Source organism: Streptomyces sp. NPDC055243, assembly GCF_044544025.1.
Classification (GTDB): domain Bacteria; phylum Actinomycetota; class Actinomycetes; order Streptomycetales; family Streptomycetaceae; genus Streptomyces.
On record NZ_JBITWR010000015.1, the window covers coordinates 1 to 115,343 of the forward strand.

Below are 115,343 nucleotides of genomic sequence, written 5' to 3' on the forward strand. Positions count from 1 at the left end.
CAGGGGCTCCAGCTTGGGGCCCCGACGAGGAACTGACGCACCAGCAGCAGAAATCACACACCTACTAACGGCCAACTACTGGCGCAGGACACTAGTCGGACTCCGTTAGGTCGTTCGGTTTGTGCTGATCAAGAGCATGTTGGAGGTGTGGACTCGCACGAAGTGGAGCGTATGCGGGCGGCGTTGGCGTTGTTCGTGGCGGATGTGTTCGCCTCGGTGCCGCGTAAGGACCAGCGGGCCAAGGGCGACTGTTATCTGCGGGGCCTGATGATGGACGGCCGCCGCAAGTCGGTCCAGGCCATGGCCTCGCGGCTGCCGGACGGCAATGAGCAGAACCTGCAGCAGTTCGTGAACCAGTCCACCTGGGATCCGGTGCCGGTACGCCGGCGGATCGCCGGGCGGCTGGTGCCGCAGATCGCCCCGGAAGCCTGGGTGATCGACGACGTGTCCTTCCCCAAGGACGGGAACATGTCGGTCGGGGTCGCCCCGCAGTACTGCGGGGCGCTGGGCAAGCAGGCCAATGCCAGGTCGCGGTCAGCGTGCACGCCGTCTCCGATCGCGCCTCGTGCCCGCTCAACTGGCTCCTGTTCCTGCCCCCGGAGTGGGAGCGCGACAGCTGCCGGCGCGAGAGGGCCCGGGTGCCCCAAGGCGTGGGGCACCGGGAGAAGTGGCGCCTCGCGCTGGACGCCCTGGACGAACTGGCCGGGTGGCAGCTGTCGCCGCCGCTCGTGGTGGCCGATGCCGACTACGGCCAGAACGCCGACTTCCGCGCCGCCCTGACCGCCCGGCAACACCCCTACATGGTCGCCATCCGCGGCGGCCTGACGGTCCAGCCGGATGCAGCGGTCCCCGAGACCCCGGCCTGGTCGGGCACCGGCCGCCGACCGGAATCCCGCTACCGGCAGCCACCGGTGGCGGTGGCGGACCTGGCCGCGGCCGCCGGCCGGGAAGCTTTCCAGACGGTGACCTGGCGCCAAGGCTCCCGCGGCCCGATGACCTCCCGCTTCCTGGCCCTGTTGGTCCGGCCGGCCAGAGTGCGTCCGTGCCAGATGGCCCGGGCGGCCGCGGTGGCCGCGCACGGCCGGTGGGACGGCGTGCTGCCCCGGGTGCACCTGCTGGCCGAATGGCCCGACGGTGAGGGCACCCAGACCCGCTTCTGGCTGTCCGACCTGCCCGCCGGCACACCCGTCGCCGACACAGACTTCCGGGTTGTCGCCGAACCTCCCCATGCCGCACAGCTGGGCGCGCACTCCACAAAGCGGAACAGGGATGGCCCCAAGTTCGACGGTCAGATGCTCCAACACGTCGAGCCCGAGAAGACGACCGCATCGAAATCGGGGGGCAGCTCTCAACCCCATGCAGCCCGCCGTTCAGCGCCGGAGACCCCTGAGGTTGTCGAACCCCCACAAAGACCGTGCCCAATTGCGCAGCAAGCCAGCAGCTCTCCGTTCCCTTGAATGATCTTACCTGCACCAGGGGTCAGCATTCAGGTCGGCGGTTCATCGCCGGCAGGGGCAGCTAGGTGCGTCCAACCTGCAAGCCAACCGATCTGGCGGGCAGTCAGGAAGGTCAGCATTGGGTCAGCATTAGGTCTGCCAAGCTCTGCCACAGAGGATCACACCCTGGACCGCGAAGCCCCTCTGCAGCATCCGAATTCAGGGGCTGCGCAACATCGCGGCCCCCTAGTCGCCGCCCTGAGCCAACCACCGCTCGAATCTCGAGCAGGGCAGGCATTTGCCCAGCTCAGCGTACCCGTCCCCGCGGTTTCAGCGGCACAGGCGGCAAGTCCGGCGCAGGGATCCGGTCACCGTCATAGCCTTTCACCTCGCCGAAGCGCGAGCTTTCCATCCAGTCCGAACGGGCTTGTGCGATATCCTCGTTCGACCGCCCGATGAAGTTCCACCACAACCCCATCGCAGTCCGAGCGCGAGCGACCCCCGACGCCAGGTCACGACGCGACTGCACCATGGAGAGACTGGGACGCCCCGCTCACAGTCGAGGCCCTCTAGATCCACCATCAGGTCGCCAACCAAGTCCTCAATGCCCGCCTGTGGGCCCAAGCCCGGACCAGTTACGGTCCAGTGTCAGCCCTCTACGCGTCGCCCGACCGTTCCTGCGGGTCGGGGGTCCTATAGTGCGTGTACCGCCAGCAGACGAAGAACCTGCCTGTCTGGCACCGCATCCAGCCCAGGCGGCGAACGCCGCATCACGGGCACTCTTGACGCAGGCGAAGGCTGGAGTGCCCCTCACACCGCCTGAGGCCGAGGCCAGACGCGCTGAGGCGCCGGCGTGCGGCCACAACTGCACGGTTCCTGACGGACCGGGGCGCTCCGATGCCGTGCACGAGCGTGACCTTCGCTGCCGCAAGGTCGATACTGCCGACAGCAGGGAACCCGACCAAGCCGCACCCGACCGCTTTTCCGACCTGACGAGGCGTCACCAAAGTCAGCATTAAGTCAGCGTCAGTACCGCCAGCACCCGCTCCAAGCCGCCACGGACCGCCAAGATCGAAAACGACTCCCACCCATACTGACCTGCAAAAACACAGGTCAGCGACTGACCTGTTAGGCTCCCCAGGAGGTACCCATGAAGATGCTGATCAACGTCGCGGAGACGGTCGTAGCGGACGCGCTGCGGGGCATGGCGGCCGCGCATCCCGACCTGACGATCGACGTGGAGAATCGCGTGATCGTGCGCAGGGACGCCCCCGTCGAAGGGAAGGTCGCCCTCGTCTCCGGCGGGGGGTCCGGGCACGAGCCGCTGCACGGCGGGTTCGTGGGACCGGGCATGCTGTCGGCCGCCTGTCCCGGTGAGGTGTTCACCTCACCGGTGCCCGATCAGATGGTGCGGGCCGCGGCCGCCGTGGACAGCGGGGCGGGGGTCCTGTTCGTCGTGAAGAACTACACGGGCGACGTCCTCAACTTCGACATGGCCGCCGAGCTCGCCGAGGACGAGGGCATCCAGGTCGCCAAGGTGCTCGTCAACGACGATGTGGCCGTCACCGACAGCCTCTACACGGCCGGGCGGCGCGGCACCGGCGCCACGCTCTACGTGGAGAAGATCGCGGGCGCGGCTGCCGACGAGGGCATGCCTCTGGAGCGGGTGGAGGCGATCGCGCGGCAGGTGAACGAGAACGCGCGGAGCTTCGGGGTCGCGCTGAGTGCTTGCTCCACGCCTGCCAAGGGCAGCCCGACCTTCGATCTGCCCGCCGGCGAGCTGGAGTTGGGCGTCGGGATCCACGGGGAGCCCGGACGTGAGCGGCGCCCGATGATGACGTCCAGTGAGATCGCGGACTACGCCGTGGACGTCGTGCTCCAGGATCTCAACCCCCGCAACCCGGTGCTCGTGCTCGTCAACGGCATGGGGGCCACTCCCCTCCTCGAGCTGTACGGCTTCAATGCCGAGGTCCAGCGGGTCCTGGCCGAGCGCGGTGTCGTCGTGGCGCACACGCTGGTCGGCAACTACGTGACCTCGCTGGACATGGCCGGGGCCTCCGTCACCCTGTGCCAGGTCGACGAGGAGCTGCTGCGGCTGTGGAACGCTCCGGTGCGTACCGCCGGGCTCCGCTGGGGTATCTGATCCGTATACGGACGCCCCGCCGTCACCACGTACCACTCGTGCCGCACTGCCCGACTGTTCTACCCCGCAAGGAGTTTCCGTGCTCGATGCCGCATTCTTCCGTCAGTGGCTGACCTCGGCCGCCGCCCTCGTCGACCGGGAGGCGGAGCGGCTCACCGAGCTGGACTCGCCGATCGGTGACGCCGACCACGGCAGCAACCTCCAGCGCGGGTTCGCCGCCGTGGCGGCCACGCTGGAGAAGGAGGCGCCCGCCACGCCGGGGGCCGTGCTCACCCTGGCGGGGCGGCAGTTGATCTCGACCGTGGGGGGTGCGTCGGGGCCGCTCTACGGGACGCTGCTCCGGCGTACCGGCAAGTCGCTCGGTGACGCCGCCGAGGTCGACGAGCAGCAGCTCGCCGACGCGCTGCGCACCGGCGTCGACGCGGTGAGCGCGCTCGGCGGCGCCGTGCCCGGCGACAAGACCATGCTGGACGCCCTCGTCCCGGCGGTCGACGCGCTCGCGGAGTCCTTCGGCGCGGCGCGCGACGCCGCGAACGAAGGCGCCCTCGCCACGACGCCGCTCCAGGCGCGCAAGGGGCGGGCCAGCTATCTGGGCGAGCGCAGCATCGGCCACCAGGATCCCGGGGCGACCTCGTCGGCGCTGCTCTTCGACGCGCTCGCGCAGACCGCGGAGGCCGGCCGTGAGTGACGACAAGATGGTCGGCATCGTCCTCGTCTCGCACAGCGGTGCCGTCGCGGAGTCCGTCGCCGCGCTGGCCATGGGGCTCGCGGGCGGCGGGGCGACCGCGCCCGTGGCCGCCGCGGGCGGCACCGAGGACGGCGGCCTGGGCACCAGCTCGGAGCTCATCGCCCAGGCGGCGGCGAAGGTCGACCGCGGCGCGGGCATCGCGATCCTCACCGACCTGGGCAGCGCGGTCCTGACCGTGAAGGCGCTGATCGCCGAGGGCGACGAGCTCCCGGAGGGCGCCCGCCTGGTGGACGCCCCGTTCGTGGAGGGCGCGGTCGCGGCGGTGGTGGCCGCGTCGGCGGGCGCCGATGTCGACGCGGTGGAGGCCGCGGCGGCGGAGGCGTACGACTACCGGAAGGCGTGAGGGGCAGCGGAGGGCGTGCTCTGACAGGCGGGACGGCCCGCCTGTCTCTTCAGCGATCACACCAGCTCGTGGCGCGAGGCATGGTGCGCGTCATGGCGCGTAGCGACCATCGGCGACTTCCTGCGCCGATCGTCTCAGTTCTGCCGGAGGAACTGCCGGGCCAGCGCGTCGCCTCGGGCGACCGCGGCCCGGTGGTTCTCGATCGGCGACGCCTTGGGGCCCTCGAAGACGATGTAGGTGACGCCCGCGTCGGTGCCGCCCGACCGGGGGTCGGGGCGGATGCCGAGCGACTTCGCCGCCGCGTAAGACGCCTCGCCGATGAGGTCCTTGGGGCCGGTGTCGCCGACGACGGCGTACAGGACCTTGCCCTGGTGGATCACGGCGGCCACCGAGCCGCCCGTGATGCCGTGCGCCGTGTGGCTCCAGCGGCGGCTCGCGCCCGGCACGACGACGTACGGGAGGTGCTCCGCGCTCAGCTGACGGCCGGTGGACTCCTGGAACGCGGTGGCGTCGAGGAACAGCGGGTCCGTGCGCCGGTTGCAGGCCTTGCTCCGGCGGCCGTCGCAGTCGATGTCCATGTCGGCCTTCCAGAACACCGCGCCCCGCTTGCCGCAGACGGGGATGTTCGCGCGGGCGCCGTCGTCCGTACGGTACTTGTCGCGCGAGACCTGTCTACAGCCTTCGACCTTGGCGAGCAACGCGGCGGCGGACACGGAACCTTCCTGGACGGCTGGAGCGGCCGGAGCAGCTGGAGGGCCTGAAATCCCACTGTTCTGAGGGGACTTGGGGTTCGCCGTGTCCCCCTGCGGATGCGCCGACGCGGGCAGGGACGCGGGCGAGAGCAGGACGGCTCCGGTGGCGACTGCGAGTGCCGCTGTTCTGGTGCGCACGAGAAGGGACCTTCCCTGGGAGGAAACTGACGACTGGTCGGACGAGCCGCGGCCGGTTGCCACGGCACGCGACCGGACATCCCAATCTGTCCCGACTCGTACACCTCGGCCACTGTTCGGGGTCCGGACGGTGCACGCGAACCCGGAGACGCACATGCGCACCCCTCTTGATGTGCACTCGACACCTGTGTCAAATAGGTCCGGACCAATGCCGCCCGAGCGGAAGGCACAACCGTGCGACGGACCCCCCACATGTCCACCCCCATCGCCGCCCTCCTGACCGTCACCACCTGCGCCCTCGCCGCCTGCACCCTCAGCGCCTGCGCCTGGGGCGGCGACCAGGACACGAAGGACGTGCAGCCCCCGGCCGCCCCCCGAGGCGTCACCGTCCAGGCGGGCAGCGCCACCACCGCCCACGTCATGTGGAACCAGGCCACGGACGACACCGAGGTCACCGGCTACGACGTGTACCGGGGCGCCACCAGGGTCGAGCGCGTGCCGGGCGGCAAGCACATGGTGGACGTCGTCGGCCTGAAGCCGTCCACGGCCTACACCTTCACCGTCCGCGCCCGCGACGCCGAGGGGAACGTCGGCCCGGCCAGCAAGAAGCTGACGGTGACCACGCCCGCCGCGGCCACCGCGGACCGCGAGCCGCCCTCGCGGCCCGGATCGCCGCGCGGCTCGGCCGAGGGGAGCAGGGCGGTGAAGCTGTCCTGGGACGCGTCGAAGGACGACCAGGGCGTCGCCTCGTACGAGATCTATCAGGGCACGTCGAAGATCCACAGCGTGGACGGGAGCGAGCGCGAGACCCTCGTCACCGGGTTGCGGCCGGGCACGGACTACCGCTTCACCGTCAAGGCGCTCGACGCGGCCGACAACGCGTCGCCCGCAAGCCGTGCCGTCCGCCTCACCACCGCGGCCGGCCGGGACGACGGACGGGGCACGGCGCCGACGGACTTCCGCGCGAAGACCCGCCACGCCGACGACGGGGCCTACTACATCGACCTGGCCTGGACGCCGCCGCACACCGGCGGCGCGGTGGCGGAGTATCAGATCCACCTCGACGGCAAGACCGCCACCTCGCTGGTGTTCGGCGGTACGGCGCCCCAGAAGAAGGCCACCCACAGCTTCTACGTGGGCAAGAAGGCGGGTGACACGCATCGCGTGAAGCTGCGGGCCAAGCTCCCCGACGGGACGTGGGGCGGCTACTCCCCCGAACGGACGGTCACCACCGGCTGAGGGCCCCTGCCAGTGACGCCGGGTCAGCTGTCGTCCGTCGGCCGTACGAAGGATTCCGTCACCTGCCCGGTGGCTGTCCGCATGCGGACCGGGTGGATGGCACGTTGGCTCGTCGTCAGGTAGCACGGGCGCTCCCCGACCCCCGGCGGCGCATGGGACGTACCGCCTCCCGTGCCACCGGAGGGCAGAGACTCATGCGTACCACTCAGATATTCGTCCACGCCGGCCTGACCATCGCCGCCGCTGCTGCACTTCCGCTGGCACTGACCGCTCCCACGGCGTTCGCCGCCGGGATCACGGTGACCGCCACGGGATCAACGGTGACGGTGACCACGGCGGCCTGCACCGACGGAGGCAACGCCTCGCTGATGAGCAACGGCCAGGCCAGCTTCGCCCAGGGCAGGCAAGTGGAACTGACCAACGGCAGCGCCTCCTGGCAGAACGTCAGTACCGGCACCCATACGGTGGCGGTGGTCTGCGACGACGGTTCGGCTGCCGGTTCCCAGACGGTCACCGTCGGGGCCACGCCGACCACCTCGTCCACGACGGCGCCCGCGCGCGGCGTCCGGGGCGGTCTCGGGGGCGGCAGCGAGGACTACGGCACCTACACCCTCGTCGCGGGCGGGGCCCTCGTGGCCCTGGCCGCCGCCGGTGGCGGTGCCTGGTACCTGCGCCGCCGCGGCGCGCAGCACCGGCTCTGACCCGGCGATCCCGGGATACAGAGCCACGAAGAAGACGGCTGCCGCCGGTCCGACGTGAGTCGGACCGGCGGCAGCCGTCGTTCATGTCTGCGTCAGGCGATCGGGATCAGGCCTCACGCGTCGTGTCAGTCACGTCAGGCGCGTCAGTCAGGTCAGGCGCGTCAGGCGCCCCGAGCTCCTCCAGCGTCCGCTCCAGCCACTGCGTCCAGAACGTCTCCAGGTCGATCCCGGCCCGCAGCACCACATGCCTCAGCCGGTCCTCCACCGCGTCCTTCCCCGGTGGGAAGTCCCGCTTCTCGATCTCCTCGTACTCGGCCAACTGCTGCCGGTGCAGGGCGAGATGACGGCGCAGGTCCGCCTCGATGCCGTCCGTGCCGACGACCGCCGCCGCCCGCAGGCGCAGCAGCAGCGTGTCGCGCAGCGGCTTGGGGTCCTGGCTCGCGGCCGTCCAGCGGGCCAGCTCGGCGCGGCCCGCGGGCAGGACCTCGTACTCCTTCTTCTGCCCGCGGGTGGCCTGCTGCCGCTCAAGCGCGCGAATGGCCCCCTCCCGCTCCAGCTTCCCCAGCTCGCGGTAGATCTGCTGGTGCGTGGCCGACCAGAAGTAGCCGATCGACTTGTCGAACCTGCGGGTCAGCTCGAGCCCCGACGAAGGCTTCTCTAGCAGGGCGGTGAGGATCGCGTGCGGGAGTGACATGGCGGCCATCCTAGGTACGGCGTCCGGAGCGGACGCCCGGCGTCACAGCGCGGCGGCCAGCTCCGTGCCCTGCTTGATGGCGCGCTTGGCGTCCAGCTCGGCCGCCACGTCCGCGCCCCCGATGAGGTGCGCGCTGTGCCCGGCGGCGAGCAGCTCCTCGTACAGGTCGCGGCGCGGGTCCTGGCCGGAGCAGAGGACGACCGTGTCGACGGGGATGACCGTGGACTGTCCGTCGACCGTGACATGCAGGCCCGCGTCGTCGATGAGGTCGTAGCTGGCGCCCGCCACCATCGTGACGCCGCGGTGGCGCAGCTCGGTGCGGTGGATCCAGCCGGTGGTCTTGCCGAGGCCCTGGCCGACCTTGGACGTCTTGCGCTGCAGGAGGTGGACCTGGCGCGGCGGGGTGGGCCGGTCGGGTGCGGTCAGGCCGCCGCGGTCCTTGTAGTCCATGTCGACGCCCCACTGCCGGAAGTACGTCGCCGGGTCCAGGCTCGCCTTCTCGCCGCCGTCGGTCAGGAACTCGGCGACGTCGAAGCCGATGCCGCCCGCGCCGATGATCGCGACCCGCTCCCCCACGTGCACGCGGTCGCGCAGCACGTCGAGGTAGCCGACCACGCTGGGGTGGTCGATGCCGGGGATCTCGGGGGTGCGGGGCGTAACGCCGGTGGCGACGACCACATCGTCGTACGCGGCCTTCGCCAGCTCCTCCGCGGTGGCGCGGGTGTTCAACCGGACGTCCACGCCGTGCCGTTCGAGCTGGTGGCGGTAGTAGCGCAGGGTCTCGTCGAACTCTTCCTTGCCCGGGACCTTGCGGGCGACGTTGAGCTGGCCGCCGATCTCGGACGCCGCGTCGATGAGCGTGACGGCGTGACCGCGCTCGGCCGCCGACACCGCGAAGGCCAGCCCGGCGGGGCCCGCGCCGACGACCGCGACGCGCTTCTTGTGACGGGTGGGCGTAAGGACGAGCTCGGTCTCGTGGCAGGCGCGCGGGTTCACCAGGCAGGAGGTGATCTGGAGGTTGAAGGTGTGGTCCAGGCAGGCCTGGTTGCAGCCGATGCAGGTGTTGATGGCGTCGGGCTGCTCGGCCCGCGCCTTGGCGACGAAGTCCGGGTCGGCGAGCAGCGGGCGGGCCAGCGAGACCATGTCGGCGGCGCCGTCGGCGAGCAACTGCTCGGCGATCTCGGGGGTGTTGATGCGGTTGGTGGTGACGAGCGGCACGGAGACCTCGCCCATGACCTTCTTCGTGACGAAGGTGTACGCGCCGCGCGGCACGGACGTCGCGATGGTGGGGATGCGTGCCTCGTGCCAGCCGATGCCGGTGTTGATGATCGTGGCGCCCGCGGCCTCGATCTCCTTGGCGAGGTGGACGACCTCTTCGAGGGTCGAGCCGCCGGGGACCAGGTCCAGCATGGAGAGGCGGTAGATGATGATGAAGTCCGCGCCGACGCGCTCGCGTATGCGCCGGACGATCTCGACGGGGAAGCGGATGCGGTTCTCGTAGGCGCCGCCCCAGCGGTCCTCGCGCTGGTTGGTGGGGGCCGCGATGAACTCGTTGATCAAGTAGCCCTCGGAGCCCATGACCTCGACACCGTCGTAGCCCGCGAGCTTGGCGAGCTCGGCGGCGCGCACGAAGTCCTCGACTGTCTGCTCGACCTCGTCGTCCGTGAGGGCGCGCGGCACGAAGGGACTGATCGGCGCCTTGATCGCGCTCGGCGCGACCAGGCCCTCGTGGTAGGCGTAGCGCCCGAAGTGCAGGATCTGCATGGCGATCTTGCCGCCCGCCGCGTGCACGGCGGCCGTGACGCCCGCGTGCTCGTGCGCCTCCGCCTCGGTGGTCAGCTTGGCGCCGCCGTCCCAGGGGCGGCCCAGCTCGTTCGGGGCGATGCCGCCGGTGACGATGAGACCGACACCGCCGCGCGCACGGGTCGCGTAGAACTCCGCCATCCGCTCGAAACCGTTCGGCGCCTCTTCCAGGCCCACGTGCATGGATCCCATCAGGACCCGGTTGGGCAGGGTGGTGAAGCCCAGGTCGAGCGGGTTCAGCAGGTTCGGGTAGCGGCTCATGCGGGCCCTCCGGCGTACGGGTGTGTCGTCAGGACAGTTCTAGAGGACGCCGACCCCTTGTGCAACTAGTTGCATAAAGACGTGGCGGGCGCCACTTCGACGCTGCGCTCCCCCCAAGTGACCGTTTTGCCTGTTTCGCCGGAAGATTCGCAGTGCGCAACAGGGGATTGACCATTCAACGAACCGCTCCTAGAGTCCTCGCACCCCCGCAGGTATATCGATTAACCGCCCTGGTTGGAGACATCCCGCTGTGCGCTCAACGATGAGTCGGCGCGGCTTCCTCGCCGCAGGTTCAGGCCTGGCCGCCGCCACCACCCTGCCCGCCCTCGCCGGCTGTTCCACGCTGGCCTCGGCGGATTCCGATCCCGACACGCTCGTGGTGCACAGCCAGCTTGGCACCACCGCGCCGGGCTCACCCACGTACCTGTCCGCCCTGAACACCTTCCGGGACGAGAACCCCGGCCTGAAGGTGAAGAACCTCGTGAACGGCGACGACCTCGCGCAGGTCTACGAGACCTCGCGGCTTGCCCGCAAGGAACCGGACGTCGTCATGGTGAACCTCTACGACAAGACGCTGGCCTGGACCGACGTCGGGGCGACCGTCGACGTCAAGGGGTACATGGACGACTGGGGGCTGCGCGAGCGCGTCCTGCCCGTCGCCCTCGACGCCTGGACCGACGGCAAGGGACGCCTTCGCGCCTTCCCGTACTTCGCCACCAACTGGCCCGTCGCCTACAACACCGCACTGCTCGACAAGGCCGGGGTCGACGCCGTCCCCACCACCGGCGACCAGCTGATCGCCGCCGCCCGCAGGCTCCGCGCCAAGGGGATCGCCCCGGTGACCGTCGGCGGCAACGACTGGACGGGCCAGAAGCTCCTCGCCCAGATCATCCAGACGTTCCTCTCCCCCGGCGAGGCGCGAAAGGTGTTCACGAGCGGCGACTTCAGCGGCAGCCGGGGCGCCCGCGAGGGCATCGAGTACTTCGCCGCCCTGCGCGACGCGGGCGTCTTCGCCGACAAGGCGCAGGGCCTGACCTCCGACACGATGACGACGCAGTTCAACACCGAGGCCGCCGCCGTCCAGTCCGCGATGTCATCGGCCCTGGCCAAGGTCCCGGAGAAGGTCGCCCGGCACACCGAGGTCGGCGGCTGGCCGCTCGCGCCGGACGCCGCGCACGCCAAGCCGACGATCCTGCGGACGTACACCCTCATCGGCTTCTGGATCAGCCCGAACGGCACGAAGAAGCTGGACGCGGTCGAGAAGTTCCTGCGCTTCATGTACCGCCCGGACACCGTGTCCCGCTTCATCAAGGAGAGCGGGCGCGACATGGCCCTGCGCTCCGACACCCTCAGCACGGACTTCCCGCTCGTCGCCGCGGCGCAGAAGCTCGGCACCGACGTAAGCCAGGCCCTGCTGCCCGACATCTACGTCCCGCCGGCCGCGACGCAGCCGCTGATCACCGCGACCAGTACGGCGTTCACCCGCGGCACCAGCCCCGCCAGGGTGCGCTCCGTGCTCGAAGCCGCGTACCGCACCGCATGAGCCGCCCGCCCGAGCCGCCCGAGCCTTCTGGGAGTCACCCGAGATGACGACGCCGACGATGTCGACGAACGTGCCGCCGGGCGGGACCGAGGTCCGCCCCGCACCCTCCAAGCCACCCGTCCGCAAGCGCCGCCAGGAAGGCGGCACGATCCTCGCCGTCCCGGCCCTGGTCTGGTACCTGGTCTTCATGGTCGGCCCGATGGTCGCGATCTTCGTGATCGCGGCACTGCACTGGCCGGGCATGCTCCAGCCCGTCTCGTTCGCCGGGCTCGACAACGTCCGTACGGTCTTCGACGACCCGGTGTTCTGGGACGCCGTACGCAACACGGCGGTCCAGCTCGCCGTCGCGCTGCCGATCATGATCGTGTGCGCGTACATGCTGGGCTACTACGTGGCGCAGAAGCCGCCGGGCCACAAGGTCCTGCGCTACCTCCTCTTCATCCCCGGCCTGATCTCCACCCCGGCCAAGGCGATGGTGTTCTACGCGGCGCTCTCCCCCGACGGCCTGGTCAACGGGGCGCTGAAGTCGGTGGGCCTCGGCTCGGTGACCGACGCCTGGCTCGCCTCTCCCTCGACGGCGCTCGCCTGTCTGATCGTGCTCGACATCTGGGGCGGCATCGGCTTCACCGCCGTCCTGTTCGCCGCGCGGCTCGGCAGTGTGCCCGAGGAGATCGGCGAGGCGGCGCAGCTGGACGGCGCCGGGCACTGGCGGACGATGTGGGGCGTGCACTTCCCGGTCATCCGCGAGTACGTGGGCGTGGTGACGATGCTCCAGTTCCTCTGGACGTTCTTCGGCTCGGCCCAGCACGTCCTGCTGCTCACGCAGGGCGGTCCCGGCAGCTCGTCGACGACGCTCTCCTTCCTCGTCTACCAGAAGGCGTTCATCGCGGCCGACCTCGGCTACAGCCAGACCGTCGGCGTGATCCTCTTCCTGGTCGGCCTCGCCGGTCTGCTCACCATCCGCCGCGCGTTCCGCCAGAACTACTGACGCCGCACGACCCCCGATCGGAGCCGGTCACCTTGAGAACCCTGAAACACGGAAAGTCCTGGCTGCCCGCGCACATCCTGGCGTGGGCGTACGCGGCACTGCTCGTCGTCCCCCTCTACTACCTGCTCGCGTCCGCCTTCAAGACGAACGACCAGATCTTCGCGAGCCCCTTCTCCCTTCCCACCTCGCTGTCGTTCGGCAACTTCGGCACGGCCTTCGAGAGCGCCGATCTGGGCCTCGCGGTCGTCAACTCGGCCCTGGTGACGGCCTTCTCGCTCGCGCTGACGCTGGCGCTCGCGATCCCCGCGGCGTTCGCGATCGCCCGCGCGACGGGCCGGATGGGGGCCTTCGTGGAGAAGGTCTTCTCGCTGGGCTTCCTCATCCCGACGTTCGCCGCGCTCTTCCCTACGTTCCTGCTGGCCGCGGCGACGGGCCTGTTCCACACGCGCCTGTTCATGGTGCTCTTCCTGCCCGCCACCGCGATGCCGCTGTCCGTGGTCATCCTGGTGCAGTTCATGCGGACCATCCCCAAGGAGATGGAGGAGGCGGCGCGGATGGACGGCGCCTCCACCTTCGCGGTCCTGCGCCACGTCTATACGCCGATGTGTCTGCCCGGCATCGCGACGGTGCTGCTCCTGAACTTCCTCACCTTCTGGAACGAGTACCTGTACTCGCTCGTCATCATCGGCCCCGACCCTTCCCAGCGGACCGTGCAGGTCGCCCTGCCCACTCTGAAGTCGCTGACGGGAACGGATTACGGAGTGCTGACCGCCGGTACGGTTCTGACTCTCGTACCGGTATGGGCCGTCTACACGGTGCTGCAGAAGCGGATGCAGCAGGCCCTCGTCAGTGGGGCGGTGAAGATGTGAGCGGGTCGGAAGCATCACGCAGGGACAACGGTGGCCGTCCGAACATCAAGGCGGTCGCCGCGGCGGCCGGGGTCTCCACGGCCGCCGTCTCGCAGGCCTTCAACGCCAAGGGCCGCATCTCCGAGGCCACCCGACGCCGCATCCTGGACGCCGCGGCCGACCTCGGCTGGTCGCCCAGCGCCACGGCCACCGCCCTGCGCAGCGCCCGCACGCGCACACTCGCCCTCGTCGTGCGCCGTCCCACGGACGTGCTCGGCGCGGACCCGCACTTCAGCGAGCTGATCACCGGCCTGGAGGGCGAACTGGCCCCGCGCGGCTACGGCCTGCTCCTCCACCTGGTCACGGACGTGGCCGAGGAGAGCGCGCTGTACGAACGCCTCGCCGCCGAGGGCCGCGTCGACGGCGCCGTCCTGACCGACGCCCGCGCCGACGATCCGCGCCCACCGCTCCTGCGGGGCCTTGGCCTGCCAGCCGTGCTGCTCGGCGCGCCCCACCCGGACGCGCCCGTGCCCACCGTGGGCCTGGGCAACCAGGGCGCGGGCATACACGAAGCCGTCGACCACCTCCTCGAGCTCGGTCACCGGCGCATCGCCTATGTGTCGGGGCCCGGCGAGCTGCTGCACACCGGTCTGCGCCGCACGGTCTTCGAAGAGACCCTGCTGCTCAAGGGAGTCGAGCCCGCAGCCGTCCTGAGCACCGATTTCTCCGAGGCGGCGGCCGTCGCCGCGACCGAGGAGCTGCTCGGCATGGCGGAGCGTCCCACCGCCGTCATGTACGCCAACGACTCCATGGCGGTGTGCGGCATCGGGGCGGCCCAGCGCGCCGGACTGCGCGTCCCGGACGATCTGTCCGTCGTCGGCTACGACAACCTCCCGATCGGCCGCTGGCTGCATCCGCGCCTGACGACCGTCGACCAGCAGGTGCAGCGGGTCGGCGCCGCCGCCGCGCGTGCGCTGCTCGCGCAGTGCGGCGAGGACGTGCCGCCCGTGGCGCTCGACGACCGGCCACGGCTCGTGGTCCGCGAGTCGACGGGGCCCGCGGGCTGACGGCCGTCCCCTTCCGCGTACTTCTCCACCTTCGTACGGAAAGACCTGAGTACCCCCATGCGACGCCACAGTGCCCAGCTCACCCACGACTCCGCCGTCCTGCCCTGGATCGGCGCCAACTTCTGGTCCCGCACCGGCGGTCCGCTGATGTGGCGGAACTACGACCCGAAAACGGTCCGCGAGGAACTGACCGTGCTGCGTGAGCACGGCCTGACGATGACCCGCTCGTTCTTCTACTGGCCGGACTTCCACCCCGAACCGCACCGCGTCGACGAGGAGCTGTGCGAGCGCTTTTGTGACTTCCTGGACGCGCACACCGAGATGGGGATGGGCACGGTGCCCACCTTCATCGTCGGTCACATGTCCGGCGAGAACTGGGACCCGGCGTGGCGCGGGGGCCGCGACCTCTACGAGGACGTGTGGCTGGTCGGCCGCCAGGCGTGGTTCGTGTCGCAGATGACGCGCCGCTTCAAGGACCACGCGGCGGTCACCGGCTGGCTCATCACCAACGAGATGCCGGGCTACGGCCGCATCTACCAGGTGGACCCGCCGTCCAGCGATGTCGTCACCGCCTGGGCGCAGTTCATGTGTGACGCGGTGCGCGCGGCGGGCGGCACGCAGCCCGTGTCGCTGGGCGACGGCGCGTGGGGCATCGAGGTGACCGGCCGCGACAACGGCTTCTCACTGCGGGACACGGCCGAGTACGTCGACTTCGTGGGCCCGCACGTGTACCGCTCCGACACGGACCGGGTCCGTCAGCACTACCGCGCCGCGTTCGAGTGCGAGCTGGCCGCGGTCACCGAACAGCCGGTAATCCTGGAGGAGTTCGGGCTCTCGACGGACACCGTGTCGGCGCGGAACGCGGGCATCTACTACCGCCAGACGCTCCACAACTCCCTGCTGGGCGGCGCGACCGGCTGGATAGCCTGGAACAACACCGACTACGACGACCTGTGGGACCAGTCGCCCTACGACCACCACCCCTTCGAGATGCACTTCGGCATCACGGACGGCACGGGCGCACCGAAGACTCCACTGGTCGAACTCGCCGCTTTCTCCAAGGTGTTGGAGCAGGTGGACTTCGCTCGCTGCCACCGTTCGGACGCCGACGCGGCGCTCGTCGTGCCCGCGTTCCTGGAGCGCGGCTACCCCTACAGCCGCCCTGCCGACCGCCCCCTGATCTTCACGTCCCTCCATCAGGGGTACGTCGCCGCGCGCGGGGCCGATCTCCCGGTGGGCCTCACGCGGGAGGCGGACGGGATGCCCGGGGACGCGTCCCTGTATCTCCTGCCGTCCACCCGGCAGTTGACGACCCGCACGCGGCGCGAGCTGGAGCGGCGGGCCCGCGAGGGCGCCACCGTCTACCTGTCGTTCTGCTCCGGCGAGCACCCCGGCACGCGCGGCCCGTGGTTCGACGACCTGGACGGCCTCTTCGGCGTCGAGCTCCAGCTCACCTACGGGGTGGCCGAACCCATCGAGGACGACGTCCTGGAGCTGACCTTCACCGAGGAGTTCGGCGGCATCGCGGCGGGTCAGACCCTGCGCTTCCCGGTCGCGGGCAACGAGGACAGCCGCGCCTATCTGCCGGTCGTGCCGGTGGGCGCGCGCGTCGTGGCGAAGGACGCGCACGGCCGTCCCGCGCTCCTGGTGAACGAGACGGGGAGCGGCCGTACGGTCCTGGCGACCTATCCGCTGGAGCACATGGCCGCGCGCACGGCCCGCGTCAACCCGGAGCAGACACACCGGCTGTACGCGGCGCTGGCCCAACTGGCGGGTGTGCGGCGGCCGGTGACGGTCGACAGCCCGTACGTCTCGGCGGATGCCCTGGTGCACGAGGACGGACGGCGGTTCGTGTGGCTGGTCAGCCAGGCCGACGAGGAGCTGACGGTACGTCCCGCGGTCGACGGTTCGCTGCACGACCTGGAGACGGGTGAGGCGGTGGAGGAGGTGCGGCTCGTCCCGTTCGGCGTGCGCGTCCTCGAACAGCGATGAGCGCGATCGGCCCGATGAGCACGCCGCTGTACCAGGAAGCCGGCGCTCCGGTCGCCGACCGGGTCCGCGATCTGCTCGCGCGGATGACGCTCACCGAGAAGGTGGGCCAGGTCAACCAGCGGATGTACGGCTGGGACGCGTACGAGCGGACGCCCGAGGGCCACCGCCTGACGGACGCCTTCCGTGCCGAGGTCGCCGCGTTCGACGGGATGGGCGCGCTGTACGGACTCCAGCGCGCCGACCCCTGGTCGGGCGTGACCTTCGCGGACGGCATCACCGCGGCGGACGCGGCACGCGTCGCCGACTCGGTGCAGCGGCACGTCATGTCGAGCACACGGCTCGGCATTCCGGTCCTGATGGTCGAGGAGGTGCCGCACGGCCACCAGGCCCTGGACGGCACGGTCCTTCCGGTGAATCTCGCGGTCGGCGCGACCTGGGACCCGGAGCTGTACGAGGCCGCCGCGGCGGGCGCGGCCTGCGAGCTGCGCGCCCGGGGCGGCCATGTGGCTCTCGTCTCGGCGCTCGACCTGGTCCGCGATCCGCGCTGGGGACGCGCGGAGGAGTGCTTCGGCGAGGACCCGTATCTGGCGGCACGCTTCACCGAGGCGCTGGTGCGGGGCATGCAGGGCGGCGATGCCGTGTTCGCCCCGGACCGGGCGGCGGTGGTGCTCAAGCACTTCGCCGGGCAGGGCGCGACGATCGGCGGCCGCAATAGCGCGGCCACGGAGCTCGGCCCGCGCGAACTCCACGAGATCCACCTGGTGGCGGCGCGGGCGGGGGTCCGCGCCGGAGCGGCGGGCGTCATGGCCGCGTACAACGAGTACGACGGTCTGCCGTGCGCGGCCGGCCGCGAGCTGCTCACCGGTCTCCTGCGCGAGCGCTGGGGGTTCACGGGTCTGGTGATGGCCGACGGCTGCGCCCTGGACCGCCTCGTGCGTCTCGCGGGGGACCCGGTGGCGGCGGGCGCGCTGGCGCTGGACGCGGGCACGGATCTGAGCCTGTGGGACGGCTGCTTCCCGCGTCTCGCGGAGGCGGTGGAGCGTGGTCTGGTCTCCGAGCACGCCCTGGACGCGGCGGTCGCCCGCGTCCTGACACTGAAGTTCCGCCTGGGGCTCTTCGAGCGGCCCTACGTCGACGAGGACCGTGACCGCGCGGCACCGCAGGCCGGGTTGAGCGAGCGCCTGGCCCGCGAGTCCGTCGTCCTGCTGAGCCATGACGGGACGACTCTCCCCCTGGCGCATCCCTCCCGCATCGCCGTCATCGGCCCCAACGCCGACTCGCTCCCCCAGCAGCTCGGCGACTACACCGCGCCGCAGCGCCCCGGCACCGGGCTCACCGTCCTCGACGGCATCAGGGCGGTGGCGCCGCCGGGCACCGAGGTGACGTACGCGCGGGGCTGTGAGCTGGTGGGCGACGACCGCGGCGGGATCGCGGACGCGGTGGCACTGGCCGCCGGCGCCGATGTCGCCGTGCTCGTGCTCGGCGGGTCCAGCGCGCGGGAGGCCGACACCCGCTTCGACAGCAACGGGGCCGCCGTCGTGGCCTCCGGCGCTCCGGCGGGCATGACGTGCGGCGAAGGGGTCGACCTGGCCGGACTGGGTCTTCCGGGTGGGCAGTTGGCGCTCCTGGATGCCGTGTCCGCCACCGGCACCCCCGTCGTCGCGGTCCTCGTCCAGGGGCGGCCGCATGCCGTTCCGGAGCTGTCCGGGCGGGCCCGTGCCGTGCTCTCGGCCTGGTATCCGGGGCCGTGGGGAGGGCGGGCGATCGCCGAGGTGCTCTTCGGGCGCGCGGAGCCCGTGGGGCGGCTGCCGGTCTCCGTGCCGCGCTCGGCGGCGCAGCTGCCGGTGTTCTACAACGCCAAGGATCACGGCTACCGGGGTTACGTGGACCAGCCCGCCACCGCGCTGTACGCCTTCGGCCACGGCCTGTCGTACACGACCGTCGAGTACGGGGAGCCCCGGCTCTCCCGCTCAAAGGCTCCGGTCGGCGATCCGGCGCTCACCTGCACGGTCACCGTGACGAACACGGGTGCGCGTGCCGTGCGCGAGACGGTGCAGCTCTATGTGCGCCGACTCGCGGGCTCCAGCTCCTGGCCGCGCGTCCGTGAGCTGCGCGGCTTCGCCCGCATCGCGTTGGCTCCGGGCGAGAGCGCCGAGGTCGTCTTCGTCGTCGAGGCGGACACCCTGGCCTCGCTGGACCGCGCTCTGGAGTACGTCGTGGAACCGGGCGAGCTTCTGCTGGAGACCGGGCCCTCATCCGACCGCACGAGCGGCGCCCTCCTGACCCTGACCCGCTCATGAGCGCCGCGTCCGAATCCCGCCAGCCGCACACGCGTGCAGCCCGCAGACTTAGGGGTGTCACCGGGAAGTACGGGTGTCACCGGGAAAGAGGGAGCAACTGATGACCAAGGTCACGGCCAAGGCCGTCTACACCACCGTCGCGAGCCCGCTGGGCGAGCTGCTGCTGGTCGGCGAGGAGTCGGCCACCGCGCCGGGCGGCACCGCGCTGGCCTCGCTGTCCCTGCCGGGGCAGAAGGGCGGCGCGGTCGTCCAGGACGGGTGGGTGCGCGACGACGAGGCCTTCGCCGTGATCGCCGGGCAGCTGCGCTCGTACTTCGCCGGGACGCTGACGCACTTCGACGTCGAGTACGTGAGTGGCGTCGGCACCGACTTCCAGGAGCGGGTCTGGCACGCCCTCGACTCCCTCCCGTACGGCACGACCACCACGTACGGGAAGCTCGCCGAACAGCTGGGCCTCTCGCGCGTCGCGGTCCGCGCCCTGGGCACGGCGATCGGGCGCAATCCGCTGCTGGTCGTGCGCCCCTGCCACCGGGTCATCGGCGCCGACGGCTCACTGACGGGGTACGCGGGCGGCCTTGAGGCCAAGCAGCGGCTCCTGGACCTGGAGTCCGCGTGAATCTGTAGTCACCGTCCGCCGCGGTGACCCAGGCGCTCCGAGAGATCGCCCGCCCCCTTGGCCGCCAGCTCGGCCAGTTCCTGTTCGCGCTGCTCGCTCCAGCGGATCATCGGCACGGAGATGGAGAGCGCCGCCACGACGTGGCCCGCGCTGTCGCGGACCGGGGCGGCCACGCAGCTCACGTCCGGGTTGGACTCGCGGTGTTCGGCCGCCACCCCGCGCTCCCGGATCTCGCCGAGCGCGGCGAGCAGCGCGTCCTGCTCGGTGATGCTGTTCTGGGTCATCGCCACCAGCTCCCTGCCCGCAAGGCGGGTTTCGAGCTCGTCCTGGGGCAGTGAGGCCAGCAGCATCTTGCCGACCGACGTGCAGTGCGCGGGCAGTTTGCGGCCCGCCGCGGAGACCATGCGCACGGCGTGCGTGGAGTCCACCTTGGCGATGTAGATGACGTCCGTGTCCTCGAGGACCGCCACGTGGACGGTCTCGTCGCAGGTCTCGGCGACCTCACGGGCCACCTGCTGGCCCTCGGCGGCCAGGTCGAGCTGCTCCGCGTACCGGCTGCCGAGCTGGTAGGCGCGTACGCCGAGGCGGTAGCGGCCCGTCTGGTCCGGGATCTGGACAAGGTACGAGCGGGCGGCAAGGGTGGTGAGCAGTTCGTGCACGGTGGTGCGCGGCAGCTGGAGTCTGCGGGTGACCTCGGGGGCGGACAGCGTGCCGTCGCCCTCCAGGAACAGCTCCAGTATGTCCAGCGCCCTGGTCACCGCTGGAACCAGTCGTCCCATGGTCGGCCTCCCACCCCGTGCGTCCGAAAGCTTCGTCCGAAACTTCGGTCAACGATCGATATGACGAACACAGGCTAGACACAGCGGCGTTCGGCGCGCAACGGCCTGAGGGGCACACCTGTGGACCCGATACCGATCCGAGGCCTGTCCAAGACCGTTTCGCTCGACCCATTGACACCCTGCCGCCTGCGTGAATACGGTCACGCCAACATTTCGAACGTGTGACGAAATACCGAACAACCAAGGGGCAACTGCCTTGCGTATTACGGGAATCAGCACGCACGTGGTGGGAACGCCGTGGCGCAATCTCACCTACGTCCAGGTCCACACCGACGAAGGCCTCACCGGCGTCGGCGAGACCCGCATGCTCGGCCGCACCGACGCGCTGCTCGGCTACCTCGGCGAGGCGGCGGCCAACCACATCGTGGGATCCGATCCGTTCGCGGTCGAGGATCTCGTGCGGAGGATGAAGTACGGCGACTACGGCCGGGCCGGCGAGATCGTCATGTCGGGCATCGCCTGCGTGGAGATGGCCTGCTGGGACATCAAGGGCAAGGCCCTCGGCGTACCGGTCTGGCAGCTTCTCGGCGGGAAGGTGACCGACAAGGTCAAGGCGTACGCCAACGGCTGGTACACCACCGAGCGCACTCCGGAGGCGTACCACAAGGCCGCCACGGCCGTGGTCGAGCGGGGCTACCGCGCCCTGAAGATCGACCCGTTCGGGACCGGCCACTTCGAGCTCGACCAGGCGGGCACGTCCTACGCGGTCTCGCTGATCGAGGCGGTGCGGGACGCGATCGGCCCGGACGCCGAGCTGATGCTGGAGATGCACGGGCGGTTCAGCCCGTCCACGGCGGTGCGCCTGGCCAAGGACATGGCGCCGTTCCGGCCCGCGTGGCTGGAGGAGCCGGTGCCGCCGGAGAACCTCAAGGCGCTTGAGAAGGTCGCCGCCAAGGTGGACATGCCCATCGCCACCGGTGAGCGCATCCACGACCGGATCGAGTTCCGCGAGCTGTTCGAGTCGCAGGCCGCCGACATCATCCAGCCGGACCTCGGCCACATCGGCGGCATCCTGGAGACCCGCAAGCTGGCCGCGACCGCGGAGACGCACTACACGCTGATCGCCCCGCACAATGTGGGCGGCTCGGTGCTGACCGCGGCCTCGCTGCAACTGGCCGCCTGCACGCCCAACTTCAAGATCCTGGAGCACTTCAACGACTTCGCGGACGCGGAGATCAAGAAGGTGGTCAAGGGCGCTCCGCAGGTGGTCGACGGCTACTTCGAGGTGTCGCACGCGCCGGGTCTGGGCGTCGAGCTCGACACGGACGCGGCGGCCGAGTTCCCGCAGCAGCAGGCGCGGTTCGACCTGTGGGCCGAGGGCTGGGAGAAGCGCGCCCCCAAGGCGGCCGCGAAGTGAGCGGCGACTCACGCGCGATCGTGATCGACCGGCCGGGCTCGCACCGGCTCACGGCCGGGGCCCGCCCCGAGCCGGGCCCGGGCGAGGTCCTGGTGCGCGTCGCCGCCGCCGGGATCTGCATGAGCGACCGCGAGGTGTACGACGGGCACCGGGACGCCGCCTATGTGCGCTATCCCGTGACCCCCGGGCACGAGTGGTCCGGCACCGTCGAGGCCGTCGGCGACGGCGTCGACCCGGCGCTCGTCGGGCGGAAGACCGTCGCCGAGGGGTTCCGTGCCTGCGGCACCTGCGAGCGCTGCCGGTGCGGCGAGACGAGTCTGTGCGGCGGCGGATACGCGGAGACCGGGTTCACCGAGCCCGGCGCCTTCGCCGACCACGTGGCCGTACCCGCCCGGCTCCTGCACCTGCTTCACCCGGACGCGGACCTGGCAGCCGCCGCCCTGCTCGAACCCGCCGCGGTGATCGCCGGAGCGGTGCGGACGGGACGACCGCGGCCCGGCGAGCGGATCGCGGTGGTCGGCGCGGGCACCCTGGGGATGCTCGCGGTGCAGTTGCTCGCCGCCTCGTCGCCCGGCGAACTCGTCGTGATCGACCCGCGGGCCGAGCGTGGCCTGCGGGCGCTGGAGTTCGGGGCGAGCGAGAGCCTGACGCCCGCCGAGGCGCAGGCGTACCACGGCCGCTTCGATCTGGTCGTGGAGACCGCGGGGGCGCCGAGCACGGCCGCCGACTCGTGTCTGCTCGCGCGCAGGGGCGGCCGGGTGGTCCTCACCGGCATGTTCACGCCCGGCGCGGTCGGCATCGATCCGGTGCATCTCTCGCTGAGCCAGCTGGAGGTGCGCAGTGTCTTCGGCGCGCCGTCCTCGGCCTGGTCGGACGCGGTGCGCGCCTTCGGGCTCGGCCTGCTCGACCCGGCGCCGCTCATCACGCACGAGTTCCCGCTGGAACGCTTCGGCGAGGCCGTCGCGCTGGTCGGCGGCGGCGACCCGAAGACCGGGAAGGTGCTCCTGCGTCCCTGAGATGCGCCCCTGAGACGTACGGCGGTGCGCGGTGTCAGCGCCCCGCATACCCCCGTACCGCCGTACACCCACCGAACCGACCAACGTACGAAATATCGAACACCGCGTCATTCACAGCGTATGGGAGTCCCGTGACCAGCCCGTCAGCACCCCGCCGTCCCGGCGTCGACGCCCTCGCCCGCATCGGGCACCCCGTCCCCGCCATCGACCCGGCCGACGCGTCCCCGCACGCGTTCCCCGACGGTGGCACCTGGCGCACCGAGATCCCTTCCGTGGAAGGTCCCGAAGCGCTCGCCGTCGTGCTCAAGGAGAGCTCGCGGCTCGACGTGCCGATCCACCGCATCAGCCAGGGCAGCGGCATCTGGATGCTCTCCGACGACGAGATCACCGAGATGGTGGAGGCCTGCGCCGAACGGGACATCGAGCTCTGCCTGTTCACCGGGCCGCGCGGCACCTGGGACATCGGCGCCGCGACCCGCACCGACTCCGGCGGCGGCGGCCTGCGCTCGCGCGGCCATGACGCGCTCGCCGGCTGCGTCGAGGACGCCGTGCGCGCCACCGAGTTGGGGGTGCGCTGCCTGCTCGTCGCCGACGAGGGCGTGCTGTGGACGCTGCACCGGCTGCGGGTGGCCGGCGTGCTGCCCGCCGACACCACGTTCAAGGTCTCCGCCCTGATCGGACCGGTCAACCCGGCCTCGTACGCGGTCTACGAGCGGCTCGGCGCCGACTCCCTCAACATCCCCTCCGACCTCACCCTCGACCACCTCACGGAGATCCGCCGGGCAAGCCGCGCCCCGGTGGACCTCTACGTCGAGGCGCCCGACGACCTCGGCGGCTACGTCCGGATGTACGAGGCGGCCGAGCTGATCCGGCGCGGCGCCCCGATCTACCTCAAGTTCGGCCTGAGCAAGTCCCCCGGCATCTACCCCTACGGTGCCCAGCTGCGCGACCACACCCTGGCCACCGCCCGCGAGCGGGTCCGCCGCGGCCGTCTCGCCCTCGATCTGCTCGCACGGCACGGCGCGGACGGCGGAATGTCGCCGCTCGGCTCCCGCATGCCCGGCGAGCTCCAGCGCTTCCCCGTCCCGGAAGGGGACTGACCCATGACCACCCGCACATCGAGAAAAGCGCGTCTCACCGCCGCCGTGGCCACCGCCGTGCTGCTCGGCTCGCTGACCGCCTGCGGCCAGGAGGCCGTCGGCGGCAGCCGCTACAAGCCGGACGAGGGCAAGGGCAGCACCATCGGCCTCGCGATGCCCACCAAGGCCTCCGAGCGGTGGATAGCCGACGGCAACAACATGGCCAAGCAGTTCCAGAAGGCCGGGTACAAGACCGATCTCCAGTACGGGGACGACAAGGTCGAGAACCAGATAGCCCAGCTGGAGAACATGATCACCAAGGGGCGCAGCCTCCTGGTGGTCGCCGCCATCGACGGCTCGGCGCTCACCGAGGTCCTGCAGCGCGCGCACGACGCGGGCATCCCCGTGATCTCGTACGACCGCCTCATCCTCGGCACGGAACACGTCGACTACTACGCCTCGTTCGACAACGAGCGCGTGGGCCGCCTCGAAGCCCAGTACATCGTCAAGAAGCTGAAGCTGGGCGAGCCGGAGAAGGGCGGCGACCCGAAGAACATCGAGCTGTTCGCGGGTTCGCCGGACGACAACAACACCAAGTACTTCTGGAACGGCGCCATGAAGGTGCTCGAGCCGTACTTCAAGAGCGGCCAGCTCACCGTCCGCAGCAAGCAGACGAAGATGAACCAGGCCACCACACTGCGCTGGGACGGCGGCACCGCGCAGAAGCGCATGGACGACCTGATCAGCAAGAACTACGGCTCCGCGAAGGTCGACGCGGTCCTCTCACCGTACGACGGCATCTCGATCGGCATCATCTCCGCGCTGAAGAGCGCCGGCTACGGCTCCAAGAGCCAGCCGCTGCCGGTGATCACCGGGCAGGACGCGGAGCTCGCGTCGGTGAAGTCCATCATCCGCGGCGAGCAGACGCAGACGGTGTTCAAGGACACCCGCAAGCTGGCCGCGCAGACGGTGTCCATGGGCGACGCGGTCCTGAACGACAAGAAGCCGAAGGTCAACAACACCAAGGACTACAACAACGGCAAGAAGACCGTGCCGTCCTTCCTCCTCGACCCGGTCAGCATCGACAAGTCCAACACCCAACTCCTCGTGGACGAGGGCTACTTCAAGGCAGGTCAGCTCTCATGAGCGGGCCCGTACTGGAGATGCGCGGCATCACCAAGACGTTCCCCGGCGTCAAGGCGCTCTCCGACGTGAACCTGACCGTGGGCGCCGGGGAGATCCACGCGATCTGCGGCGAGAACGGCGCGGGCAAGTCGACGCTGATGAAGGTCCTCAGCGGCGTCCACGAGCACGGCAGTTACGACGGCGAGATCCACTTCGAGGGCGAGCGGATGGCCTTCAAGGACATCCGCGCCAGCGAGAAGCACGGCATCGTGATCATCCATCAGGAGCTGGCGCTCGTCCCCTATCTGTCCATCGCGGAGAACATCTTCCTGGGCAACGAACAGAGCACCCGGGGCTTCATCGACTGGAACGACACGCTGCGCAGGGCGAGCGCGCTGCTCAAGCGGGTCGGTCTGAGCGAGAAGCCGCAGACTCCGGTGGCCGACATCGGCGTGGGCAAGCAGCAGCTGGTGGAGATCGCCAAGGCCCTGTCCAAGGAGGTGAAGCTGCTCATCCTGGACGAGCCGACGGCCGCCCTGAACGACGAGGACAGCGCCAAGCTCCTCGACCTCATCCTGGAGCTGCGCGAGCAGGGCATCGCCTGCATCATCATCTCCCACAAGCTCAACGAGATCCGGGCCATCACCGACTCGGTGACGATCCTGCGCGACGGGCGGACCATCGAGACCCTGACGGTCCGTGAGACCCCGACCTCCGAGCCGCAGGTGGCCGAGGACCGCATCATCCGCGGCATGGTCGGCCGCGACCTCGACCACCGCTTCCCCGACCGCACGCCGTACGAGGGACAGGACGCGGGCTCCCTCGCCCTCTCCGTCGAGGGCTGGACGGTGCGGCATCCGGTGGACCACCAGCGCAAGGTCGTCGACGACGTGTCGCTGACCGTGCGGCGCGGCGAGATCGTCGGCATCGCGGGCCTGATGGGCGCGGGCCGCACGGAGCTCGCGATGTCCGTCTTCGGGCGTTCCTACGGTCAGTACGTCGCCGGAACGGTGGCCGTCGGCGGGCGCGAGGTCGTGACGAGGAACGTGCCCGCGGCGGTCGACGCCGGGATCGCGTACGTCACCGAGGACCGCAAGCAGTACGGCCTGAACCTCATCGACAACATCAACCGCAACATCTCCCTGGCCTCGCTCTCGGGCATGCGGCGCAAGGACGGCTTCGTCGACGAGCACCACGAGCGCTCCGTCTCCGAGCGCTACCGCAAGTCGATGAACATCAAGGCCCCCACCGTCTTCGAGCAGGTGGGACGGCTCTCCGGCGGCAATCAGCAGAAGGTCGTCCTGAGCAAGTGGATCCACGCCGACCCCGAGGTGCTGATCCTCGACGAGCCGACACGCGGCATCGACATCGGCGCCAAGTTCGAGATCTACACCGTCATCGACAAGCTGGCGGCCGCGGGCAAGGCAGTGCTCTTCATCTCCTCCGAACTGCCCGAGCTGCTCGGGATGTGCGACCGGATCTACACGATGGCCGAGGGCAGGCTGACCGGTGAGGTCGACCGCGCGGACGCCACCCAGGAACTCCTGATGCGCCACATGACCAAGAACAGAAGCTGAGGCATCCGCGATGACCACCACGACCACGCCACCACGTGACACCCCGTCCACGCCGCCCGCCAAGGAGTCCACGCGTGATCTGCTGCTGCAGAGCGTGCGCTCCAACATGCGCCAGTACGGCATGCTCGTCGCCCTGGCCTTCATCGTCATCCTGTTCCAGATCTGGACCGACGGCACGCTGCTCCTGCCGAACAACGTCTCGAACCTGATCCAGCAGAACGGCTACATCCTCATCCTGGCCATCGGCATGATGATCGTCATCATCGCCGGTCACATCGACCTGTCCGTCGGCTCCCTCGTCGCCTTCGTCGGCGCCATGTCGGCGGTGATGATGGTCAAACACGACATGCCCTGGGTGCTCGCCCTCGTCCTGTCGCTCCTGATCGGCGCGGTCGCCGGAGCCTGGCAGGGCTTCTTCATCGCGTACGTCGGCATCCCGTCGTTCATCGTGACCCTGGCCGGCATGCTGCTCTTCCGCGGTCTCACGCAGATCGTCCTGGAGGGCCAGTCGCTCTCGCCGTTCCCCGAGGGCTTCCAGAACATCGCCAAGGGGTTCATCCCCGAGATGGGCCCGTACACGCAGTACCACAACCCGACGCTCGTGCTCGGCCTGGTGACGGTCGCCTTCCTGCTGTTCCGCGAATGGCGCAGCCGCAAGCAGCAGTTGGCCTACGACCTCGACGTGACGCCCACGGGCCTGTGGGCGGCCAAGCTGGTGGCGATCACCGCCGCCGTCGTCGCCTTCACGCTGACCCTCGCGAGCTTCCACGGCGTCCCCGTCGTCCTGCTCATCATGTGCGGCCTGCTCATCGCCCTCGGCTATGTGATGCGCAACGCGGTCGTCGGACGCCACATCTACGCGCTCGGCGGGAACAAGGCGGCGGCGAAGCTGTCCGGCGTCAAGGACAAGCGCGTCACCTTCCTGATCTTCGTCAACATGGGCGTGCTCGCCGCACTCGCGGGCTGTGTGTACGCGGCGCGCCTGAACGCGGGCACTCCGCAGGCGGGCCTGAACTTCGAACTCGAGGCGATCGCCGCCTCGTTCATCGGCGGCGCGTCGATGAGCGGCGGCGTCGGCACGGTGATGGGCGCCGTGATCGGCGGCCTGGTGCTCGGCGTCCTCAACAACGGCATGTCCCTGGTCAACATCGGCACCGACTACCAGCAGGTCATCAAGGGCCTGGTGCTGCTGGCCGCGGTCGGCTTCGACGTCTGGAACAAGCGCAAGGTCGGCCGTTAGGCGGCCGCAGGAAGCGAATGCTGAATCCGCGGGCCGGTGGGGGCTGTTCGCGCAGTTCCCCGCGCCTCTTACGGGGCCCGGCCGTCCCTCTCCACAACTCTTCTGTTTGGAGTCGCACATGGAAACGACCAGACGTACCGTCCTGGCCACGACCGCCGCCGCGGGGCTCACCGCCGCCGTCGCGGGCACCTCGTACGCCTCGGCGGGCCACGCGCCGGCCAAGGAACTCTTCGGCAAGCTGGCCGACGGCACCAAGGTGTACCGCTGGTCGCTGGCGAACGGCGGCACCCGCATGAAGGTGCTCTCGTACGGCGGCATCGTGCAGTCCCTCGAACTGCCCGACCGGCACGGCCGGTACACGAACGTCTCCCTCGGCTACGACACCGTCCAGGAGTACGTCGCCGGAACCACCTTCTTCGGCGCGACGATCGGCCGCTACGGCAACCGCATCGCCAAGGGCCGCTTCACCCTGGACGGCAAGACCCACCAGCTCTCCGTGAACGACGGCGAGAACAGCCTGCACGGCGGGGCCAAGGGCTTCGACACGCGGGTGTGGGACGTCGAGCCGTTCAAGGACTCCTCCGGTGTCGGCCTGCGGCTGCACTACACGAGCGTCGACGGCGAGATGGGCTACCCCGGCACGCTGCGGGTGACCGTCACGTACACCCTCACCGCACGCGGCGACTGGCGCATCGACTACGCGGCCACCACGGACAAGGCCACCGTGGTGAACCTGACGAACCACACCTACTACAACCTCGCGGGCGAGGGCAGCGGCGACATCCTGGACCATGAACTGACCCTGGCCGCCGCCCGGTTCACGCCCACCGACGCCGGTCTGATCCCGACGGGCGAGCTGGCGAGGGTGGCGGGCACGCCCTTCGACTTCCGGCGCGCCAAGACGGTCGGCGAGGACATCCGCGTCTCCCACGAGCAGCTGGTGACCGCCAAGGGCTTCGACCACAACTGGGTCCTGGACAAGGGCATCACGCGCCGCCCCGAGCACTTCGCGACGCTGCGGGACCCGGGGTCCGGGCGCGCGATGAAGATCGCCACGACGGAGCCGGGCGTGCAGTTCTACTCCGGGAACTTCCTGGACGGCACCCTCACCGGGCCCTCGGGGCGGACCTACCGGCAGGGCGACGGTCTGTGCCTGGAGACCCAGCACTTCCCGGACTCCCCCAACCAGCCGAAGTTCCCCTCGACGGTGCTGCGGCCCGGCGAGACCTACCGGTCCAGCACGGTGCACAGCTTCTCGGCAGGCTGAGCCGTGCCCGCGAGAATTCTGATCCCGTTCCTCGCCCTGATGGCCGGTCTGCTCGCGACTCCCGCGCACGCGGAGCCAACCCAAGCCAAGCAGAAGTACGCGGGCTATCTCTTCAGCTACTTCACCGGTGAGGGCTCCGCGGACGGCGAGCAGATCCGCATGGCGCTCAGCCGGGGCAACGACCCCACGCGCTACCAGGAGTTGAACGGCGGAGAACCGGTGCTCACCTCGCAGCTCGGCACCAAGGGGCTGCGCGACCCGTTCATCATCCGCTCGCCGAAGGGCGACAAGTTCTATCAGATCGCCACCGACCTGCGGATGTACGGCGGGAGCGGCGGCAGCTGGGACCAGGTCCAGCGCACCGGCAGCAAGTCGATCATGGTGTGGGAGTCCACGGACCTGGTCCACTGGACCGACCAGCGCCTGGTGAAGGTCGCCCCGGACACGGCGGGCAACACCTGGGCACCGGAGGCCTATTACGACGAGCGGCAGAAGGCGTACGTCGTCTTCTGGGCGTCCAAGGTCTACGGCGCCGACGACCCGGACCACACCGGATCGACGTACAACAAGATGCTGTACGCCACGACGAAGGACTTCCGCACCTTCAGCGAGCCCAAGGTCTGGAACGACCCCGGCTACTCGGTGATCGACTCGACGGTGGTCAAGGACGGCGGCGCCTACTACCGCTTCACCAAGGACGAGCGGGACCCGGCGTCGGGCACCCCCTGCTCGAAGTTCATCACCGCGGAGAAGTCGAAGCGGCTGACGGACACCTCGTACGACTTCGTGGCGGACTGCATCGGGAAGGGCGTGATCGACCGGGGCGAGGGGCCCGCGGTGTTCCGGGCCAACACCGGTGACAAGTGGTACATGCTCATCGACGAGTTCGGCGGGCGCGGCTATGTCCTCTTCGAGACGACGGACCTCGCGTCGGACACGTGGAGCGAGACGAAGAACGCCGCTCTGCCGGCCGGAGCCCGGCACGGCACGGTCCTGCCGGTGACCCAAGCCGAGTACGACCGGCTGCTCGGCAGCTGAACACACGGGGCAGCGATGCGGCGCGGCCATCGTCGGCCGTGCCGCATCGCTGTGTCCGCTACTTGTAGCTGATGTCCGATGCGGTGAACTTGCAGTACTTGCCGTCGGGGCCCGTGCCCGTCTTCGGCGGCTCGGCACCGGTGTTGTTGCCGGTGAAGCGGTCGCAGGTGGCGATCTTCCTGCCGCTGTCGCCGTGGATGCGGATGTTGCGCAGCGCGGCCGTGTCGCCGTAGTTGGTGTTGATGCCGACGATCGACTTGCCGGGGGCGGTGATGTCGACGTCGTTCACGATGATGTTGCGCTGGTACTGCTTGGAGCAGTTGCCGCAGGCGCGCACCAGCTTGCCGAAGTCGGAGACCTGGAACTTCGTCACGACCAGCTTGCCCGCGCCGTTGAACTGGAAGACCTTGTCGTCGGCCTTCTTCGCGCCACCGCCGTAGACGGTGTACGTCGAGCCCGCCGAGGTCCCCTTGAACGTGGCCGCGTCCTCGCCCACGTCCTCCCACCACACGTTCTGGATGGTGCAGCTGCCCGCGCAGTGCACGCCGTCCGCGGCCGGGGAGCCGAGGATCACGTTCTTGAGGACCGCGCCGTCCTTCAGCTTGAAGATCGGGTCCTGGCCCTCGTCCTGGCCGTCGCCGCCCAGGTCGCCGGTGCCGTAGTGGCGCTTGAGGCCGCCGTCGTAGGTGCCGGAGACCTCGATGGTCTTGGACGTCGGCTTCTCGCCCTTGGCCTCGGGCCAGGCGGTGGCCGCCCCCGCGCTCGACATCATGGTGCTGGTGACGAGGGCCGCGCCGGTCATGCCGAGCGCGGCGATGCCGCCGACGACGGCACGGCGCTTGGTGAGACCTCGGCGATGACGGACGCGCTTGTTCGCTCGTGGGGTCATGTTCCCGAATCATTCCTTCGCTGGTGAACGGCTTACACGTCCTTGTCGCCGCCGCCCGCCGAAGGGTTGCCGCCCGGATTCGACCAATCCGCCACCGTGCGGACCGTGAAGGCGCGGTCGGTGCCTTCCGCGGTGACCCGGACCTCGGCGCCGACCCGCTCCGCGCGGAAGACGGCCGCGGGCCGGCCGTCCAGGTCGGGCACGGTGACCTCCTTGCCGTCCTGCGTGTCCGGCGCGACAAGCAGCGTGAGGTCCTGGAGCCAGTCGCCGTCGGCGCGCTGGTCGTCGGCGCCCAGCGGGAGCAGCGCGCCGGGCCGGACGTACAGGGGAAGGCTGTCGAAGCCGTGGGTCTCGCGCCGCCAGGCGGGGCCCTGGACGCTCTCGCCGGTCAGCAGGTGGGTCCAGGTGCCTTCGGGTACGTAGAACTCGACGTCCCCCTCGGGGGTGAAGACGGGGGCGACGAGGAGGTCCGGGCCGAGCATGTACTGGCGGTCCAGGGTGCGGCAGGCGGCGTCGTCCGGGAACTCCAGGAGCATGGGCCGCATGACGGGGACGCCGGTGCGGTGGGCCTCGACGGCGGCTCCGTACAGATACGGCATGAGGCGGTGCTTGAGCAGCGTGAACGTGCGTGCCACGTCCACCGCCTCCTCGCCGAACGCCCACGGCACCCGGTAGGAGACGTTGCCGTGCAGGCGGCTGTGCGAGGAGAGCAGGCCGAAGGCGAGCCAGCGTTTGAAGACCGCGGGGTCCGGGGTGCCCTCGAAGCCGCCGATGTCGTGGCTCCAGAAGCCGAAGCCGGACAGCGAGAGGGAGAGGCCGCCGCGCAGGGACTCGGCCATGGCGCCGAGCGAGGCGAAGCAGTCGCCGCCCCAGTGCACCGGGAACTGCTGGCCGCCCGCGGTCGCCGAGCGGGCGAAGAGGACCGCCTGGCCGGGGCCGCGTTCCTTCTCCAGGAGTTCGAAGACCGTGCTGTTGTAGAGCTGCGCGTAGTAGTTGTGCATGCGCTCGGGGTCCGAGCCGTCGTGCCAGACCACGTCGGTGGGGACGCGTTCGCCGAAGTCGGTCTTGAAGCAGTCGACGCCCTGGTCGAGCAGGGTGCGCAGCCGGTCCGCGTACCACGCGCGGGCGGCCGGGTTCGTGAAGTCCACGAGCGCCATGCCGGGCTGCCACAGGTCCCACTGCCAGATGTCGCCGTTCGGCCGCCGGACCAGGTACCCCTGGGCGGCGGCCTCGGCGAAGAGGTCGGACTTCTGCGCGATGTAGGGGTTGATCCACGCGCTGACCTTCAGGCCGCGCTCGCGGAGCCTGCGCAGCATGCCTTCCGGGTCGGGGAAGACCTCCGGGTCCCAGCGGAAGTCGGTCCACTGGTACTCGCGCATCCAGAAGCAGTCGAAGTGGAAGACGCCGAGCGGGATGTCGCGCTCGGCCATGCCGTCGACGAAGGCGGTGACGGTCTCCTCGTCGTAGGGCGTGCAGAAGGAGGTCGTCAGCCACAGGCCGAACGACCAGGCGGGCGGCAGGGCGGGGCGGCCGGTCAGCGCGGTGTAGCGGCGCAGCACGTCCTTGGGGGTGGGGCCCGCGATGACGTAGTACTCGATCGACTGGTCCTCGACGCTGAACTGGACCTGGCCGACGGACTCGGAGCCGATCTCGTAGGAGACCTTGCCGGGGTGGTTGACGAAGACGCCGTAGCCGCGCGAGGAGAGGTGGAAGGGGATGTTCTTGTAGGCCTGCTCGCTGCTGGTGCCGCCGTCGGCCTGCCAGATCTCGACGTTCTGGCCGTTCTTGACGTACGGCGTGAAGCGTTCGCCGAGGCCGTAGATGTGCTCGCCCACGCCCAGGGCGAGTTGGCCGATCATGTGGTGGCTGCCGTCGGGCGCGGTGGCGAAGCCGGTGCCTCTGCGCTCGACGGCCGTCAGGCGCTGTCCGTCGGCGTCCAGGAATTCCAGGCCCCAGGGCTTGTCGGTGTCCAGGCGCACGGCGAGGGGGCCGCTGGTGAGTTCGGTGACGGTACCTTCGCGCTTGAGGATGCCCGCGCCCTCCGTGCCGTTCAGGGCGAAATCCGGTCCGTGCGCGGCCTTTCCCGCGTGGTGCGTGGCCCGGACGCCGATCACGCCGTCGGCGGGCGAGAAGCACTCGACGGTGACGAGCGGTGTGTTGAGGGTGTCGCCGCGCTCGCGGACCCGGTGGACGGCGGCGTACGCCGTGAACCGGCCCTCGCCTTCGCGCACGTCGCGCACGTCGGTCGCGTACGAGGCGCGCACCCCGTCGCGCATCAGCCAGAAGCCGTCGGTGAACTTCATGCGGTCTCCCTCGGCTGGGCGGTGGCGGTGAAGGTGAGCCGTGCGAGCCGCAGGGGGCCGCGCAGCCGCACGCGCAGATCGCGGACTCCGGCGGCGGTGAAGCCGGAGGTGCGCAGGGTGTAGTCGTAGGCGCCGCCGGTCGCCGGGACGGTGACGGTGGTGGCGGTGCTGCCCGAGATCAGGTCGACGGCTCCGGAGCCCGAGGCCTCGACCGAGACGCCGCAGACCCCGTCGCCGAAGTCGCAGGCCCGGAAGAGCAGTTCACCCGTGCCGTCGTCCAGCGGGCGCACGGCGTCGCCGGTCGTCCTGGTGCGGTCGACGATCTCGGTGCCGTCCTGTTCGTCGTAGCCGGTCGCCGCCAGGCCGGCCTCCCGCACCGGCCTGGCGGCGACCGGGTCGCCCTCGATGTCGACGGTCGCCGCGAGTCTGATGTCGCCGCTGGATGCGCCGGCGAGCATCTCGTAGGCGCCCGGCGCCAGGGCCCAGCGGTCGTGCCGAACGTCCCAGAACGCCAGCTCGGACAGCGGCAGTCGGAACTCCAGGCGGCGCGCGGCCCCGGCCGCGAGGTGGACGCGGCGGTGCGCGGCGAGCTGCCGGTGGGGCAGGGCGAGGGCCTCGGCCTGGTCCCGTGGCGCCCGAGTGTAGAGCTGGGCCACCTCGTCGGCGGCGACGGGTCCGGTGTTGGTGACGGTGAACGCGACCCGGAGCGTCTGCCCTTCGCGTGCGGTCACCAGGTCCTCGTACGCGAAGGAGGAGTAGCCCAGGCCGTGCCCGAAGGGGTAGAGCGGGGTGCCGTCGAAGTAGAGGTAGGTCTGCCGGGAGCCGATGACGTCGTAGTCGAGCAGATCGGGCAGGTCGGTGTCGGCGGCGTACCAGGTCTGCGGCAGGCGTCCCGCCGGGGAGACGTCGCCCGCCAGAATCCGGGCGAGCGCGGTGCCCGCGGCCTGGCCGCCATGCGCGGTCCACAGCAGTGCGGGCAGCTGGGCGTGGGCGTCGGCGACCGCGTACGGGTAGGCGGAGACCAGGGCGAGCGCGGTGCGGGGGTTGGCGGCGCGGGCCGCGCGCCACAGCCGCTCCTGGTGGGGCGGCAGGGCGAGCGTCGTGCGGTCCTGGGTCTCGCGGCCGTTGATGTGGGGGTCGTTGCCCGCGACGACGATCACGGCGTCGGCATCGGCGGCGACGCGGGCCACGGCGTCCTCGCCGCGCTCCAGCCACTCGACGGTGACGACCTGCCGCTCCTCGGCAACCTTCACGCCGTCGGCGGCGACAGAGACGTACCCACCCGTCCCTGTGTGCTCGATGAGGTACCCGTCCCCGTGCCCGACCAGCGCGAACGTCTCCTGCACGACCCAGCCGCCGGGCTGGTCCGCGGACGCGCGCACGTACCCGTCGTCGGCGACCGAGAGGTAGCGGCCGTCGGGGGCGCGCAGCGTCCACGCGCCGCATCCCCAGTCGACGAGGGCGAACTCGGTCGGCTCGGGGCCGCAGGACAGCGGCGCCAGGTCGGTACGGCCGGTGAGCAGGGCCGGGTCCAGGGCGGCCTCGGCCCCGTGAGCCTGGCCGTGCTCTTTGGAGTCGGGGGACTCGGAGGACTCGGGCACCCGGAGCCAGCCCGCCGCGCACTTCAGACGTACCCGGTCCGCGCCTTCGGCGAAGGTGACGCGGTCGGCGCCGAAGCGCTCGCGCAGTCCGTCGAGTGGGGTGCTGCGGCGGATCAGGGTGCCGCTGTACCAGTCGGTCATGCACGCGTCGGCGAGGAGTCCGACGACGGCGATCCGGGTGCCTTCGGGCAGCGGGAGCAGGCCGTCGTTCTTGAGCAGGACGACGGCCTGCTCGGCGGCCTCCTGGGCGAGGGCGCGGTGTCCCGGTGTGTCGAAGGCGTGCGTCGCCGGGTCGGCGTACGGCCCCTGACCGGGGTCGAACTCGCCGAGCCGGAAGCGGACGGACAGGTGACGGCGTGCCGCCGTGTCGATGTCCGTCTCGCTCAACAGGCCCTGGTCCAGGGCGCGTTGGATGCGGGCGGTGACGATCGAGGCGTCCGTGCCGTGGTCGGTGAAGCTGTCCACGCCCGCGACGAGGGCCGCCGCGGTGGCCTCCTCGTGGGTGTCGAAGTACTTCTCGGAGTCGACGAGGTTGCTGGGCGCTCCCGCGTCGGAGCAGACCAGCAGCTCCTGGTCGGTCCAGGTGCGCAGATGCTCGCGCAGGTGGGGCGAGACGTGGTTGGGGCGACCGTTGACCAGGTTGTACGCGGGCATCACCCCGGCCACGGCGCCCGCCTCGACGGCCGCGCGGAAGGCCCGCAGGTCGTACTCGTGCAGGACGCGGGGGCGCACGGAGGCGGACGACGTGTCCCTGTCCGTCTCGTTGTTGTGGGCCAGCCAGTGCTTGAGCACGGGGGCGGTGCGCCAGTGCTCCGGGTGGTCGCCGCGCAGGCCCCGGGTGTAGGCGACGGCGATGGCGGAGGTGAGGCGGGGGTCTTCCGAGTAGCCCTCCTCGTTCCTGCCCCACAGCGGGTGGCGGAGCAGATTGACCGTGGGGGCCCAGAGGTTGAGGCCGACGCGGTCGTCCCGGGTGCGCATGGCGCGGGCCTCGGTGGCGACGACTTCGCCGATCCTGCGCACGAGGTCGTCGTTCCAGGTCGCGCCGAGGCCGACCGCCTGCGGGAAGACGGTGGCGGGGCCCATCCAGGCGACGCCGTGCAGGGCTTCTTGTCCGGTGCGGAACGCGGCGACGCCGAGCCGTTCGACGGCGGGCGCGAACTGGTGCAGGAGCGCGATGCGTTCGCCGATGGTCAGCCGGGACAGCAGATCGTCCACGCGCTGGTCCAGGGGCAGTTCGGGGTCATGGAAGGGCAGCTGTTCCGGTGCGCGGAGCGGCGGCGGGCTTGCGGTCACGTGCGGATCCCCTTGGCGAGCGGTGGGCACGGAGGAGGCGACTCGGTCTCGTACGTCGTCACGTACTTCTACTCCATCTTCGAAGCGCTTCGATGCTCCGTGCCGCTCGGGGGTCATGTCAAGACGGAAAGAGCAGGACGCCCGGGATCTCGTGCTACTGGGCGGATTCCCGGAACTCCGGTGCACCTGAGAGGAATTCAGGACCGAGTCTTGTTACGGCCCAAGCCTTCACTTAACCTCGCAGCAACATCGAAGCGCTTCGAAAGCCGACCGGCGGTGACCGCCGTGTGTCCGGGCACGCGCCACGAAGGGTTGACGCAATGACGCCGAACTCCCTCTCCACCAGCTCTCGTTCGAGCCGGAGAACCTTCCTCGCCCACTCCGGCCTCGCCGCGCTCGTCGTGGCCGGCGGAGCTCCACTGCTCACGGCCTGCGGGGGCAGCGGGTCGAAGAACGAGGGCACCACCACGGGCAAGAAGCTCAAGGACCTGCTCCCCGCGTACGCCGCCTCGGACCTGGCAAGCCCGGACATCCCCGCCAAGAACGGCTCGGCGGCCGGCTTCACCAAGGCCCTGCCCGCGGATCAGCTGAAGGTGTCGGTGCCGAAGCGGCTCGGCAAGGGCGGCGAGTTCACCGTCATGGCCCCGATCTGGGGGAACGTGCCCAAGCAGGGCAATCCCTACTGGGCGGCGATGGACAAGGCCGCGGGCGTCCGCGTCAAGTGGCAGAACCAGCAGGGCGACACGTACGGCCAGAAGCTGGGCGCGGTCCTCGCCTCCAGCGGCGTCCCGGACGCGGTGGTCGTGCCCGGCTGGGAGCTGACCGGCAAGATACCGAGCGCGATCGCCAACAAGTTCGCCGATCTCGGCCCCTACTTGAGCGGCGACAAGGTCAAGGAGTACCCGAACCTCGCCGCGATCCCCACCGGCGCCTGGCAGCGCTCCATCTTCGGCGGCAAGCTGCGCGGCCTGCCGATGCCCTCCGCCACCACGCCGAACATCGCGCCGTTCTACCGCACCGACCTCTTCGAGAAGGAGGGGCTCGAGGCACCCACCAGCGCCCAGGAGTTCTACGACCTGTGCAAACAGCTCAACGCCCCCAAGAGCAAGGTGTGGGCGTGCGGCGACATGAGCTGGGCGGCCTGGAACATCTTCGGGGTGCTGCCGGAGAAGCCGTACTACTGGAAGCTCGTCGACGGAAAGCTCGTCAACCGCTACGAGACCGACGAGTATCTGGAAGCCCTGGAGTGGTCGCGCAAGCTCTACTCGGCGGGCTTCGTTCACCCCGACGCGAAGGCCGAGACCGGCAGCATCGGCGACCTGTGCGCGGCGGGCAAGGTCTGGATGTACTGCCAGGACCTGTCCGACTGGTACGGCAAGGCGGCCGTGCAGCGCGTGGACAACAAGAAGTTCCGCATGGAGGCGTTCGACTACTTCGCCGCCGACGGCGGTGCGCCCACGCTGTACGCGCGCCCGCCGGCCGACATCTGGACGTTCATCAGCGAGAAGGCCGACGAGAAGACCGTCCGCGACATCCTCGCCCTCGCCAACTACACGGCCGCGCCCTACGGTTCCAAGGAGCAGCGGCTGCGCATGTACGGCGTCGAGGGTGTCCACCACACGTTCGAGGACGGCGTCCTCACCAAGAACGGCAAGGGCAACAACGAGGTCTTCTCGACGTACGAGTACCTCGCGTCGCCCGCACCCTTCGTGGCCTACCCCGATCTGCCGGACGTCACCGAAGGCATGGTCGAGTGGCAGCAGCGCCAGGGCGCACACACGAAGAAGCCGCTCTTCCACGGCATGATGATCATCGAGCCGACCCGGTACACCGAGCTGAACGCCGAGTTCGAGGACCTGGAGAAGGACATCGTGCGCGGCCGCAAGAAGGTCGCCGACATGCAGCAGGCGGCTTCGGACTGGAAGTCGGGCGGCGGCGACAAGCTGCGCGACTGGTACAAGAAGCTGCTTGACGAGACCGGCGACGCGGCGTCCTGACATGGCCCAGAGCACGACTCACGCGCGCGAGAGCGCCCCCACCGAGCGGGCGCCCGCCCCTCCCGCCGAAGCCGCGCCCCTTAAGAAGAAGTCAGCCGCCCGCGTCCCGCTGCGGCACCGGCTGCGCCGCGACCGCGTGCTGCTCCTCATGGTGCTGCCCGCGCTGCTGCTCCTGCTCGTCTTCAACTACGTACCGCTGATCGGCAACGTCGTCGCCTTCCAGGACTACGACCCCTACATCGCCGACAACGCGTTCCAGGCGATGACGCAGAGCCCCTGGATCGGCGTCGAGCACTTCCGGCACATGGCCGAGGACCGGCTGTTCTGGCAGGCGGTCAGGAACACCCTGGCGATCTTCGCGATCCAGCTGACGCTGTTCTTCCCGCTGCCGATCGCGCTCGCGCTGTTCATCAACAGCTTCGTGCGGCCCCGGGTGCGGGCGGTCGCCCAGGCGATCCTCTACCTGCCGCACTTCTTCTCCTGGGTCCTGGTCATCACGGTCTTCCAGCAGATGTTCGGCGGGGCGGGCCTGGTCGCGCAGGTCCTGCGGGACCACGGGCACGAGGGCTTCGACCTGATGACCGACCCGGGCCTCTTCAAGTTCCTGGTCACCTTCGAGATGGTCTGGAAGGACGCGGGCTGGGGCGTCATCGTCTTCCTCGCCGCGCTGGCCGCGGTCAGCCCGGACCTGTACGAGGCGTCGGCGATGGACGGCGCGAACCGCTGGCGGCGCATGTGGCACATCCAGCTGCCCGCACTGCGCCCGGTGGTGGCGCTGCTCCTGGTCCTCCAGGTGGGCAACGCGCTCACGGTCGGTTTCGAGCAGATCCTGCTGCAGCGCACCGCCGTGGGTCCTACGGCCTCCGAGGTCCTGGACACCTATGTGTGGAACACCGGCCTGGACAACGGCAACTTCGGCTACGGCGCCGCCATCGGCATCGTCAAGGGCGTCTTCGGGCTCCTGATGGTGCTCGGGGCCAACAAGGCCGCCCACCTCATGGGCGAGCAGGGGGTGTACAAACGGTGAGCGCGCTGAACTTCGGCATCAAGCCCGGCAGCAGGACAGGTCTGCGACCGGTGTGGGAGGAGCCCCCGACCCGGGCCGGCCTCGCCACCAAGGGCGTGACGCTGACCCTGGTGTGCCTCGCGGTGCTCTTCCCGGTGTGGGTGGTGGTCGTCACCAGCCTCTCCTCGGTGAAGACGATCACCGCGACGGGCGGCCTGGTGGTGATCCCCCGGGGCGTCACCTTCGTGCACTACACGGAGCTGCTCGGCGGCGGTCAGGTGTCACGGGCCGCCCTGGTCAGCGTGGGCGTCACGGTCGTCGGCACGCTGTTCAGCATGGTGGTCTCCGTCCTGTGCGCGTACGGCCTCTCGCGCCCGGGATCGGTCCTGCACCGCCCGATCCTGCTGGTGATCGTCGCCACGATGTTCTTCGGCGCCGGGCTCATCCCCACGTATCTGGTGGTGCAGGGCATCGGCCTCACCGACACCTATCTGTCGCTGATCCTGCCCAGCGCCCTGAACGTCTTCAACATCCTCGTCCTGCGGGCGTTCTTCATGGGCACGGCGCAGGAGCTGATCGAGAGCGCCCGCATCGACGGGGCCGGGGACCTGCTCATCCTGTGGCGGATCGTCATGCCCCTGTCCCGCGCGGTGATCGCGGTCATCACCCTGTTCTACGCGGTGGGCTACTGGAGCGCGTGGTTCAACGCGTCGATCTACCTCAGCGACCCGGACATGATGCCGCTGCAGAACGTGATGCAGCAGCTGGTGATCAAGCAGCAGCGGCCGACGGGCCTGGCCCAGGCGATCAACACGGGGCATCTGTCGCCGCTGGCCATCCAGATGGCCGTGATGGTCCTGGCGCTCCTGCCGGTCGCCGTCCTCTCGCCGTTCGTACAGCGGCATTTCAAGCAGGGCATGCTCACCGGCGCAGTGAAGGGCTGATCCCACCGATGCCTTCCCTCGACGACACCACCCGCGGCCGGATCCTGTTCGGCGGCGACTACAACCCCGAGCAGTGGCCCGAGGAGGTCTGGCTCGACGACGTACGCCTGATGCGCGAGGCCTCGGTCAACTCCGTCACCCTCGGGGTCTTCTCCTGGGCGCGGCTCGAACCCCGGCCCGGGGCGCGGGATTTCGAGTGGCTGGACCGGCTGATGGACCTGCTGCACGCGAACGGCATCGGTGTCGTCCTGGCGACGCCGACCTCCGCTCCCCCGCCGTGGCTGGGCCGCCTGCATCCCGAGACGCTGCCACGGGACGAGAACGGGCAGGTGGAGTGGTGGGGCTCGCGCCAGCACTTCGCGCACGCAAGCGCCGTCTACCGCAGGTTCGCCGCCGCCATCACCGCGGACCTGGCGGCGCGGTACGCGCACCACCCCGCGCTCACCATGTGGCACATCAACAACGAGTACTGCACCTACGACTGGGGCGACGAGGCGGCGGTCGCGTTCCGCCGCTGGCTCCGGGCGAAGTACCCCTCGATCGGTGCACTCAACTCGGCCTGGGGAAGCGCCTTCTGGGGCCAGAGTTACGACAGCTGGGCGGAGATCCTGCCGCCGCGCCGCGCCCACTACCTGAAGAGCCCCGCCCAGGTCCTCGACTTCAAGCGCTTCACGTCCGACTCCCTGCTCGAATGCTTCCGCGCCGAGCGGGACATCGTCCGCGCCCACACCCCGCACCTGCCGGTCACCACCAACTTCATGCCGCTGTGGTCAGGGCTGGACGCGTGGAAGTGGGCCGGGCAGGAGGACGTCGTCTCCGTCGACCTCTATCCCGACCCCAGGGACCCGCTCGGCGCCCAACAGGGCGCGCTGGTGCAGGACATGACGCGCTCTCAGGCGGGCGGCGGACCGTGGATGCTGATGGAACAGGCGGCGGGCCCGGTCAACTGGCGCGGGGTGAACCATCCCAAGCCGCGCGGCCTGAACCGCCTCTGGTCCTGGCAGGCGGTGGCGCGCGGCGCGGACGCCGTCTGCTACTTCCAGTGGCGCCAGTCCCGGCAGGGCGCGGAGAAATTCCACTCCGGGATGGTCGGCCACGCGGGCGAGCACGGCCGCACGTTCCAGGAGATCACCGAGCTGGGCGCCGAACTCGCCGCGGTCGGCCCCACGGTGGCCGGCACGCGCGTCACTGCCGATGTGGCCGTCCTGCACGACTGGGACTCCTGGTGGGCGAGCCAGCAGGAGGGCCGCCCCTCCACCCTGGTCGACCACGCGGAGGTGCTCGGCGCCTGGCACCGCGCGCTGTGGGAGGCGAACACAGCCGTCGACTTCGCCCACCCCGAGCACGACCTGAGCCCCTACCGGCTGGTCGTCGTCCCGCACCTCTATCTCCTGACCGACACCGCGATCGACAACCTCCTGTCGTACGTGCACGACGGAGGCACCCTCGTCTGCGGCTTCCTCACCGGCGTGGCCGACACCGACGACCGGGTGCGGCCCGGCGGCATGGACGCCCGCCTGCGCGCCCTGTGCGGCATCCGCACCGTGCACGAGTGGTGGCCCCTGGAGGCCCAGGAGCACGTGGACTGCGGGGAGTTCACCGGCACGCTCTGGTCGGAGGAACTGCTGGCCGACGACAGTGCCGAGACGGTCGCCGCCTACCGGGGCGGCGAGCTCGACGGCCTGCCGGCGGTGCTGCGCCACGGGCGTGCCTGGTACCTGTCCACGCTGCCCGACCCCGAGGCCCTGCGCGACCTGCTCGCGCGTGTGGCCGCCGAAGCAGGCGTACGGCCCCCGCTCGCAGGCCTCCCCCGCGCGGTGGAGGCCGTACGCCGCGGCGATCTCCTGTTCCTCCTGCACCACGGCCGCGAACAGGTGACCGTGCCCCTGCCCGGCAGCCACCTCGATCTGCTGACCGGCAAGACCGTCGAGGGCGCCGTCGTCCTCGACCGCCACGGCGTGGCCGTGCTGCGCCACGCCCCCGAAAACGACCGCGGGCCCGCCCCGGGCCCTCGGCGCTCCTCCCCCCACCCTGGAGACGACACATGACACGACACCCCCGCCGCACCCTCACCCGCCTGCTGCTCGCCCCCGCCCTGGTGGCGGGCGCGGCCCTCGGGCTCGCGTCGGCCCCCGCCCAGGCCGCCGTCTGGAACTCCTGCGACCAGTGGGGCAACACGAGCCTGGGCGGCTACACCCTCTACAACAACATCTGGGGCTCGGGCGCGGGCAGCCAGTGCATAGCGGCGGACTCCGGCACCAGGTGGAGCGTCCACGCCGACCACCCCAACACCAGCGGCATCAAGTCCTACCCCAACTCCAAGAAGGTCATCGGCAAGCCGGTCGACTCACTCTCCTCGCTGAAGAGCTCGTACAACGTCAAGGTCCCGTCGGCAGGCGACTACAACTCCTCGTACGACATCTGGGACACCGACTACGACTACGAGATCATGCTCTGGGTCAACTACAACGGGAACGTCGGCCCGCTCGGCACCGCCCAGGGCACCGTCAGCCTCGGCGGCCACACCTGGGCGGTCTACAAGGGCACCAACGGCGCCAACGAGGTCTTCTCCTTCCTGCGCACCTCCGACTCCTCGTCCGGGACCGTCGACATCCTGCCGATCCTCAAGTGGATCAAGAACACCAAGGGCTGGATGGGCAACGAGACCATCGGTGACGTGCAGTTCGGCTACGAGATCAGCGGCTCGGCCGGCGGACTCGACTTCACCACCAACTCCCTTACGGTGTCGGGCGGCTAGCCGGGGAGCTCGTCGCCGACCAGGGCGAGGTTCTGGATGGCGGCGAGTCCGAACAGCGCGGTCTCGTTGGTGTTGATCCGCAGGTTCTCGTAACCGGGCTCCAGGACGGCGGGGCCCTCCACGTCCGTCCTCGCCCAGCTCATCGCCTTCGTGTAGCCGTCGCTGTCGTGGAACTTCCGCCAGGCGCGCGTCGCGAGCTTGCCGTCCTTCAACTGGGCGGCTGCGTAAGCGTCCTGGCGGGAGTGCCCCTGGAAGAGCAGCAGGCTGCCGAAGTCCTTGCCGTAGCGCTCCCTCTGCTCGGCCTTGGTGGCGTTGAAGTAGCGGCAGTAGTCCAGCCACGCCTCCTTGAACTCCGGCTGGTCGACGAGGTCGATGAGCTCGGCGCACATCTCTACCAGGCCGAACATCGCGGAGAGGTGGGAGACGTTCACGGCGGGCTCCGCGGCCACGGCGAACTTGCCGGTGTCGAGGTCGTAGAGCCCGCTGCCCTGGACGAAGCCGTTGGGCTGGGCGGCGATGGTCTCCATGGTGGAGCGCAGGCGCGCCTCGGCCTTCGCCGCCTTGGGTCCGCCGCGCTCCCACTCCGTGAGCCAGGCCGCCGCGAGACCGCTCCAGTCGGTGCCGAAGCCGATGGACAGGGCGTTGCGGTCGGGCTCGTACGGCTCGGTGCGGATCTTGCGCAGCGGGTCGAGGACGAGGAATGTCTCGTCGGAGTCGACCAGGGCGTGCATCAGGTCGCCGACGCGTTCGTCGGCGGTGAGGAAGTAGTAGGGGCGGCGGTAGACGGCCGTGGAGATGCGCTGCTGCTTGGCGCTGTCCGCGAAGTGCTGCACGCCGTGCCGGGTGCCGAGGCCCGCCCACTCACCCAGGTGGTAGGCGTCGACTTCGCCGGTGTGGCGGGTCATGGCCTCGGCGAAGCGGAAGATGTCGGCGCGGCCCGAGCGCAGGTAGGCGTACCAGAGCCACAGGTCGGGCGAGAGCTCGGAGTTGTCCCAGGCGTAGCCGCCGACGTCGTACCGCCACTGGTGCCGGTCCTCGTCGTAGGTGTGCATGATGTCGCCGTAGTCCCAGAAGCCGTACCAGCGGCGCTGTTCGGCCTGGTCCTTGTAGTAGGTGAAGAGGAAGTCGAGGTGGTCCTCGATCGTCGCCCTGGCGGGCGTGGAGCGGTCGACGGGTGAGAAGAGGCCGCCGAAGACTCCGGTCTTCGTCACGTGCTCGGGCGCGGCGGCCAGCTGGGGCGGGGTGCGGACGGCGGCGGCCTGGTCGACGAGGGTGGCGGCGGAGGGGGTCGCGGCGTTCGCCCAGAACATCAGCTCGCTGGTGCGGGCGATGCCGTAGGGGGTGCCGAAGCCCGGTTCGTAGTCCTCGTAGGTGATGTTGAGGCCTTCGAGCTGCTCGGGGAACGTGTCCTGGCCCATGCCGTCGTGGTACGTGCGCAGGTCCATCGGCTGGGCCTCGGGCGACCAGAGCCAGAGCGTGACCTCGGCCGTGTCACCGGCGGCGCCCCGGATGTCCAGCTGGGCGGGGTGCTTCTCCCAGAAGTCCCGCAGCCCGAAGGAGAAGCCGCCGCCGACCCCGCCGACATACCCGAACCCGCTCGCCCGACCGCCGCCTCCGGCCGTGATCCAGGTGTGCCCCGGCTTGGTGCGCTTGCGCAGGGTGAAGCCGTCTGCGGAGAGCTGGGCGAGGGTGTAGTCGCCCCAGGTGGGGATGTACTGGAGGCGGCTGGTGACGCGCTGGTCCCAGGTGGCCGGGTCCGGCAGCTTCTCGCCCTTGACCTGGGCGGCGCGGATCGCGGCGCCGGGGTCGCGGCGCAGGCCGGTGACGCCCTTGACCGCCTCGGTAAGGAATCCCTTGCCCTCGCCGGCGACGCGGATGTGGCGGTCGTACGCCGCGTCGCGCATCGGCACGCTGAAGCGGACGCCCAGGCCGCGGATGAAGTCCTTCTCGGCGTCGCCGTCGTACGTGATGGTGTGCACCATGCGGAAGGAGTCGGCGCCCGCGTAGAAGTACAGGCGCACGCTGAAGGGCAGCCAGCTGCGGCTGCCCTTGCGGTGCTTGCCGTCGATGCGGACCACGGCACGCACCGGACCGTCCTGCTCGGCCTTCGCGCCGCTGATCTCGCCGTCGAACCGCTCCCACTTGGCGTTGCCGCGGTCACCGTCGTCGAGGTCCCCTTGGCGCAGCAGGACGAGCCGCCCGTCGGTGGCGATCTTCACGCCGTCGCGGGTGACGGACTGGACGAGTCGCTCGCCGTCCTTGGCGATGACGGCCTTGATGACGCCGGTGTCGACGGTGATGGCCCCGCGGGTCTCGGTGACGCCGACCTTCGCGCCCTTTCCGGGGGCTGCGGGGCTCCCGGCGCTGAGGCGGAACGTGTCGGCGCCCGCGGCCTCCGGTCCCACCGCGTGCGCCGTCCACTTGACCGAGCCGTCGGGCCACCGGGCGGTGGTCCAGGTCTGTACGGGGACGTCCTTGCCGTCGGCGGTGGCGAGGGCGAACTTCTGCCCGGCGGGGTGGGCGCCCTTGGGCCACGGGACACCGAAGGTGGAGCCCGGCGCGGCGCCGAGCCCGCCCTTCTCCAGCCAGCCGACGGTGACGGGGCCGTCGGCCGCCGCCGCGCGGGGAGCCGCCTGGGCGTCGCCACGGCCGAGCGCCCAGCTGAACTGCGCGGCGGCACCGGCCACGGCGGCGGCCTTGAGCAGGGACCTGCGGGGGATCGGGGACATGGTGATCCTCTCTTTATGCGTGGGCATGACAGGCGGAGATGTGCAGGTGGGGCCGGAGGTGTGGGGGTGGGGTCGCAGCCCGGACGGGCGAGCAGGTGCGCGGGCAGCGGGTGTCCGGTCGTGCCGGTGCGCGCGGGTGTGCTGGCTCGTGCGGGCGAACGGTGTGCGGGCGCGGCCCGCCTAGCCGCGCCGCGCGCGTCAGCCCGCCGTGCCGCGCCGTTCGACGGCAAGGGTGGCCGCCGCGACCATCCCCAGGGCGGGGGCCGCGAGCGGCAGGGCGAACCAGGCGGACGCCGCGACCACGGCGAATCCGCACACGATCACCAGCGAACCAGCGGGATCGCGCAGTGTGCGGCGCACCGCCCCGGTCAGGAGCGCGCGCCACGACTTCCCGGGAGCCCAGTTCGCGGCGGCCCGCAGCCCGGCGACGACCAGGACGAACAGGGCGACGACCCCGACCGCCCCGACGAACGTGCCGCCGGGAAGACCCGCCCGTACGAACGCGATGTCGGCCAGGAGCAGGGCAAGGGCCGCCCATCCCGCGAGACCCACCAGCCAGCCGCGCCGCGCCGCCGCGCGCAGATCGGCGGTGAACTCCCGCCACCCGGAGGTCTCGTGGGCCAGATGCCGGTCCAGGTGGCGGGTCCCCGCAGCGAAGGCGGCGGGCAGCGTGACCAGGGGCAGGGCGGCGAGCGCGATCCACACCCCGGTCAGCAGGCACTCGGCGAAGGCGCCGAAACGGTCCATGAAGACGGACTTCGGCTTCCCCCGCACGCTGTCACTCACCGCGCCTCAGCCCTTCAGGCCCGACGTGGCCATACCGTCGATCAGGTAGCGCTGGAAGGCCAGGAAGAACGCGAGGACGGGCAGCAGGGCGACGAGGGACATGGCGATCATGCCGCCGTAGTTGGCCAGGCCCTCCTGGTCGACGAACATCTTCAGGCCCAGCGAGACGGTGTACTTCGAGGGGTCGTTGAGATAGATCAGCGGCCCCATGAAGTCGTTCCAGGAGTTGATGAAGGTGAAGATCGCGCTGGTGATCAGGGCCGGGCGGCACAGGGGCAGCACGATCGACCAGTAGATGCGCAGATGCCCGCAGCCGTCGAGCCGCGCCGCCTCGTCCAGTTCCTTGGGCAGGTTCCGCATGAACTGCACCATCAGGAAGACGAAGAAGGCGTCCACCGCCAGGTACTTGCCGAGCAGCAGCGGCGTATAGGTGTTGATCAGGCCCATCTTCTGGAACAGCACATACTGCGGGATCAGGAGCACGTGGTACGGAAGGAGCAGGGTGCCGATCATCAGCGCGAAGAGCAGATTGCGCCCGGCGAACCTGATGCGCGCGAAGGCGTAGGCCGCCAGCGAGCAGGAGATGAGCACTCCCACCACCGAACCGATCGCCAGGAAAAGGGAGTTGGAGAAGAAGGTGGAGATGGGGATGTCGGCGATGCCGTCGGCGAGGCCGGAGTAGTTCGCGACGATGGGATCGGTCGGGAACAGGTCCAGGCTGCCGACGATCTCCTCGTTCGGCTTGAACGAGCCGCCGATCGCCCAGATCACGGGATAGAGGACCACGGCCAGGACCGCCAGGGAGCCGATGTGCCAGCCCAGCGAACCGGCCCCTCGACGGCGGCGGGCGGACCTGTGGGCCTGAAGACCACGAGACGCACTGCTCAACGGGATCCCTCCTCGTAGTGCACCCAGCGCTTCTGGGACCAGAACAGGACCGCCGTCACCAGGGCCACCGCGAGCAGCAGCATCCAGGCCATGGCCGAGGCGAGGCCCATCCGGCTGTTCTCGAAGCCCTGGACGTAGAGGTAGCAGGTGTAGACGAGCGAGCCGTCCGCCGGGCCGCAGGCGTTGCCGCCCGCGCCGCCGCCGACGATGTACGCCGACGCGAAGATCTGGAAGGAGTGGATGGTCTCCAGGAGGACGTTGAAGAAGAGGACCGGGGAGATCATCGGCAGCGTGATGTTCCAGAACCGCCGCCAGGTGCCCGCGCCGTCCACCTCCGCCGCCTCGTACAGCTCGCGCGGCACCTGTTTGAGGCCGGCCAGGAAGATGACCATCGGGGCGCCGAACTGCCAGACGGTGAGCGCCACCAGGCTGTAGATGATCCACTGCGGGTCGCCGGTCCAGCCGCCCACGTCCATGCCGAAGATCGCCCGCTGCGTACGGTCGACGATGGCGTCGTCCGAGAAGATCGCCTTCCAGACCACGGCGATCGAGACGCTGGCGCCGATCAGGGACGGTGCGTAGAACGCGGCCCGGTAGAAGGCCTGTCCGCGCCGCTTCTGGTTGAGGAGGAGCGCCACGCCGAGGGCCGCGGCCAGCTTGAGCGGGGTGCCGACGATCACGTACCAGAGCGTCACCTCCACCGACTTGCGCCAGCGCGGATCGCCGAACATCTCGGTGAAGTTGTCCAGGCCGACCCACTTGGGGGCGTCGAACAGGTTGTAGTCGGTGAAGGCGAAGTAGAGCGAGGCGACCATGGGCCCCGCGGTCAGGAGCAGGAAGCCCGCCAGCCAGGGGGACATGAAGAGGAACCCGGCGATGTTCTCGCCCCGCCGTCGCCGCCGCGCGGCCGCGGGGAGGCGAGTACCGCGCGGCGGCTTCGGCTTCTGGGCCGCGGCCGGGGCCGCGGGGGTCCGCAGGGACGTCATCGTGCCGCCCATCAGGAACCGAGCGCGGTCTTGCACTCGGTGAAGAACTGCTTCACCGCTTCGTCCACCGACCGCTCCCCCATGGCCAGCTCCTCGGCGATCCGCAGGAACGCCGCCTCGCAGACGTCCGCGCCCGCCGGGTGCGGTGTGATGGGCTCCAGGACATCGGTCTCGACGAGCTGCTCCTCGTACGCGGCGATCTCCTTGTTGACCGCGGCGATGACCTCGTCCTTCTCCTCGGCGGGCTTGTACGCCTCGTACTGCGCGGTCGTCGTGGGCACCCCGCGGTCGTATCCCATGATCTTGGCGACCTCGGGGTCGTGCACCATGAAGTCGATGAACTGGGCGACTTCCTTGGGGTGTTGGGTGCGCTTGGAGCCGCTGAGCATCAGCGAGCCGAGGTACTGGCCGGTCTTCTTGCCGTCGGTGGTCGGCAGCGGCGCGAGGCCGTACTCGCTCTTGCCCTCGGCGGTATAGCGGACGGTGAAGTTGTCCCAGGTGAACTCGCAGGCGGCGATCTCGGCGGCCACGGCCGACTTGGGCTTGATCTGGGCGACCTTCTTCGGGTCGGCGTAGATGCCCGACTTCACCCCGGCATACCCCTTGGTCCACCACTCCTTGAGGTCGGCCTCGTCGAAGCCCAGGCCCTTCTCGGTGAAGAAGGCCTTGCCGCGCTGGCGCAGATAGGGGTCGTAGAGGTACATGACGCCGTAGAGCCCGCTGTCGCCGGACCTGCCCTGCTTGTGGATCTTCTCCATCGCGGCGTGGTAGTCGTCCCAGGTCCAGCCCATCTTCGGGGTGACCCCGGCCTTCTCGAAGACCGGCTTGTCGATCACCAGGGCCATGGAGTTGCTGCCGACCGGGACGCCCAGCAGCTTGCCGTCGACCTCGCCGAACTTCTCCAGGCCCGCGCGGAATCCGTCCATGCGGAGGTTGCCCGCCTCGGCCTGTGCGTTCAGGTCGAGCAGCACGCCCCGCTGGTCGTACTTGCGCAGGAAGCCGATCGCGTTCTGGAAGACGTCGGGCGGATTGCCGCCGGACGCCTGGGTGTTGAACTTCTTCCAGAAGTCCAGGTAGGGCTGGAAGTCCGTCTTCACCTTGATCTTCGGGTACTTCTTCTCGAAGAGCTCGATGGTGCGGTTGATCCGTTTGGCGCGGTCGTCGGAGCCCCACCACGCGTACCGGATGGTGACGGTCCCGTCCCCCGACCCGCTCCCGCCGCCGCAGCCCGCCGCGGTCAGTCCGAGGGCCGCCAACGAGCCGCCGGCCAGTTTCAACAGGCCGCGCCTGTCAACTTCCCCATTCATCGGCACAGTTCGCCCTCCGCCGGTTCGCGATTGAATCGTTTTAGGTAAGCGCTTGCCGGGACAAGGTAGGGAGCTGGGGTGAGTACGTCAACGGTTCGGACAGGAACTGTCGAAGCGCTTCGAGCACGCGCACCCCGACTCCGACATCACGCGCACCCCAACTCCGATATCTCGAACGAGTTTTCCTGCGCGAAACGTTGACGCGGGCCGGTCGGCGCCCTAGCTTCATCGCGTCGTACTTCGTACGTCATATATGAGACGCGATACGCGATGGCTGCACCACAGCTCCACGACGGCTGCACGACGACTGAGAGCATCGATGAACTTTGCGCCCCACCCCATCCCCTCGCGCACGCAGTACGTGCTCGAGGCGGTCAAGCACCGTATCCTCACCGGGCAGTTGGCGCCCGGCCAGCCCCTCGTGGAGACCGAGCTCGCCGCCCAGTTCGCGGTCTCCAAGACGCCCGTACGGGAGGCGTTGAAGACGCTCGCCGGGACCGGCCTGGTCGTCATGAGCCAGTACAAGGGCGCCACCGTGCGCACGGTGGACGCGGCCATGGCGCAGGAGGTCTACGACGTCCGCCTGCTGCTGGAACCGGAGGCGCTACGGCGCACCGTCCGCTCCGGCGCCCTCCTGGAGGAGGCGCGCGAGGCCCTGGAGAGGGCGGACACCGCGGCCGACGCGGCCGAACGCTCCCTGGCCAACCGGGAGTTCCACCGCGCGCTCTACGTCCCGTGCGGCAATCCGCTGCTGTCCCGCATGCTCGACGACGTGCGCGACCAGGCGGCCCTGGTCTCCGCGGTCGCCTGGGCGACCCTGCCCTCCTGGGAGCGGGAGGCCGCCGAGCACCGGGAGATCCTGCGGCTCGCGCTCGCGGGGGAAGCCGACGCGGCGGCGCGCGGACTCCACGACCACATCGCCTCGTTCGTGCGGCGGGCGTTCCCGGAGGGGGAGCTTTCATGACCGGACCCAGCCACCACGACCTCTCTTTCGACGCCCTGCGTTCGGCCCTCGCCGACGTCGTCGCGATCCCGGTGACCCCGTTCGCCGACGACGGCTCCGTGCAGCGGGACACCTACCGCGCCCTGGTGCGCCGCCTCACCGACAGCGGCGTGCGCACCCTGACCCCGAACGGCAACACAGGCGAGTTCTACGCCCTGGACCCCGACGAGCGGCGCCTGGTCACCGAGTTGACCATGGAGGAGGCGGGCACGAGCGGCGCCGTCGTCCTGGTGGGCGTCGGCCATGACGTGCCGACCGCGATCGCCGCGGCCCGGCACGCTCGGGACGCGGGCGCACACATGGTGATGGTCCATCAGCCGGTGCATCCGTACGTGTCCCAGGACGGCTGGGTCGACTACCACCGCGCCGTCGCCGACGCCGTGCCCGAGCTGGGCGTCGTCCCGTACATCCGCAACCCCCGGCTCGACGGTCGACGCCTCGCCGACCTGGGCGAGTTGTGCCCCAATGTGATCGGCGCGAAGTACGCGACGCCGGACGCCGCCGCGTTCGCCGCGTTCGCGCGGGACGCGGGTCTCGATCGCTTCGTGTGGGTGGCGGGGCTCGCCGAGCTGTACGCGCCCGCCTACTGGGCCGTCGGCGCCACCGGCTTCACCTCGGGCCTGGTCAACGTCGCGCCCGAGGTGTCCCTGGGCATGCTCGCGGCCCTGCGGGCGGGCGACTACCCGGCGGCCATGGACGTCTGGGAGCGCATCCGGCGCTTCGAGGAGCTGCGCGCCGCCGATCAGTCCGCGGACAACGTCACCGTCGTCAAGGAGGCCCTGGCCGCGCTCGGTCTGTGCCGCCGCGAGGTGCGCCCGCCCAGCCGGGTGCTTCCCGTCGAGCGGCGCGAGGAGATAGCGGCCCTGGTGAAGGCGTGGGCGATATGAGGCCCGACGAGCTGCGCAGCCACCAGTGGTACGGCACGGACGGGCTTCGGTCCTTCAGCCACCGGGCACGCACCCGGCAGCTCGGGTATCTGCCCGAGGAGCATCTGGGCAAGCCCGTCATCGCGGTCCTCAACACCTGGTCCGACATCAACCCCTGCCACGTCCACCTGCGCGACCGCGCCCAGGCGGTCAAGCGCGGGGTGTGGCAGGCGGGCGGCTTCCCCCTCGAATTCCCCGTCTCCACCCTCTCGGAGACCTTCCAGAAGCCGACCCCGATGCTCTACCGGAACCTCCTGGCCATGGAGACCGAGGAGCTGCTTCGGTCCTATCCGGTGGACGGCGCCGTGCTGCTCGGCGGCTGCGACAAGACGACGCCCGCCCTGCTGATGGGCGCCGCGAGCGCCGATCTGCCGGCCGTGTTCGTGCCGGCCGGGCCGATGCTGCCGGGGCACTGGCGCAACGAGGTGCTCGGCTCCGGCACCGACATGTGGAAGTACTGGGACGACAAGCGTGCCGGACTGATCGGCGACTGCGAACTGGCCGAGCTGGAGAGCGGGCTCGCCCGCTCCCCCGGCCACTGCATGACCATGGGGACCGCGTCGACGCTGACCGCCGCGGCCGAGGCGCTCGGCGTGACGATGCCCGGCGCGTCCTCCATCCCCGCGGTGGACTCCGGGCACGACCGGATGGCGGCCGCGTCCGGGATGCGGATCGTCGAACTCGTGCGCCAGGATCTGAGGTTGTCGAAGCTCCTGACCCCGGAGGCGTACGAGGACGCGGTCGCCACCGTCCTGGCGCTCGGCGGCTCCACCAACGCCGTCATCCACCTGATCGCGATGGCGGGCCGCAGCGGCGTACGCCTCACGCTCGACGACTTCGACCGGATCGCGCGGACCGTGCCGGTCCTGGCCAACCTGCGCCCCGGCGGGCAGTACCTCATGGAGGACTTCCACTTCGCGGGCGGACTCCCGGCGTTCCTGGCCCAGTTGACCGACGTCCTGCATCTTGAGCGGCCCACCGTCGCCCACGACACCCTGCGCGAGCAGCTCGCGGGCGCCGTCGTGCACAATCCCGAGGTCATCCGGCCGCGCACCGATCCGCTGGCCGACGAGGGCGGGGTGGCGGTCCTGCGCGGCAACCTCTGCCCGGACGGCGCCGTCATCAAGCACATCGCCGCCGAGCCGCACCTGCTGCGGCACACCGGCCCCGCGGTGGTCTTCGACGACTACCGGCAGATGCAGCGCACCATCAACGACCCGGCGCTCGGCATCACCGCCGACCACGTCCTCGTGCTGCGCGGCTCGGGCCCCCAGGGCGGTCCCGGCATGCCCGAGTACGGCATGCTCCCGATCCCCGATCACCTGCTCAAACAGGGGGTGCGCGACATGGTGCGGATCTCCGACGCGCGGATGAGCGGCACGTCGTACGGCACGTGTGTGCTGCACATCGCTCCCGAGTCGCATGTGGGCGGGCCGCTCGCGCTGGTCCGCACGGGAGACCTGATCACGCTGGACGTCAAGGCGCGCTCGCTCCATCTCGACGTCTCCGACGCGGAGTTGGCGCGGCGGCGGGAAGCGTGGACGCCGCCGCCCGCGCGCTACGGACGCGGCTACGGCGCGCTCTACAGCGAGCAGATCACCCAGGCCGACACCGGCTGCGACTTCGCGTTCCTGGCCCGCGAGGGCACGGTCCCCGACCCGTACGCGGGCTGAGCCCCCAGCTCATTTTTTGTACGAGATTTCGAACAACGTCTGCGAAGCGCTTCATCTCGCCGACTGTGTGCCGCCCATGAGAACGGAGAAGCAGACATGGCCTCAGCTGTGGCGAAAGCGCCACCGCAGCCACCGCCCCGGCGCCGCACGCCGGGTGCGCCCCGGCGCCGAACGGGAGCGACCCCGCGCCGCCTCCCGTATCTGCTGATCGCGCCGGCCGGACTCCTGATGGTGGGCTTCATCGCCTACCCGGTCATCAGCGTCTTCTACTACAGCCTGCGCCACTACAACCCCACCAAGCCCTGGCGCGACGGTTTCGCGGGCTTCGACAACTTCGTCACCGCGTTCACCGAGGACCCGCAGTTCTGGCAGACGCTCGGCTTCAGCCTGCAGTGGGTGGCCGTCGAGGTCGTCCTGCAACTGCTCCTGGGCCTCGGTCTCGCACTGATCGTCAACCAGACCTTCATCGGGCGCGCGATGGCCCGCGCCCTGGTCTTCTCGCCGTGGGCCGTCTCCGGCGTGCTCACCTCGACGATCTGGCTGCTGATCTTCAACTCCCAGACGGGCATCACCCGCTATCTGGCGGACATGGGGATCGGCTCGTACGGAACGTCCTGGCTCTCGGACACCAGCACCGTCTTCCCTGCCGTCGTCGTCGCCGAACTCTGGCGCGGCGTCCCCTTCTTCGCGATCCTCATCCTCGCCGACCTCCAGTCCGTCTCGAAGGACCTGTACGAGGCCGCCGAGGTGGACGGCGCGAGCCGCTTCCGGCAGTTCTTCCACATCACACTGCCGCACCTGAAGGACGCGATCATCCTCTCCACGCTGCTTCGCGCGGTCTGGGAGTTCAACAACGTCGACCTGCTCTACACCCTCACCGGCGGCGGACCCGCGGGCGAGACCACGACCCTGCCGCTGCGCATCGCGTCCATCGCCGTCGACTCGCACGACTTCGGCTACGCGTCCGCGCTGACCTCCATCGCGTTCGTGATCCTCCTCTTCTGCTCGATGGTCTATCTGCGGCTGAGCAAGTTCGGAGGTCAGGACAAGTGACGCCCACTCAGCACCTGGACAGGGACGCCGCCATGGCGGACACCACCGCACCCGCCGAGCCGTCCGGCGGCGGCCCGCGCACCCCCAAGCGGCGCCCCTGGGACGAGGCGCCCCGCTGGCAGATCTATCTCCCGCTGGGCCTCTACCTCCTGTTCACCCTCATCCCGTTCTACTGGATGCTGCTCTTCGCGATCCGCCCGGCGGGCTCCACCTCGCTGCTCCCCTGGCCGATCACGTTCGAGCACTTCGACAAGGTGTGGACCGAGCGGAGCTTCGCGCTCTTCTTCCAGAACAGCCTCATCGTCGGCGTCCTGTCGATGCTGATGACGACGCTCGTCGCGCTCGCCGGGGGTTACGCCCTGGCCCGCTTCGACTTCAAGATCAAGCGCGGCTTCATGCTGGCGCTGCTGTGCTCGCAGTTCATCCCCGGCGCGCTGATGCTGGTGCCGCTCTTCCAGATCTTCGCCAACCTCCAGATGATCAACTCGCTGGGCAGCGTCATCATCGCCGAGGCCGTCTTCCAGCTGCCGCTCTCGATGATCCTGATCAGCGGGTTCATCAAGAACGTGCCGTACTCCCTGGAGGAGGCCGCCTGGGTCGACGGCTGCGGACGCTTCCGCGCCTTCTGCGCCGTCGTCCTGCCCCTGCTGCGGCCCGGCCTGATCGCGGTCGGCTCCTTCGCCTTCGTGCACAGCTGGAACCACTTCCTGTTCGCCCTGATGTTCCTCTCCAACCAGGACAAGCAGACGATCCCGGTCGGCCTCGCCACCTTGATGGGCGCCGACAGCGTCGACCTCGGCGCGCTCGCGGCCGGCGGCGTCATCGCCGCCCTGCCCGTCGTGATCGTCTTCGCCTTCATCCAGAAGTGGCTGGTCACGGGGTTCAGCGCCGGGGCGGTGAAGGGGTGAGCGCCGCACCCTTGCCCGTGGTCCTCGCCGGTGCGCGCGGGCACGGCCGATGGCATCTGGAGAACATCCGGCGCCTCCAACAGGCGGGCCGCATCAGGCTCGTGGGGATCTGCGAGCTCGAACCGCTGACCGGCAACGAGCTCGACGGACTCGGTGAGCCCGCGCAGTCCGCGGACTTCGCCGGTCTGCTCGACGCCACCGCGGCCGCCGTCGCCGTCGTCTGCACGCCCATCCCCACCCACGCGGACCTGGCCGTCGCCGCCGCGGCACGCGGGGTGCACCTGCTCCTGGAGAAGCCGCCCGCCCCTTCGTACGCCGACTTCCGGCGGATCACCGAAGCGGTGGACGCCGCGGGGGTGGCCTGCCAGGTCGGGTTCCAGTCGCTGGGCTCGCACGCCGTGCCCGCCGTGCGGGCGCTGGTCGCCGACGGGGCGATCGGTGAGCCGATGGGCGTCGGTGGGGCGGGGGCCTGGGCGCGTGACGAGGCCTACTACCGGCGCGCGCCCTGGGCGGGGCGGCGCCGCCTGGACGGCGCGGACGTCGTGGACGGGGTCCTGACCAACCCCCTCGCCCATGCCGTCGCCACCGCCCTGGCGGTCGACGGGTCCACGCGGGCCGATGACGTCGCACGGGTGGACACGGAGCTGTTCCGCGCCAACGCCATCGAGTCCGACGACACCTCGTTCGTGGGGATCACCACCGCGCGCGGCGGCCGCATCGGGGTCGCCGCCACCCTCTGCGCCGAGCGGCCCGACGAGCCGTACGTGATCGTGCACGGCACCCGGGGCCGCATCACGTTCTGGTACAAGCAGGACCGGGTGCTCGTACAGCGCGCCGGGCACGGGCCCGAGGAGGTCCTGCACGGGCGGACGGACCTCCTCGAGAACCTCGTCGACCATCTCGCGGGCCGCGCCGAGCTGCTGGTTCCGCCGGCGTCGACGGGCGCCTTCATGAAGGTCGTCGAGGCGATCCGGACGGCGCCCGATCCGCGCCCCCTGCCGGTCGAGGCCTGGCGCTCCGTGCCCGGCGACCACGAAGGCGTGCGGCGCCGGATCGTGCACGGCATCGACGGGCTCGTCGCGGCGAGCGCCGACACGCTGTGCGGCTACGCGGAGCTCGGCACGTTCTGGGCGCTGCCCGACCGGCAGCCGGACCACCGGCCCGCTCCCTCTTCGTCGTCCGCCGCCGCGCGGACCCCCACCGCCGAGACCCCACCGAGGTGACAACGCCATGAACAGAACCGCGTCCGACACCGCGCTCATGCTGCGCTGCTCGGGCCGCCCCGTCGGCCGCTACGTCGTCCACCCCTCGGCCGACGCACGGCTCGCGCCCCGCCCCTACCTCCACCCCGTCCGCACCTTCGGCGGCCTCCCCGTCACCGAGTGCGGGCCGGCCGACCACCCGCACCACCTCGGCGTGGGCGTCGCCGTGCCCGACGCGGCGGGCCGCAACTTCTGGGGCGGACGCACCTACGTACGCGACCAGGGCCCGACCGAGCTCGACAACCACGGGGAACAGCGCCACCTGGAGTTCAAGCTGCGCGACCCCGACGGCTTCGTCGAGGAGATCGGCTGGCTCGCCGGGGAGTGCGAGCTGCTGCGCGAGCGGCGCACCGTGGCGGTCACGCCGCTCACCACGTCCGCCTGGGCCCTGGACTTCACGTTCTCGCTCACCAACCCGGCCGACGCGGAGATCTCCATCGGCAGCCCCGCCACCAACGGCCGCCCCGGCGCCGCCTACGGAGGCTTCTTCTGGCGCGCCCCCAAGGAGCGGCAGGCCCCCGAGGTGTTCACCGCGGACGCCGACGGCGAGGCCGCCGTCCATGGCGCACCCGCGAACTGGCTGGCCCTCGCGGGCCAGGGCTGGACCCTGATCTTCGCCGGGGCGACGCATGAGACGCGGCGCGACCCGTGGTTCGTGCGGACCGCGCAGTACCCGGGCGTCGGCTCCTCGCTCGCCCACGAGCGGCGCCTTCCGATCGGCCCCGGCGAGACCGTCGTACGCCGGGTCGTCACCGTCGTCGCCGACGGCCGGCCGGACCGGGCCGAGGCCGCGGGGCTCGTGCGCAAGGCGGTGACCGCGTGAACGCGCCCCCGAGCGGCGGCCAGCGGACGCCGGGCGATCTCGGTGACGGGACCTATCGCAATCCCGTCCTCGCCGCCGACTGGTCCGACCCCGACGTCGTCCGGGTCGGCGACGACTTCTACCTCACCGCGTCCAGCTTCGGGCGCGCCCCCGGCCTTCCGCTGCTGCACTCCCGCGACCTGGTGAACTGGACCCTGATCGGGCATGCCCTGGACCGCCTAGAACCCGCGGAGTCGTTCGCCGCGCCGCGGCACGACTGCGGGGTGTGGGCGCCGTCGATCCGGCACCACGAGGGGCGGTTCTGGATCTTCTGGGGCGACCCCGACCACGGTGTGTTCCAGGTCAACTCCCCCGACATCCGCGGGCCTTGGAGCGCCCCGCACCTCGTCAAGGCGGGCAAGGGGCTCATCGACGCCTGCCCGCTGTGGGACGAGGAGCGCGGCGAGGCGTATCTCGTGCACGCCTGGGCCAAGTCGCGCTCCGGCGTCAAGAACCGGCTCACCGGCCATCGCATGAGTCCCGACGGGCGCGAACTCCTGGACGAGGGCGCGGTGTTGGTCGACGGCGACCAGATCCCGGGCTGGTTCACGCTGGAGGGGCCCAAGCTCTACCGCCACGACGGCTGGTTCTGGATCTTCGCACCCGCCGGCGGAGTGGAGCACGGCTGGCAGGGCGCCTTCCGTTCCCGCACCTTCCACGGGCCCTACGAGGAGCGGATCGCCTTGGAGCAGGGCGACACCGCCGTCAACGGCCCCCACCAGGGCGGCTGGGTGCGCACCCCCTCCGGCGACGACTGGTTCCTGCACTTCCAGCAGCGCGGTGCCTACGGACGGGTCGTCCACCTCCAGCCGCTGCGCTGGGGCACGGACGGCTGGCCGGTGATCGGGGACGGCGGCGCCCCCGTCGCCGTACACAAGAAGCCCGCACTGCCCTCGCAGCCCGCGTCCGCGCCCGCCACCGACGACGACTTCCCCGGCGGTCGCCACGGCCGCCAGTGGCAGTGGTCGGCCAACCCCCGTGACGGCTGGGCGACGTCGCACGCGGCGGACGGTCTGCGCCTCGCCTGCGTACGGTCCGCGGACGCCCACGACCTGCGCCGCCTGCCGCACGTCCTGACCCAGCGCCTTCCGCTCACGCCCTGCACCGTCGAGGTCGGACTGCGGCTCGACAGCACCGCGGCCGACGCCAGGGCCGGGCTCGCGGTGCTCGGCGACGCGTTCACCTGGATCGGCCTCGAACGCGGCGCCGACGGGACGGTGCGGCTCGTGCACCGGTTCGCCGAGTCCGTCGCCGAGCGGGAGCGCGACGCCGAGCATCCGCGCCCCGCCCCCGACGGCACCGCGCGGCTGCGGATCGACGTCACGGACGGCGCCCGCTGCCGCTTCTCGGCCGACACCGGCGACGGATTCCGCCCCTCGGGCCAGGTCTTCGCGGCGACGCCCTGGCGGTGGGTGGGCGCGCTGCTCGGCCTGTTCGCCACCGCACCCGCGGGGCGGAACGGCGCCGGGACGGCCCTGTTCACGCACTTCCGCGTCACGACCATCTGACCGTCCCCGTAAGCCTGTTGGGAGCCGCAATGGAGCAGCACCTGCACAGCACCGGACGCCTGAGGGCCCGCGCCCTCGCGGCGGTGGCCGCGCTGGCCGTCGTCCTGGGCCTGACGACCGTGCACGACCCGGCGCGGGCAGCCGCGGCGGCCCCGTCGCACGACCGTCTCTCCGGCACCGCGCACGGCTTCGCCTCGCTGGCCGGTGGCACCACCGGGGGCGCGGGCGGCAAGGTCGTCACCGTCACCGACCAGGCCTCGCTCGCCAAGTACGCGGGCGCCGACGAGCCCTACGTCATCCGCGTGCGGGGCACGGTGGCCGTCGAGCCGTTCGGCTCGGACATCGTGGTGGCCTCGGACAAGACCATCGTCGGCGTCGGCGGCTCGGGCGAGATCGTCCACGGTGAGCTGCACCTGAACCCCGGCACGAGCAACGTCATCATCCGCAATCTCACCATCCGCGACGCGTACGTCGAGGGTGACTGGGACGGCAAGACGCAGGACTTCGACGCGATCCAGATGGACTCCGTCGACCACGTCTGGATCGACCACAACCGGCTCACCCGCATGGGCGACGGACTGATCGACCTGCGCAAGGACAGCGAGTACGTCACGGTCTCCTACAACCGCTTCGAGAACCACAACAAGGCCTTCGGCATCGGCTGGACCGACCAGGTCAAGACGCAGGTGACCATCGACCACAACTGGTTCAGCGGCACCAAGCAGCGCAACCCGTCCGCCGACAACTGCGCCCACGCGCACCTCTACAACAACTACGTGTCGGCGCAGGTCTCCGACGGCGACCCGGTGTGGACCTACGGCAACTGGGCGCGCGGCAAGACGAAGATGGTCATCGAGAACAGCTTCTACGAGGACGTCCAGCACCCCTACCAGGCCGATGCCACGGCCGAGTTGGTGCAGCGCGGCTCGATCGTGCGGAACACGACGGGACGCCACGACGCGTGGGGCGCGGCCTTCGATCCGCGTGCGTTCTACGCCTACGACCTCGACCCGGCGGCGGCCGTGCCCCGCCTGGTGAAGAAGTTCTCCGGACCGCAGAAGGCGATCGGGACGACCCGCCCCTGACGGCCCCACGGCCCCCCCCTGACCCCACATCACCTCGCACCACCCCCGTACATCCGACGAAGAGAGCCGACCATGAACATCACCATCCGTGGAAACAGAGACAGAAGCAGAAGCCGTCGCGCGGTGGCCGCCGTCGCCTTCACCGCCGCGTTCGCGCTGACCGCCACCGCCTGTGGCGACGACGGGAGCGGGGCCGGCGGGGACAAGGGCCAGGAGGGTTCCGGGAAGGGCGAGATCACCTTCTGGGACAACAACGGCGGTGTCCGCACCGACATCTGGAAGGAGATCATCAAGGACTTCGAGGCGAAGAACCCGGACATCCACGTCAAGTACGTGCCGATCCCCGCCGAGAGCGTCCAGTCGAAGTACGACACCGCCATCCAGGGCGGCGGCCTGCCGGACGTCGGAGGGGTCGGCGCCGCCATGCTCGCCGGGATCTCCGCGCAGGACGCCCTGGAGCCGCTGGACGACCGGCTGAACCAGAGCTCCCTGGAGGGCAAGCTGAACCCGGGCATGGTCGACAGCGTCCGGGCCGCGGGCGGCGGCAGCCGGCTCTTCACGGTGCCGACGTCCGCGAGCAACGGCGTGCTGTACTACCGCACCGACCTGTTCAAGGCCGCGGGCCTCGACGCCCCCACCACCTGGGGCAAGTTCTACACGGCGGCCAAGAAGCTCACCGCCAAGGACGACAACAAGTTCGGGTACACCATTCGCGGCGGCGAGGGTTCCATCGCGCAGGCGCTCGACGCGGCGTACGGCCAGTCCGGCATCGGATCGTTCTGGGACGGCGACAGGACGACCGTCAACGATCCCAAGAACGTGGCGGCGTTGAAGAAGTATGTCGCGCTCTACAAGAACAACACCCCCGCGGCCGACGTCAACAACGACTTCAAGAAGATGAACGCCCAGTGGGACACGGGCCAGATCGGCATGCTCAGCCACAACCTCGGCTCCTACACGGACCACGTGAAGGCGCTCGGTGAGGGCAAGTTCCGCGGCCTGCCCAACCCGACGACCGACGCGGGCATCCGCGTCCAGGTCTCCAACCCCGTCGACGGGCTCGGCCTGTTCAAGTCCAGCAAGAAGAAGGCGGCCGCCTGGAAGTTCATCGAGTTCGCGGCCTCGCACGAGTCCAACAGCAAGTGGAACAAGTCGGCGGGCGCCATCCCGGCCAACACCGCGGCCTCCAAGGACGCCTGGGTGAACGAGGCCGAGCCCACGAAGCTGGCCGCCGCCGCGCTCAACGACGGCTCCCTGAAGATCGTGCAGCTGCCGTACTACCTGCCGGACTGGAACACCATCAGCAAGGCCGACAACGAGCCGAACTACCAGAAGGTCCTGCTCGGCAAGATGTCCGCGAAGGACTTCCTCGACACCCTCGCCGAGCAGCTCAACAAGGCCCAGGCCGAGTGGAAAGAACAGAACAAGTGACACCGCGCCCCTCGCACGGCGTCGGCCGACGCCGTGCGGTCGCGGCCCTCGCGAGCGTTCCGCTCGCGGTGGCCGCGGCCCCGGCGGCATTCGGCCACTCACGCAAGGCCGCTCCCGCGAGCACGCTCTACATCGCCGGGGACTCCACCGCCGCGCAGAAGTACACCGACGCGGCGCCCGAGACCGGCTGGGGCATGGCCCTCCCCTTCTTCCTGCACGACCGCGTGCGGGTCGCCAACCACGCGATGAACGGCCGGAGTTCGAAGAGCTTCGTCGACGAGGGCCGCCTCGCCGTGATCCTGAAGGCGATCAGGCCAGGCGACCGTCTGGTCGTCCAGTTCGCGCACAACGACGAGAAGAGCGCCGACCCGACGCGCTACACCGAGCCCTGGTCCACGTATCAGCGGTACTTGATGCAGTACGTCGACGGGGCGCGGTCCCGTGGCGCGCGGCCGGTGCTCGCCACCGCCGTCGAGCGCAGGAAGTTCGACGCGGGCGGCGCCGCGCTGCCCACCCACGGCGACTATCCGGCGGCGATGCGGGCCCTGGCCGAGGCCGAGGACGTGCCGCTGCTCGACGTCCAGGCCCTGTCGCTCGCCCTGTGGCGGAAGCTCGGCGTCGAGGAGACCAAGGCGTACTTCAACTGGACCGCCACCGAGCAGGACAACACGCACTTCAATCCGCCGGGCGCGATCGCCGTGGCCCGGCTGGTGGCGACCGAGCTGCTGCACGGCGGGGTGCTCGCACCGCGTGACGTGCGCCGGCTCGACGCCGCGATACCCGACTCCTGGATCACCTGGCCGGAAGGACCGTGACGATGAGGACGACGAGAACGACAAGGGTTACGAGTACTACGACGGATATGCGGACTGCGAGGGTGGCGGTCCGAAGATCCCTCACCCTGCTCGCGGGGTGCACCGCGCTGGTCGTGGCCGTCACGAGCGCCCCTGCCTCGGCCGCCGGCGCCCGTGACGTGCTGCCACCGCGCGACGGCTGGGCGTCCGCCGACGGCGGGACCACCGGCGGCGCGGGGGCCGACGCCGCGCACACCTACACGGTCACCACCTGGCAGGAGCTGCGGGCCGCGCTCGCGGACGACCCGGGCGCTCCCCGGGTCATCAAGGTCAAGGGCACGCTGAACGCCACGGCCGCGGGCTGCTCCGCGTTCGAGGCCGAGGGCTACGACTTCGAGCGGTACCTCGCCGACTACGACCCCGCCGTGTGGGGACGTGACACACCGGTCAGCGGCGTGCAGGAGGACCTGCGGGCGGCGTCGGCGACCCGGCAGGGCGCGGCCATCAAGGCGTACGTCCCGGCCGACACGACCCTCGTGGGCGTGGGCAGGAACGCCGGGATCGTCGGCGGCAGCCTGCAGATCCAGGGCGTGGACAATGTGGTCGTCCGCGATCTCACGCTGGAGAGCCCGCTGGACTGCTTCCCGCAGTGGGATCCCACGGACGGCGCCACGGGGGCCTGGAACTCCGAGTACGACAGCATGGTCGTGCACAGTTCGACGCACGTGTGGGTCGACCACAACACGTTCACCGACGGCGAGCACCCCGACAGTTCGCTGCCCACCTACTACGGCGAGATCTACCAGCAGCACGACGGCGAGCTGGACGTCGTCCGCGGCGCCGACCTGGTCACCGCATCCTGGAACGTCTTCGCCGACCACGACAAGACCCTGATGATCGGCAACAGCGACAGCGCGGGCGCCACGGACCGCGGAAAGCTGCGGGTCACCCTGCACCACAACGTCTTCCGGGACATCGTCGAGCGGGCGCCGCGCGTGCGCTTCGGGCAGGTCGACGCCTACAACAACCACTATGTGGTCCCCGCGGGCGGCTATCAGTACTCGTTCGGCATCGGCCAGGAGTCCCGGCTCGTCGCCCAGAAAAACGCGTTCACGCTCCCGGACGGGGTCAGCGCCGCGAAGATCCTCAAGAAGTGGAAGGAAGCGCCGGTCACCGCCGACGCCAACTACGTCAACGGCAGGCGCGTCGATCTCATCGCCGTCCACAACGCGGAGATCCCCGAGGAGACCCTCACGTCGGGCGCGGGCTGGACGCCGAGCCTCCGGACGCGGGTGGACGACCCCCGCAAGCTGCCGGGCCTGCTCGAACGCCGGGCGGGCGCGGGCAAGCGCCGCTGATTCCCTCTCCTCCTTCCTCTCCCCCTCTTTATCTCCCCACCTGAGCCGCACAGCGAAGGATCAGCCATGCCCTCGCACCACTTCCGCACCACCTTCGACCGGCGTACGTTGCTCACCGCGAGCGTGGGCGTCGGCGCCGCCCTGGCCCTCGGCGCCACCTCCGCCGCCCGTGCCGCCGAGCCCCGCGCCACCCGTCGGCGGCTGTACGTCGATCCGGCGGGCCGCGGCGACCACACCACCGTCCAGGCCGCAGTGAACGCCACGTCCGGCGCGGGCTGGACGCTGGTCCTCGCCCCGGGGACGTACCGCGAGACGGTGACCGTCCCCGAGACGAGTGCCGGGCTCACTCTGGTCGGCGCCAGCGGCGACCCGCGCGACACGGTGATCGTGTACGACAACGCGGCGGGCACCCCCAGACCCGACGGGTCCGGCACCTACGGCACCAGCGGCTCGGCCACCACGACCGTGCGGGCCACCGGGTTCACCGCCCGCGCCATCACATTCGCCAACGACTGGCTGCGCGCCGACCACCCCGACTTCACCGGGACCCAGGCCGTCGCCCTGAAGGTGACGGGCGACCGCTCGGCGTTCTTCCGCTGCCGCTTCCTGGGCCACCAGGACACGCTCTACGCCGACACCGCGGACCTGGGCGCCTTCGCCCGGCAGTACTTCCGTGACTGCTACGTGGAGGGCGACGTCGACTTCGTCTTCGGCCGGGCCACCGCGGTCTTCGAGCACTGCCACTTCCACACGCTCACGCGCGGCGACCTGGCATCCGCCCCGTACGGCTTCGTCTTCGCGCCGTCCACCGCCGTCGCCAACCCGCGCGGCTACCTGGTCGCCCGCAGCCGGGTGACCAGCGGCGCCCCGGACGCGTACTACAAACTGGCCCGCCCCTGGGTCCCCAGCTCGGACACGACGGCCCGCCCCATGCTGACGGTGCGCGACACCCACCTGGGACGCGGCATCGACGCGGTGACCCCGTACGCGAACATGCGCGACGCCCACCCCTGGCAGGCCCAGCGGTTCGCCGAGTACCGCAACACGGGGCCGGGCGCGACCGTCACGGTCCCGGAGAACCGTCCCCAACTCACTGGCGCCGAGGCGGCATCGGCGACCCGCGCCGCCTACTTGGCCGGCTGGACGCCACAGGGGTGACAGCCGTACGGGCCGCCGGTGACCGGACGGTCGCCGGCGGCCCGTTCACCCGTCGTCCACTGGTAGCTGATGTCCGAGGCGCCGTACTTGCAGTACGTCCCGTCGGGGCCGCTGCCGGTCTCGTCGGGCTCGTCGCCCGAGCTGTTGCCCGTGTTAGCGGATACAGGGCTTGCGGGGCCCTAGGACGTGCGCGCGAAGTCGCCGCGTACGGCTGCCTTCCGGCCCGACGCGGTCGCCTCCGCCGCGTACGTGTCCTCGCCCGCGTCCCTGCCGCCCTCGGCGTGGTTGTACTGGCCCGCGAAGACGTGCTCGCCCGCCGGGACGGTGCGGCCCGCCTTCAGGGTCCAGCGGTAGACCAGTCCACCGCCCTGCTCCCGCACGGAGACGGTGAAGTCGTCGGCGGGCAGGGAGCGCCAGTTGCCCGTGTCGGTGACGCCGCCGGTCTGCGCGACACGCAGTTCGACGGTGAGCGCGGTGAGCGGTTTCCCGGTCTTGAAGGTGAGGGTGCTCTGCGCCCAGAAGTCGTTGCTCTGCGGGTCGATGGAGCCGTCGCTCCAGAGGTAGCCGTCCTCGACGCCCTCGGCGTCCGGCGCCACGCGCTGCGTGGCGGGCGGGGGCTGGGACTTCTTCGGCGGCCGGTCCGCGCCTTGGTCCTTGCCGCCGTCCGGAGTGTCCTTGGTGGCCTTGCCCGACGGGTGCGCGGGCTCGGCCGGTGCGCTCGGCCCGGCGTTCTCGTCGCCGCCGGCCGACGCGGAAGGGCTCGGCACGGACGAGGGCGCGGGGGCGGGGGGCGTGCCCACGGTGCCGGGCGGCGGGCTCTCGCCCTGGACGACGGAGGCGACGGCGTAGCCGCCGAGTGCGAAGACACCGGCCACGGCGGCCGTGGCACCCGCGATCCGCAGCCAGGGGGCGGGCCGCGGCAGCCTGCCGCGCGAGGAGGCACCGGGATCGACGGCGTCGCGCTCCATGCCGCGCTCGATCCGGGCGAGCATCCGTTCCCGGTCGGGTCGGTGCTCGGCCGCGGCGTCGCGCAGCTGCTTGCGTACGTCGTCCATCACTGCCTCCCTCCCACGAGTTGCGACGCGGCCCGGTCGCCCAGGAGCCGTTGCAGCTCCGCCATTCCCTTGGACGTCTGGCTCTTCACCGTACCGACCGATATCCCGAGGGTGAGCGCGGTGTCCTTCTCCGACAGGTCGAAGGCGTGCCGCAGGACCACACAGGCCCGCTTACGGAACGGCAGCGTACGCAACGCCTCCTGGACGTCGACGACCGCCGGTACGTCCGGGTCGTCGACGCCCTCCGCGCGCTGCCCCCAGAACAGGGCCACGCGGCGCCGCTCGCGGACGGCGCTGCGGATGCGGCTGCGCGCCATGTTGGCGACGACACCACGGGCGTACGCTGCCGGATGCTCGGCGGCGCGCACCCGGTCCCAGCGGTGCCAGAGCGCGACCAGGGCGTCCGCCGCGAGGTCGTCCGCGGCGTCCTTCTCGCCGGTCAGCATGTGGGCGAGGCGGGCGAGTTCGGCGTAGTGCCGCTCGAAGAAGTCATGGAACTCCGCGGCGGCTGCGTCGTCGACGGCTGTCCCCACGGGTGACCTCGTTTCTGTGCTTGCGCGGCTCCGCACGCGCGCCGGTGGCCCCCGTGCCGCCAAGTGCGGTGCGCGAGCATAGCAACGTCTGTGCGAGAGATCGAACAACGTCCGGAGACCCAATCAGGTCTGAGCCAAGCGATTTGGGGCCATCCGGGCCGGTTCAGGTACTGCGGGACCGGCGCCGCGTAGGGGCCGGTGTCGCGTACGTGGCCGTAGCGCACCACCCGGCGTGGCGGGTCCGGGGGTTGGGTGATGTCGCCGGTGATCTCGGCCCAACCCGTGGGCTCGACGACGAGGTTGTGGTCGGCGCCCCGCTCGTTCTGGCCGAGAGTGGCGAAGGGTCGGTACAAGCGGCAACCTTTCGCTCGCTCCGTGGCGACTGGGTCACGGCACTGTCTCTCTCCCCGCAGGAGCTTCCATGCCCGAGCACCCGTACACCGAAAGTCACCGCCGCAGGGGCCGAAGAGGCCGGCGGGCCCGCGGCCGGGTCCTGATCACCGCCGTCGTCGCGGGCGCGCTCGCCGCCGGTGGGCTCATCGCCCTGTCGTCCACCTCGTCCGCGGCCGCCACCACCCGGCAGGCCGAGGCGCTGGACCGAGGTGTGGTCAGCGTGCACACCACCGCCGGGAACCTGGTCAGCTGGCGCTGGCTGGGCACCGATGACGACGACGTGGCCTTCAACGTCTACCGGGGCGGTACGAAGGTCAACTCGTCGCCGGTCACCGGCTCGACGAACTACTTCCACGCGGGCGCCCCCAACAGCGCCGACTACACCGTGCGCGCGGTGGTCGACGGCAGCGAGCAGGGCGACTCCGTGCACGCGGTGCAGTTCCGCGCCGGCTACAAGGACGTGCCGATCACTCCGCCCGCCGGGGGCACGACCCCGGACGGCGTGGCGTACACCTACGAGGCGAACGACGCGTCCGTGGGCGATCTCGACGGGGACGGCGCCCTGGACTTCGTCCTGAAGTGGCAGCCCACCAACGCCAAGGACAACTCCCAGTCCGGCTACACCGGCAACACCATCATCGACGGCGTCAAGCTGGACGGCACCCGGCTGTGGCGGATCGACCTGGGCAGGAACATCCGCTCGGGCGCGCACTACACGCAGTTCCAGGTGTACGACTACGACGGCGACGGCAGGGCCGAGATCGCCACCAAGACGGCGGACGGCACCAAGGACGGCGCGGGCACGGTGATCGGCAGCTCGTCCGCCGACCACCGCAACTCCAGCGGCTACGTCCTGGCCGGGCCCGAGTACCTGACCATGTTCGACGGCCGCTCCGGTGCCGCGATGGACACGGTCGACTACGTCCCGGCGCGCGGCAGTGTCGCGGGCTGGGGCGACAGCTACGGCAACCGCGTGGACCGCTTCCTCGCAGGGACCGCCTATCTCGACGGCAGCAGGCCGTCGCTGATCATGGCGCGCGGCTACTACACGCGGTCCGTCGTCGCCGCCTGGGACTGGCGGGGCGGCGCCTTCACCCGGCGCTGGACGTTCGACACCAACTCCTCGACGAACACCGGCAAGGGGTACGACGGCCAGGGCAACCACAGCCTGTCGGTCGCGGACGTCGACGACGACGGCAAGGACGAGATCGTGTACGGCGCGATGACCGTCGACGACAACGGCAGCGGCCTGTGGACGACCAAGCTCGGGCACGGCGACGCCGGGCACGTCGGCGACCTCGATCCCTCGCGCACGGGCCTGGAGTACTTCAAGGTGTCCGAGGACAGCTCCAAGCCGGGCTCCTGGATGGCCGACGCCCGCACGGGGCAGCGGCTGTGGACCACGGCGTCCGGCTCGGACAACGGCCGTGGCGTGTCCGCCGACATCTACGCCGGTTCGGCCGGCGCCGAATCGTGGTCCGCGGCCGACAGCACCCTGCGCTCGCCGTCGGGTGCCTCGGTCGGCCGCGAGCCCTCCAGCATCAACTTCGTGAACTGGTGGGACGGCGACACCACCCGCGAACTCCTGGACGGCACCCGGATCGACAAGTACGGCACGGGCGGCGAGACGCGCCTTGTGACCGGGACGTCCGTGGCGTCCAACAACGGCACGAAGGCGACCCCCGCCCTGTCCGGCGACATCCTCGGCGACTGGCGCGAGGAGGTCGTGTGGCGCACGGCGGACAACAAGGCGCTGCGGATCTACTCCACTCCGCACGAGACGAGCACGAAGATCACCACGCTGCTCCACGACACCCAGTACCGCACGGCGCTCGCCTGGCAAAATACCGCCTACAACCAGCCGCCGCACCCGAGCTTCTTCATCGGCAACGGCATGGCGAAGGCGCCGCGTCCGACGATTTCCACTCCCTGAGGGGTGCGGGTCCACTTCGCGTACAGCAAGGTCGCGGAGCCCAGTAGTGGCTGACGCAGGCGCCGTTGTGGCTCTTCGGGACCTCGGTCAGCCCTTCGCGGGGCCGGGGCCCGAGCTGGCCCGCACCGTCAACTCCGGTGTGAGCAGGGCGACTTCGTCGACGTCCTGTCCGCGCAGCTTGGCGACGACGCGCTCCACGGCCTGGCGCCCCATCTCCTGTGCGGGGATGGCCACGGAGGTGAGGCGGACCGAGGCCTGGGTGGCGACCTGGTCGGGGCAGATGGCGATGACGGAGACGTCCTCCGGGATGGCGCGGCCCTGCTGGCGCAGGAGGCTCAGGAGGGGTTCCACGGCGGACTCGTTCTGCACGACGAAGCCCGTGGTGCCGGGGCGTTCGTCGGAGATCCGGGCCAGGGTCGCGGCCAGCGCGTCGTACGTCCCCTCGCAGGGCCGGTGCAGCACCCGCACGCCCAGTTCCCGGGCCCGCGCGCGCAGCCCGTCCAGAGTCCGCTCGGCGAACCCCGTGTGCCGCTCGTACACGGCGGGCGCCTCGCCGATCACGGCGATCTCCCGGTGGCCGAGCCCGGCGAGGTGCTCGACGCACTGGGCGCCGGTCGCCACGAAGTCGAGGTCGACGCAGGTCAGGCCCGTGGGGTCGGCGGGGAGGCCGATCAGGACGGCGGGCCGGTCGGTCTCGCGGATCAGCGGAAGGCGCTCGTCGTGCAGCTCCACGTCCATCAGGATCATCGCGTCGGCGAGCGCGCTGCCCTCGATGCGGCGGACCACGTCGGGGCCCTCCTCGCCGGTCAGGAGCAGGACGTCGTACCCGTGGGTGCGGGCGGTCGTGGCGACGGCGATGGCTATCTCCATCATCACCGGCACGTACATGTCGGTGCGCAGCGGCACCATCAGCGCGATGATGTTGGACTTGCTGCTGGCCAGGGCGCGTGCTCCGGCGTTCGGGTGGTAGCCCAGCTCGCGGATGGACTGTTCGACGCGGTCCTTGGTGGAGGCGGAGATGGACCGCTTGCCGCTGAGTACGTAGCTCACCGTGCTGGCCGATACTCCGGCGTGGTGGGCGACCTCGGCGAGGGTGACCATTCAGCTCTCCTGGGGAGGTCGTGAGGCGGTGGCGAAGCGCTTCGACTGGGGCCACCTCGACCCTAGAGGGACACCTGTGTACTGTCCATAGGTGTGTCGAAGCGCTTCGACTGACCTGGTCAGTCAGGGGAGTTGAAGTCCCCGTACACAATGCCACGCCCGTTCGTGGACACGTACACCCGCCCGTAGATCCGTGGATCGCCGGTGATGGCCGCGCCGGTCCAGCCCCACTGGTGGGCGTCGTCGTTGAGGCGCACCCAGGTCTTGCCGGCGTTCGTGGAGCGGAAGATGCCGCGCACGCCGTCGATCTTCGCGCTGGTGTAGAGCGTCTGGTGGCGGGAGCCGGGAGCGGCCTTGCCGAAGCCGATCGTGTCGGCCTCCTGGACGCCCTGGACACGGGTGAAGCTCGCGCCGGAGTCCGTCGAGTGCCACAGGCCGTACGTCCCGCCGGTCTTTCCGCCCGCGAGCCAGATGTCTCCCGCCTTGCCCGGTACGGCCTTGAAGCGCACCGGGCCCTCGGCGGGGAGCCCGCCTGCCGCCTTCGCCGTGAAGGTCGCCCCGCCGTCCTTACTGACGTAGAACGTCCCGGACTTGAAGCCGTAGAACGTCTTCGGGTGGGCCCGGTCGGACTCGACGACCGCGCCCTGCGGGATGCCGGTGGACGCCGTCCACGAGGCACCCCGGTCGCCGCTGGTGTGCACGCCCGTGCCGTCCGGGCTCCACACGAAGCGGCTGCCGTCGGCGGACGCGGCGACCGTGCCGCCGCCGGAGACCCCCGAAGGCTCCTTGCCCGCAGCCCAGTTGGCGCCGTTGTCACTGGAGAAGGCGATGCGCGGCCCACTGTCGAGCTGGCCGACGCGCACCACCGTGTCCGGGCGGGACTCGGCGTAGTCGAGGCTGGTCGTGGAGGTGAAGTTGGGCCCGGTGTACATCAGCGGCGGCACCTTGGTGACGTCCGTGTGGCGGAAGCCTCCGATGTCGCCGAGCGCGCTGAGCAGGGGCGCACCGGAGGGCGGCGCCGCGATGTCGTTGACGGCCGTCTCCTCCAGCCCCTTCACCATCGGGGTGATGGTGAACTTGCCGCCGCTGTCCCACTGCTGGAGGTTCCTGGTGCCGTAGACGGTGGCTCCGGTGCCATACATCATGCGATCGGAGTCGAAGGGGTCGATCTCCAGGGCCTCGGTCATCCAGCCCAGCTTCGGGCTCTGTTCGGGCGGCGACGGGTTCGCGCCCCACGACAGCCACGGCACGGAGGAGATGTCCATGGTGTAGCGGTTGGTGCGCTCGGGGTAGGCCCCGTAGCTCCAGGCGCCGGTCCAGCTTCCGCCGCTGTCGGTGGAGCGGAAGATCTGGGTGTCGGGGAACCAGGAGCTGTAGCCGGTGACCATGACGGTGCCCGGGTGCTGCCGGTCGACGGTCAGGCCGCTGTAGCCGTAGTAGGTGTCGGAGTCGGTGGCGGGGCTGATGTTCTTCCACGCGCCGGTGCCCGTCGCGTACCGCCACACCTGGCCCTTGCCGCCGTCGTAGGGGCCGCCCTTGTCGCTGTAGGCGAGATAGAGGTAGCCGTTCTCCGCGTCGAGCACGCCCTTGTGGGCGAGGTAGCCGGTGGGCTGGTCCGCGATGCGTGACCAGGTGGCGCCCGCGTCGGTCGAGCGGTAGACGGCGTTCTCCTTGTCGGCGACGCCCACGTAGACGGTCTTGGTGGGCGATCCCGAGGTGCCCGTCGACTCGTCGAACGTGACCCAGGCGATGCCCTGGTTGTCGGAGGCGTAGCCGGTGGAGTCCCCCGGGTCCTGCCGGTAGTTCCCGGGGTTGGGGAAGGCGGCCACCTCCGACCAGGTGGCGCCGGAGTCGGTGGAGCGCCACAGGCCGTGGCCGCTGGGCGCCCCGAGGTACAGCACGCGGTTGTCGTGCGGGTCGACGGCGAGGCGTTCGCCCATGCCGCGGCCCGGCATGTTGCCGCCGAGCTTGAAGGGCAGGTCGGCCTTCTTCCACGTCTCGCCCCGGTCGGCCGAGCGCAGGACGGCGCCCTTGCCCGGGTCCCAGTCGTTGGTGTACGTCCCCACCGCGGCGTACACCTTGTCCGGTTCGGCGGTGTCGGATGCGATGCTGACGACGCCGGTGTGGCCCCAGTCGTCCCAGCCCACCGAGTCGAGCAGCGGGGTCCAGCTCCGGGACGACTCCTGCCAGCGGTAGGCGCCGCCGATGTCGGTGCGGGCGTACGCGAGGTCCTTCTCGGCGCGGTTGAAGACGATGCCGGGCACGAAGCCGCCGCCGTCGATGCGGACGTTCTTCCAGGTGTACGCGGCGGCCTTCTGCCGGGTGTCGTCGGCCCCGGAGGAGGGTGCGGCCACCAGCAGCAGCCCGGGGATGAGGCAGAGGGCGCCGAGCAGCTTCCCGCCGCGCTTCGTGCGGCCGCTCACTCGGACCCCGTCCCCGGTTCGAGGAGCTCGGCGTACGCGCCCATGGCGAGCGCGATGTCGGCCTGCGCCCAGAAGCGGTGGTAGGTGAACTGCGGCGCCGCTCCCCCGGCGAGATACGCCTCGACCTTCGGCCAGTCGGGGTCGTCGCGGTAGAAGGAGCGGATGGAGGTGAAGTCGGAGGCGGAGTTGATGGAGTCGCCGCCTGGCATGGTGCCGCTCCAGCCGCCCGGCACGTACACGTCGTCGTCGAAGCGGTTGTAGTCGGCGCGGGTCTCGGGCACGGCGATGCCCAGCGGGTCCCGGTGGTGCTGCCACATGCCGTCCAGGAGCGCCTTGGCCGTGGTGGCGGCCGCGGTGTGGCCGGTGGCGGCCGCGTAGTACGTGAGGGTCTTGGCGTAGGCGGCGGCCACGCCCACGTCGTTGGTGCGGTCGACGACCGAGACGTGCAGTCCGGTGTTGGCGCCGGGGCTCGACGGGTTCCAGGTGTCGGGGGCTCCGGACCACTTCAGGGTCGAGGGGAAGGTGTAGGTGCCGTCGGCAGCGATCTTCGTCTCGGAGAGCGCCCACGTCACCCACTTGTCCATGACCGTCTTGGCGGCGGGGTCGTCGGTCTCGTGGAGGTACTCGGCGACCCGCTCCATCGACCAGGCCTGGAAGCCGAACCACTGGTTGGAGGGCGGGTCGTGGTAGACGGGCTTCTCGTCGTAGGCCATGCCGTAGAAGGTGGGGGTGCCGGCCGGGGGCTTCGCGTAGCGGCCCTGCCAGCTGTTGGTGGCGCCGCCCGCGATGGCGCCCTCGGCGGACTGCAGCCAGCGGTAGAACTCGATCTGCCGGGTCAGGCTCTTGGTCCAGTCCGCCTTGCCCGAGGCCGACTTGGGGGCGAGCGGGGCGTAGGAGCTGAGGGCGAAGGCGGCCAGGGGGTTCTGGTAGCCGCCGTGGCTGTGACTGGAGCCGATGCGCCAGGCCCAGCCCGCGGAGGTGTTGGTGGCGCCGCCCCAGGCGTAGTACCAGGACAGCAGGTAGTGCGAGCTGTTCTTGCCGCTGCCGGGGGCGCAGCCGGACGGGTCGGTGCAGTCGCCGATGGTCTTGAAGTACTTGTCGAACAGGGCGTAGCGCAGGTAGTCGCCCATCTTGGCCGCCTTGGCGACCGTCGCCGCGACGTCGGCCTGCTTGCCCTGGGCGGAGGCCCAGACGTGGGCCCAGTAGGCGGCCTGCACGGCGCGGGCGTCGGCGTCGGGGGCGTTGGTGTACTTCCACTGCTTGGCGTACGAGGCGTCGCCGGTGAACAGGTCGAGGTAGCCGTTCGGGCCGCCGTGCTCGAACTCGTCGCGGGTGGGGTGCGGGACGGTCTCCCAGACCGACTCCTGGGAGCCGCGCTGGAAGGTGTTGATGTAGACGGGGCCCGCGGCGTCGCCGCCGTAGCCGTAGACGTTGTCGACGTCCTGGAGCCAGTGCATGCCGTAGATGTCGTCGGTGTCGTAGGCGCTCTTCAGCTCGGCGGCGATCGGGTCGGCGCCGGCCTGGACCGCGGGGTCGAGGCGGGCGGGGTACTGCGCGGGCGTGTCGTGTTCGGGGGCGTACGTGGCTGGTTTCGCCGCATTGTAGAAACTGTTCGTCGGCTGGTCGGCATGGGTGGGGATCATGAATTTCTCCATGGTTTCCCAGGCAGCGTTGAAACGTGTCCAGTCGCCGCTGACCTTGCCGTACATCGCTTGCAGCCAGAGCAGATAGCTGTATGCCTCGGATGTCGTCTCGTGCCCGTGGTCGGGGGCTTCGACAATGAGGGTTTCGACGGAGTGGTACGGAATACCCTCCGGCGAGAAATAGCCGTTCGCGGAATCGGTGATCTTCGCGTAGAGGTCGAGGAAGCGCTGCTCGTACTCGGTGGCCGCCGGGGCGGCATGAGCGGTGTGACCTGCGGGGTTGAGGGCCACGATGACGGGGGCCAGGGCGGCTCCGGCGCCGAGCGCGAGCAGGTTGCGGCGGCTGATTTCCGGTCTGGGGTGCGGCCCTGAGCGGGGAGGGCGGGGGGAATCGGGGAATGCGGCCATGCGGGGATGTCTCCTGACGGCTCGATGGGGGGCGAGCTCCGCTTGGGGAGCGTGGGGAACCAGTGGGAGCGCTCCCAAAATTCAGCTGGACGGGCCCGATGTCAAGAGCCAGCACACGAAAGGGAGTTGTCGAATGAATTCGACAGCGGAGATCCGGGGAATCCGAGAAGCCCGCCAACCTTTCTGTTCTCGGCGGCGACTTCCTGCTAGCTTCCACGGCACCAGTGGGAGCGATTCCGGTTCGATCCGAGGAGCCGCTCATCCCCCGTCCCCCCTCACGTCTGTTCCGCATCCTGGCCGTGTCCGATGCCGACCGCGGGCGCGCCCGCGGTCGGCGTCGACACGGGCTGACCGGCACCGGCCCCAGGCGGCAACCTTTCCGTGGGCGAGCGGCGACTACGCGTCGCACCGCCCCCGTCCGACGCCCTCCGGGACGGAGAGCGTCGGACGGGGACATCCGCAGTCCCCCACCACCCGAGGAGACCGGAGTGAGCCGCACCCCCAGCCGCACCCCCAGCCGCACCCCCAGCCCCGCCTCACGCACTTTCCGGCGCAGAGCCCTCGTCGCGCTGCCCGCCGCCGCCCTGCTCGCCCTCATCCCGAGCAGCGCCACCGCCTACCCCAACCCCGGCCAGGTCACCGGCGACATCGTCGTGCACGACCCGACGCTGGCCCGCACCTCGTCGGGCAAGTACCTGCTCTACTCGACCGGCGACGGCCTGCAGCTGCGTACCTCCACCGACCGCGTCGCCTTCGGCCGCAACGGCTCCGCCTTCCCCACCCGGCCGGGCTGGTGGAGCAACTACAACTCCACCGGGGACGTCTGGGCGCCCGACATCTCGTACCACGGCGGCAAGTACCTGATGTACTACTCCGTCTCCTCGTTCGGCTCGAACAAGTCGGCCATCGGCCTCGCCGCGTCCACCACGGGCGAGCCCGGCTCCTGGACCGACTACGGCGCCGTGTACACCTCGACCACCTCCAGCGACTACAACGCCATCGACCCGAACCTCTTCGTCGACGACGACGGCAAGTGGTGGCTGTCCTTCGGCTCCTGGTGGACCGGCATCAAGATGATCCGGGTCGACCCCGCCACCGGCAAGCAGCACGCGGGCGACACCGCCCGGCGGTCCCTCGCATCGCGCCCCACCGGCACCAAGGCCGTCGAAGCGCCCTACATCGTCAAACGGGGCGGCTACTACTACCTGTTCGCCTCGTACGACACGTGCTGCGCGGGCACCAGCTCCACGTACAAGATCAAGGTGGGCCGCTCCTCCAGCGTCACCGGGCCCTACGTCGACAAGAACGGCGTCGGCATGATGAACAACGGCGGCACTCCGGTCCAGGAGACCCACGGCCGCTACATAGGCCCCGGCGGCCAGTCGATCCTGAAGGACACCGACGGCGACCTGCTCGTCTACCACTACTACGACGGCCAGGACAACGGCACCCCCAAGCTCGGCGTCAACCTCCTGAACTGGAGCTCCGGATGGCCCGTCGCCTACTGACCCTGCTGGCGGCCCTGTTCCTGGGCATCGCGGTGGCGCAGTCCGCGCCCGCCGCCGAGGGCCGCCCGTACACCAACCCGGTCAAGGCCCAGAAGGGAGCCGACCCCTGGATCTCCTACCACGCGGGCAACTACTACCTGGTGACGACGAGTTGGACCCACGTCATCACGATGCGCAAGTCGCCCACCCTGGCCGGGCTCGCCACCGCGCCCAGCGTGCAGGTGTGGGACGGCAAGACGGACAGCGCCGCGCGCTGCTGCAACATCTGGGCGCCGGAGCTGCACTTCTCCGGCGGCCGCTGGTACCTCTACTACACGGCGGGCCAGGACAGCTCCGAGTTCGGCTCGCAGCGCCTGCACGTCCTGGAGAGCAGTGGCTCCGACCCCCAGGGGCCCTACCACTACAAGAACCGGCTGCAGCACTCCTCGCAGAGCGGCTGGCTGATCGACGGCAGTGTCATGACCGTCGGCGGCAAGCTCTACCTGCTGGCCAGCGCCTGGCAGGGCAGCAACCAGAACGTGCTGATCGCGCCCATGTCCAACCCGTACACGGTCAGCGGCGCCTTCACCACCATCGCGTCGCCGACCCACGCCTGGGAGAAGGCGGGCTCGAACGTCAACGAAGGCCCCGAGGTGCTCCAGCGCGGCGGCAGAACGTTCGTGATCTTCTCGGCGAGCGGCTGCATGACCCCCGACTACAAGCTGGGGCAGCTCGAACTCACCGGCGCCGACCCGCTCGCCACCTCCTCCTGGACCAAGAAGTCCACGCCCGTCTTCCAGCGCGACGACGCGGCGGGCGTGTACGGCCCCGGCCACAACGGCTTCTTCAAGTCGCCGGACGGGACCGAGGACTGGATCGTCTACCACGCCAACGACTCCGCGTCCGACGGCTGCGACAACGGCCGGACGACACGGGCGCAGAAGTTCACCTGGAACGCCGACGGCACCCCGGCCTTCGGCAAACCGGCCGCCCTCGGGGCCACCCGTGCGGGACCCGCGGGCGAGAGCGCGGCCACCCCGGCGGCGTACACCCTCACCAATCGCAGCAGCGGGAAGTGCCTTGAGGTGGCGGGGAGTTCGACCGCCGACGGCGCCAACGTCCGGCAGTGGAGCTGCAACGGCGGCAGCAACCAGAAGTGGCGTATCGAGGACCGCGGCGACGACACCAGCCGCCTGGTGAACGTGGCGAGCGGCAAGGTGCTCGACACCGCCGACTGCTCCGCCGCCGACGGCGCCGATCTGCGCCAGTGGTCATGGCTGGACAACACCTGCCAGAGGTTCCGCCTCGTCACCACCGAAGCGGGCTGGGTGCGCCTGACCAATCAGGCCACCGGCAAGGTCGCCGACGTCGCCGACTGCTCGGCGGCGGACGGAGCCGACGTACGCCAGTGGTCCTGGCTGAATAACGGCTGCCAGCAGTGGCAGGTGAAGCCGGCCTGACCCTCTGCTCTAGCCCAGCCGGATCACGTTCCATGACAGCGGCTCCAGGACGGCGTGCAACGTGCCGTCCTGGAGTGCCGTCCCGCTCACGCCGTGCGGGGTGACGCGCTCGGGCTCCGCGAGGGTGTTGCGGGCGTCCGGGTCGCCGTCGGCGAGGGCGCTGTGCTCGACGACGGTCGTCAACTCAAGGCCGTGAAGGGCGACTTCGAGCGGAAGCGGCTCACTCTGGCTGCGGTTGACCGCGAAGACGGTGACCGTGCCGTCCTGTGCGCGCACGGCCGTCGCGTGCAGCAGGGGCACCTCGCCGAACTTCTTCGTCGCGTGCGCGGGTGAGTCCACGCGTACATCGAGGACCTGGCCGCGGCCGTGCCGCGAGGCCTGCGCGAAGGGGAAGAAGGTGGTCTGGCGCCAGGCCGGGCCGCCCGGTTCGGTCAGGATCGGCGCGATGACGTTGACCAGCTGGGCCAGGCACGCGACGGCCACCCGGTCGGCGTGCCGCAGCAGGGCGATCAGGAGCGAGCCGACGACGACCGCGTCGGTGACGGTGTAGTTGTCCTCCAGGAGGCGCGGCACCTCGGGCCAGTCGCGCAGGCTCTCCTCGACCTCGGGATGCGGCCGGGACTGGTACCAGACGTTCCATTCGTCGAAGGACAGGTTGATCTTCTTCTTCGACTTCAGGCGGGCGCCCACGTGGTCGCAGGTGGCGACGACGTTGTCGATGAAGGACTCCATGTCGACGGCGGAGGCGAGGAACGAGTCCCGGTCGCCGTCGGTCTCCTCGTAGTAGGCGTGCAGGGAGATGTGGTCGACGAGGTCGTAGGTCTCGGCCAGGACCGTGGCCTCCCACGCGGCGAAGGTCTCCATGGACTGGCCGGAGCTGCCGCAGGCGACCAGCTCGACGTCCGGGTCGATCTGGCGCATCGCGCGGGCGGTCTCGGCGGCCAGGCGACCGTACTCCTCCGCGGTCTTGTGGCCGGTCTGCCAGGGCCCGTCCATCTCGTTGCCCAGGCACCACAGGCGGATGCCGAAGGGGTTCTTGTCCCCGTGCGCGGCGCGCAGGTCGGAAAGGGCGGTGCCCGAGGGGTGGTTGGCGTACTCCTGGAGTTCCAGGGCCTCTTCGACGCCGCGCGTGCCGAGGTTCACCGCCATCATCGGTTCGGCCTGCGGGCCGATCTTGCGCAGGAAGGCGATGTACTCGGAGAGCCCGAAGCGGTTGGTCTCCGTGGAGTGCCAGGCCAGGTCCAGGCGGCGCGGCCGGTCGTCGGCGGGCCCGACGGAGTCCTCCCACTTGTACCCCGAGACGAAGTTCCCGCCGGGGTAGCGCACGGCCGTCACGCCGAGTTCGCGGATCAGGTTGAGCACGTCGGTGCGCAGCCCGTCCTCGTCGGCCGAGGGGTGGCCCGGTTCGTGGATGCCGGTGTAGACGCAGCGGCCGAGATGCTCGACGAAGGAGCCGAAGAGCCGGGGGTCGACGTCGCCGACGGCGAAGGCGGGGTCGAGCGTGAAGCGGGCGGAACGAGTCATGATCCCCTCAACTTGGTTCGATATACCGGACGTTGAACGAATTCTCGGACAGACCGTAGGACGGGCACCGCCTGGGGTCAATGGGTTCGACGCGTCCGTGGAGGCGGTGCGTCACGCCTGGGCGTCGGGCATCCGCATCAGGCGCCGGACGTTGTGGTGGTGGATCCGGTCGCGTGCGGTGTCCGTGAGGTCGAGCGCGTCGATGACGCGAATCGTCTCGCGGATGTACAGGGGCCCTCCCTCGGGGTCGAAGGGGCAGTCGGTGCCGAACAGGGCGTGGTCCGCACCGAAGAAGTCCAGACCGCACCGGGTGCCGATGGCCGAGGCCGGATCGCGTTCATGGAGGGGCCACCGGGGATGACCGTCACCCGGCTGCGCAGGGAAGGCTTCCTCACCCGCATGCGCGACGCAGGCCTCGGCAGGAGCGCGCAGCTTCGACCACGAGGCCGGGCACACCGCGGCCCTGCGGCTCATCGCACGCCGGCCGCTGCCCGACGCCGTCCTCGCCGCCAACGACGAGGTCGCCGTTCGGCGCGCTCGGCGCCCTGCGTCAGGCGGGCATCGACGTGCCGGGCGAGATCTCCGTCGCCGGCATCAACGACCTGAGAACCGCCCGGCACGTCGGCCTGACCACGGTGAGCCTCCCGCTGTACGAGATGGGCTCCATGGCCGCCCGCCACATCATCGAGTCCGCGCCGGGTTCCACCGGCGACGGCGGGGCGACCACCGTCCTCAGCCATCGGCTCGTCCCCCGGGAGACCACCGCCCGGCGCCCGGCGGAGCGGTAGGCCCCCGGAGGGCGAGGGCCCGCTACTGCCCCGCCAGGCCGGTGTGGGCCACCCCGCTGACGATCTGGCGCTGGAAGAAGACGAAGACGACGACCAGCGGCAGGCCCGCCATCAGGCCGCCCGCCATGAGCTGCGCCCACTGGATGCCGTAGGAGTTCATGACGGTCGCGATGCCGTTGGGCATGGTCATCAGGTCGGGGTTGTTGGTCACCATGTAGGGCCACAGGAAGTTGTTCCACGACGCGATGAACGTGAAGATCCCGACGGCCGAGAGCGAGGGCCGGGACAGCGGCAGGACGATGGTGAAGAAGACCCGCCAGCGCCCGGCGCCGTCGATGTAGGCGGCCTCCTCCAGCTCGTGCGGGATCGACTGGAAGAACTTGTAGAGGATGTAGACCATCGCGGCGGGCGCGCACTGCGGCAGGATCATGCCCCAGTAGGTGTCGACCATCCCCATGGACTGGACGGTCGTGAAGAGCGGCACGCCGAGCACGGCGGGCGAGACCATCAGGCCCGCCATCACCAGGCCGAGGAGCGCGTTCTTGCCCCGGAACTCGGTGCGTGCGAAGCCGTAGCCGGCGAGCGCGCTGACGAACACCACGACGGAGGTGACGCAGACCGAGACGATCACCGAGTTCACGAACCAGTTGGTGATGTTTCCGGTCTCGAAGAGCGCCTTCCACGCCTGGCCCGTCCACACCTCGGGCACCCAGTGGGTGGGCACTTCGACGGCCTCGGTCTCCGACTTGAGGGAGGTGAACAGGGCCCACAGCAGCGGCGTCGTCCACAGGGCGGAGACGGCGACCCCGAGCGCGGTGAGCACGATCTGGCTCGGGGTCCACTTCTTGCGGCCGCCTGTGCGGCCGTTCTTCCGTACGACGGGCTTGTTCACGGCGGTGGCGCTCATCGCACGCCCTCCTCACGCTTGCGCAGGAGCCACATCCGGCCGAGGGCGACGGCCGCGATGAGCACGAAGAAGATGATGGAGATCGCGGAGGCGTAGCCCACGCGGTAGGCGGTGAAGCCCTCTTCGAGGGTGTACTGGACGAAGGTGCGGGTGCTTTCCTCCGGGCCGGGACCGAAGTCCTGCATCACCACGGCCTGGTCGAAGACCTGGAGCGAGGCGAGGATCTGCAGCGTGATCACCAGGCCGGTGATGTTGCGCAGCATCGGCAGGGTGATGTGCACCATCCGCTGCCAGCCGCCCGCGCCGTCCAGTTCGGCGGCCTCGTACAGATGCTTCGGGATGTTCTGCAGGGCCGCGAGGAAGAGCAGGAAACTGAAGCCGACCGTCCACCACAGGGTGGTGATCACGACGGCGAGCAGGGCGGTGGACTTCTGGGTGAGCCAGGGCGTGTCGAGGCCGAAGACGTGGTTGATCATGCCGGTGCCCGGGTTGAACAGCCACTGCCACAGGTTTCCGGCGACCGTCGACGGCAGCAGGAAGGGCGCGAAGAAGCACAGCCGCCACAGCCACTTGGCGCGCTCGATGTGGTGGGCGAGCATCGCCAGGAGGAACGCGAGGACGACGATGCAGGGCACCACGAGCAGGGTGAAGTAGGCGCTGTGGCCCAGGGAGTCCCACAGGAGGGGGCTGTCGAGGGCCTCGCGGTAGTTGTCCAGGCCCACGAAGCGTTCGCCCGTGCCGGAGATGTTGGCGTCGGTGAAGCTCAGCCACAGGCCGCGGCCGATCGGGAACAGCACGAACAGGGCGAACAGCGTCAGGAACGGGGCGACGAACCAGCCGCCGTGCTGGAGGCGGCGGGTCAGCCGGTCGCGGAGCGAATCGGTGTCCGCCGCCGGGGCGGTCCGTACGGCGGGCGGTGCGACCGCGGTGTCGACGGCGCTCACGCGGCGGACCCTCCCTCGGTCGCGGACCGGCCTTCCATCGGATTCTTCATGGCGACCAGCTTTTCGAGTACGTCCTTCATGCGGCGGGCCGTGGCATCGGGCTTGGCGGAGCCGACGTTGGAGGAGGCGATGACGGGTCCGATGCGCTGGGCCAGGAGTCCGGTGGATCCGGCGAACCAGGCGGGCGGCTCGACGGCCATGTGCTCCATGGCCGAGACGTACTCGGACTGCGGCGCGAGTGCCACGTACTTCTTGTCGTCCAGGGTCGGCAGGTAGGCGGGGATGTGGCCGCCGCGCGCCCAGGCCGTGGCGTTCTTGACGACGTACGCGGCCAGTTGGTGCGCGCCCTCGTTGGTGGCGCCGCCTCGCTGGGCCTGGTGGGGCAGGACAAAGCAGTGCGACTCGGTGTGGGTGGCCGGTCTGCCGAAGACGGGTGGCAGCGGGGTCGCGCCGTACTTCAGCTCGGCGCCGCTGAAGACGGGCACCGACCAGTTGCCCTCCCAGGTGAAGGCGGAGCCGTTGACGAAGGACTCGCCGTCGGCGACGCCGATGGCGGTGGAGTAGCCGTCGGTCAGGTGCTGCCGCAGGAACTCCAGGACCTGGGTGGCCTTGTCGGTGTCGAGGGTGACGCCCTGGCCGTCGGTGCTGAGGCAGGTGCCGCCGAGCTGGGTGTAGAAGGAGAGGAAGAACCACCAGGAGAAGTTCGGTTCGTCGGCCTTGATGCCGATGGTGTGGACGTCTCCCTTGACGGCCTTCTTCGCGGCCTTGAGCCCCTTGAACCACTCCTCGGGCGAGGTGACCTGCGCCAGGTCGCCGTCCGCGTCGAGCAGTCCGGCCTTCTCGCACACGTCGCGGCGGTAGAAGCAGAGCTGGGCATGGATGTCGAGGGGCAGGCCGTAGAGCTTGCCGTCGACCACGGCGCGCTTCCACAGCACCGGGTCGAAGTCCGCCTCGCGCACCCCGTACTCGGCGAGCAGCCGCACGTCCCAGGGGTCGAGCAGCTGTCCGGGAGCGAAGCCGGGAATGCGGCCCAGGTGCATCACGGCGAGGTCCGGGGCGCGGTTCCCGGAGGCCGCCATGGCGAGCTTGGTGTAGTACGGATTGCCCCACTGGAGGGTCGAGTCCTTGACGTCGACCCGGGGGTTCGCGGCGCGGAAGGCGTCCAGCATCGCGATCATGTTGGCGCCGTCGCCGCCGGAGAACAGATTCCAGTAGCGGACCCGGACGTCCGCGTCCGAAGCGATCGCGGAGGCGCTGCGGTTCGTGGAGGCGAGTCCGAAGCTGCCCGTGACGGCGAGCGCTCCGATTCCGCCGAGCACACCTCGTCGGCTCGGGAGGGGTGGTGACATTGCGGCTCACTTCTGTTCGATATTTCGAATGCTGCTCGCAACTTCGAACGGGACCGTAAGGTCGAACGCGGGGCGCGTCAACGGTTCGAACAGAGCCGGGGGTGAAGTCCCAGGAATTTCCCGGAAGTTGTTCGAGATCACGAACCCCGGGACGCACCTCGGCCACTTCCTGCGCAATGCGTTGACGCGCCGCTCCCCGCTACCTAAGTTGCCGTTCGACCACCTGATCAGCGTTCGAAATACCGCACACAGACTGGGGTTTACGCATGGCACGCAGACGCTGGAGACTCGGGCTCACCCTGGGAGCCCTGCTCGCCGGAACGCTCGCCGCGGGACCCACCGCCGCGGCCGAACCCACCGACTACACCATCGACGTCGACCCGACCCGCACCGGCGCGAAGATCGACGACTCCATGTACGGCGTCTTCTACGAGGACATCAACCGCGCGGCGGACGGCGGCCTGTACGCCGAGCTCGTGCAGAACCGCTCGTTCGAGTACTCCACCGCCGACAACGCCTCCTACAAGCCGCTGACCTCGTGGGACACGTCCGGCTCCGCCGAGGTGGTGAACGACGACGGCCGCCTGAACGCCCGCAACCGCACCTACCTCTCCCTGGGCGGCGGTTCATCGGTCACCAACTCCGGCTACAACACCGGCCTCGCGGTCACCAAGGGCAAGCGCTACGACTTCTCGGTGTGGGCCCGCACCGGCGCCGGCGAGCACGCGCCGCTGACGCTCGCCCTGCGCGACGCCTCCGGCGAGCTCGCCCCGGCCCGCCGCGTCACCGCGCGCGGCGGCTGGGCGAAGTACAAGGCACCCCCGCCACGTCCGGGCCCATCACCGGCGCCGTCGGCCTGTCCACCTGGGCGACCAGCGCCGCGTACGACGACGTGAAGGTCACCGGCGAGGACGGCCGGACCCTCCTGTCCGACGACTTCTCCGGCGGTGACGGCCGGTGGAGCAAGGCCTCGGACAAGGGCACGTGGGCGGTGCGGGACGGCGCGTACGTCCAGTCCGACGAGGCCGCCGAGAACACCCTGGTCACGGCGGGCGACAAGGGCTGGCAGAACTACGACCTGAACGTGCGGGCCACCAAGAAGGCGGGCAAGGAGGGCTTCATGGTCGCCTTCGGGGTCAAGGACACCGGCAACCACTACTGGTGGAACCTCGGCGGCTGGAACAACACCCAGTCGGCGGTCGAGAAGACCGTCGACGGCGCGAAGCAGACCATGGTCCAGGACACGACGACCATCGAGACGGGCCGCAGCTACGACCTGCGCGTGGAGGTGCGCGGGCGCCAGGTGACGCTCTTCCTCGACGGCAAGAAGTGGGGTTCCTTCACCGACGACAAGCCCGCGGAGCCGTTCCGCCAGGTCGTCACCCGCGACAAGGCCAGCGGTGACCTCATCGTCAAGGTCGTCAACGCGCAGGGGTCCGCTGCGCGCACCGAGGTGGGTCTCGGCTCGGGCACGAAGGTGGGGCGGACCGCGAAGGTGACCACGCTCGCCGCCGACCCGGCCGCGGAGAACACGAAGGAGGCGACGCCGGTCAGGCCGGTGGCCTCGACGTTCAAGGGGGTGTCCGACTCCTTCTCGTACACCTTCCCGGCGAACTCGATCACCTTCATGAGGATCAAGACTGACTGACGGCATCGGGAGACGGCACCGGGAGGCCGTCTGAAGAAGATCCTTCCGCGCGGCAACCTTTCCGGCGCGCGGCGGGGACAAGGGGGTGCGGCTGCTGCCCGGAGGTCATGGGGTTCCCGGGCGGCAGCCGCACCACATTCCCGAGGAAAGGAACCACTGCTGTGAGCAGCGGCACCGGACGCCACCGCAGGACCCGCACGATCACCCTCGCCGCCGCCGTCGCCGTGGCGGCGGGCGCGGGCGGCGCCTACCTGGGCCTGGCTCCGGGCGACGCCGACGCCGCGAGCGGCACCGTGGTCGTGTCCACCTCCGCGGCGCTGGAGTCCGCGGTGGCCGGCGCTTCGGCAGGCACCACGATCCAGGTGCGCGGCGGCACGTACTACCCGGCCAAGACCTTGAAGTCGACCGCGGACGGCAGCGCGTCCGCACGCATCACGCTTGCCGCGTACGGCACCGAGAAGGTGAAGATCGACGGTTCGAAGCTAGCCGAGGGCTCCTGGCTCGCCGGGATCTACGGCGACCACTGGACCGTGCAGAATCTCACGTTCCGGAACTCCCCCGCCCAGGGCGTCGTCGTCACCTCGTCCGTCGGCGGGGTCTTCAAGAACCTGGTCACCGCCGACAACGGCGACTCGGGGTTCACGCTGCGCGGCGACGGCACGAGCGGCAACCTGGTGCAGAACCTCGACAGCCACGGCAACTACGACGCCGCCACGCACGGCCAGAACGCCGACGGCCTGGCCGTGAAGTTCGGCTCGGGCGCGGGCAACAAGATCACCGGGGCGCGTCTGTTCAACAACGCCGACGACGGCATGGACCTGTGGCAGTACGCCTCCCCCGTCACCGTCGAGCACTCCTGGGCCTTCGGCAACGGCAAGAACCGCTGGAACGACTCCGCCTGGGAGGGCAACGGCAACGGCTTCAAGCTGGGCGGCGGCGGCGCGAGCGCCGCGCACCTGGTGAACAACAACGCGGCCTGGGACAACACGCTGCACGGCTTCACGGAGAACTCCAACCCCGGCGCGATCAACCTCAACCGCAACACCGCGTACGCCAACAAGGAGAGCGGCTTCTACTTCGCCACCGGCACGGCCCGCCTGGCCCGCAATCTCGCCGTCGCCAACGGCACCGGCCTGGCCGAACGAGGCTCCGGCACGGTCTCGGCAGCCAACAACTGGGACAGTGGTGTGGCGACCCCCGCCTTCCGCTCCACGGACGCCACCACGGCCTACGGGGCCCGCCGGACGGGCGGAGCGCTGCCCTCGACGGCGTTCTTGACGACGGGAAGCACCGCCATCGGCTCGGCCATGGACTGAATGCCGAGGCATCATGCCTGGTCAAAAGGGTCGTAGCAGGCTCTTTGGGGGGTTCGGTTGGCGGGTGGGGACAGGGCAATGACAGGATGAGGACCATGACAATCAAGGCTTATTTCGACATCACCATCGACGGCAAGCCCGAAGGCCGCATCACGTTCAACCTCTTCGACGACGTCGTGCCGAAGACCGTGGAGAACTTCCGCGCGCTCGCCACCGGCGAGCAGGGCTTCGGTTACGCCGGTTCGAAGTTCCACCGCGTGATCCCGGACTTCATGCTCCAGGGCGGCGACTTCACCGCCGGCAACGGCACGGGCGGCAAGAGCATCTACGGCGCGAAGTTCCCCGACGAGAACTTCCAGCTCAAGCACACCAAGCCCGGCCAGCTGTCGATGGCCAACGCCGGCCCGAACTCGAACGGCTCGCAGTTCTTCATCACCACGATCGCCACGACCTGGCTCGACGGCAAGCACGTCGTGTTCGGTGAGGTCGCGGACGAGGAGAGCCTGGCCCTCGTCAAGAAGATCGAGAGCTTCGGCTCGCAGTCCGGCGCCACCAAGGCCGAGGTCGCCATCGCCGCCTCCGGCACCCTCTAGTACCTGGCGTAGCTGGCACGAGCCCCCGCCGCACTGGGCGGGGGCTCACCCATGCCTGGTCCGATCTAGCGTGGTTCGATTTATCCCACCCTGCACCACTTCATCCCGGCGGCGAGCTCGCGCGGGGCGGCTCCCCCTGCGGGTCTGGATTCCGGGAAGTGGACGGGTACCAGTCCACTGCCGACCGGTACCAACCGGGTCCAGCCGGGGGACTGAGGCTGTTGCGCAGATCACCCGCACCTCCCGCACCACCGGTTGAGCGCACCCTCATCCGCGTCCGTATGTACGGGAGACACCCCTCCCCCATCCGGAGTGCACCCATGGCAGACGCGGGCAACGTCACCGCTCTCTTCCGCGCGTCGACCGCGCACAGTCCCTCGTACTCCGCGCTGAACAGGGCGGCGGCGGACAGCGGACGGCCGCTCGTCGACTTCTGCATCCCGTGCAATCCGTACTTCCCCACCCCCGAGATGTACGAGGAGCTGAGCGGACGGCTGCGGGACATCCTCACGTACTACCCGAGCGGCGCGGACACCATCGCGGCCGAGCTCAGCGCCGTGCTCGGGCTCAACCCGCAGACGGTGGTGATGGGCAACGGCTCGACCGAACTCATCACCTGGATCGACCACTTGCTGGTGCGCGACGCCCTGGCCGTGCCCGTGCCGACGTTCGGGCGGTGGACCGACCAGTCGATGGAGACCGGCAAGCGGGTGGACATGTTCCTGCTCCCGGAGGCCGACGGCTTCGTGCTCGATCCGGCGGCCTACCTCGACTTCGTACGCGCCCGCGGCTCCCGCACCGCCGTCATCTGCAATCCCAACAACCCGGACGGCGGTCTGCTGCCGCGCCGCTCCGTGCTCGCGCTGATCGACGCGCTACAGGATCTCGACCTGGTCGTCGTCGACGAGTCCTTCCTGGAATTCGCCGATGCCGGACCGGAGTTGAGCGTGGCCGACGAGGCGGTCCTGCGCCCCAATGTCATCGTGCTGCGCAGCCTCGGCAAGAACTTCGGGCTGCACGGCGTGCGCTTCGGCTACCTCGTCGCCAATCCGGGCCTGGCCGGAAGGGTGCGCGCCGCGCTGCCCAAGTGGAACCTCAACTCCTTCGCGGAAACAGTGGTGTTCATGCTGAAGCAGCACCGCGCCGCCTACGACCTGAGCCTGCGCCAGGTGCGCCGAGACCGGCAGGAGATGATCTGGCACCTCGGCCGGCTCCCCGGCCTCACCAGCTATCCCTCGCAGGGCAACTTCGTTTACGTACGGCTGCCCGACGGCATCGACGGCGTGGTCCTGCGGGACCGGCTGCTCACGGAGCACGGCATCCTCGTCCGCGAGTGCGGCAACAAGATCGGCAGCTCCAGCCGCTTCCTGCGCCTGGTCGTGCGTCCGCCGGTCGACGTGGAGCACCTGGTGAGCGGCCTTCAGCAGGTGCTGTACGCGACCGGGGACGCCGGACTCCTGCCGGTCCCCTACGGCACGGGGAACTCCGCGGTGGACCGTCTTGTGATGCGGGCCTGAGTCACCGGCGTGACCCGGGTCACCGGTGCGTGAAGCCGCTCATCGCCTCGGTGGGCACGCCGTCGTAGTCGAAGAGCGCCTGGTTCTCCCAGGCGTTGCCCGTCGAGGGGTCCGTCGGGTCCCAGCCGTTGCCGTCCACTGCGGTCCAGGCGGCGTCCCACCAGAAGACGCCCAGGCCGCGGCCGGACGGGACCGCCTCGACGACGCTCTGGATGTCGCGGAACCACGCCGCTTGGCCCGCCTCGGTCGCGGGGTAGCCGCCGACGAGTTCCCCGGCCTTGTCGATGACGTCCTCCCAGTCGTCGTCGCTGCCCAGGCGGAAGGGGTAGGCCGTCTCGGCGACGTAGAGCGGCTTGGCGTAGCGCGCCGCCAGGTCGTCGAGATTGGCCTGCAGGTCGGAGAGGGCGCCGTGCCAGTAGCCGTAGAAGGACAGGCCGATGACGTCGAAGGGCACCTTTCGGGAGACCGCGTTGTCGAACCAGTCGCGGTAGAGGGCGTTGTCGCCGCCGTTGGCGAGGTGGAGGGCGACCTGCGTGCTCGACGAGACGGCCTTGGCAGCCGCGGCTCCCGCCGTCAACAGACCGGCGAGCTGCGCCCAGTTGGAGGTCGAGCCGGTGGGCCAGAGCATGCCTCCGTTCAGCTCGTTGCCGATCTGCACCATGTCGGCGGTGGTGCCCTGCGCCTTGAGGGCGCTGAGGACGTCGTAGGTGTGGTCGTGGACGTCGGTCTTCAACTGGGCGTAGGAGTGTCCCGCCCAGGCCGACGGGATGGTCTGGGCGCCCGGGTCGGTCCAGGTGTCGGAGTAGTGGAAGTCGACGAGGAGCTTCATGCCCCGTGCCTTGACGCGCTTGGCGACGGCAAGGACGCGGGCCTTGTCGCAGTAGCCGTCGGCCGGGTCGACCCACACGCGCAGGCGGGCGTAGTTCATCCCGGCGGACCTGAGCACGGCGAGCGCGTCGGCCGTGGCACCGGAGGCGGTGCGGTAGACGCCGCCGAAGTCCTCGCTCTTCTTGAGCGAGGAGATGTCGGCGCCCTTGATGGGCAGGCCGGTCGATCCCGGGGTGAGGGTGATGTCGTCGAAGTTCGCCCAGTTCCCCGCGTTCGCGTCGGAGTACAGGCGCACGGTGCACGCGTTGCCGGTGACCGTGACGGAGGTGACCAGGCGGATCCACGCGCCGTTCGGGGTGGGCGGCAGGTCGGTGCGCTGTTCGGCGGAGCCGCTCTTGAGGGCCAGGTAGGCCGCGTTCTGCCCGCCGCTGGAGCGGACCCAGGCGGTGAGCGTGTACCTGCCGTTGGCGAGGCCGGTGAGGTATTGGTACGTCTCGACCTTGTACGCCGAGGCCGACCAGTGCGCCAGGCGCCGGCCGCCGGTGCGGCCGCCCGCCTCGGCGAAGGAGGCGGCGGAGGTGCCGTAGGTGCTCCAGCCGGTGGTGCCGCTCTCGAAGCCGCCGTTGGTGAGGGTGGCCGCGGCGCTCGCGGACCGGGCGGGCAGCGCCATGACGGCGGCGCCACCGAGCGCGGCGGCCAGGACGGCTCTGCGGGTGGCGCGTGCGCCGCGTGCCCCGGTTGGGCCAAGCGCCCCGGTCGAGTCAGGTGCCCCGGCTGAGCCGCGCGCCCCGCTTGAACCGGGTGTCGTTCCGTTTCCGTACATCGTCGATGTCCCTTCGACTTCGCGGTACTTGGGGTGGGGGCAGGGGGGTGGTGGCGCCGCGCGCGAAGGTCCCGGCGCGGCGCCACCGGGCCGGGTGGGGTCCCCCACGGACCCGCCCGGCGTCTGGGGGGCGTCAGCCGTCGAGGCGGACGACCCGTACGGCGCCCGCGGGCACCGCGAGGCGACCGGCCGCGCGCTCGCCGGTGAGGAGCTCGGTGCCGTGGGCGTCGAGCGGCACCTTGGCGTCGGACGCGGTGTGGTTGACGGCGAAGACGTAGGTGCCGGTGTCGCCGTGCCGGGTCACCACCTCGACGTCACGCGGGAGTTCGGGCCGCTCGGTGACGCCCGCGTCGGCGCAGGCGTCCGCGAGCAGGGTGTCGAGGTCGCGGGCGGTCAGGCGCGTGGAGACGTACCAGGCGGTGCCCTCGCCCAGTCGGTTGCGGGTGACGGCGGGGTGCCCGGCGGTCAGGCCGTCCGCGTACGTCCACACCGTCTCGGCGCCGCGCGGCACGACGAACTCCGTCCACACGTCCCCGGTGAGTGCGGCGCCGCCGGGTCCTGTGATGCGCACCGAATCGCCGTCGAGCAGCGGCGAGAACTCCTCGACGGTCAGGCCGAGCACGTCGCGCAGGGCGCCGGGGCAGGGCCCGGGGTGCACGGCGTCGTGCTCGTCGACGATGCCGGAGAAGTAGGAGACGAGGAGGGTGCCGCCCTGCGCCACGTACCCCTTGAGGTTGAGCGCGGCGGCCTCCGTCGCCAGGTACAGCGCGGGCACCACCACCAGGGGATAGGCCGACAGGTCGGCCTCGGGGTGGGCGAAGTCGACGGTGAGGTGGCGGTCGTACAGGGCCTCGTAGAACGTGTCGGCACGCTCGCGCGCGTCGTGGTCCTCGCTGGGCCGCCACTGCAGGGACTGCGCCCACCAGGAGTGCCAGTCCCACAGCATCGCCACGTCGGCGACGGTCCGCGTACCCTTCAGGGGCGCCAGCTCGCCGACGGACCGGCCCAGTTCGACGACCTCGCGCCAGACGCGGGAGTCCGTTCCGGAGTGCGGCAGCATCGCCGAGTGGAACTTCTCCGCGCCGCGCCGCGACTGGCGCCACTGGAAGAACATCGCGCCCTCGGAGCCGCGCGCCACGTGGGCCAGGGAGTTGCGGGCCATCTGTCCCGGCGCCTTCGCGGGGTTGCGGGGCTGCCAGTTGACGCCGGACGTGGAGTGTTCCAGGAGCAGCCAGGGGGCGCCGCCCGCGACGGAGCGGGTGAGGTCGGCGGCCATGGCGAGGTTGACGTGGGTGCGGCGGCCGTCGGTGATCAGGTAGTGGTCGTTGGTGACGAGGTCGACCTCGCGGCCCCAGGCCCAGTAGTCCAGGGAGTCACACTGGCTGAGCGCGGTCATGAAGTTGGTGGTGACGGGGGCGCCGGGAGCCAGGCGGTGCAGGATGTCGCGTTCGCGCACGAAGTTCTCGCGCAGGGTGGCGTCGGCGAACCGGCGGTAGTCCAAGGCCTGGGCGGGGTTGCCGACCGTGGGGGTGGCGCGCGGCGGTTCGATCTCCTCGAAGGAACCGTAGCGCTGCCCCCAGAAGGCCGTGCCCCAGGCCTCGTTGACCGCCTCCACGCTCCCGTACGTGGTCCGGAGCCAGCTCCGGAAGTGCGTGGCACAGGAGGCGCAGTAGCAGGCGGAGACCGGCACGCCGTACTCGTTGTGGACGTGCCACATGGCGAGCGCCGGGTGCTCGGCGTACCGGCGGGCGAGCTGCTCGGTGATGGCTGCGGACGCCTCGCGGTAGGCGGCGTTGCTGTGGCAGATGGCGCCGCGTGAGCCGAATTCGTGGCGCACGCCCTCGGCGGTGACCGGCAGCGCTTCGGGGTGCGCGCGGTAGAACCAGGCGGGCGGCGCCACCGTCGGGGTGCCCAGGTCGGCGCGGATGCCGTTCTCGTGCAGGAGGTCGAGCACCCGGTCGAGCCAGCCGAAGTCGTAGGCACCGGGCGACGGTTCGAGCAGGGCCCAGGAGAAGATCCCGACGCTCACCATCGTGACGCCGGCCTCGCGCATCAGGGCCATGTCCTCGCGCCAGACGGATTCCGGCCACTGCTCGGGGTTGTAGTCCCCACCGAAGGCGAGCCCGGGCAGGCCCGTGGGGGTGGTCTCCGGCATGGATCTCTCCCGAGTCATCGATCAGTTGGGTCATCAATTGGGAACGTGCACACACACTTTCGCGGTTCTGAGTTCAACATAACCGCACAGCAACAACCATTGACAAGTGTCCTGGATGTTTCTCTACTGTGAACGCTCACAGATGCGTGGCAGGCCGCTCGTCGCAGCAGGCACAGCCACCCGGTAAGGGGAGACCATCCATGCCGTTCACGAAGCACCGCCGCTTCTACGCCACTTCGCTCGCCCTGACCCTCGGCGCCGCGGCCCTCACCGCCTGCGGCTCGTCGGACGACGGGAGCGGGCAGGAGTCGGGCCCCGCCTCCCTGACGTACTGGGCCTGGACGCCCGGCATGGACAACGTCGTCGATCTGTGGAACGAGGGCCCGGGCAAGAAGGAACAGATCCAGGTCACGGTCAAGAAGCAGGCGTCCGGCGACACCCTCGTCACCAAGATCCTCACCGCCCACAAGGCCAAGAAGGCCCCCGACCTGGTCCAGGCCGAGTATCAAGCGCTTCCGACCCTGGTCAGCAATGACGCGCTCGCCGACATATCCGGTGAAGTGGGCGAGGTGAAGGGCGAGTTCCCCGAGGGCGTCTGGCAGCAGACGACGCTCGGCTCGGACGCGGTGTACGCCGTGCCGCAGGACTCGGGGCCGATGATGTTCTACTACCGCGCCGACCTGTTCAAGAAGTACGACCTCAAGGTCCCCACCACCTGGGACGAGTTCGCCGGGACCGCCCGCGCGCTCAAGAAGAAGGCCCCCGGCAAGGACCTCACCACGTTCTCCGCCAACGACTCCGGGCTCTTCGCGGGCCTCGCCCAGCAGGCCGGCGCCAAGTGGTGGACCACCCGGGGCGAGAAGTGGAAGGTCGGCATCGACGACGCGCCCACGCGTAAGGTCGCCGACTTCTGGGGCGGCCTCGTCAAGGAGGGCGCCATCGACAACCAGCCGATGTACACCCCCGCCTGGAACAAGGCCCTGAACACCGGCAAGCAGATCGCCTGGGTCAGCGCCGTCTGGGCACCCGGCACCCTCACCACCGCCGCGCCCGACACCAAGGGCAAGTGGGCCATGGCGCCGCTGCCGCAGTGGTCCAAGGGCGACAACACCACCGGCAGCTGGGGCGGCTCCTCGACCGCCGTCACCACCGACAGCGGCCACAAGACGGCCGCCGCCAAGTTCGCCGCCTGGCTGAACACCGACCCGAAGGCCCTGGACGCGCTCGCGAAGGAAGGCGGCATCTACCCTGCCGCCACCGCCGCCCAGACCAGCGGCGCCTTCACCGAGCCCCCGGCCTTCTTCGCAGGACAGAAGGACTTCTACCCGCAGGCCGCCGAGATCGCCAAGACCGCGGCTCCCGGCGCCTGGGGCCCGAACGTGAACGTCGCGTACACCTCGTTCAAGGACGCCTTCGGCTCGGCCGCCAAGAGCAGGTCCGGCTTCGGCGACGCCCTGGACACCATGCAGGACACCACCGTGGCCGACCTGAAGAAGCAGGGCTTCGGAGTCGCGCCGTGACCTCCGCACGCCCCCGCCGCAGGACGTCGTACGGGGACAAGTACGGGGTCAAGAGCGCCCCGTACGCGTTCCTGCTCCCCGCCACCCTGCTCTTCGCGCTCTTCTTCGCGCTGCCCATCGGCTACGCCCTCTGGCTCAGCCTGCACAAGGTCGAGGTGAAGGGCCTGGGCCTGGGCAAGGACGCCCGGCGCGAGGTGTGGGCCGGGATCGGCAACTACACCGACGCGCTGACCGACTCCGAACTCCTGCACGGAACGCTGCGCGTGCTCGGGTACGGCGCCATCGTCATCCCCGTGATGCTCGGCCTGGCCCTGCTCTTCGCCCTGCTCCTGGACACCGAGCGCGTACGCCTCACGCCCTTCACGCGCCTCGCGATCTTCCTGCCGTACGCCGTGCCCGGGGTCATCGCCGCGCTCCTGTGGGGCTTCCTCTACCTCCAGGACGTCAGCCCCTTCTTCTACGTCCTCGACAAGCTGGGCCTGCCTCAACCCGATCTCCTGGACGGCGGCCCGCTCTATCTGGCGCTCTCCAACATCGCGGTCTGGGGCGGCACCGGCTTCAACATGATCGTCATCTACACCTCGCTGCGGGCCATCCCGGCCGAGGTCCACGAGGCGGCGAAGCTGGACGGCTGCTCACAGCTGCAGATCGCGCTGCGCATCAAGATCCCGATGGTGGCGCCCTCGCTGGTGCTCACCTTCTTCTTCTCGATCATCGCGACGCTCCAGGTGTTCAGCGAGCCCACCACTCTCAAGCCGCTCACCAACTCCGTCTCCACCACCTGGAGTCCGCTGATGAAGGTGTACCAGGACGCCTTCGGCAAGGGCGACATCAACTCGGCCGCCGCCACCGCCGTCATCATCGCGGTCGCCACGCTCGTCCTGTCCTTCGGGTTCCTGCGCGCCGCGAACTCCCGTACGAAGAAGGAGGCGGCCCGATGAGTTCGCTCGCCGTCCGCAAGGCCGCGCCCGCCGCGGGCACCACCCCCGGCACCGCGCAGGGCCCGCCCGCACCCCGCCGGATCGCCGTCCTGCCCACCGCCGTGCTGCTGCTCGGCGCCCTGTACTGCCTGCTGCCCGTGCTCTGGGTGGTGATCGCCTCCACCAAGTCGGGCAGCGAGCTGTTCTCCACCTTCACGTTCTGGCCCGGCAGCGGCTTCACCGACAACGTCACGGACCTGTCCGCCTACCGCGAGGGCATCTACTGGCAGTGGATGGGCAACTCCGCGCTCTACGCGGGGCTCGGCGCACTCCTGTCCACGGCCGTCTCCGCCATCAGCGGCTACGCCCTCGCGATCTACCGCTTCCGCGGCCGCGAGACCGTCTTCAACGTCCTCATGGCGGGCGTCCTGATGCCCCCGGTGATCCTGGCCGTCCCGCAGTACCTCCTGCTCGCGAAGGCCGACCTCACCGATTCCTACGCCTCGGTCCTGATGCCGCTGATCCTCTCCCCCTACGGCGTCTACCTCGCCCGGATCTACGCCGCTTCGGCCGTGCCCGGCGATGTCGTCGAGGCGGGGCGGATGGACGGCGCGAGCGAGTGGCGGATCTTCACGCGGATCGCGCTGCCGATGATGGTGCCCGGCCTGGTGACGGTGTTCCTCTTCCAGTTCGTGGCGGTGTGGAACAACTTCCTGCTCCCCTACATCATGCTCAGCGACGACGAGAAGTTCCCCATCACGCTCGGCCTGTTCACGCTCCTGGAACAGGGCTCCAACACCCCCGCGCTCTATACCCTCGTGATCACCGGCGCCCTGCTGGCCGTCGTACCGCTCATCGCCCTCTTCTTGGTCATCCAGCGCTTCTGGAGCCTCGACCTGCTGTCCGGAGCCGTAAAGTCGTGACCATGCACGCAACGGGGGGCAGGCGCAGGCCGCCGACGATCCATGACGTGGCCCGCGAGGCCGGCGTCTCGCGCGGCACCGTGTCCCGCGTCCTCAACGGCGGCCACTACGTGAGCCCGTCCGCCCAGGAGGCCGTCAACGCGGCCATCCGCAAGACCGGTTACGTCGTCAACCGGCACGCCCGCTCATTGATCACCGGCCGTTCCGACTCGGTGGGCTTCCTGCTGACCGAACCGCAGGAGCGCTTCTTCGAGGACCCCAACTTCAATGTGCTGCTGCGGGGTTGCACACAGGCGCTCGCCGCGCACGACATCCCGCTGCTCCTGATGCTGGCCGGCACCCCGGACGAGCGGCGCCGCATCACGCGCTACATCACCGCGGGCCACGTCGACGGGGTGCTCCTGGTCTCCAGCCACTCCGGCGACCCCGTCGCGGACGAGCTGCGGGAGGCCGGGGTCCCGCTGGTGGCGTGCGGGAAGCCTATCGGGCAGGCCTCGAAGGTGAGCTATGTCGCCGCGGACGACCGGGACGGCGCCCGCGACATGGTGCGCCATCTCCTCTCCCTGGGGCGGCGGCGCATCGGCACGGTGAGCGGGCCGCTGGACACCCCCGGCGGCGTGGACCGGCTCGCGGGCTACCGGGAGATCCTCGCCGAGGAGGGCATCGCGGCCGACGAGCGGCTCATCGTGTCCGGCGACTACAGCCGGGCGGGCGGCGAGGCCGCCGCCACCCGGCTCCTGGAGCGGGCGCCCGACCTGGACGCCGTGTTCGTCGCGTCGGACCTCATGGCGCAGGGCGTCCTCACCGCCCTGCACCGCGCGGACCGCCGCGTCCCGCAGGACATCGCGGTCGGCGGCTTCGACGACTCGCCCGCCGCCCTGACCGCCCGCCCCGAGCTGACGACGGTCCGCCAGCCGTGGGACCGCATCAGCGCCGAGATGGTGCGGGTGCTGCTGGCCCAGATAGGCGGCGAGGACCCGGCCGCCGTGATCTTGCCGACGGAGCTCGTGATCCGCGGATCGGCCTGACGTACGAGGACGAGGCTGCCGGGGTGCCTTCCCGCAGCCGCGAGGGAGGGACCCGAACATGACTGACGCCTTGGCCACCGGCCGGGACGGTGCCGTGACCAACTGGGCCGGGAACATCACCTTCTCGGCCCGTGAGCTGCACCGGCCCACCTCCGAGGCCGCCCTGCGGGCCCTGGTCGCGGGCAGCCGCCAGGTCCGGGTGCTGGGCAGCGGCCACTCCTTCAACCGGATCGCCGACGTGGACGGCGACGGCACGGACACCGCCCTGCTCTCGCTCGCCGCCCTGGAGCCGTCCATCGACGTGGACACCACGGCGCGCACGGTGCGTGTGTCGGGCGGGGTGCGGTACGCCGAGCTCGCGCGGCACGTCGCCTCGTACGGGCTCGCGCTGCCCAACATGGCCTCGCTGCCCCACATCTCGGTGGCCGGATCGGTCGCCACCGGGACGCACGGTTCGGGCAACGCCAATCAGTCCCTCGCGGAGGCCGTGCGCGCGGTGGAGCTGGTGACCGCCGACGGGGAGACGTGCGTACTGAGCCGTGGCGACGACGGGTTCGACGGCGCGGTGGTCTCGCTCGGCGCGCTCGGGGTGGTCCTGGCCCTGACCCTCGACCTGGAGCCGGACTACGCGGTGAGCCAGCACGTCTTCGGCGAACTCGCCCTGGTGGACGTCGACTTCGAAGCGGTCTCGTCGGCGGCGTACAGCGTGAGCCTGTTCACCGACTGGCGCGGGCCGCGCTTCGACCAGGTGTGGCTCAAGCAGCGCGGCGATGCCGCCGTCGGCTTCCCCTGGGCGGTACCCGTGGGCGAGGCCCGGCACCCGGTGCCGGGCATGCCCGCCGTCAACTGCACCGAGCAGCTGGGCGTTCCGGGGCCGTGGCACGAGCGACTGCCGCATTTCCGGGCCGAGTTCACGCCGAGCAGCGGGGCGGAGCTCCAGTCGGAGTATCTGCTGCCGCGCGAGCACGCCCTGGCCGCGCTGCACGCTCTGGACGCCCTCAGGGGCGAGGTGGCGCCCGTGCTCCAGGTGTGCGAGGTGCGCACCGTCGCCGCCGACATCCAGTGGCTGAGCCCCGCCCACGGCCGGGACACCGTGGCGTTCCACTTCACGTGGGTGCCGGATGCGGCGGCCGTGCTCCCGGTGGTCGCGCTCGTCGAGGAGTGTCTGGCGCCGTTCGCTCCCCGGCCGCACTGGGGCAAGGTGTTCGCCGCCGACCCCGCCGAGCTGGGCGCCCGCTATCCGCACGCGGCCGATTTCGCGACCCTGGCCCAACGCCTCGACCCGCGAGGGAAGTTCCGCAATGCCTTCGTGCACTCTTTCGTGCGTCCCTTTCTCCGGTGACCCGGCTCCATGACGGCCCACGGCAGGCCACGGCAGCTCTACGGCGGCTCACGGCCACTCCGGGCCATCCTCGGAGTTCCGGCGTAAAATTGTAATAAATCCGGCGATTCGGCCAGCCGTGGCAGAGCGCCTGCCCGCCGCTCCCGGGCCGAAGGATGGGGAGCGAGATGACCGCGCAGACACGTGACCTCGACCCGGTGCGACAGGAGCGGTTCGCGGAGCGGATGGTCGAGGTGCTCAATGACTCCTGCCTGGGATATCTGTGCAGCCTGGGTCACCGAACGAGGCTGTTCGACGTGCTGTCCGGCATGCCGCCGGCCACCAGCGAGCGGATCGCCGAGGCCGCCGGTCTGAATGAGCGCTACGTACGGGAGTGGCTCGGCGGGATGACCGTGGGCGGCGTCGTCGAGTACGCCCCGGAAAACCGCACGTACTGGCTGCCGCCCGAGCATGCCGCCTCCCTCGCCCGGGCCGCCGGGCCCGACAACATGGCCGCCTTCTTGCAGGACCTCGCCCTGTTGGGCAACGTCGAGGATCAGGTCCTCGAGTCGTTCCACAAGGGGGGCGGCGTGCCGTACTCGTCCTATCCGCGCTTCCAGGAGCTCCAGGCCGAGGAGACCGCGCGGGTGTACGACGCCGCCTTGGTGGACGGCATCATCCCGGTGGCACCCGGCCTCTCGGAGCGGCTGCGTGGAGGCATCGACGTGCTGGACGTCGGCACCGGGCAGGGGCATGCGGTGATCGTCCTGGCCCAGGCGTTCCCCGCAAGCCGCTTCCGTGGCGTGGACATGTCCGAGACCGGCATCGCGGCGGCTCGCGACGAGGCCGCGCGGCTGGGCCTTGCAAACGTCCGGTTCGACGTGGCGGACTCGGCCGAATTGACCGGCTCCTACGACCTGATCACCGCCTTCGACGTGATCCATGACCTGGCCCGCCCGGCGCGCACTCTGTCGGCGATCACCGGCGCCCTGCGCGACGACGGGGTGTTCCTGATGGGGGACATCGCGGCATCGAGCAAGCTGGAGGAGAACCTCGGCCATCCGCTGGGCCCCGCCCTTTACACCTTCTCGGTCTTCTACTGCATGACCGTCTCCCTGGGCGAGGGCGGCGCCGGCCTCGGCACGGTGTGGGGCAGGCAGACCGCCCTGCGCATGCTGGCCGAGGCCGGATTCGGCGACGTCGAGGTCCATCAGGTGGAGGGCGACATCCTCAACGTCTACTACGTGGCACGGCGGAGCCACTGATGTCCGCGTCGGCGACGGGGATGCCGAAGTCCGGGGTGCCGTCCGCGTTCCAGCCGAGCTTCTGGATGCGGGTGTGGCGGTTGGGGTCGTGCAGGGGGTCGCCGACGATGTCCTTGTACTGGCGGGCGTGGTAGACGAGGACGTCGGTGCGGCCGTCCTCGGCGACGGTGAAGCAGTTGTGGCCCGGGCCGTACTGCTTGGTCGTGTCGTTGCTGGTGAAGACGGGGGTCGGCGACTTGGACCAGGACGCGGGGTCCATGAGGTCGCTGCGGGCGCCGGCCGTGAGCAGCCCCAGGCAGTAGTTGAAGTCGGTGGCGGAGGCCGAGTAGGAGAGGAAGACGCGGCCGTTGCGCTGGATGACGGAGGGCCCTTCGTTGACCTTGAAGCCGATGCACTCCCAGTCGTACTCGGGTGTGGTCAGGCGTATCTGAGGCCCTGTCAGGGTCCAGGGGTTGGCCATGCGCGAGAGGAAGACACCGGTGTTGTTGTCCATGCCGGGTTCGTACTGCGCCCAGGACAGGTAACGGCTGCCGCGGTGCGTGAAGGTGGTGGCGTCGAGGGAGAAGGTGTCCCAGGCCGTGGTGAGCTGCCCCTTCTCGGTCCAACTCCCCTTGAAGGGGTTGGCGTTGGTGTTCTCCAGGACCCAGATGCGGATCTTCCACACGTCGTCGGCGGGTGCCGCGGCGAAGTAGATGTACCACTTGCCGTTGATGTGGTGGAGTTCCGGCGCCCAGATGTGCGAGGCCATGTCGCCGCTGGTGTGCCGCCGCCAGATGACGGACTCGTCCGCCCGGGTCAGGCCGCGCAGGGTGCGGGAGCGGCGCAGGATGATGCGGTCGTACTCGGGGGAGGTCGCGGTGAAGTAGTAGTGGCCGTCGGTGTGGCGGGTGATGTGCGGGTCGGCGCGCTGCTCGACGAGCGGGTTGCGGTAGGCGGCGGCCCGGGACGCGGCGTGGGCGGGTGCCTGGGCGTGGGCGGGTGCCTGGGAGAGCGCCGTCGGTGCGGCGGCAAGGGCTCCGGCGGCCAGCGTTCCTCGCAACACGGTTCTGCGGCTGGGTACTTCACTGTGGCTCATGCGGCTCCGTAAGGATCAGGCGGCCGGGGTCGACCGGTTCGGGTCTACGGGAGGGACTTCTCCGTGGCGGCGTGCGCCTCGGAGAGCGGTACGGCTGGAGGCGGCGGGGGCGGTGCGCTCAGGGCGCGTCGCAGCAGGGGGACGGCGAGCAGGCCCAGGACCGCGACCGCGAGCAGGAACAGCAGGCCGGTCAGCGCGCTGCCGGTGGAGTCGACGACCGCCGCGATGCCCAGCGGACCGAACCCGCCGCCGAGGTTGCCCACGGCGTTGACCGCCGCGATGCCCGCGGCGGCCGCGGCTCCGGTCAAGAAGCGCGGGATCAGCGCCCAGAAGGCGGGCTGCGCCGCGTATCCGCCGACGGCGGCCGCGCACAGGCCGAGCATCTGCACGACGGGCGAGCCGAAGAGCGCGGTGACGGTGAACCCGGCGACGGTCAGGCCGAGCATCGCCGCCGTCCAGAGATAGGGGGTGTCGCGGCGGGCCACCAGGCGGGGTACGACGACGAGTCCGGCGGCGACACAGACGTACGGAACGGCGGAGACGAAGCCGATCTCGGTGCTCGTCAGGTCGCCGAAGCCGTCGATGATCGTGGGCAGCCAGAAGGACAGGCCGTAGGTGGACAGCGGGAAGGCGAGGAAGAACACGGCGGCGGTCAGGACGCGGCGGTCGCGCAGGACCGCGAGGGCGTGCCGCGGCTGCTCGCCCGCTTCCGCCCGGTCGGCGGCCAGGGCGTCGGTGAGCCACTGGCGTTCATCGGCGTCGAGCCAGCGGGCCTGCCCCGGTCCCGCGGGCAGCCGGGCGAGGACGACCGGGGCGATGAGCACGGCGGGGACGCCGGTGGCCAGGAACACCCACTGCCAGCCGGTCAGGCCCCAGGTCCCGTCGAGGTCCATCAGGACTCCCATGAGCGGGTTGCCGACGATGAACGAGACGGGCGCGGCGAGCATGAACGCGCCGATGGCGCGGCCCCGGTGGCTGCCGGGGAACCAGCGGGAGAGGTAGTAGAGCACGCCGGGGAAGAACCCGGCCTCGGCGGCGCCGAGCGCGAAGCGGGCCAGGTAGAACTGCCAGGTGCTCTGCACGAGGACCGTGGCGATGGTGACCAGGCCCCAGGTCAGCAGGATGCGTGCGATCCAGCGGTGCGCGCCGACGCGGTGCAGCATGAGGTTGCTGGGCACCTCGAAGATCGCGTACGCGGTGAAGAAGAAGACCTGGCCGAGGGTGAACGCCGTGGCGCTGACGCCCAGTTCGGCCTGGAGCTCCAGTTTCGCGAAGCCGACGTTCGAGCGGTCGATGTAGGCGATCACATATAGCAGACCGAGAAACGGCAGCAGCCGCCACGCGGTCTTCTTGAGCACTGTGCGCTCCATGGTGCGAGCGTCCCCTCACGCCGACGTTCGTGATTTCGAACGCCATCTGATACTCCGAACGCCGAAACGGTAAGGGGGTGTTGGGGCAAGGTCAACGGTTGCGACGAGAAACGCCCGGAGGGCCGTTACGCGTCCCCTCCGAGCGCCTCCGAGCACGCCGTGATGTACGCGCTCACCAGCGGGCGGCGGTCCTCGCCCACGCGCCAGGCCAGCGCGAACCGGCTGGGCGCGATGCCGCGGACCGGGCGCGTGACGACGCCGCCGAGCGTGATCAGGGGTGCGTTGCCCGCGGCCACCAGGCAGACGCCGCGGCCGTCCACCAGCGCCTCGTACGTCTCGTCGGTACTGGCGATCTCCGCGCCGATACGGGGCGGGCGGCCCGCGCGAGCGTCCAGGGCGAGCCAGTAGTCCCGCAGCGCGCCCGCGGCCTCGGGCAGGGCGAGGAAGGGTTCGTCGAGGAGATCGGCGAAGTCGACCTCGTCCCGGTCCGCGAGGCGGTGCGTGCCGGGCAGGGCGACATGGCGCGGCTCCTCGGCCACCACCACCCACGCGTAGCGCTCCAGGTCGGGCAGCGGCAGCCAGACGAAGGCCACGTCCGCCGCGCCGTCCGCGAGACCCGCGCTCGGGTCCTGCCAACTCACCTGCCGCAGCCGGATGGTGGCGGACGGATGGGCCTCGCTGAAGCGGGACCGCACCGCGGGCAACAGGCCGCCGCGAGCCGGTCGTGTACTCATGCCCACACAGAGCGTGGCCCGCTCCTCGATCTTCGCCCGCTCCACCGCCTCGACCGCCAACTGCCATCCCGCAAGCACCTGTTGGGCGCGCGGCAGGAGCGCCGCACCCACGGCGGTGAGCCGCACCCCGCGCTGGTCCCGCACGAACAGCTCGGCACCCAGCTGCCGCTCCAGCGCCCGTATCTGCTTGCTCAGCGCGGGCTGCGAGACGAAGAGCCGCTCGGCGGCCCGCGTGAAGTGCAACTCCCGCGCCACCGCGACGAAGTAGCGCAGGTCCCTGCTGTGTACGTCTCTGCCGTGAAGGTCCATAACCATCAGCTATCACGTCAGGTCTTGGACGGGCCAGCGACTTCCGCCCGAGGATGATCCACGTAGCCGGGAACGGGTGAACCGGCCCGCAGGGCAAGAGAGTTCGTGATGACGAAGGTATGGCTCGTGACGGGTGCGACCAGCGGCTTCGGCCGGGCGATCACCGAGGCGGCCGTCGCCGCGGGCGGCGTGGTCGTGGCCACCGCCCGCGACGCGGCCTCCCTGGACGACCTGGTCACCGCCCACCCCGACCAGGTCGAGGCCCTCACCCTGGACGTGACCGACACGGCCGGCATCGAGGCCGCCGTGCGCGACGTCGCCGACCGGCACGGCCGCGTCGACGTACTGGTGAACAACGCGGGCCGCAGCCACGTCGGCGCCCTGGAGGAGGACTCGGACGCCGATTTGCGCGCCCTGTTCGACGTGCACGTCTTCGGCCCGGCGGCGCTGACCCGCGCCGTGCTTCCGCACATGCGGGCGCGGCGCTCGGGGGCGATCGTGCAGATGAGCAGCATGGGCGGGCAGATGTCCTTCGCGGGATTCTCCGCGTACAGCGGCACGAAGTTCGCCCTGGAGGGCATGTCGGAGGCGCTGGCGGCCGAGGTGGCGCCGCTCGGCATCAAGGTCCTGGTCGTGGAGCCCGGCGCGTTCCGCACCAGTCTGTTCGGCAACACCAGCGCCAGCCCCGTCGAGATACCCGACTACGCCGCGACGGCGGGCGCCACCCGCGCGATGGTCGCGGGCGGCGACGGCGAGCAGCCCGGCGACCCGGCGAAGGCCGCCGCCGCGATCATCGCCGCGCTCGACGCCGACGAGACTCCGCTGCGCCTGCCGCTGGGCGAGGACGCCGTGGACGCGGTCGTCGGGCACCTCGACACGGTCCGCGCGGAGATCGCCGCGTGGGAGAAGGTCACGCGGGCGACGGCCTTCGACGCCTGAGACGGCGCCACCGGGCGCCAGCGGGTGTCATGACTGTCGTGGGTGTCAGCGGTCGCGCTTGACCGCCCGCAGCACCACGAACTTGGGGTCGCCGGCGACGACCTTGGCGTTGCCGAAGAGCTTCTGCAGCTTCACGTGGTAGCCGAGGTGGCGGTTGCCGACGACCCACAGCTCGCCGCCGGGGCGCAGCGCGGCGCGTGCGCTGTTGAACATCCGCCAGGCGGTCGCGCCGGAGGTGGCCTGATGGCTGTGGAAGGGCGGGTTGTTCAGGACGAGGTCCACCGACCCCGCGGGTGCGGCCGACAGCGCGTCGCCCGCGATGAACTGCGCCCGCGTGGAGTCGGCGGCGTTCGCCCGGAAGGTGGCCTTTGCCGAGGCGACGGCGGGATACGACTCGTCGATGAAGGTGACCGTGGCCTCGGGGTCGGCGACGGCGGCGGCCGTGCCCAGCACGCCGTTGCCGCAGCCCAGGTCCACGATGTGCGCGGCGCCCGTGCCGGTCGGCAGGTGGCGCAGCAGGAAGCGGGTGCCGATGTCGAGGCGGTCGGCGCAGAACACGCCCGCGTGGTTGACGACGGTCAGCCCGGAGCCCACGCCGGAGTCGGCGTCCAGGACGTAGCTGCGCGGCCAGGGGCTGGGGCCCGCGTCGCGCTGCGGATCGGGCGTGCTGAAGATGAGCCGCGCCTTCTGCCGGGCCAGCGACGTCTTCGTAGGACCGATGATCCGCTCGAACAGGTCGAGCGTCGAGGTGTGGATCTCGGTGACCATGCCGGTGCCGATGACGACCGTGCCCGCGTGCAGGGCGGGTGCCAGGCGGTGCAGCTGGTCCTCCAGGAGCGCGAGGCTCTTGGGTACGCGGACCAGGAGGACGTCGATCCGGCCGGGCGGGGCGTCGCCGGTGGTCGAGAGCGTCACCGCGTCCGGTGCGAACCCGGCGCGTGCCACGTTGGCCCGCGTCGCCTCGCGCGCGAGGAACGAGTCGGTGATCAGCGTCGGCGCGTGCTGGGCGAGCGCGGTGGTCAGCGCGCCCCAGCGGTCGCCGACGACGGCCACGGTGCCGGAGAGGTCGACGGGCTTGGCCGCGTCCCGCGCCTCGCCCGCGGGCTCGCTCTCGCCCGCGAGATGCCGCAGGAGGTAGGCGTCGGCGGCGGACCAGGCGCGCAGCGGGTCGCGTCGGTCCTCGGGAAATCGTGTGAGGTCGTACGCGCCCCATGACGTGCTCAGCTGGTTCATCGTGCCTTCAGGCTATCGGAGTGGCGCGCACACGATCTTCGCGGACGCCTGATCCTGCCGGGGCGGAGCGAGACCGCTGCGCCGAATAGCGGCCCTTGTAGTGCGAAAGCGGCCCGTTCTCCTTACCGTCCTTTCGTGGAGCACCCGCGCATCCCATCCCCGAGGAGCCGTCATGCCGGAGCTGTTCATCGGCGGAACATGGACCACTGCCGCGGACGGGCAGGTACGGGAGATCCGCTGCCCCGCGGACAACACCCTGGTCGCCACCGTCGACGAAGCCGGGCCCAAGGACGCGGCGGCGGCGATCGCCGCCGCGCGTGAGGCCTTCGACCGCGGACCGTGGCCCGCCACCCCGGCGGCCGAGCGCGGCAGGCTGCTGCTGCGCGTGGCCGACCTCCTCGAACGCGACAAGGACGCGCTCGCCCGCGCCGAATCCCTGGACACCGGGAAGCGGCTCGTGGAGAGCGAGTACGACATGGACGACATCGCCAACTGCTTCCGCTACTTCGGCAACCTGACGGCGTCGGGCGGCACCGACCGCATCGTCGACGCGGGCAGCACGGAAGTGGACAGCCGGGTGGTGCACGAGCCGGTCGGGGTCTGCGCGCTGATCACTCCGTGGAACTATCCGCTGCTGCAGACCGCATGGAAGGTCGCCCCGGCGCTCGGCGCGGGCAACACCTTCGTCCTCAAGCCCAGCGAGCTGACCCCGCACACCGCGATCATCCTGATGCGGCTGCTCACCGAGGCCGGGCTGCCTGCCGGGGCCGCCAACCTGATCCTGGGCGCGGGCCCCACCGCGGGCGCCCCGCTGAGCGAGGATCCGCGGGTCGACCTGGTGTCGTTCACCGGCGGTCTCGTCACCGGGCGGCGCATCATGGCCGCCGCGGCCCCCACGGTGAAGAAGGTCGCCCTGGAACTGGGCGGCAAGAATCCGAACATCGTCTTCGCCGACGCCGACTTCGAGGCGGCGGTCGACTACGCCCTGATGGCGATCTTCCTGCACTCGGGCCAGGTCTGTTCGGCCGGGGCGCGCCTGCTCGTCGAGGACTCGCTGCACGACCGGTTCGTCGACGAGGTGGTCGAGCGCGCGCGGCAGATCCGCCTCGGCGGGCCCTTCGACCTCAACGCCCGCACGGGTCCGCTGATCTCCGCCGCGCACCGCGAGAAGGTCGAGGCGTACGTGGCGGCCGGCATCGCCGAGGGCGCGGTGCTGCGCTGCGGCGGCGCGCGCCCCGACGATCCGGCGCTGAAGGACGGCTACTACTACCCGCCGACCGTGCTCGACGAGTGCACCCCGGGCATGTCCGTGGTCACCGACGAGTCCTTCGGCCCGGTGCTCACCGTCGAGCGGTTCCGCGACGAGGAGGAGGCGGTCGCGCTCGCCAACGACACCGTCTACGGACTCGCGGGCGCCGTCTGGTCGCAGGACACCCCCAAGGCGCAGCGCGTGGCGGCCCGGATGCGCGCCGGAACCGTGTGGATCAACGATTTCCATCCCTACGTCCCGCAGGCGGAGTGGGGCGGCATGAAGCAGTCCGGCTTCGGCCGCGAACTGGGGCCCGCGGGTCTGGCCGAGTACCAAGAGCCCAAGCACATCTGGCGCAACCTCGCACCGACCCCGCAGAGGTGGTTCGCATGAGCACGGAAACCGGCCCAGGACCGGACCCCGCCGTCCCGGAGAGGACGCAGGGCCAGCACGACGACGACGCGCTCGGCGAGCTCGGCTACCGCCCGGAACTCAAGCGGACCCTGGGCAACTTCCACACCTTCGCGGCCGGGATCAGCTACATCTCGATCCTGACCGGCACCTTCCAGCTGTTCTACTTCGGCGTCAGCTTCGGCGGCCCCGCCTACTGGTGGTCCTGGCCGATGGTCTTCGCCGGTCAGCTGATGGTGGCCCTGTGCTTCTGCGAGCTGGCCGCCCGCTATCCGGTCGCCGGTTCGGTCTACAACTGGGCCAAGAGTATGGGCGGCCCGCACGTGGGGTGGCTCGGCGGCTGGATGATGATGACGGCCACCATGGTGTCGCTGTCGGCGGTGGCGCTGGCCTACCAGATCACGCTGCCGCAGATCTCCGACTGGTTCCAGTTCGTGGGTGACGGCACCGGCAAGAACGACGCGGCGGCCAACGCGGTGCTCCTGGGCGCCGTGCTCATCGCCTTCTCCACGGCGATCAACGCCTTCGGCGTCCAGCTCATGGCGCGCATCAACTCCGCCGGTGTCTTCATCGAGCTGATCGCCGCCGTCGGCCTGATCGTCTTCCTCGCGGCGCACATCACCCGCGGCCCCAGCAGCGTCCTGACCGAGACGAACGGCACGGGCGCCGGCCAGAGCCTCGGATACTTCGGCGCGTTCCTGACCGCCTCGCTGGCGTCGGCGTACGTGATGTACGGATTCGACACCGCCGCGTCGCTCGGCGAGGAGTCGCACAATCCGGGTAAGAACGCGCCCCGCGCCATCCTGCGCGCGCTCATCGCGTCCTTCTTCATCGGCGGTCTCATCCTGCTCTTCGCGCTGATGTCGGTGCCGGACCTGCAGTCCAAGGAGCTGACGACGGGCGGGCTGCAGTACGTGGTCCTCGACACGCTCGGTTCGACCATCGGCGAGATCTTCCTGTGGTGCGTGGTGGTCGCCATCACCGTCTGCGTCCTTGCCGTGCACGCCGCCAGCATCCGGCTCATGTTCGCCATGGCGCGGGACAACAACCTGCCGGCGGGCACGCACCTGGCCAAGGTGAGCCCCCGCTTCCAGACCCCCGTGGTGCCCGCCGTGCTGATCGGTGTGGTGGGTCTGGTCATCCTGGTGATCAACATCAACCAGCCGCAGATCTTCTCGGTGATCACGAGCATCGCGATCATCATGATCTACGTGGCCTATCTGCTGGTCACCGTGCCCATGCTGATCAAGCGGTTCCGCGGCCAGTGGGAGCCCAAGGAGGGCGCGTTCTCGCTGGGCAGGTTCGGCCTGCCGATCAACATCATCGCGGTGCTCTGGGGCGCGGCCATGTCCCTCAACCTGGCCTGGCCCCGCGCGGAGGTCTACAACGCGACCGGACCGCAGCACTGGTACCTGCGCTGGGGCGCGTTCCTCTTCGTCGGCATCGTCGCGCTCGGCGGCTTCGCCTACTACTGGTTCGTGCAGCGGCACAAGACGGGCGTGCTCGCCGAGCACCGCTTCGAGGCCGCCGACCCCACGCCTCCCCCGCCGCCGGCCGCCCCCTGAACCCCCTCTGATCTGGAGTCGTCATGCCCGCAGAGAGCCCTCAGTCCGAGTTCGACTACGTGGTGGTCGGCGGCGGCACGGCAGGCGCCGTCGTCGCCGCGCGGCTGACCGAGGACCCGGCCGTCAGCGTCTGCGTGCTGGAGGCCGGCCCTTCGGACGTCGGCGACGACAACATCCTCCAACTGACCAAGTGGATGGCCCTGTTGGAGTCGGGATACGACTGGGACTACCCGGTGGAGCCGCAGGAGAACGGCAACAGCTTCATGCGGCACGCCCGCGCCAAGGTGCTCGGCGGCTGCTCCTCGCACAACTCCTGCATCGCCTTCTGGGCACCGGCCGAGGACCTCGACGAGTGGGGCTCCCTGGGCTGTACGGGATGGAGCGCGGCGGACTGCTTCCCGCTCTACCAGCGCCTGGAGACCAACGACGCGCCCGGCGACCACCACGGCCGCTCGGGCCCGGTCAACATCATGAGCGTGCCGCCCAACGACCCGTGCGGATCGGCCCTGTTGGAGGCGTGTGCGGCGGCGGGCATCCCCACCACGCCGTTCAACACCGGCAAGACGGTCACGCGCGGCGCCCACTGGTTCCAGATCAACTCCCGCCCGGACGGCACCCGTTCGTCGGCCTCGGTGTCGTATCTGCACCCGATCCTGGGCAAGCGGCCCAACCTCGAGGTGCGCACCGGCCTACAGGCCAAGCAGCTGCTGTTCGACCAGGCCCGGCGCTGCACGGGCGTGGAGTACCTGGAGCCCGACACCGTGCACAGCGGCAGGGTCGCGGCGCGCCGCGAGGTGATCGTGGCCTGCGGGGCCATCGACTCACCGAAGCTGCTGATGCTCTCGGGCATCGGGCCGGCCGACCACCTGCGCGAATGCGGCGTGGACGTGCGGGTGGACTCCCCCGGAGTGGGCGCCCACCTCCAGGACCACCCCGAGGGCGTGATCATGTGGGAGGCGAAGCAGCCGATGGTGACCGCCTCCACGCAGTGGTGGGAGATCGGCATCTTCGCGGACACCGAACCGGGCCTCGACCGCCCGGACCTGATGTTCCACTACGGCTCGGTGCCCTTCGACATGAACACCTACCGGCGGGGCTATCCCACCACCGACAACGCCTTCTGCCTGACCCCGAACGTCACCCGGGCCCGCTCCATGGGCACGGTGCGGCTGCGCACCCGCGACTTCCGCGACAAGCCGAAGGTCGACCCGCGCTACTTCACGCACGAGCACGACATCCGCGTGATGACGTACGGCCTGCGCCTGGCCCGCGAGATCGCCGCCCAGGCCCCGATGGCCGCCTGGGCGGGCGCGGAACTGGCCCCCGGCCCGGACGCCACGACCGACGACGAGCTCTTCGCCTACATCCGCCAGACCCACAACACCGTCTACCACCCGGCGGGCACGGTCCGCATGGGCGCGACGAGCGACACGGACTCCCCCCTCGACCCCGACCTGCGCGTCAAGGGCGTCACGGGCCTGCGCGTCGCCGACGCGTCGGTGATGCCGTTCCTGCCCGCCGTCAACCCGTGCATCACCACGATGATGATCGGCGAGAAGTGCGCCGACATGATCAAGTCGGGCTGAGCTCTACTCCACGTCGATGCCGTAGTCCTGAACGAGTTCCTCCAGGCCGCCCTTGTAGCCCTTGCCACCGAGGACGAACCCCCAGTCCCCGCTGGACCTCAGGCGGAAGGACCCGAGCACCAGGGCGGTTTCGAGCGGGCGGCCGTCAGAGACCTCAAGCCGCCCCAGCTCGGACATCGCCGGATCGAGCAGCCGGATGCAGGCATCCGTGAAGCCGGAGAGATCCGCGTCCGGGTTGACCTCCGGATCGATGGCCGCCACCAGCACGAACCGGTCGGCCCCAGTGGGCAGGTTGTCGAAGGAGACACAGATCGCGGCCTTGTCCGGCGCCGTGGCGGGAAGGACACGCACTGAGCCGTCAGGGGTCTGTGCGTTGTTGTAGAAGACGAAGTGATCGTCGCTGAGGACGCGATTGCCGTGGCAGACGAGTGCACACACGTCCAGGGCGACGTGTCCGGACCACGACATGCCCAGGACGTTGTAGTCGTCGGGCAGCCGGGTGTTCGGATCCGGCGAAGACGGCTGCGCCGAGTTCTGACGGGCTCCCTCACCCAATCGTCCGCGCAGCCCATGACGATGCAGCAGGTCGACGAGTTCCGAGCCCGAGATGAGCTCCAGCGGCTTGCCGTTGGCGAAGGTGTGCGAGCCAGGGCCGAACCCTGACGTCGTCACCAGAACCCCCTTGTTGGCGCCGGCGCCCTGCGCGGTCCCGTACAGGTCACGCACAGCGGTGGGCGGAACCGTGTTGCGATAGCGCTTCACCTGTACGACGATCTTGCCGCCTCGGATGGGTGTCGGATCCAGCGCGTCGACATCGACACCGCCGTCATTCGAGCGCTGGGTCGTCACCGCCTGCATCCCCATGGCCCGGAAGAGATCGGCCACGAGATGCTCGAATTCCACCGGATCCATGGCGTACAGGTCCGGCTCCTCGTCACCGCCGTGGGCGACCACGCGGTTCCCGACTTCTTGCGGCCGCCGGCTCGGCCGCACCGGTGCGAGTTGGTCCGGCCTGGTCGAGATCTGCCCTCGCAGAGCACCGGACAGACAACTGCCCGCATCCACCTGCGCCAAGTGCAGGTCACGGAACGCAGAGCGAGAGGCCATGACAGTCGCTAGGAAAATATGCCCCGGGCGGCCCGTCGTGGGGTCATGCCCGTCGACGAACCCGTTCAGGGCCACCGACTCCAGCGCTCCCTGCTCGTCTGCGGTGAAGAGCTCGTGCAGGACAAGCAGCATGCACTGCGCGAGAACCTCCCGGTACAGGCTGCGGCGCTGGCTCTCCGACCGAGCCGTCTCCTTGTCCTGATCGGTCCCGAACATGTACCGAACGGACTTGACCTCAGGGACGATGCTGTAGGCGGGCAGCTCCCAATCGAGCACCAGTTGTCGGGCGGCGGGATCGTAGGCTGCCTCTACCTGCCGCGGGAAACCCTCTGGCCACGCCGTCGAGGCGTAGAGGGCCGCGGAGAAGTACTCGACCACGGAATCGGGATCCCGGCGCCTTACCCCTTCGGACACGGCTACGACGCCGGCGTTGTGCGTACGAACCTCAGCCAGCTGAGCATCGGCCCACTGCTGGTACTCACGCTGATACGAGGCCAGTTGCTGTCGGCGGCGCGTCTCCGCTGCCTGGGCAGCCTGCAAGTCCCGCTCGAAACGCGCCCGCGCCTCAGCCTGCGCATGAGCTCGGCGGCTCGCGGTCCAACCACCCTGGGCTTGATACTGCTGGGCGTCAGGCATGGGCACGGCCTGGGCCAACGGTCCTGGGGCGAAGGGCTGGACTTCCTCCGCCCGCATGAGCGAGGACGCCCTGAAAGCAGGGGCCGCGCAGCCCGAAGCAAGAAGGCCCTGTAAGGACGCCACCTCCGCGTCCAGTTCCTCCGTGCGACGCAGCGCCTCGGCCTGCCTGTACTCGCGGTGACTCTGGGCAGCCCGACGCTGGTAGGCCCGCGCTTGCTGAGCCGCTTGCCTGCGCTGCCGGGCCTCGGCTTCCGACTGACGCTGCTGCTGCCGCTGCACCTCGGCCCACATGCCCACAAGACCACTAGAACGACGACTCATTTGCTGCAGGCCCCCCAGGACGTTGGCAGCCGGGAAAGCACTTCGGTTGTCCCCACAACCAAATGTGATGAGAAGACTCTAGCCAGCTACGACCGTCACGCATATCCATTCGTCAAAGGCTGGCCGCATGAGCCAAATCTGCAGGTCAACTGATCGAAGGGCGAAGACTTTCCCGTATGCCGGACCTTCAGGAGCGGTCGAACCAGGAGGGCTGTTCCTCCGCCATGGCCTGCTTGATCCGGAAGAGGCCGAACTCGTGCAGGTCGGGCAGTTGGTCCAGGGCGAACCAGCCCACTTCGAGTGACTCGTCGTCGTTGACGCGGGCCTCGCCGCCGACGGCGCGGCAGCGCAGGGTGATGTCCATGAACTGGCAGGTGTCGCCGTTGGGGTACGTCACCGGTTCCAGGGCCTCGACCAGCACGATGCGCTCGGGCACGCAGTGCACCGCGGTCTCCTCGTACACCTCGCGCACGGCGCAGGCGGCGGGCTGCTCCCCCGGGTCCGGGATGCCGCCGATGACCGACCACTTGCCGTTGTCGGAGCGCCGTCCCAGGAGCACTCTGCCCTCGTCGTCGAAGACGATGGCGGTGACCCCGGGGAGCCACAACAGCTGGTGGCCGGCGTCGGCCCGGATCGTGCGGATGAAGTCAGGAGTAGCCATGCCGTCGACCCTAACGGGCGCGCCTGGCCCGTACGGCGCCCGTCGCCGCCCAGCCCAGGCCGCCGACGGCGATGAGCACGATGAGGCCTTCGGGCAGGGTGCCGGACCGGGTGGCCGGGGTCTGCGAGGAGCGCAGCGGCACCTCCTCGACGAGTGAGTCGGCGGTGAACCACTTCGTCTTCCGGGAGACCCGGCCGTCCGGCATGATGATCGCGCTGACGCCGCTGGTCACCGGGACGGTGACGGTGCGGCTGTGCTCGACGGCACGGATGCGCGACATGGCCAGCTGCTGGTAGGTCATTTCGCTGCGGTCGAACGTAGCGTTGTTGCTGGGCACCGAGATCAGCTGCGCGCCGTGGGTGACGGTGTCGCGCACGGCCCAGTCGAAGGCGGCTTCGTAGCAGGTGGCCAGGCCCACCTTCGTGCCCGCCATGGTGAAGACGCCGGGCTTCGTGCCGCGGCTGAAGTCCTGGCGCACCATGCCGACGTCGCTGCTGAAGAAGCCCACGACGTCGCGCAGCGGGATGTACTCGCCGAAGGGCTGGATCTGCCGCTTGTCGTAGGTGTCCGTGGGGCCCTTCTTCGGGTCCCACAGGATCTGCTCGTTGAAGAGCCTGCCGTCCTTGGACTCGACGACTCCGCCCACCGAGATGGGGGCGCCGACCGCCTTGACCGCGCGCTCGATCGCCTCGCGGGCGTCGGGGTTGGTGAACGGGTCGATGTCGGAGGAGTTCTCCGGCCACAGGACGAAGTCCGGCTGCTTCGCCTTGCCCGCCTTCACCCGGTCCGCGAGCCGCTCGGTCTCGCGCACATGGTGGTCGAGCACGGCGCGGCGCTGGGCGTTGAACTCCAGGCCCGCCTGCGGGACGTTGCCCTGGATGGCCGCGACGGTCGCGGTGCCGTCCTCGGCGTCGTCGCTGACCAGCGGACGCGCGGCGAAGGCGCCGGCGACCGGGACGAGCACGCTGAGCAGGGCCGCTGCCGCGGCGCCCCGGCGTACGGAGCCGGTACCGCGTGCGGCAAGGGCCTGGCGGACGATCTCGTAGAGGCCGAAGCCGCACAGGACCACCGCGAAGCCGAGCACCGGGGTGCCGCCGAGTGCGGCCAGCGGCAGGAAGACGCCGTCCGCCTGCCCGAAGGCGATCTTGCCCCAGGGGAACCCGCTGAACGGCACGCGCGCGCGTGCCGCCTCGCCGGCGATCCAGAGGGCGGCCGCCCAGAGCGGATAGCCGGGCAGCCGGGAGACGGCGGCGATGCCCGCTCCGACGAGGGCGACGAACATCGCCTCGATGGCGGCGAGCGCCAGCCAGGGTACGGGCCCGACCTCCACGCCGGTCCACACCAGCAGCGGCAGCAGGAAGCCGAGGCCGAAGAGGTAGCCGAGCCCGAGGCCCGCCTTCCAGCCGCGGCCGTGCAGGCACCAGGCGAACACCGCGAAGGCCGGCAGGGCCAGCCACCACAAGGTGCGTGGCGGAAAACTGACGTACAGCAGCACTCCGGAGAGTGCCGCCGCGGCGGCCGGGACGAGCGCGCGCAGAAGGCGGGCCGTGCGCGAGACGGGCGCGGGCTGCGGCCCGAGCTGCTCCGACTCGTCTACGGGGGTGGTGGTGGCGGTCACTCGGGGAGTGTACGGCGCGTCACTTGGACACGGACAGGACGGTCGTGCCCGGCCGCTTCGACCGCCGGCCGGTCCCCTGGCAGGTGTTTTCGTCCACGCGATTGACGGATCGTTCCTGCGCAACATGTCCACATCTCACCGTCCCAGCGACTACGGTGTGCCCGAGTCCCTGACCTGCGGCGGATCCAGCCACAGCGTTCGGGGCCCGTCACACAGCGGGGGGCGGCGGGGTGGGGACAGCGGGGATGGCCGCGACGGCGGAGCCACCGGGGGCGTACGAACGGCGCAGCGCGTCCGACGCGACGGGCTGCGCGCTGCTCGGCGTGTGCGCGGCCTGGACCTTGATCAGCGCCGGGGTGCACGGCGGTCAGCCCGAGGGCGTGCTCCTCGCGGTGCTCGCCGTGGCCGCCGGGTACGCGGGCGGGCGGATATCGGGCGCGCTCCTTCCGGTCGCCGCGCCCTGTGCCGGTGCGCTGGCAGGGATCGGCCTCGCGGCGGCGGCCCCGCACCTGTCACCGGGCCCCATGAGCACGGCGCCGCTCGGTCACACGGGCGCCGCGGCCGCGCTGCTGATCCTGGCCTCGGGTGCGGCCTGCTGCGCGGCGTGGGCGGCGCGCGGGCCCGCGACGCGGCTGGTGATGCGGCTGCTCGCGGTGGGCATCGTGGTGGCCGCCGTGGTGCTCGGCTCGATGGCCGGTGTCATCGCGTGCACCGGAATCCTGCTCTGTTCGCTGGCGACCGCGCTGATGCGCCGCCGCGTGCTCGGCCTCGCCGGCCTCGCCCTGGCGACGGCCGTGGTGGCCGGTCTGACCTGGGCTGTCGCCGATGACGTACTCCCGGAGGGGCTGAGCGCCTCCCTGGAGGGCCAGCTCGACGGGCACCGGGTGGAGCTGTGGCACGACGCGCTCGCGCTGGCGGGCCAGGAACCGGCGCTCGGGGTGGGTCCGGGCCGGTTCGCCGACTCCAGTCCCACGGTGACCGAGCATCTGCTGACGGACGGCAGGCCCCATTCGGCGCCGTTGCAGCAGGCGGCCGAGCAGGGTCTGGTGGGCGTGGTCCTGCTCGCGGCGGTGTTCTGCTGGCTGCTGTACGCGCTGTACCGCTCGCCGCGCTCGACCCAGGTCGTCCTGTCGGCGGGCGCGGCCCTGACGGCACTGGCCGCCGTGGCCTCGGTCGGCAACGCGCTGAGCGTCACGGCGGTGACGACGGGCGCGGGCTACCTCGCGGGCATCGCCACGGCGCGACCGCTGGGCGACGAACCGGCGCAGGTCAGGCCGCCGGGCTCCCCGCCACGCCCAGCCGCTCACGGATGATCCGTACGGCTGCTTCGGCGTCGTCGACGGTGACCGTGAACGTGCGGCCGTCGCCCAGGCTGAGCACCAGGCCCTCGCCGCGTCTGACGACGACGGCGGTGCCGATGTCGGGCCGTGAGCGATAGCCCCAGCCGCCCCACTGCCGGGGACAGACGACCTGTGCGAAGTCGGCGCCCACCACGTGGGAGAGAAGGATGCGGCGGCGCGGCAGCCCCATGTGGCCGCAGCGCACTTCCAGGGAGTCCTTGTCGACCTTCACGGCGACGTGGACGAAGGCGAGGGTGCCGAACAGGATCAGCAGACCCGCGGCGATGCACCCCACCACGGACATGGCCAGGGCCGCGATCCCGGACGTCCACATGTTGTCGACGGCCAGTTCGATGCCCAGGGCCAGGCAGAGGGCACCGGCGAGCGCCAGCAGCCACTGCACGCGGTTGGTCGCGCTACCGGTCCAGACTTCCGGCGGGGCGTCGGCTGTGTTGCCCCGCTCGCCGTGAGTGTGGTCCCTCATGGCTCCGAGACTACTCACGTTCCGGTGGGAAGGCACCGCATCGCGGAGCGTTACCGCCAGGGGTGGACGGGCGACGCCGTTCTGTACGCGGGCTTCGCGGGCGCCCGGTCGCGGGCCCTGCATGCCTCCGTACGGGGACGTACGGGGGCTCAGTGCGCGGGGCTGACCGCCGCGAGCAGCCGGCCTTCGGCGTACGTGTGCGCGGCGACCGGCAGCTCGGAGGGCCGCCCGCTCAGGATGAC

General features: G+C 70.4%; 87 protein-coding genes and 6 pseudogenes (1 of these 93 running past the window's edge). 58 read left to right on the forward strand and 35 right to left on the reverse strand.

The window, feature by feature from the left end:
• Positions 1 to 171: 171 nt before the first annotated feature.
• Positions 172 to 1,457 (forward strand): annotated as a pseudogene (locus tag ACIGXX_RS33620) (IS701 family transposase).
• A gap of 286 nt (positions 1,458 to 1,743) precedes the next feature.
• On the opposite strand, the pseudogene ACIGXX_RS33625 reads toward ACIGXX_RS33620, so the two are convergent.
• Positions 1,744 to 1,908 (reverse strand): annotated as a pseudogene (locus ACIGXX_RS33625) (pirin family protein); the annotation flags it as partial.
• 678 nt (positions 1,909 to 2,586) lie between these two features.
• Between ACIGXX_RS33625 and dhaK the strand changes: the two are divergent.
• The 3 genes from dhaK to ACIGXX_RS33640 all read left to right on the forward strand — a co-directional run bounded on the left by dhaK (position 2,587) and on the right by ACIGXX_RS33640 (position 4,670).
• Positions 2,587 to 3,579, forward strand: coding sequence for a dihydroxyacetone kinase subunit DhaK (gene dhaK / locus ACIGXX_RS33630; RefSeq protein ID WP_351157384.1), 993 nt, complete (start codon positions 2,587 to 2,589; stop codon positions 3,577 to 3,579).
• Positions 3,580 to 3,658: 79 nt separating this feature from the next.
• A complete protein-coding gene (dhaL, locus tag ACIGXX_RS33635) occupies positions 3,659 to 4,267 on the forward strand; it encodes a dihydroxyacetone kinase subunit DhaL (protein ID WP_351157386.1) in 609 nt (202 codons plus the stop codon).
• The gene (locus tag ACIGXX_RS33640) at positions 4,260 to 4,670 is read left to right on the forward strand and encodes a PTS fructose transporter subunit IIA (protein ID WP_351157388.1); all 411 of its coding nucleotides are present in this window, start codon (positions 4,260 to 4,262) and stop codon (positions 4,668 to 4,670) included. Before dhaL ends, ACIGXX_RS33640 begins: the two co-directional genes overlap by 8 nt.
• A 134-nt stretch (positions 4,671 to 4,804) precedes the next feature.
• On the opposite strand, the gene ACIGXX_RS33645 is transcribed toward ACIGXX_RS33640, so the two are convergent.
• Complete coding sequence (locus tag ACIGXX_RS33645; RefSeq protein WP_399981364.1) at positions 4,805 to 5,383, reverse strand: glycoside hydrolase family 75 protein; 579 nt, start codon at positions 5,381 to 5,383, stop codon at positions 4,805 to 4,807.
• A 429-nt stretch (positions 5,384 to 5,812) separates the two neighbouring features.
• Here ACIGXX_RS33645 and ACIGXX_RS33650 point away from each other — a divergent pair, with 429 nt between their 5' ends.
• Entirely contained in the window at positions 5,813 to 6,799 is a 987-nt protein-coding gene (locus tag ACIGXX_RS33650) for a fibronectin type III domain-containing protein (protein WP_351157392.1), read from the forward strand.
• Between the two features lie 194 nt (positions 6,800 to 6,993).
• Positions 6,994 to 7,500: a hypothetical protein gene (locus ACIGXX_RS33655; RefSeq protein ID WP_399981368.1), complete on the forward strand. Its 507-nt coding sequence runs from the start codon at positions 6,994 to 6,996 to the stop codon at positions 7,498 to 7,500.
• 106 nt (positions 7,501 to 7,606) lie between these two features.
• Here the strand turns inward: ACIGXX_RS33655 and ACIGXX_RS33660 are convergent, their stop codons facing one another.
• Entirely contained in the window at positions 7,607 to 8,194 is a 588-nt protein-coding gene (locus tag ACIGXX_RS33660; protein ID WP_351157397.1) for a PadR family transcriptional regulator, read from the reverse strand.
• Between the two features lie 42 nt (positions 8,195 to 8,236).
• Positions 8,237 to 10,258, reverse strand: coding sequence for an FAD-dependent oxidoreductase (locus tag ACIGXX_RS33665; RefSeq protein ID WP_399981372.1), 2,022 nt, complete (start codon positions 10,256 to 10,258; stop codon positions 8,237 to 8,239).
• 250 nt (positions 10,259 to 10,508) lie between these two features.
• Between ACIGXX_RS33665 and ACIGXX_RS33670 the strand changes: the two genes are divergently transcribed.
• The 7 genes from ACIGXX_RS33670 to ACIGXX_RS33700 all read left to right on the forward strand — a co-directional run bounded on the left by ACIGXX_RS33670 (position 10,509) and on the right by ACIGXX_RS33700 (position 19,612).
• Positions 10,509 to 11,801, forward strand: a complete 1,293-nt coding sequence (locus ACIGXX_RS33670) for an ABC transporter substrate-binding protein (RefSeq protein WP_361471657.1) — start codon at positions 10,509 to 10,511, stop codon at positions 11,799 to 11,801.
• Positions 11,802 to 11,844: 43 nt separating this feature from the next.
• A complete protein-coding gene (locus ACIGXX_RS33675) occupies positions 11,845 to 12,789 on the forward strand; it encodes a sugar ABC transporter permease (protein WP_351157403.1) in 945 nt (314 codons plus the stop codon).
• Between the two features lie 41 nt (positions 12,790 to 12,830).
• Positions 12,831 to 13,658, forward strand: a complete 828-nt coding sequence (locus ACIGXX_RS33680) for a carbohydrate ABC transporter permease (RefSeq protein ID WP_351158014.1) — start codon at positions 12,831 to 12,833, stop codon at positions 13,656 to 13,658.
• Entirely contained in the window at positions 13,655 to 14,704 is a 1,050-nt protein-coding gene (locus ACIGXX_RS33685) for a LacI family DNA-binding transcriptional regulator (RefSeq protein ID WP_361471660.1), read from the forward strand. The genes ACIGXX_RS33680 and ACIGXX_RS33685 overlap by 4 nt, the downstream gene beginning before the upstream one ends.
• Positions 14,705 to 14,761: 57 nt before the next feature.
• Positions 14,762 to 16,696, forward strand: a complete 1,935-nt coding sequence (locus tag ACIGXX_RS33690) for a cellulase family glycosylhydrolase (RefSeq protein ID WP_399981378.1) — start codon at positions 14,762 to 14,764, stop codon at positions 16,694 to 16,696.
• A 14-nt stretch (positions 16,697 to 16,710) separates the two neighbouring features.
• Positions 16,711 to 18,996 carry a glycoside hydrolase family 3 N-terminal domain-containing protein gene (locus tag ACIGXX_RS33695; protein WP_399981381.1) on the forward strand — a complete coding sequence of 762 codons (2,286 nt, stop codon included), beginning with the start codon at positions 16,711 to 16,713 and terminating at the stop codon, positions 18,994 to 18,996.
• Positions 18,997 to 19,096: 100 nt separating this feature from the next.
• Positions 19,097 to 19,612, forward strand: a complete 516-nt coding sequence (locus ACIGXX_RS33700) for a methylated-DNA--[protein]-cysteine S-methyltransferase (protein ID WP_351157410.1) — start codon at positions 19,097 to 19,099, stop codon at positions 19,610 to 19,612.
• An 8-nt stretch (positions 19,613 to 19,620) separates the two neighbouring features.
• Here ACIGXX_RS33700 and ACIGXX_RS33705 read toward each other — a convergent pair whose 3' ends face one another.
• Positions 19,621 to 20,391, reverse strand: coding sequence for an IclR family transcriptional regulator (locus tag ACIGXX_RS33705; protein ID WP_351157412.1), 771 nt, complete (start codon positions 20,389 to 20,391; stop codon positions 19,621 to 19,623).
• 256 nt (positions 20,392 to 20,647) lie between these two features.
• Here ACIGXX_RS33705 and ACIGXX_RS33710 point away from each other — a divergent pair, with 256 nt between their 5' ends.
• The 8 genes and pseudogenes from ACIGXX_RS33710 to ACIGXX_RS33745 form a co-directional block, all read left to right on the forward strand.
• The gene (locus tag ACIGXX_RS33710) at positions 20,648 to 21,808 is read left to right on the forward strand and encodes a mandelate racemase/muconate lactonizing enzyme family protein (RefSeq protein ID WP_399981387.1); all 1,161 of its coding nucleotides are present in this window, start codon (positions 20,648 to 20,650) and stop codon (positions 21,806 to 21,808) included.
• Positions 21,805 to 22,824, forward strand: coding sequence for a zinc-binding dehydrogenase (locus tag ACIGXX_RS33715; RefSeq protein WP_399981390.1), 1,020 nt, complete (start codon positions 21,805 to 21,807; stop codon positions 22,822 to 22,824). The genes ACIGXX_RS33710 and ACIGXX_RS33715 overlap by 4 nt, the downstream gene beginning before the upstream one ends.
• Before the next feature lie 131 nt (positions 22,825 to 22,955).
• On the forward strand, positions 22,956 to 23,924 hold the full coding sequence (locus ACIGXX_RS33720; RefSeq protein WP_351157419.1) for a hypothetical protein: 969 nt from the start codon (positions 22,956 to 22,958) through the stop codon (positions 23,922 to 23,924).
• A gap of 3 nt (positions 23,925 to 23,927) precedes the next feature.
• Positions 23,928 to 25,049, forward strand: coding sequence for a multiple monosaccharide ABC transporter substrate-binding protein (gene chvE, locus ACIGXX_RS33725; protein WP_361471679.1), 1,122 nt, complete (start codon positions 23,928 to 23,930; stop codon positions 25,047 to 25,049).
• Positions 25,046 to 26,605, forward strand: a complete 1,560-nt coding sequence (gene mmsA / locus ACIGXX_RS33730; protein ID WP_361471682.1) for a multiple monosaccharide ABC transporter ATP-binding protein — start codon at positions 25,046 to 25,048, stop codon at positions 26,603 to 26,605. Before chvE ends, mmsA begins: the two co-directional genes overlap by 4 nt.
• Before the next feature lie 10 nt (positions 26,606 to 26,615).
• The gene (gene mmsB, locus ACIGXX_RS33735) at positions 26,616 to 27,845 is read left to right on the forward strand and encodes a multiple monosaccharide ABC transporter permease (RefSeq protein ID WP_383816349.1); all 1,230 of its coding nucleotides are present in this window, start codon (positions 26,616 to 26,618) and stop codon (positions 27,843 to 27,845) included.
• A 118-nt stretch (positions 27,846 to 27,963) separates the two neighbouring features.
• Positions 27,964 to 29,112, forward strand: coding sequence for an aldose epimerase family protein (locus ACIGXX_RS33740; RefSeq protein WP_383816346.1), 1,149 nt, complete (start codon positions 27,964 to 27,966; stop codon positions 29,110 to 29,112).
• Between the two features lie 39 nt (positions 29,113 to 29,151).
• Positions 29,152 to 30,147 (forward strand): annotated as a pseudogene (locus tag ACIGXX_RS33745) (glycoside hydrolase family 43 protein); the annotation flags it as partial.
• A gap of 61 nt (positions 30,148 to 30,208) precedes the next feature.
• Here ACIGXX_RS33745 and ACIGXX_RS33750 read toward each other — a convergent pair.
• Genes ACIGXX_RS33750 through ACIGXX_RS33760 form a run of 3 tightly spaced genes read right to left on the reverse strand, consistent with a single transcriptional unit; the run spans position 30,209 to position 36,236 of the window.
• Positions 30,209 to 31,039 carry a pectate lyase gene (locus ACIGXX_RS33750; protein ID WP_351157430.1) on the reverse strand — a complete coding sequence of 277 codons (831 nt, stop codon included), beginning with the start codon at positions 31,037 to 31,039 and terminating at the stop codon, positions 30,209 to 30,211.
• Between the two features lie 32 nt (positions 31,040 to 31,071).
• Positions 31,072 to 33,342 (reverse strand): alpha-xylosidase, encoded by a 2,271-nt coding sequence (yicI, locus tag ACIGXX_RS33755; RefSeq protein WP_399981398.1) that lies wholly within the window; start codon positions 33,340 to 33,342, stop codon positions 31,072 to 31,074.
• Positions 33,339 to 36,236: a glycoside hydrolase family 3 C-terminal domain-containing protein gene (locus tag ACIGXX_RS33760; protein ID WP_399981401.1), complete on the reverse strand. Its 2,898-nt coding sequence runs from the start codon at positions 36,234 to 36,236 to the stop codon at positions 33,339 to 33,341. The genes yicI and ACIGXX_RS33760 overlap by 4 nt, the downstream gene beginning before the upstream one ends.
• Before the next feature lie 320 nt (positions 36,237 to 36,556).
• Between ACIGXX_RS33760 and ACIGXX_RS33765 the strand changes: the two genes are divergently transcribed.
• From ACIGXX_RS33765 to ACIGXX_RS33785, 5 genes are read left to right on the forward strand one after another with little or no spacing between them, the layout of a single operon-like run.
• Positions 36,557 to 38,233: an extracellular solute-binding protein gene (locus tag ACIGXX_RS33765; protein WP_351157435.1), complete on the forward strand. Its 1,677-nt coding sequence runs from the start codon at positions 36,557 to 36,559 to the stop codon at positions 38,231 to 38,233.
• A gap of 1 nt (position 38,234) precedes the next feature.
• Positions 38,235 to 39,260, forward strand: coding sequence for an ABC transporter permease subunit (locus ACIGXX_RS33770; RefSeq protein WP_366464574.1), 1,026 nt, complete (start codon positions 38,235 to 38,237; stop codon positions 39,258 to 39,260).
• Positions 39,257 to 40,183: a carbohydrate ABC transporter permease gene (locus ACIGXX_RS33775; protein ID WP_351157439.1), complete on the forward strand. Its 927-nt coding sequence runs from the start codon at positions 39,257 to 39,259 to the stop codon at positions 40,181 to 40,183. The genes ACIGXX_RS33770 and ACIGXX_RS33775 overlap by 4 nt, the downstream gene beginning before the upstream one ends.
• Positions 40,184 to 40,191: 8 nt before the next feature.
• On the forward strand, positions 40,192 to 42,231 hold the full coding sequence (locus ACIGXX_RS33780; RefSeq protein WP_399981407.1) for a beta-galactosidase: 2,040 nt from the start codon (positions 40,192 to 40,194) through the stop codon (positions 42,229 to 42,231).
• Entirely contained in the window at positions 42,228 to 42,941 is a 714-nt protein-coding gene (locus tag ACIGXX_RS33785; RefSeq protein WP_351157443.1) for a hypothetical protein, read from the forward strand. Before ACIGXX_RS33780 ends, ACIGXX_RS33785 begins: the two co-directional genes overlap by 4 nt.
• Here ACIGXX_RS33785 and ACIGXX_RS33790 read toward each other — a convergent pair.
• From ACIGXX_RS33790 to ACIGXX_RS33810, 5 genes are all read right to left on the reverse strand, one after another.
• On the reverse strand, positions 42,938 to 45,670 hold the full coding sequence (locus ACIGXX_RS33790; RefSeq protein ID WP_399981411.1) for a Tat pathway signal sequence domain protein: 2,733 nt from the start codon (positions 45,668 to 45,670) through the stop codon (positions 42,938 to 42,940). The genes ACIGXX_RS33785 and ACIGXX_RS33790 overlap by 4 nt on opposite strands.
• 198 nt (positions 45,671 to 45,868) lie before the next feature.
• Positions 45,869 to 46,417, reverse strand: coding sequence for a hypothetical protein (locus ACIGXX_RS33795; RefSeq protein WP_399981700.1), 549 nt, complete (start codon positions 46,415 to 46,417; stop codon positions 45,869 to 45,871).
• A gap of 45 nt (positions 46,418 to 46,462) precedes the next feature.
• Complete coding sequence (locus ACIGXX_RS33800) at positions 46,463 to 47,344, reverse strand: carbohydrate ABC transporter permease (protein ID WP_351157447.1); 882 nt, start codon at positions 47,342 to 47,344, stop codon at positions 46,463 to 46,465.
• Positions 47,341 to 48,342 (reverse strand): sugar ABC transporter permease, encoded by a 1,002-nt coding sequence (locus tag ACIGXX_RS33805; RefSeq protein ID WP_351158023.1) that lies wholly within the window; start codon positions 48,340 to 48,342, stop codon positions 47,341 to 47,343. The genes ACIGXX_RS33800 and ACIGXX_RS33805 overlap by 4 nt, the downstream gene beginning before the upstream one ends.
• Entirely contained in the window at positions 48,342 to 49,637 is a 1,296-nt protein-coding gene (locus tag ACIGXX_RS33810) for an ABC transporter substrate-binding protein (RefSeq protein ID WP_399981415.1), read from the reverse strand. Before ACIGXX_RS33810 ends, ACIGXX_RS33805 begins: the two co-directional genes overlap by 1 nt.
• A 319-nt stretch (positions 49,638 to 49,956) precedes the next feature.
• On the opposite strand from ACIGXX_RS33810, the gene ACIGXX_RS33815 reads away from it, so the two are divergent.
• The 13 genes and pseudogenes from ACIGXX_RS33815 (at position 49,957) to ACIGXX_RS33875 (ending at position 64,658) form a co-directional block, all read left to right on the forward strand.
• On the forward strand, positions 49,957 to 50,601 hold the full coding sequence (locus ACIGXX_RS33815; protein WP_351157452.1) for a GntR family transcriptional regulator: 645 nt from the start codon (positions 49,957 to 49,959) through the stop codon (positions 50,599 to 50,601).
• Positions 50,598 to 51,527 carry a dihydrodipicolinate synthase family protein gene (locus ACIGXX_RS33820; protein WP_351157454.1) on the forward strand — a complete coding sequence of 310 codons (930 nt, stop codon included), beginning with the start codon at positions 50,598 to 50,600 and terminating at the stop codon, positions 51,525 to 51,527. Before ACIGXX_RS33815 ends, ACIGXX_RS33820 begins: the two co-directional genes overlap by 4 nt.
• Complete coding sequence (araD, locus tag ACIGXX_RS33825) at positions 51,524 to 53,239, forward strand: L-arabinonate dehydratase (RefSeq protein WP_399981421.1); 1,716 nt, start codon at positions 51,524 to 51,526, stop codon at positions 53,237 to 53,239. The genes ACIGXX_RS33820 and araD overlap by 4 nt, the downstream gene beginning before the upstream one ends.
• A 96-nt stretch (positions 53,240 to 53,335) precedes the next feature.
• The gene (locus ACIGXX_RS33830) at positions 53,336 to 54,292 is read left to right on the forward strand and encodes a sugar ABC transporter permease (RefSeq protein ID WP_351157458.1); all 957 of its coding nucleotides are present in this window, start codon (positions 53,336 to 53,338) and stop codon (positions 54,290 to 54,292) included.
• Positions 54,293 to 54,324: 32 nt separating this feature from the next.
• On the forward strand, positions 54,325 to 55,200 hold the full coding sequence (locus tag ACIGXX_RS33835; RefSeq protein ID WP_351158026.1) for a carbohydrate ABC transporter permease: 876 nt from the start codon (positions 54,325 to 54,327) through the stop codon (positions 55,198 to 55,200).
• The gene (locus ACIGXX_RS33840; RefSeq protein ID WP_399981426.1) at positions 55,197 to 56,423 is read left to right on the forward strand and encodes a Gfo/Idh/MocA family protein; all 1,227 of its coding nucleotides are present in this window, start codon (positions 55,197 to 55,199) and stop codon (positions 56,421 to 56,423) included. Before ACIGXX_RS33835 ends, ACIGXX_RS33840 begins: the two co-directional genes overlap by 4 nt.
• A 7-nt stretch (positions 56,424 to 56,430) precedes the next feature.
• Positions 56,431 to 57,285 carry a PmoA family protein gene (locus ACIGXX_RS33845; RefSeq protein ID WP_351157462.1) on the forward strand — a complete coding sequence of 285 codons (855 nt, stop codon included), beginning with the start codon at positions 56,431 to 56,433 and terminating at the stop codon, positions 57,283 to 57,285.
• A complete protein-coding gene (locus tag ACIGXX_RS33850; RefSeq protein ID WP_399981429.1) occupies positions 57,282 to 58,832 on the forward strand; it encodes a family 43 glycosylhydrolase in 1,551 nt (516 codons plus the stop codon). The genes ACIGXX_RS33845 and ACIGXX_RS33850 overlap by 4 nt, the downstream gene beginning before the upstream one ends.
• A 29-nt stretch (positions 58,833 to 58,861) precedes the next feature.
• A pseudogene (locus ACIGXX_RS33855) lies at positions 58,862 to 59,905 on the forward strand (polysaccharide lyase family 1 protein); the annotation flags it as partial.
• 84 nt (positions 59,906 to 59,989) lie between these two features.
• Positions 59,990 to 61,348, forward strand: coding sequence for a sugar ABC transporter substrate-binding protein (locus tag ACIGXX_RS33860; protein WP_351157466.1), 1,359 nt, complete (start codon positions 59,990 to 59,992; stop codon positions 61,346 to 61,348).
• Positions 61,345 to 62,163, forward strand: a complete 819-nt coding sequence (locus ACIGXX_RS33865) for a rhamnogalacturonan acetylesterase (protein WP_399981433.1) — start codon at positions 61,345 to 61,347, stop codon at positions 62,161 to 62,163. Before ACIGXX_RS33860 ends, ACIGXX_RS33865 begins: the two co-directional genes overlap by 4 nt.
• 47 nt (positions 62,164 to 62,210) lie before the next feature.
• Positions 62,211 to 63,500 carry a polysaccharide lyase family 1 protein gene (locus tag ACIGXX_RS33870; RefSeq protein WP_399981436.1) on the forward strand — a complete coding sequence of 430 codons (1,290 nt, stop codon included), beginning with the start codon at positions 62,211 to 62,213 and terminating at the stop codon, positions 63,498 to 63,500.
• A 66-nt stretch (positions 63,501 to 63,566) separates the two neighbouring features.
• The gene (locus tag ACIGXX_RS33875; RefSeq protein WP_399981440.1) at positions 63,567 to 64,658 is read left to right on the forward strand and encodes a pectinesterase family protein; all 1,092 of its coding nucleotides are present in this window, start codon (positions 63,567 to 63,569) and stop codon (positions 64,656 to 64,658) included.
• Between the two features lie 62 nt (positions 64,659 to 64,720).
• Here the strand turns inward: ACIGXX_RS33875 and ACIGXX_RS33880 are convergent.
• The 3 genes and pseudogenes from ACIGXX_RS33880 to ACIGXX_RS33890 form a co-directional block, all read right to left on the reverse strand.
• Positions 64,721 to 64,810 (reverse strand): annotated as a pseudogene (locus tag ACIGXX_RS33880) (pectate lyase); the annotation flags it as partial.
• A 27-nt stretch (positions 64,811 to 64,837) separates the two neighbouring features.
• Positions 64,838 to 65,713: a hypothetical protein gene (locus tag ACIGXX_RS33885; protein WP_399981443.1), complete on the reverse strand. Its 876-nt coding sequence runs from the start codon at positions 65,711 to 65,713 to the stop codon at positions 64,838 to 64,840.
• Positions 65,713 to 66,246, reverse strand: a complete 534-nt coding sequence (locus tag ACIGXX_RS33890) for a SigE family RNA polymerase sigma factor (RefSeq protein ID WP_351157476.1) — start codon at positions 66,244 to 66,246, stop codon at positions 65,713 to 65,715. The genes ACIGXX_RS33885 and ACIGXX_RS33890 overlap by 1 nt, the downstream gene beginning before the upstream one ends.
• Positions 66,247 to 66,667: 421 nt before the next feature.
• On the opposite strand from ACIGXX_RS33890, the gene ACIGXX_RS33895 reads away from it, so the two are divergent.
• Positions 66,668 to 68,572 carry a rhamnogalacturonan lyase gene (locus ACIGXX_RS33895; protein ID WP_399981447.1) on the forward strand — a complete coding sequence of 635 codons (1,905 nt, stop codon included), beginning with the start codon at positions 66,668 to 66,670 and terminating at the stop codon, positions 68,570 to 68,572.
• A gap of 87 nt (positions 68,573 to 68,659) precedes the next feature.
• Here the strand turns inward: ACIGXX_RS33895 and ACIGXX_RS33900 are convergent, their stop codons facing one another.
• From ACIGXX_RS33900 to ACIGXX_RS33910, 3 genes are all read right to left on the reverse strand, one after another.
• Positions 68,660 to 69,673, reverse strand: a complete 1,014-nt coding sequence (locus ACIGXX_RS33900) for a LacI family DNA-binding transcriptional regulator (RefSeq protein WP_399981450.1) — start codon at positions 69,671 to 69,673, stop codon at positions 68,660 to 68,662.
• 119 nt (positions 69,674 to 69,792) lie between these two features.
• Positions 69,793 to 72,096: a xyloglucanase gene (locus ACIGXX_RS33905; protein ID WP_399981453.1), complete on the reverse strand. Its 2,304-nt coding sequence runs from the start codon at positions 72,094 to 72,096 to the stop codon at positions 69,793 to 69,795.
• On the reverse strand, positions 72,093 to 74,147 hold the full coding sequence (locus ACIGXX_RS33910; protein ID WP_399981456.1) for a glycoside hydrolase family 48 protein: 2,055 nt from the start codon (positions 74,145 to 74,147) through the stop codon (positions 72,093 to 72,095). Before ACIGXX_RS33910 ends, ACIGXX_RS33905 begins: the two co-directional genes overlap by 4 nt.
• A gap of 569 nt (positions 74,148 to 74,716) precedes the next feature.
• Between ACIGXX_RS33910 and ACIGXX_RS33915 the strand changes: the two genes are divergently transcribed.
• Positions 74,717 to 75,655 (forward strand): arabinan endo-1,5-alpha-L-arabinosidase, encoded by a 939-nt coding sequence (locus ACIGXX_RS33915; RefSeq protein WP_399981705.1) that lies wholly within the window; start codon positions 74,717 to 74,719, stop codon positions 75,653 to 75,655.
• Positions 75,637 to 77,094, forward strand: coding sequence for a family 43 glycosylhydrolase (locus tag ACIGXX_RS33920; RefSeq protein ID WP_399981460.1), 1,458 nt, complete (start codon positions 75,637 to 75,639; stop codon positions 77,092 to 77,094). The genes ACIGXX_RS33915 and ACIGXX_RS33920 overlap by 19 nt, the downstream gene beginning before the upstream one ends.
• Positions 77,095 to 77,103: 9 nt before the next feature.
• On the opposite strand, the gene ACIGXX_RS33925 is transcribed toward ACIGXX_RS33920, so the two are convergent.
• The gene (locus ACIGXX_RS33925; protein WP_399981464.1) at positions 77,104 to 78,618 is read right to left on the reverse strand and encodes an alpha-N-arabinofuranosidase; all 1,515 of its coding nucleotides are present in this window, start codon (positions 78,616 to 78,618) and stop codon (positions 77,104 to 77,106) included.
• A 111-nt stretch (positions 78,619 to 78,729) separates the two neighbouring features.
• Positions 78,730 to 79,092 (reverse strand): amidohydrolase family protein, encoded by a 363-nt coding sequence (locus ACIGXX_RS33930; protein ID WP_399981467.1) that lies wholly within the window; start codon positions 79,090 to 79,092, stop codon positions 78,730 to 78,732.
• Between the two features lie 92 nt (positions 79,093 to 79,184).
• Here ACIGXX_RS33930 and ACIGXX_RS33935 point away from each other — a divergent pair, with 92 nt between their 5' ends.
• Positions 79,185 to 79,406: a substrate-binding domain-containing protein gene (locus ACIGXX_RS33935; RefSeq protein ID WP_399981470.1), complete on the forward strand. Its 222-nt coding sequence runs from the start codon at positions 79,185 to 79,187 to the stop codon at positions 79,404 to 79,406.
• 22 nt (positions 79,407 to 79,428) lie between these two features.
• On the opposite strand, the gene ACIGXX_RS33940 is transcribed toward ACIGXX_RS33935, so the two are convergent.
• The 3 genes from ACIGXX_RS33940 to ACIGXX_RS33950 are packed head-to-tail and all read right to left on the reverse strand — an operon-like array spanning position 79,429 to position 82,606.
• Positions 79,429 to 80,313, reverse strand: a complete 885-nt coding sequence (locus tag ACIGXX_RS33940; RefSeq protein WP_351157494.1) for a carbohydrate ABC transporter permease — start codon at positions 80,311 to 80,313, stop codon at positions 79,429 to 79,431.
• Complete coding sequence (locus tag ACIGXX_RS33945) at positions 80,310 to 81,257, reverse strand: sugar ABC transporter permease (RefSeq protein WP_361474523.1); 948 nt, start codon at positions 81,255 to 81,257, stop codon at positions 80,310 to 80,312. Before ACIGXX_RS33945 ends, ACIGXX_RS33940 begins: the two co-directional genes overlap by 4 nt.
• On the reverse strand, positions 81,254 to 82,606 hold the full coding sequence (locus ACIGXX_RS33950; protein WP_399981475.1) for an extracellular solute-binding protein: 1,353 nt from the start codon (positions 82,604 to 82,606) through the stop codon (positions 81,254 to 81,256). Before ACIGXX_RS33950 ends, ACIGXX_RS33945 begins: the two co-directional genes overlap by 4 nt.
• 266 nt (positions 82,607 to 82,872) lie before the next feature.
• Here ACIGXX_RS33950 and ACIGXX_RS33955 point away from each other — a divergent pair.
• The 4 genes and pseudogenes from ACIGXX_RS33955 to ACIGXX_RS33970 all read left to right on the forward strand — a co-directional run bounded on the left by ACIGXX_RS33955 (position 82,873) and on the right by ACIGXX_RS33970 (position 87,680).
• Positions 82,873 to 84,254, forward strand: a pseudogene (locus ACIGXX_RS33955) (carbohydrate binding domain-containing protein).
• 161 nt (positions 84,255 to 84,415) lie between these two features.
• On the forward strand, positions 84,416 to 85,570 hold the full coding sequence (locus tag ACIGXX_RS33960; protein ID WP_399981478.1) for a right-handed parallel beta-helix repeat-containing protein: 1,155 nt from the start codon (positions 84,416 to 84,418) through the stop codon (positions 85,568 to 85,570).
• 95 nt (positions 85,571 to 85,665) lie between these two features.
• Complete coding sequence (locus ACIGXX_RS33965) at positions 85,666 to 86,163, forward strand: peptidylprolyl isomerase (RefSeq protein ID WP_351157636.1); 498 nt, start codon at positions 85,666 to 85,668, stop codon at positions 86,161 to 86,163.
• Positions 86,164 to 86,483: 320 nt separating this feature from the next.
• A complete protein-coding gene (locus tag ACIGXX_RS33970; protein WP_399981483.1) occupies positions 86,484 to 87,680 on the forward strand; it encodes a pyridoxal phosphate-dependent aminotransferase in 1,197 nt (398 codons plus the stop codon).
• Positions 87,681 to 87,699: 19 nt separating this feature from the next.
• On the opposite strand, the gene ACIGXX_RS33975 is transcribed toward ACIGXX_RS33970, so the two are convergent.
• Positions 87,700 to 89,178 carry a glycosyl hydrolase 53 family protein gene (locus ACIGXX_RS33975; protein ID WP_399981488.1) on the reverse strand — a complete coding sequence of 493 codons (1,479 nt, stop codon included), beginning with the start codon at positions 89,176 to 89,178 and terminating at the stop codon, positions 87,700 to 87,702.
• A gap of 286 nt (positions 89,179 to 89,464) precedes the next feature.
• Positions 89,465 to 91,486, reverse strand: a complete 2,022-nt coding sequence (locus ACIGXX_RS33980) for a beta-galactosidase (protein ID WP_399981491.1) — start codon at positions 91,484 to 91,486, stop codon at positions 89,465 to 89,467.
• A 200-nt stretch (positions 91,487 to 91,686) separates the two neighbouring features.
• On the opposite strand from ACIGXX_RS33980, the gene ACIGXX_RS33985 reads away from it, so the two are divergent.
• The 6 genes from ACIGXX_RS33985 to ACIGXX_RS34010 all read left to right on the forward strand — a co-directional run bounded on the left by ACIGXX_RS33985 (position 91,687) and on the right by ACIGXX_RS34010 (position 98,463).
• Complete coding sequence (locus tag ACIGXX_RS33985; protein WP_399981494.1) at positions 91,687 to 93,006, forward strand: ABC transporter substrate-binding protein; 1,320 nt, start codon at positions 91,687 to 91,689, stop codon at positions 93,004 to 93,006.
• Complete coding sequence (locus ACIGXX_RS33990; RefSeq protein WP_361472278.1) at positions 93,003 to 93,947, forward strand: sugar ABC transporter permease; 945 nt, start codon at positions 93,003 to 93,005, stop codon at positions 93,945 to 93,947. Before ACIGXX_RS33985 ends, ACIGXX_RS33990 begins: the two co-directional genes overlap by 4 nt.
• On the forward strand, positions 93,944 to 94,849 hold the full coding sequence (locus ACIGXX_RS33995; RefSeq protein WP_361472275.1) for a carbohydrate ABC transporter permease: 906 nt from the start codon (positions 93,944 to 93,946) through the stop codon (positions 94,847 to 94,849). Before ACIGXX_RS33990 ends, ACIGXX_RS33995 begins: the two co-directional genes overlap by 4 nt.
• Positions 94,846 to 95,877: a LacI family DNA-binding transcriptional regulator gene (locus ACIGXX_RS34000; RefSeq protein WP_399981499.1), complete on the forward strand. Its 1,032-nt coding sequence runs from the start codon at positions 94,846 to 94,848 to the stop codon at positions 95,875 to 95,877. The genes ACIGXX_RS33995 and ACIGXX_RS34000 overlap by 4 nt, the downstream gene beginning before the upstream one ends.
• 58 nt (positions 95,878 to 95,935) lie before the next feature.
• Positions 95,936 to 97,219: an FAD-binding protein gene (locus ACIGXX_RS34005; protein WP_351157650.1), complete on the forward strand. Its 1,284-nt coding sequence runs from the start codon at positions 95,936 to 95,938 to the stop codon at positions 97,217 to 97,219.
• Between the two features lie 167 nt (positions 97,220 to 97,386).
• Positions 97,387 to 98,463, forward strand: a complete 1,077-nt coding sequence (locus ACIGXX_RS34010) for a class I SAM-dependent methyltransferase (RefSeq protein ID WP_399981503.1) — start codon at positions 97,387 to 97,389, stop codon at positions 98,461 to 98,463.
• Here ACIGXX_RS34010 and ACIGXX_RS34015 read toward each other — a convergent pair.
• From ACIGXX_RS34015 to ACIGXX_RS34025, 3 genes are all read right to left on the reverse strand, one after another.
• Positions 98,429 to 99,538 (reverse strand): family 43 glycosylhydrolase, encoded by a 1,110-nt coding sequence (locus ACIGXX_RS34015; protein WP_399981506.1) that lies wholly within the window; start codon positions 99,536 to 99,538, stop codon positions 98,429 to 98,431. The genes ACIGXX_RS34010 and ACIGXX_RS34015 overlap by 35 nt on opposite strands.
• A gap of 44 nt (positions 99,539 to 99,582) precedes the next feature.
• Positions 99,583 to 100,908: an MFS transporter gene (locus tag ACIGXX_RS34020; protein WP_399981509.1), complete on the reverse strand. Its 1,326-nt coding sequence runs from the start codon at positions 100,906 to 100,908 to the stop codon at positions 99,583 to 99,585.
• Between the two features lie 125 nt (positions 100,909 to 101,033).
• Positions 101,034 to 101,951, reverse strand: a complete 918-nt coding sequence (locus ACIGXX_RS34025) for a LysR family transcriptional regulator (protein ID WP_399981513.1) — start codon at positions 101,949 to 101,951, stop codon at positions 101,034 to 101,036.
• A gap of 108 nt (positions 101,952 to 102,059) precedes the next feature.
• Here ACIGXX_RS34025 and ACIGXX_RS34030 point away from each other — a divergent pair, with 108 nt between their 5' ends.
• Positions 102,060 to 102,890, forward strand: a complete 831-nt coding sequence (locus ACIGXX_RS34030) for an oxidoreductase (RefSeq protein ID WP_351157660.1) — start codon at positions 102,060 to 102,062, stop codon at positions 102,888 to 102,890.
• A 45-nt stretch (positions 102,891 to 102,935) separates the two neighbouring features.
• Here ACIGXX_RS34030 and ACIGXX_RS34035 read toward each other — a convergent pair whose 3' ends face one another.
• The gene (locus tag ACIGXX_RS34035; RefSeq protein ID WP_383826116.1) at positions 102,936 to 104,123 is read right to left on the reverse strand and encodes a methyltransferase; all 1,188 of its coding nucleotides are present in this window, start codon (positions 104,121 to 104,123) and stop codon (positions 102,936 to 102,938) included.
• Positions 104,124 to 104,295: 172 nt separating this feature from the next.
• On the opposite strand from ACIGXX_RS34035, the gene ACIGXX_RS34040 reads away from it, so the two are divergent.
• From ACIGXX_RS34040 to ACIGXX_RS34050, 3 genes are read left to right on the forward strand one after another with little or no spacing between them, the layout of a single operon-like run.
• Complete coding sequence (locus tag ACIGXX_RS34040) at positions 104,296 to 105,765, forward strand: aldehyde dehydrogenase family protein (protein ID WP_351157664.1); 1,470 nt, start codon at positions 104,296 to 104,298, stop codon at positions 105,763 to 105,765.
• On the forward strand, positions 105,762 to 107,348 hold the full coding sequence (locus tag ACIGXX_RS34045; protein WP_399981519.1) for an APC family permease: 1,587 nt from the start codon (positions 105,762 to 105,764) through the stop codon (positions 107,346 to 107,348). Before ACIGXX_RS34040 ends, ACIGXX_RS34045 begins: the two co-directional genes overlap by 4 nt.
• A 23-nt stretch (positions 107,349 to 107,371) precedes the next feature.
• Positions 107,372 to 108,934: a GMC family oxidoreductase N-terminal domain-containing protein gene (locus ACIGXX_RS34050; RefSeq protein ID WP_366463295.1), complete on the forward strand. Its 1,563-nt coding sequence runs from the start codon at positions 107,372 to 107,374 to the stop codon at positions 108,932 to 108,934.
• 3 nt (positions 108,935 to 108,937) lie between these two features.
• Here ACIGXX_RS34050 and ACIGXX_RS34055 read toward each other — a convergent pair whose 3' ends face one another.
• From ACIGXX_RS34055 to lnt, 3 genes are all read right to left on the reverse strand, one after another.
• The gene (locus tag ACIGXX_RS34055; RefSeq protein WP_383826124.1) at positions 108,938 to 110,998 is read right to left on the reverse strand and encodes a restriction endonuclease; all 2,061 of its coding nucleotides are present in this window, start codon (positions 110,996 to 110,998) and stop codon (positions 108,938 to 108,940) included.
• Between the two features lie 187 nt (positions 110,999 to 111,185).
• A complete protein-coding gene (locus ACIGXX_RS34060) occupies positions 111,186 to 111,659 on the reverse strand; it encodes an NUDIX domain-containing protein (RefSeq protein ID WP_351157672.1) in 474 nt (157 codons plus the stop codon).
• A 10-nt stretch (positions 111,660 to 111,669) separates the two neighbouring features.
• Positions 111,670 to 113,277 (reverse strand): apolipoprotein N-acyltransferase, encoded by a 1,608-nt coding sequence (lnt, locus tag ACIGXX_RS34065; RefSeq protein ID WP_399981525.1) that lies wholly within the window; start codon positions 113,275 to 113,277, stop codon positions 111,670 to 111,672.
• Between the two features lie 245 nt (positions 113,278 to 113,522).
• On the opposite strand from lnt, the gene ACIGXX_RS34070 reads away from it, so the two are divergent.
• A complete protein-coding gene (locus ACIGXX_RS34070; protein WP_366463297.1) occupies positions 113,523 to 114,590 on the forward strand; it encodes an O-antigen ligase family protein in 1,068 nt (355 codons plus the stop codon).
• On the opposite strand, the gene ACIGXX_RS34075 is transcribed toward ACIGXX_RS34070, so the two are convergent.
• Positions 114,547 to 115,101 carry a hypothetical protein gene (locus ACIGXX_RS34075; RefSeq protein ID WP_351157679.1) on the reverse strand — a complete coding sequence of 185 codons (555 nt, stop codon included), beginning with the start codon at positions 115,099 to 115,101 and terminating at the stop codon, positions 114,547 to 114,549. The two genes, ACIGXX_RS34070 and ACIGXX_RS34075, sit on opposite strands and share 44 nt — an antisense overlap.
• 149 nt (positions 115,102 to 115,250) lie before the next feature.
• A protein-coding gene (locus ACIGXX_RS34080; RefSeq protein WP_351157682.1) for an aspartate/glutamate racemase family protein crosses the window boundary here: on the reverse strand, positions 115,251 to 115,343 show its final stretch. It continues 693 nt past the right edge of the window; only the last 93 of its 786 coding nucleotides appear in the window; its start codon lies beyond the right edge, outside the window; it ends in the stop codon at positions 115,251 to 115,253.

Excerpts from the sequence above, each read along its gene's own strand:
- dhaK (WP_351157384.1), top strand. The coding sequence starts at position 2,587 with ATGAAGATGCTGATCAACGTCGCGGAGACGGTCGTAGCGGACGCGCTG.
- ACIGXX_RS33650 (WP_351157392.1), top strand. The coding sequence starts at position 5,813 with ATGTCCACCCCCATCGCCGCCCTCCTGACCGTCACCACCTGCGCCCTC.
- ACIGXX_RS33655 (WP_399981368.1), top strand. The coding sequence starts at position 6,994 with ATGCGTACCACTCAGATATTCGTCCACGCCGGCCTGACCATCGCCGCC.
- ACIGXX_RS33660 (WP_351157397.1), bottom strand. The coding sequence starts at position 8,194 with ATGTCACTCCCGCACGCGATCCTCACCGCCCTGCTAGAGAAGCCTTCG.
- ACIGXX_RS33665 (WP_399981372.1), bottom strand. The coding sequence starts at position 10,258 with ATGAGCCGCTACCCGAACCTGCTGAACCCGCTCGACCTGGGCTTCACC.
- ACIGXX_RS33675 (WP_351157403.1), top strand. The coding sequence starts at position 11,845 with ATGACGACGCCGACGATGTCGACGAACGTGCCGCCGGGCGGGACCGAG.
- ACIGXX_RS33690 (WP_399981378.1), top strand. The coding sequence starts at position 14,762 with ATGCGACGCCACAGTGCCCAGCTCACCCACGACTCCGCCGTCCTGCCC.
- ACIGXX_RS33695 (WP_399981381.1), top strand. The coding sequence starts at position 16,711 with ATGAGCACGCCGCTGTACCAGGAAGCCGGCGCTCCGGTCGCCGACCGG.
- ACIGXX_RS33700 (WP_351157410.1), top strand. The coding sequence starts at position 19,097 with ATGACCAAGGTCACGGCCAAGGCCGTCTACACCACCGTCGCGAGCCCG.
- ACIGXX_RS33705 (WP_351157412.1), bottom strand. The coding sequence starts at position 20,391 with ATGGGACGACTGGTTCCAGCGGTGACCAGGGCGCTGGACATACTGGAG.
- chvE (WP_361471679.1), top strand. The coding sequence starts at position 23,928 with ATGACCACCCGCACATCGAGAAAAGCGCGTCTCACCGCCGCCGTGGCC.
- mmsA (WP_361471682.1), top strand. The coding sequence starts at position 25,046 with ATGAGCGGGCCCGTACTGGAGATGCGCGGCATCACCAAGACGTTCCCC.
- mmsB (WP_383816349.1), top strand. The coding sequence starts at position 26,616 with ATGACCACCACGACCACGCCACCACGTGACACCCCGTCCACGCCGCCC.
- ACIGXX_RS33740 (WP_383816346.1), top strand. The coding sequence starts at position 27,964 with ATGGAAACGACCAGACGTACCGTCCTGGCCACGACCGCCGCCGCGGGG.
- ACIGXX_RS33750 (WP_351157430.1), bottom strand. The coding sequence starts at position 31,039 with ATGACCCCACGAGCGAACAAGCGCGTCCGTCATCGCCGAGGTCTCACC.
- yicI (WP_399981398.1), bottom strand. The coding sequence starts at position 33,342 with ATGAAGTTCACCGACGGCTTCTGGCTGATGCGCGACGGGGTGCGCGCC.
- ACIGXX_RS33765 (WP_351157435.1), top strand. The coding sequence starts at position 36,557 with ATGACGCCGAACTCCCTCTCCACCAGCTCTCGTTCGAGCCGGAGAACC.
- ACIGXX_RS33770 (WP_366464574.1), top strand. The coding sequence starts at position 38,235 with ATGGCCCAGAGCACGACTCACGCGCGCGAGAGCGCCCCCACCGAGCGG.
- ACIGXX_RS33780 (WP_399981407.1), top strand. The coding sequence starts at position 40,192 with ATGCCTTCCCTCGACGACACCACCCGCGGCCGGATCCTGTTCGGCGGC.
- ACIGXX_RS33785 (WP_351157443.1), top strand. The coding sequence starts at position 42,228 with ATGACACGACACCCCCGCCGCACCCTCACCCGCCTGCTGCTCGCCCCC.
- ACIGXX_RS33790 (WP_399981411.1), bottom strand. The coding sequence starts at position 45,670 with ATGTCCCCGATCCCCCGCAGGTCCCTGCTCAAGGCCGCCGCCGTGGCC.
- ACIGXX_RS33795 (WP_399981700.1), bottom strand. The coding sequence starts at position 46,417 with ATGGACCGTTTCGGCGCCTTCGCCGAGTGCCTGCTGACCGGGGTGTGG.
- ACIGXX_RS33805 (WP_351158023.1), bottom strand. The coding sequence starts at position 48,342 with ATGGGCGGCACGATGACGTCCCTGCGGACCCCCGCGGCCCCGGCCGCG.
- ACIGXX_RS33810 (WP_399981415.1), bottom strand. The coding sequence starts at position 49,637 with ATGAATGGGGAAGTTGACAGGCGCGGCCTGTTGAAACTGGCCGGCGGC.
- ACIGXX_RS33815 (WP_351157452.1), top strand. The coding sequence starts at position 49,957 with ATGAACTTTGCGCCCCACCCCATCCCCTCGCGCACGCAGTACGTGCTC.
- ACIGXX_RS33820 (WP_351157454.1), top strand. The coding sequence starts at position 50,598 with ATGACCGGACCCAGCCACCACGACCTCTCTTTCGACGCCCTGCGTTCG.
- araD (WP_399981421.1), top strand. The coding sequence starts at position 51,524 with ATGAGGCCCGACGAGCTGCGCAGCCACCAGTGGTACGGCACGGACGGG.
- ACIGXX_RS33830 (WP_351157458.1), top strand. The coding sequence starts at position 53,336 with ATGGCCTCAGCTGTGGCGAAAGCGCCACCGCAGCCACCGCCCCGGCGC.
- ACIGXX_RS33835 (WP_351158026.1), top strand. The coding sequence starts at position 54,325 with ATGGCGGACACCACCGCACCCGCCGAGCCGTCCGGCGGCGGCCCGCGC.
- ACIGXX_RS33845 (WP_351157462.1), top strand. The coding sequence starts at position 56,431 with ATGAACAGAACCGCGTCCGACACCGCGCTCATGCTGCGCTGCTCGGGC.
- ACIGXX_RS33860 (WP_351157466.1), top strand. The coding sequence starts at position 59,990 with ATGAACATCACCATCCGTGGAAACAGAGACAGAAGCAGAAGCCGTCGC.
- ACIGXX_RS33870 (WP_399981436.1), top strand. The coding sequence starts at position 62,211 with ATGCGGACTGCGAGGGTGGCGGTCCGAAGATCCCTCACCCTGCTCGCG.
- ACIGXX_RS33875 (WP_399981440.1), top strand. The coding sequence starts at position 63,567 with ATGCCCTCGCACCACTTCCGCACCACCTTCGACCGGCGTACGTTGCTC.
- ACIGXX_RS33885 (WP_399981443.1), bottom strand. The coding sequence starts at position 65,713 with ATGGACGACGTACGCAAGCAGCTGCGCGACGCCGCGGCCGAGCACCGA.
- ACIGXX_RS33895 (WP_399981447.1), top strand. The coding sequence starts at position 66,668 with ATGCCCGAGCACCCGTACACCGAAAGTCACCGCCGCAGGGGCCGAAGA.
- ACIGXX_RS33900 (WP_399981450.1), bottom strand. The coding sequence starts at position 69,673 with ATGGTCACCCTCGCCGAGGTCGCCCACCACGCCGGAGTATCGGCCAGC.
- ACIGXX_RS33910 (WP_399981456.1), bottom strand. The coding sequence starts at position 74,147 with ATGGCCGCATTCCCCGATTCCCCCCGCCCTCCCCGCTCAGGGCCGCAC.
- ACIGXX_RS33920 (WP_399981460.1), top strand. The coding sequence starts at position 75,637 with ATGGCCCGTCGCCTACTGACCCTGCTGGCGGCCCTGTTCCTGGGCATC.
- ACIGXX_RS33925 (WP_399981464.1), bottom strand. The coding sequence starts at position 78,618 with ATGACTCGTTCCGCCCGCTTCACGCTCGACCCCGCCTTCGCCGTCGGC.
- ACIGXX_RS33930 (WP_399981467.1), bottom strand. The coding sequence starts at position 79,092 with ATGAGCCGCAGGGCCGCGGTGTGCCCGGCCTCGTGGTCGAAGCTGCGC.
- ACIGXX_RS33940 (WP_351157494.1), bottom strand. The coding sequence starts at position 80,313 with ATGAGCGCCACCGCCGTGAACAAGCCCGTCGTACGGAAGAACGGCCGC.
- ACIGXX_RS33950 (WP_399981475.1), bottom strand. The coding sequence starts at position 82,606 with ATGTCACCACCCCTCCCGAGCCGACGAGGTGTGCTCGGCGGAATCGGA.
- ACIGXX_RS33965 (WP_351157636.1), top strand. The coding sequence starts at position 85,666 with ATGACAATCAAGGCTTATTTCGACATCACCATCGACGGCAAGCCCGAA.
- ACIGXX_RS33970 (WP_399981483.1), top strand. The coding sequence starts at position 86,484 with ATGGCAGACGCGGGCAACGTCACCGCTCTCTTCCGCGCGTCGACCGCG.
- ACIGXX_RS33975 (WP_399981488.1), bottom strand. The coding sequence starts at position 89,178 with ATGGCGCTGCCCGCCCGGTCCGCGAGCGCCGCGGCCACCCTCACCAAC.
- ACIGXX_RS33980 (WP_399981491.1), bottom strand. The coding sequence starts at position 91,486 with ATGCCGGAGACCACCCCCACGGGCCTGCCCGGGCTCGCCTTCGGTGGG.
- ACIGXX_RS33985 (WP_399981494.1), top strand. The coding sequence starts at position 91,687 with ATGCCGTTCACGAAGCACCGCCGCTTCTACGCCACTTCGCTCGCCCTG.
- ACIGXX_RS33995 (WP_361472275.1), top strand. The coding sequence starts at position 93,944 with ATGAGTTCGCTCGCCGTCCGCAAGGCCGCGCCCGCCGCGGGCACCACC.
- ACIGXX_RS34005 (WP_351157650.1), top strand. The coding sequence starts at position 95,936 with ATGACTGACGCCTTGGCCACCGGCCGGGACGGTGCCGTGACCAACTGG.
- ACIGXX_RS34010 (WP_399981503.1), top strand. The coding sequence starts at position 97,387 with ATGACCGCGCAGACACGTGACCTCGACCCGGTGCGACAGGAGCGGTTC.
- ACIGXX_RS34015 (WP_399981506.1), bottom strand. The coding sequence starts at position 99,538 with ATGAGCCACAGTGAAGTACCCAGCCGCAGAACCGTGTTGCGAGGAACG.
- ACIGXX_RS34020 (WP_399981509.1), bottom strand. The coding sequence starts at position 100,908 with ATGGAGCGCACAGTGCTCAAGAAGACCGCGTGGCGGCTGCTGCCGTTT.
- ACIGXX_RS34025 (WP_399981513.1), bottom strand. The coding sequence starts at position 101,951 with ATGGACCTTCACGGCAGAGACGTACACAGCAGGGACCTGCGCTACTTC.
- ACIGXX_RS34030 (WP_351157660.1), top strand. The coding sequence starts at position 102,060 with ATGACGAAGGTATGGCTCGTGACGGGTGCGACCAGCGGCTTCGGCCGG.
- ACIGXX_RS34035 (WP_383826116.1), bottom strand. The coding sequence starts at position 104,123 with ATGAACCAGCTGAGCACGTCATGGGGCGCGTACGACCTCACACGATTT.
- ACIGXX_RS34040 (WP_351157664.1), top strand. The coding sequence starts at position 104,296 with ATGCCGGAGCTGTTCATCGGCGGAACATGGACCACTGCCGCGGACGGG.
- ACIGXX_RS34045 (WP_399981519.1), top strand. The coding sequence starts at position 105,762 with ATGAGCACGGAAACCGGCCCAGGACCGGACCCCGCCGTCCCGGAGAGG.
- ACIGXX_RS34050 (WP_366463295.1), top strand. The coding sequence starts at position 107,372 with ATGCCCGCAGAGAGCCCTCAGTCCGAGTTCGACTACGTGGTGGTCGGC.
- ACIGXX_RS34055 (WP_383826124.1), bottom strand. The coding sequence starts at position 110,998 with ATGAGTCGTCGTTCTAGTGGTCTTGTGGGCATGTGGGCCGAGGTGCAG.
- ACIGXX_RS34060 (WP_351157672.1), bottom strand. The coding sequence starts at position 111,659 with ATGGCTACTCCTGACTTCATCCGCACGATCCGGGCCGACGCCGGCCAC.
- ACIGXX_RS34070 (WP_366463297.1), top strand. The coding sequence starts at position 113,523 with ATGGCCGCGACGGCGGAGCCACCGGGGGCGTACGAACGGCGCAGCGCG.
- ACIGXX_RS34075 (WP_351157679.1), bottom strand. The coding sequence starts at position 115,101 with ATGAGGGACCACACTCACGGCGAGCGGGGCAACACAGCCGACGCCCCG.